Source organism: Nonomuraea sediminis, assembly GCF_018531495.1.
GTDB classification, from domain to species: domain Bacteria; phylum Actinomycetota; class Actinomycetes; order Streptosporangiales; family Streptosporangiaceae; genus Nonomuraea; species Nonomuraea sediminis.
In genome coordinates this window covers 223381-336081 of sequence record NZ_JAHDTI010000009.1, presented here as the reverse complement: position 1 = coordinate 336081, position 112701 = coordinate 223381, and the positions used below count along the sequence as shown (strand labels likewise).

Below are 112701 nucleotides of genomic sequence, written 5' to 3'. Positions count from 1 at the left end.
CTTCTCCATGGCGATGTGACCCAGGAGGCTGAACCTCCTGCGCTCGGTGCCGAGGAAGAGGTTGGCCACCACGTCGAGGTTCTCGCAGAGCGCCAGGTCCTGGTAGACGGTCGAGATGCCCAGGGCCTGGGCGTCGTGCGGAGTGCTGATCCTGACCTGCTCGCCGTCCATGGTGATCGTGCCCGAGTCGGGGTTGACGACCCCGGCGATGGTCTTGACCAGGGTGGACTTGCCCGCGCCGTTGTCGCCGACCAGCGCCACGACCTCGCCCTCGCGCAGGTCCAGGCTCGCGCCGCTGAGAGCCTGGACCGCGCCGTACCGCTTGGTGATGTCCTTCGCGCTGAGCATTTACTGGATGCCAGCTTTCGCGCAGGCCTGCTTGACCTCTGCGGTGCAGATCTGGTCGACCGTGTAGAACTTGTCCTTCACGATCGTGTCCTTGATCTTGTCCGCGGTGACCGCGATGGGGTCGAGGAGGAAGGCCGGGATGTCGGCGGTGCCGTTGTTGACCTTGTCGGTCGCCTGCGGCTTCTCGCCCTTGACGAGTGAGACGGCCAGCTCGGCGGACTTCTCCGCCTCCGACCTGATGTCCAGGTAGATGGTCATGTACTGCTCGCCCGTCAGGATGCGCTGGACGGCGGCCAGCTCGGCGTCCTGGCCGGTGATGGGCGGCAGCATCTTGTAGCCGGCCCGCTTCATGGCCGCGATCGCGCCGCCCGCCATGCCGTCGTTGGCGCTCAGGACGCCGACGACCTGGTCACGGCCGATGGCGGTGATGGCCTGCTCCATCTCCTGCTGGGCCTTGTCCGGGCTCCAGTCGGGAGTGTCGAACTCCCTGCCCACCTTGACCTTGCCGTCCAGGACGCTCTTGGCGCCCTTCTTGTAGTCGGCGGAGCTCGGGTCGGTCGGGGAGCCGTGGATCATCACGATCTGGCCCTTGTCCGCGGTGCCGCGCGCGTTCATCGCGTCGAGCAGGGCCTGGCCCTGCATCTCGCCCACGCGCACGTTGTTGAACGAGACGTAGTAGGCGTAGTCGATGCCGGAGATCAGCCGGTCGTAGGCGACCACCGGGATGTTCTTCTGCTTGGCCTGGTTGACCAGCGGCGCGACCGCGTTGGCGTCGACCGCGTCGAGGACCAGGACGTTGGCGCCCTGCGTGATCGCCGCCTCCACCTGCTGTTGCTGTTTGGCGGGATCCTGCTCGGCGTTGCTGTAGAGGACCTTGCAGTCGGCGCAGAGCGCCTTCACCTTGGCCTCGAACAGCGGGCGGTCGAACGCCTCGTACCGGGTGGTCTTGGATTCGGGCAGGAACAGCGCGATCGTCCCGCCCTTCCCACCGGTGGCCGGCGCCTGTGACTGGTTGGCGGTGGTCGTGCTGTTCCCGCAGGCAGCGGCCAGCAGGACCGCCGCAATGGGGATTGTTCGCCATGCTCGATGCATCGCACATCGTCCTCTCGAGCCTTCTGCTGGCTGCTTGGTAAGAAAGGTAATTTACTATCAGGGGTATTGGCTAGAGTTCTCCTTCGAGGAGGCGAAAGATGCGGGGTGAGCTGGGTAATCCGCGGCTGTTGCGGGTGCTGAACGAGCGACGGCTGCTCGACCAGCTCCATGAGCACGGTCCCGCGTCGCGTGCCGACCTGGCCAAGATCACCGGGCTGTCCAAGCCGACGGTGTCGGCCGCGCTGGCAGGGCTCGAGGAGGACGGGCTCGTCCATCTCGTCGGCGAGGTCTCCGGCAGGCCGGGTCCTGTCACGTCCCTCTACGACATGAACGCCGGCTCCGCGCACGTCGCGGGCATCGACATCGGCCGCGACTGGATCAGGGTGGCGATCGCGGACCTGCGGGGCGCCTTCGTCGGCCGCACCGACGGGCGCAACACCGCGCGCAGCTCCGCCGAGCTGGCCACCGTGGTCGACCAGCTGGCCAGGGCCGCGGCCCGCGAGGCCGACCTGGCCTGGACCTCGATCACCTGCGCGGTCGTCGGCACCCCCGGCGTCTACGACCCGGCGGCGGGCAAGCTGCTGTTCGCCCCGAACCTGCCCGACCCGGACATCGCCGAGCGGCTGCGCTCGGCGCTCGAGGTCGACCTCGTCATCGAGAACGACATCAACCTCGCCGCGGTCGGCGAGCACGCCTACGGCGAGGGGCAGGGCAAGAGCAACTTCGCGCTCGTCTCCATCGGCACGGGCGTCGGCATGGGCATCGTCGTCAACGGCGAGCTCTACGTGGGTGCCAGGGGCGCGGCGGGCGAGGTCTCCTACGTCCCGGCCGCGGAGGACCCGCTGGACTCCGGCGACCTCCAGGCGCACGGCTCCACGGAGGCGGTCGCCGCCGCGCCCGGCGTGGTGCGCGCGGCCCGCTCGGCCGGCCTCGACCTCGCCACGGCGAAGGAGGTCTTCTCGGCCGCCACGGCCGGCGATCCGGTGGCGCGCTCGGTCGTGGAGGCGGAGGGCCGCCGCGTCGGCGCCCTCCTGGTGGCGGTGGCCGCCGTCCTGGATCCCGAGGTCATCGTGCTCAGCGGCGGGGTGGGGCGCAACCTCGACCTGCTCGGCGACGCCATCCAGTCGCGCATCGACGAACTCGGCCCGCTCAGGCCCATGGTCGTCCCCAGCGCCCTCGGGGACAGCGGCGTCCTTCTCGGCGCCGTCGCCCACGCCCGCTCCCGCGCCTGGGACCTGATCTTCAACTCCCGGCGCGGGTAATTCCTCTTCTCGAGGTGCTGAGTCTTCTAGCTCTGGGGTTGCTGAGTCTTTCTCTTGTACGGCAAGCCGCCCTACCGGCCGCCCGCCGCCGTGGCTTCCCGGCGCGCGCCCGGCGTGTCCCTCACAAGACACCGCGATCCCGCCGTCACGGCGCCCGGGACCCGGGTACGTGGGCCCGGCTTGCTCGCCGTACGGGGGCGTCGTGCGAGGGCGCCGTACCTGGGCGCCGCCGACCGCCGTCCCGCATCTCACCGACCCGGCGCCGGGAGGAGTAGCAGGGGTCCCGAATCCCTGCAGCACCCAGGTTCCTACCGGGCGCCGGGTCGGCGAGACGTGGTGCGGTGGCAGGCGGCGCCTTGTACGGCGCCTCTCGCATGACGCCCCCATACGGCGGGACGCAAGGACCTGGGTAAGTGGGTCCCTGGCGTCGTGGCGGCGAGGTGGCGGCGCACTGTGAGCGTGGCGCCGTGAGCGCGCCGGTAAGCCGCGACGGTGGGCGGCGGTGGGGGCGGCTTGCCGTACAGCGGAGGCTTGCCTGTCGAGAGCAAGAACCGCGATACAGACAGCAAGCCGCCCTAAAAAGAAGGAGTTACAGCGTGGCGGTGGGCATGGAGGGGGCAGGGGTTTTGCGGAGTTTGATCTGCTTGACCCACTGCTTGACCCCCTTGGGGTCGGGGCGGACGGCGCCGGCGAAGCTGGAGCGGCGCCAGTCCGACAGGGGCTCTTCCTTGACCACGTCGCCCGTGTGGGGCGCGTCGACCATGAAGCCCGGGCGGGAGACCATGCCGACGTGGCCGAAGTCGTGGAAGAAGACCAGGTCTCCGGGCCGGAGGTCCTTCCAGGCGATCTTGCGGGAGAAGGCCGAGTACTGGTCGGCGGCGATGCGGGGGAGGGTGATGCCCGCCTTGCCGTACGCGCGGAGCATCAGGCCGGAGCAGTCGAAGCCGCCGTTGCCTGTGCCGCCCCAGACGTAGGGCGTGCCGCGCTTGGACATCGCGAACTTCAGGGCGATCTTCCACGCGGGGGTCGGGAGATCGGACACCTGGGCCTGCTTGACCTGCTGCCCGGTGAGGGTGACGTTCGAGTCGGAGGAGGGGGTGGGGGATGTGGCGGTGACCGCGTGGGTGGGGGACGTGGCGGTGACCGCCAGGAGGGCCAAAGTGGCGATGGTAGACAGAGGTCTGTCCTTCCATGAGGCCGGCCGGGTTAGCTGACGGGCTCGGACGTGGAAGGCGCCCTACCGAAAAGATCGGATTCGCCCCGGGGGAAAAGTGGGTCCCCGGCTCTGCGGAAAGGCTCCGCTGATTAGGCTGGGGGGACTCTAACGAAACGGTCAAAGAGGCGCAAATCGGGTAAAACGGCATGTCCGGGAAATGAGATGAGGTGTTCGGTGGTCGAGACGAGCAGGTAAGGTACCGGCCATGGAGTCGCGCAACATTCGCCTGGCCGTCGTCCCCGGCGACGGGATCGGTACCGAGGTCGTGGCCGAGGGGCTGAAGGTCCTGGAGGCTGTCGGGCCCAAGTTCGACATCACTCACTACGACCTGGGCGCCGAGCGCTACCACAGGACCGGTGAGGTGCTGCCCGACTCGGTGCTGCAGGAGCTGCGCGGCTACGACGCGATCCTGCTCGGTGCCGTCGGCGACCCGCGCAAGGTGCCGCCGGGCCTGCTCGAGCGCGACCTGCTGCTGCGCATCCGCTTCGACTTCGACCACTACGTCAACCTGCGGCCGATCAAGCTGCTGCCCGGCGTGGGGACCCCGCTGGCCGACACGCCCGCCGAGAACATCGACATGATCGTGGTCCGCGAGGGCACCGAGAGCCTGTACGCGGGCACGGGCGGCATCATGCGCAAGGGCACGCCGCACGAGGTCGCGACCCAGGAGTCGATCAACACCGCCTACGGCGTCGAGCGCGTCGTGCGTTACGCCTTCGACAAGGCCAAGTCGCGCCCGCGCAAGAAGCTCACGCTCGTGCACAAGACCAACGTGCTGACGTTCGCCGGCGACCTGTGGCAGCGCACCGTCGACCGGGTGGCCGAGGAGTACCCGGACGTCGAGACCGACTACGTGCACATCGACGCGGCCACGATCTTCTTCGTCAACCAGCCCGAGCGCTTCGACGTGATCGTCACCGACAACCTGTTCGGCGACATCATCACCGACCTCGGCGCCGCCATCGCGGGCGGCATCGGCCTGGCGGCCAGCGGCAACATCAACCCCGAGGGTGCCGCGCCCAGCATGTTCGAGCCCGTGCACGGCAGCGCCCCCGACATCGCCGGCCAGGGCAAGGCCGACCCGACGGCCACGATCCTCTCCGTCGCCATGCTCCTCGACCATCTCGGCCTGCACGCCGAGGCCGCCAAGGTCGAGCAGGCCGTGGCCGACGATATCCTCGACCGGGTCTCCGGCCGGGCCGGCCGTACGACGCAGGAGATCGGTGACGACATCACCGCGCGAGTAGCCGGCTAGGGCCGCCTAGCTCAGAAACGCGCCTGGCGGTTCCTCCAAAGGAACGCCAGGCGCTTTTTCATGCCCGACAACCCTTGCCATCCCAAATAGCGAGACACTAGTACTTATCTGGCACCGTAGAGAGAAGGAACCCGCGTCATGACCATTGCTCAGAAGCTCAGCTTCGACGTGCAGCTATCCGACCACGCTCGCACCGCGGCCGAGCGGGAGCAGGTACTGGCGAACCCGGGGTTCGGTCAGCACTTCACCGATCACATGGTCTCGATCGACTTCACCGAGGGCCAGGGCTGGCACGACGCGCGCCTGCACCCCTACGGGCCGCTCTCCCTCGACCCGGCGACCTCGGTCTTCCACTACGCCCAGGAGCTCTTCGAGGGCCTCAAGGCCTATCGGCAGGTCAACGGCTCCATCGTGACGTTCCGCCCGTACGCCAACGCTGCCAGGTTCAACCGCTCCTGCCTGCGCATGGCCATGCCGGAGCTCCCCGAGGACGCCTTCGCCGAGTCGCTGGAGCTGCTCGTCCAGGCCGACCGCGAATGGGTCCCGACGACCGAGGGGCACAGCCTCTACCTGCGCCCGTTCATCATCGCCACGCAGGTCGGCCTGGGCGTGAACTACCCGTCCAAGACCTACACCTACATGGTCATCGCCTCTCCGGCCGCCTCCTACTTCACCGGCGGCATCAAGCCGGTGTCGGTGTGGCTGTCGACCGAGTACACCCGCGCCGCCCCCGGCGGCACCGGCGCCGCCAAGTGCGGCGGCAACTACGCCGCGGCCTTCGTCGCCCAGCGCCAGGCCGTCGAGAACGGCTGCGACCAGGTGGTCTGGCTCGACGCCCACGAGCACCGCTACGTCGAGGAGATGGGCGGGATGAACCTGTTCTTCGTCTTCGGCGACAAGCTGCTCACGCCCAAGCTGACCGGGACGCTGCTGCCGGGCATCACCCGCGACTCGATCCTGGCGCTCGCCGCCGACCTCGGGCTCGAGGCCGAGGAGGGCACGATCAGCATCGACGAGTGGCAGGCCGCGTCGGAGTCGGGCGAGCTCACGGAGGTCTTCGCCTGCGGCACGGCCGCGGTGGTCACGCCGGTCGGCTCCGTCAAGGGCGCCGACCGCGCCTGGACCATCGGTGACGGCACCCCCGGGCCGGTGACGATGCGCGTCCGCGAGGAGCTCGTCGGCATCCAGTACGGCTCCCGCCCCGACGCCCACGGCTGGATCCACAAGATCGCTTGATCTCTTCCGCTATCCCGGCCGGCAGGGTGGGGGAGGTGGACGACGTCGCCCGTGCCTACCTGTCGTTCATCACCCAGCCGTTCGCCACAGGGGCGACCCGGACCATCGACGGTGGAATTGTCCTGGTTTAGACTCTCGCTGATCATGGATGGCTTAATGAGCGCCGATGTCGGCGAAGACGGTTTTGTCACGCGGATTCGCATCGATCCGCGGGCCATGCGGCTGGGGTCGGAGGACCTGGCCGAGCGGCTGCTCCGGGTGGTGCGCGCGGCTCAGGCGAGCCACGTGGCACCACCCGCTTTCGATCCCGGCGACGTGGCCAGGCGGCTGGACGAGCTGGAGATTCAGGCGGCCCGCGACTTCGAGCACCTGACCGCGCTGCTCGACGACACGATCAGGAAACTGGGGGACTGATGGAGGTCATCATCGACGCCTCAGGACGGGACGCCTCGGGGCGCTCGTTCGGCAGGCTGGCCGAGGAGTACGAGCGGGGGCTGAGCTGGGCGCAGGACGAGCCGGTGCCGTTCGAGGAGCTCGCGGGGCCGTACCGGGAGCTGCGCGAGGGCCTGCGCCAGTCGTGCGAGCAGCTCGCGCGGACGCTGCGCAGGGTCGGCGACGGGCAGGTGCTCATGGCCGCGGTCAACGAACGGGCCGAGCAGGCGTGAGCGGGCTCGCGCTGCTCGGCGTGGAGTCGCTGCCCGGCGTGGAGGGCATCGACCGGCACATCGCGGAGCTGGACCGGGCCGCCGCCCACCACAGGAGCCTCGCCGAGTCGGGCCGCGGCGCCCAGGTGCTGGCCGCCGGCAACAGCGGCCCCGCCAGCGACGCGCTCGACGCCCACCTGGCCGAGGCGAACGTGGCCGACCACCTCGCGACCCGCTTCTCCAAGACGGCCGACATCCTGCGTCTCACCAGGGGCGTGCTGGTGTGGGCCGAGGGCATCCTGGTCGGCCTGGGCGCGCTCGCCGTGGCCGTGATGGTCCACCCCGAGCTGCTCGTCAGGCTCAGGGCCATGGCCGCGAAGCTGGTCCACCGGCTCCGCGAGATCACGGCCCGCATCGGCGCGATCATGCGCGGCATGTCCAAGACCCTGACCAAGCGCAGGGTCAATCGCGTGGCCGCCCGCTTCCACGACGAGTGGCGGGCGGGGCGCCGGTTGCCGGACGGCACCTACGACCCCAGGATGAAGACGACCACGGACCAGGCCTGGATCAGGAAGCACGGCACCGACCAGGTAGACATCGCCAACACCCGCTACCGCCACCTGCCCGCCGACTGGCAGCTCGAGAACAAGGAGTCGGCCCGCATCGGCGTTCAGCTGGTCGACGAGGCCCGCGCGTACGGCGTCGACGTCCACGGCCCCGAGTTCATGGAGCGGGCCTCCTCGGTGGTGCACGACAAATGGCTGGTGCGCAACGGGGAGTGGGCCTCGCCCGAGCAGCGGCTGCCCTACGAGCTGCTCTCGGAGGCGGAGAAGCAGAAGGACAGGGACGTCATCCGCATGGTGCTGAAGCTCTGGTGGTGAGCTAGCGCTTCCTGACCAGGGTGAGCCCGTCGGCGACCGGCAGGATGACCACGCTCACCCGCGGATCCTCCGCCACCAGGTCGTTGAACTCGCGCATCGCCACCGTGGTCGCCTCGTTGTGCGCCGGGTCGGCCACGTACCCGGTCCACAGCGTGTTGTCCACCATGAGCAGCCCGCCCGGGCGCAGCCTGCTGACCAGCAGCTCGTAGTAGGCCGGGTAGTTGGGCTTGTCGGCGTCGAGGAAGGCCAGGTCGATCCGCTCGTCGAAGGCCGCGAGCGTCTCCACCGCGGGCCCCAGCGTCAGCGTGACCCGGTCGGCCACCCCGGCCTTCTCCCAGTACCGGCGGGCGATCGCCGTCCACTCCTCGCTCACGTCGAAACAGTGCAGACGGCCGCCCGACAGCCCGCGCGCGATGCACAGCGACGAGTAGCCGGTGAACGTGCCCACCTCCACCGCCACCTGGGGCGCCATCAGCTGGGTGATCATGGTGAGCAACTGGCCCTGGTCCGCCGCGATCTGCATGCCGGCGCTGTTGCCGGTAGCGGCGCGCGTCTCCTCCGCCAGTTCCTGCAGCAGGGCGTCTGGCTGGGTGGAGTGGTCGAGGATGTACCGGGCTACGGCCTCATCGAGGAGAAATGCCTTCATGAACCCCATTGTGTAGGGTCACCACGGTGAGAACGAGGTTCTTGATCGCCGCCGTGTCGGCACTGGCCGTCCTCGGCATCGTCGCCCTCGCGGCGCCCGGGAGATCGGCCGAGGCGGCGGGACTGCTGCGGCAGCAGGACGGCTCGATGGTGCTCGCCGCATCGCAGGCCGGCGCGCCCGTCCTGGACCTCTACGAGGACTTCGACTGCCCGGTGTGCAAGGAACTGCACAGCAGGGTCAACGACACCCTGCTCAGGCTGGCCAGGGAGGGCAAGGTCAAGATCGTCTTCCACACCGTGACGATCTTCCGCGACGAGCCGATGCGCTCCAACTCCATCCGCGCCGCCGCGGCCGCGCGCTGCGTCCCCGAGACCAGCTGGCTGGCCTTCCGCGACGAGCTGTACGGCATGCAGCCCGCACCCCACGGCGAGGCCTCGGGCTTCACCGTCGAGGAACTGGTCAAGGCGGCCCACCAGGCGGGCGCCACCGACGCGGACTCGTGCATCACCCGCCAGTCCTACGCCCAGGAGCACGTGGCCCAGTCGGGCAGGATCCCGCTGGACGGCACGCCCACCGTGGTCCTGAACGGGCAGCAGCTCGGCGACGCCGCCTTCGACCCCGCCGCGCTCGAGCAGGCCATCACCGGCGGCTCGGGAACCACTGTCTGAAAGCTTGCTGTCCACAACGTGAGATCGATGTGCCACATGGTGACTCCATGTGGCAGACTCGTTCGCACCATGTTCTACGGTCTGCTCATTATCGGCAGGCGCGCTGGCTGACAAGGGACACCGCCAGCGCGCAGACCTCTCACGTCCGTGAGGGGTCTTTTTGTTTTCAGAAAACAGAACGTTTTCTCAAGGAGACTTTCGGATGGCCGACGACAGATTCCACGTCTACGACACGACGCTCCGCGACGGCGCCCAGCAGGAGGGCCTCAACCTCACGGTGGCCGACAAGCTGGCGATCGCGCGTCACCTGGACGGGCTGGGCGTCGGCTTCATCGAGGGGGGCTGGCCCGGCGCCAACCCCAAGGACACCGAATTCTTCCGGCGGGCTCGAACCGAGCTCGACCTGAAGCACGCGCAACTCACCGCGTTCGGCGCGACCCGCCGGGCCGGTGTGAAGGCCGCAGATGACCCTCTGGTAGCCGCCTTGCGCGAATCCGGCGCGCCGGTCGTGACTCTTGTCGCCAAGAGCCACGACCGGCACGTGGAGCTGGCCCTCCGTACGACTCTCCAGGAGAACCTCGCGATGATCCGCGATACGGTTTCTCACCTTCGTGCGGAGGGACAGCGAGTCTTCCTCGATGCCGAGCACTTCTTCGACGGTTACAAGTCCAATCCAGCCTACGCCCGTGAGGTGCTGCTCGCCGCCGCCGAGGCGGGAGCCGACGTCATCGCCCTGTGCGACACCAACGGCGGCATGCTGCCCGACGAGCTCGGCGAGGTCGTGCACGACGTCGCGCAGCTGGGCGCCAGGGTCGGCATCCACTGCCACGACGACACCGGCTGCGCCGTGGCCAACACCCTGGCCGCCGTCAGGGCCGGCGCCACGCACGTCCAGGGCTGCGCCAACGGGTACGGCGAGCGGTCGGGCAACGCCAACCTGTTCACCGTAGTGGCCAACCTGCAGCTCAAGCGCGGCTTCGACCTGGTGCCCCCGACGGCGCTCGCGGACATGACCCGCATCGCGCACGCCATCACCGAGGTCACCAACGTCACGCCCAACTCGCACGCGCCCTACGTCGGCACCTCCGCCTTCGCGCACAAGGCCGGCCTGCACGCCAGCGCCATCAAGGTCGACCCCAACCTCTACCAGCACATCGACCCCGCCGCGGTGGGCAACGACATGCGCATGCTCGTCTCGGACATGGCCGGGCGCGCCTCCGTCGAGCTCAAGGGCCGCGAGCTGGGCTACACGCTGACGCCCGAGCACACCAGGACGCTCGTCGACCGCGTCAAGGACCTCGAGTCCCGCGGCTTCACCTTCGAGGCCGCCGACGCCTCCTTCGAGCTGCTGCTGCGCGACACCGTCCACGGCGAGCGCAGGCGCCACTTCGAGGTGGAGTCCTGGCGCGTCATCGTCGAGCGCACCAAGGGCGGCGAGCTGGTCAGCGAGGCGACGGTCAAGCTGCACGCCAAGGGGGAGCGCATCGTGGCCACCGGGGAGGGCAACGGCCCCGTCAACGCCCTCGACCGCGCGGTCCGCCTGGCGCTGGAGAAGCTCTACCCGGAGCTGGCCAAGCTGGAGCTCGTCGACTACAAGGTCCGCATACTCGAGGGCACGCACGGCACGGACGCCATCACCCGCGTCCTGATCACCTCCAGCGACGACACCAGCGAGTGGGCCACCGTCGGCGTCGCCGAGAACATCATCGACGCCTCCTGGCAGGCACTGGAGCAGGCGGTCACCTACGGCCTCCTCCGCGCCGGTCGCGAGCCCTCCTAGCGCGCCCGGGCTCCCTGCGGGGAGCCCTCGCCGAGGCCGGTGATCAGCAGGGCGATGAGCCGATCGTAGGTCTCGTCCAGGTCCTCGGGGAGGCCGAAGGCGGCCTCCGCCTCGAGGATGGCGAAGCCGTGGACGGCGGCGCGCAGGCAGCGCGCCGCGTGGACGGCGGCCGAGTCGGTGAAGCCGTAGGCGCGCAGCGCCGCGAGCATGATGTCGATGACGCGTGACCCGGCCGCGATCGTGCCGGGCACGGGGGCCTGGTTGACGGCGGCGTAGCGGTGCGGGTGCGCCAGGACGTAGCGGCGCCAGGCCAGCATGAGCTCCCTGATCGCCTCGTCCGCCGATCGCCCGAGCACGGCCGCGCCGACCTGGTCGGCGAGCTCGCCCAGGACGCGCGCAGAGACCAGCTCCCGCAGCTCGGCCAGGTTGCGCACGTGCTTGTAGAGCGAGGGCGTGGCCACCCCGGCCTCGGCCGCCACGGCGGCCAGGGTGAGCGCCCCCGGCCCCGACGCGTCGACGATCCGCAGCGCCACGTCCACCACCGCTTCGGCGGAGAGCGCCGCCCTAGCCACGGGCCTCGTCCTTGAGGAAGCGCAGGACGGCGGCGGCGACCTCGTCGGGGAACTGGACGTGGGCGTAGTGCCCCGCGCCCTCGATCATCTCCACGCGGCCGAGCCCGGCGGGCATCGCGGCGACGATGCCCTCGCCCTCCGCCTGCGGGTCGGACCAGTCGGGGTCGAGGCTGCCCTCGATGACCAGGGCGGGGCAGCGCAGGTCGGCCAGGCGGGCGCCGGCGTCGGTGGGGGCCGACATGCCCATCTTGGCGACGACGGCCATCCGGCCCGGGCGGCGCAGGTCGGCCTCGAGGTCGGCGATGTGGCCGGCGTAGGAGGCGGGCTTGGTGCCGGGGTAGGCGTGGTCGAGGTAGCTCTTCCAGATGCCGACGCTGCGCAGCAGGCCGGTGCCCATCAGCAGCCTCATGCCCTTGCGGTAGCGGGCGTTGGAGAACAGCGCGCCCACGTCCATCTTCTGCGCCCGGGTGAACGGGCTGATCTCGACGACGGCCGTCACCAGGTCCGGCTCCTGGGCGGCGGCGATCGTCGCGGCGCCGCCGGCGAAGGAGTGGCCGACCAGGACGGCGGGCCCGCCCAGGTGCCGCACCAGCGCCAGCAGGTCGCCTGCCGCGTCGGTGCGGGTGTAGGAGGACCAGCCGACGCTCGACTCGCCGTGGCCGCGCTGGTCCAGGCTGGCCACCCGGTAACCGGAGGCGGCCAGCCTGTCGGCGAGCTCGGCGTAGGCGGAGCGGTTGTCGCCCATGCCGTGGGCCAGGACGATCAGCGGGCCTTCGCCGATGACGTCGTATGCGAGCTGCCCACCGTCGATGTTCAGGATCATGGCCGCCTCCAAGTGGCTACTTTCTATAGCCAGGAGGCTAATACCATTAGCCAAGCGGCGTCAACAGGGGCTCAGAGGAGCTTGGCCGGCAGCTTCACGCCCTCCACGGAGACCTTGCCGCCCGAGCAGGACACGCTGGGCGAGTCGCCGGGCACGATGACGGTGAGCAGGTCGGAGGCCGCGGGCGAGACCACCACGTTGGTCCGCTGCTTGGACAGGTACGCGGGCGACACCCAGCCCAGCTTGCCGCCGCGCTCCACCCGCTGGCCGCCGATCGGCTTGCACCCGGACAGCTGCACCAGCGTGACGCGGAACTTGCCGTCGGACAGCACGACCCGGCCGCCCCCGTTCGAGACGACCTTCAGCGACGGGTCGAAGCGCCACAGGCTCTGGATCTTCTTGCCGCCCGCGGCGCTGTCGAGCACCGCCATGAAGTCCTCGCCGTGGTTGACCAGCACCGAGCGGGTCCTGGCCGTGCCGTAGGCCTTGTCGGTCAGCTGGAAGGCCTGTCGGTCCTTGCCGTAGGCCGTCTGGGCGAGCTTGCTTGCCGTACGGGGCCTGAAGCGCTCGCCCACCACGACGGGGATGTTGTGCGCCGTCGGGCCGAGCGTCCAGTAGCGGTAGGTGCTCTTCTCGTAGGAGTTGAAGCCGCCGTCGACCAGGATGTCGCGGCCCTTGGCGTAGTAGGTGACGCCCAGGTGGTCCTCGTGGCCGTGGAACTTCATGCCGGGACCGAAGCGGATGGAGTAGAACGCCGAGTCGGGCTTGTTCCACTCGGTGCGGCCGAAGACGTACCCGGCCTTGTAGACCTTGACCGCGTCCTTCGGGGTGCCGGTGTCCATCTTCGGCTCGGTCTCGGCGTCGCCGTCGCCGATGGGCACCATGTAGCCGTTGGGCTGGGTGGCGTGGGCGACGAAGTCCTTGAGCGCGTCGGCGCGGCTGGCGACCTCGCCGGGCACCTTGCGGCCGCAGGCGCGCATGTTCTCCATCGCGACCTGCAGCCTGCCGTACACGTAGACCGCGTAGCGAGGCGCCTGCTCCATCAGCGCGCCCTGCGAGTCGACGTCCAGCTTGACGGTGCCGACCAGGCGCTTGTTGGCCAGGGCGGTCCAGTCCGACCGGCCGTAGCGGCAGCCGATCCCCATCAGCGCGATGTCCTGGTCCATCCCGTGGTTGTGGCCCTTCTTGTACAACCGCGGGTCGGACAGGAGCTTGGCGTGCTCCTTGAGGCTGTCCTTGAGCCAGTCGTCCTTGACGTGCATGCTCAGGCAGATCAGCGCCTGGGAGCGCAGCGAGACGGGGTGGTCCTTCCACACGTACGGCTTGGTGCCGGGGGCGCCGCGCCTGTTGTGGTCCACCCAGTCCTTGGCGATCTCCTTGGCCCGGTCGAGGTAGGGCTGCTCGCCGGTGTCCTCGTAGGCCACGACCAGCGTGCCCATCCAGCGCAGCGACTGGAAGACGAACTCCCAGGACCGGTTGTGGTACGGGCTCGCGCCCCAGTTGATCTTCTTGCCCAGCTTGTACGACGGCAGCCCGACCAGCGAGATGTCGCCGCGCATGACGTCGTCCGCGGTCGGCGTGGCGGGCAGCCAGTCGCCCTGGCACTGAGCGGTGCGCTTGACCTTCGTGTCGGCATGGACAGGGCTCGTCACGGCGCCGAGGGCCAGCACGAGGGCAAGGGGTATCGCGAGGCGGCGCACGCCGGTTCCTTCCGCATGAACGATGAGGGCGAGACATGCTGACGGAATCCTGATCTACCGGTCAAGCCGGATGCGCGATCGTTATGGCGTTTCGCCGGTATTGTCGGGGGCTATGTCCCAGGTCCGCACGCACGCGATCTTCCTGGTGGCGCTGCTGGCGGGCCTGGCCCTGCGGATCGTGGCGCTGCTGGGGTACCGGCCCGCGATCTGGTTCTGGGCGGACTCCTTCGCCTACCTGGGTGCCGCCCTCGACCCGCGGCCGCTGGAGTCGCGCACGTCGGGCTACTCGCTGTTCCTGTGGGCGCTCAAGCCGCTGTCCAGCCTGGAACTGGTCGTCGTCGTCCAGCACCTGATGGGCCTGGCCATCGGCGTGTTCATCTACCTGCTGCTGCGGCGGCTGGCAGGCCTGCCCGGCTGGGCGGCCACGCTGTTCGCGCTGCCGGCGCTGCTCGACGCCTTCCAGATCCAGCTCGAGCACCTGATCATGGCCGACCTGCTGTTTGTCTTCCTGGTGATGGCCGCGGTGACGCTGGTGCTGTGGCGGCGGCGCCCCACGCTCTGGGTGGGCGCGGGCGCCGGCCTGCTGCTGGCCGCGGCCACGGTGACGCGCACGATGGGGCTGCCGGTGATCGCGGTGGTGCTGGTCGGGCTGCTGCTGCGCCGCGCGGGCTGGCGGCCGCTCGTCGCGCTGGCCGCCGCCTGCGCCGTTCCGCTCGCGGGCTACGCCCTGTGGTTCCAGAGCGAGTACGGCCAGCTCGGGCTGAGCCGGGGCGGCACGTTCCTGTGGGCGCGGACCATGACGTTCGCCGAGTGCGAGCCCGGGCACAGCCTGTGCCCCAAGGAGCCCCTGGGGCAGCGCAAGGCGCCGCCGGAGTACATCTGGGGCGCCGACTCGCCCATCAACCAGCTCGACACCGACTCCGCGGGCAAGGATGCCGCCGCCGGGGCCGAGGCCAAGCGGATCATCCTGGCCCAGCCGCTCGACTTCCTGCTCACCGGGCTCGGCGACGTGGCCCACGTGTTCACCTGGGACCGGTGGGTGTACCCGGTCGCGGGGCCGCAGAGCGCCTACGTCTTCCCCGAGCGCCCGGCGCCCTTCAAGAAGGGACCCGCGTCCCAAGGTAAGACGGCCGCCGAGCTCACGACCGCCTACCAGGGCTTCACCGGCGAGACGATGACCGTCGAGCCCTACGCGGGACTGATCCGGAAATATCAGGAATTCGGGTTCCTGCGCGGGCCCTTCCTGGCCGTGCTGCTCGTGATCGGGCTGGCCGGGATCGTGGTGCGTTGGCGGCGCCTGGGCGGAGTGGTCCTCCTGCCGTGGACGGCGGGCGTGGTCCTGCTGGTCGTGCCCGTGCTCATCGCCGCCTTCGACCACCGGTACGTGCTGCCCGCCGTACCGCTGATCTGCCTGGCCGCGGGGCTGGCCATTGGCCGGAATATTGCGGAAGAGGACCGCCCGGCCACTCGCGCCACCCCGCGATCTCACGACATGGTGGACGCATGATGGACTTCCCGGACACCCCTGCCTGCCGTACCGCCCTCGAGGTCGCGACCGAGTACCACACGCCGTCGCTGCTGAACCACTCCATCAGGGCCTATCTGTTCGCCGCCGCCTACGGGCGCGAGCACGGGATCGGGTTCGACGACGAGCTGCTGTTCGTGTCCTCGATGCTGCACGACATCGGGCTCACCCCGCAGTTCGACAGCCACACCGTGCCCTTCGAGGAGGCCGGCGGGCACGTGGCGTGGGTGTTCGGCGCGGGCGCCGGCTGGCCGGTCGAGCGCAGGGTGCGCGCCGCCGAGGTGATCATCCGCCACATGTGGGACCAGGTGGACGTCGAGCAGGACCCCGAGGGCCACCTGCTCGAACTGTCCACCGGGATGGACATCTCCGGCCGCCGCACCGAGGAGATCCCCGCCGGCGTGCGCGTGGACGTGCTGGCGCGCTACCCGCGGCTCGACATCGCCAAGGAGTTCACCGCCTGCGTCACCGAGCAGGGGGCGCGCAAGCCGGACAGCCTGGCGGGCCGCTTCGTGCGTGCCGGCATCGCCGACCACATCGCCGCCAACCCGCTGGACCGCTAGCTCACGCGCCGCTTGGCCGGCTCGAGCGTCACCTGGGCGACCGCGGGCACGCGCTCGGTCTCCAGCGTCGAGCGCATCCGCGGGATCGCCACGTCGGACAGCTGGGTCAGGACCTGGCTCATCGGAGCCTGCTCGTCGGCCACCAGGTTGAGCCGCACCTCGCCCGCCTCGCCCAGGTTGGCGCTGGCCCGCAGCACCGCGGGGCTGGCGGCCACGTCGGCGGCCACCGCCTGGGTGATGCCGTTCGAGGAGACGAGCGTCGTTCCCGTGGGCCCCGAATCCAGGCGCAGCGTGCCGGCCGTGGCGCGGCGGCCCTGGACGAGCAGCCAGCGCAGGCCCAGGATCGCCATGATCGCCGCGACCACCGCCACGCCCCACCACACCATGGGGTCGCGCATCCGCGTGAGCAGGATCGGCTGGTTCGCGGGCGTCGTGCCCCACAGCACCAGGCCGAGTACGCCGAGCAGGACCAGGAGCAGGCCGACCAGGGTCAGTCCGATCCGGTTGCCACGCGCCGTCCGCCGGTTCATGCCCGCTCCTTGAGATCGACCCGCACCGCGAGCGGCGTCACGGGCTGCAGCGCCGCCATCCTGGTCAGGACGGCATGCCGTACGGCTTCCGCCGCCTGCTCCTTCTCCGGCCCGGCCACGCGACCGGTGATGGTGACCGTGGGCCCGCGGATCGAGGCATGCGCCTCGTAGACCCCGGGCACCTGCTCGGCGGTGTGCCCCAGGGCACTGGCGAAGCTCCTGGCCCGCACCCCCACCATCAGGTCGGGATCGCCGGTGTGCACCGGTATCAGGCCAGATCGCCCGGAACGCAACGCGGTCACCAGCAACGCCAGCCCGGCCGCGAGCATCAGCAAGGCCACGATCAGGATGAGCGGCTGCCGCCACGGATTGGTCACGGCCCAGACGTACATGCGGGCATAGGCGACCAGCGGACGGTTGAGCAGCGCCGAGACGACCTCGGCGGCCACCAGCACGCCCACCACCGTGATGAGCAGCGCGACCAGCGACGACAGCACCGTCCGCGACGGGCGGAACATCTTCATGGCCGTCTTGTCGGCCGGCGTGGCGCTCATGGCTGGAGCTCCGTGGTGATCCTCAGGTCCACCCGGGAGACCGCGAGACCCGTGAGCTGGGCCACCCGGTGGGCCACGTAATCCCTGATCTGGGCCGAGAGCTCGCGCAGCGGCACCGGGTAGGCGACGGTCACCGCCAGGCGGATCGCGATCGCCTCCCCGGCGACCTTCGCCTCCGTGGCCTGCGCCCACATCGGCCCGCCGGTGTCGACCCGCAGCACCGCCGGCAGCTCGGCCGCGCTCTGGATGGCGATCCGGGTGGCCACCCGGTCCGTGATCCGCGTGCGGCCGCGCTGCCCGACGGCGGCGGTGGTCATCGTCTCTTCGCGGTGAGGTTCGGCAGGGTGATCTCACCGCCCTGCAGGACCCGTCCGACCAGGAGTCCGACGGCCCCCAGCACGAGCACGAGCAGGAACGCCCCGAGCCCGCCGAAGGCCCCGGCCAGCCCGAGCACCATGCCCACGGCCATACCGATCAGCGGCAGCACTGCGGTGTTGCTCATCACGCCTCCTTCACTGGACCCTGGGTTCCGGGTGCTCTGCGGTCTCGGACTTCTCGCCCGGCAGATGCACGTCGTCGACCTTGATGTTGACCTCGGTGACCTCCAGGCCGCACATCCGCTCGACCTCGGCGATGACCTTGGCGCGTACGGCTGCCGCCATCTCCGGGATCGCGGTGCCGTACTCGGCGACCAGGTCCAGGTCGACCGCTGCCTGGCGCTCGCCCACCTCGACGGAGACGCCCTGGGAGACGCTCTTCTCCGCGCCCACCATGCCGCGCATCACGCCCAGCGCCCTCGCGGTGCCGCCGCCCATGGCGTACACCCCGTCCACCTGGCTTGCGGCCAGACCGGCGATCTTGGCGACGACGGCGTCGTCGATGGTGGTCGCGCCCTTCTCGGTCTTGAGCGCTCCGGCTTCCTGGGTTCTCTGTCCCGGGACCGCCGGCGCTTGATCCTTGACGCTTGGCTCCGCCACGATCCGTCACCCCCGACGCTCGCTGAGTCACTACGTCCCGGACAATTACCGCCAATTCACGAAAAATGCGCCTGAAAACGCACTCTATATACGCTTGTGGGTCTTTCCTGACTCGAGCTGCGCCCGGCTCGCGCGTCGAGGGCCGGGCGGGGTTGTCGCGGCGCGCCGTACGACACTCAGCTCTTTGACGTTCCAGACAGCGGTGATGCGGCCGGGGGCGCTCCCTGTTCGCACCTCTATGTCCTGCGACGGGAGGTTGGGGGCGGCTAATTGGATTGCAGGCCAGCGATAGCCTTGTCAGGTGCGTATAGCTAGGTTCTCCACAGGCGAAGGCGTGTCGTTCGGCGTCGTCGAGGGCGGCCCGGGCGAGGAGTTCATCTCCACCGTCTCCGGCCACCCGTTCGGGCAGGTGCAGTTCACCGGCGAGCGGCAACCGCTCAGCCAGGTGCGGCTGCTCGCCCCGATGCTGCCGAGCAAGGTCGTCGCCATCGGCAGGAACTATGCCGACCACGCCAAGGAACTGGGCAACGAGGTGCCCGAGGAGCCGCTCATCTTCCTCAAGCCGTCGACCTCCGTGATCGGTGACGGCGAGGCGATCGCCTATCCGGCGCTGTCCGACCGGGTCGACTTCGAGGGAGAGCTGGCCGTGGTCATCGGGCGGCTGTGCCGCGAGGTGCCGGTCGACCGGGTCAAGGACGTGATCTTCGGCTACACCTGCGCCAACGACGTCACCGCGCGCGACCTGCAGAAGAAGGACGTCCAGTTCACCCGGGCCAAGAGCTTCGACACTTTCTGCCCGCTCGGCCCGTGGATCCAGACCGACCTCGACCCGAGCGACCTGGCCCTGACGACCACGGTCAACGGCGAGGTACGGCAGAGCGCCCGCACCAGCCAGCTCATCAACGACATCCCCGCGCTCGTGGCGTACGTGAGCGCGGTCATGACGCTGATCCCCGGCGACGTGATCCTCACCGGCACCCCGGCGGGCGTGGGCCCGCTCGAGGTCGGCGACGAGGTCAGCGTCGGCATCGAGGGCATCGGCACCCTGACGAACAAGGTGGTCTCCCGTGACTGATCTACGGGTGCGTTTCGCCCCGTCCCCGACCGGTATGTTCCACGTGGGCGGCGCCCGCACGGCGCTGTTCAACTGGGCCATGGCCGAGCAGACCGGCGGACGGTTCGTGCTGCGTATCGAGGACACCGACGCCAGCCGCAACAAGCCGGAGTGGACCGAGGGCATCATCTCGGCGCTCGACTGGATCGGCGTCAACGGCTCCAACCCGGTCTTCGAGGGCCCGTACTTCCAGTCCGCGTTCGAGCCGCAGCACCGCGAGGCCGTGGCCAAGCTGCTGGCCGACGGCCGGGCCTACTACTGCGACTGCACCAGGGACGACCTGGTCGCCAGGACCGGTTCCGAGCACAAGGGCTACGACGGCTACTGCCGCGACCGCGGCCTGACCGAGGGCGCGGTCCGCTTCCGCACGCCCGACGAGGGCGTCACCGTGGTCGACGACGTCATCCGCGGCCGGGTCGAGTTCCCCAACGAGGCCCAGGAGGACTTCGTCATCGCCCGCACCAACGGCACGCCGCTCTACGTGCTGGCCAACGCGGTCGACGACATCACCCAGAACATCACCCACGTCGTGCGCGGCGAGGAGCACCTGGGCAACGCCGCCAAGCAGCAGCTGCTCTGGCCCGCGCTCGGCGCCAACCCGCCGGTCTGGGCGCACCTGCCGGTGATCGTCAACGAGCAGCGCAAGAAGCTGTCCAAGCGCCGCGACAAGGTCGCCCTTGAGGACTACCGCGCCGAGGGTTACCTGGCCGAGGCCATGGTCAACTACCTGATGCTGCTGGGCTGGGGGCCCGGCGACGACCGCGAGATCATGCCGTGGGCGGAGATGATGCCGCTGTTCAAGGTGGAGAACGTCAACTCCGCCAGCGCCTTCTTCGACGAGAAGAAGCTGCGCGCCTTCAACGGCGAGTACATCCGGGCGCTGCCGGCCGAGGTGTTCGAGGAGCGCTGCGCGCCCTACCTCGACCCGATGTGGGACCGCGAGACGTTCAGCAAGGTCGCGCCGCTGGCGCAGACCCGCCTCACGGTCCTGTCGGAGATCAGGCAGAACGTCGACTTCCTCTTCCTCGAAGAGCCCGTCTTCGACCAGGCCTCCTGGGACAAGGCCATGAAGAGCTCGGCGGAGGAGATCCTGTCCGGCTACCTGGCCAAGCTCGAGACCGTCAGCTGGGACCCCGAGTCGCTCAAGGAGGCGCTCGAGGAGGTCGGCAACGCCCAGGGGCTCAAGCTCGGCAAGGCGCAGGCCCCGGTCCGGGTGGCCGTTACGGGCCGGACGGTGGGGCTGCCGCTGTTCGAGTCGATCGAGGTGCTGGGCAGGGGGCGGTCGCAGGAGCGGCTGCGCGCCGCGCTAGCACGCCTGCGAGGCTGACGGCGGCGCCCACCGCCGACGCCACCCACACCCCTGTGACGCCGATCCTGGCGCTCAGCAGATAGGCCAGGGGCAGCTGTACGGCGAAGCCGGCCAGCGTGGCCGCGAACAGCCGGCCACCCCTGCCGTCGGCCTGCATGCGCCCGCCCACGGCGATCAGCCCGCCGAACGGCACCAGGTAGAGCGCCATCCAGCGCAGGTAGCTCACCGCGGCCTCGGGGTCCGCGGTGAACAACCCCGCAGCCGGTACGGCCAGCAGGTTCAATCCCGCCGCGACCACCACCCCCGCTCCCAGCCCGAGCCACAACGGCGACCCGGAGGCCTGGGAGCGGGCGTTCTGGATCATGGCGGCCTGCTTGAGCGCGTAGAAGGCCATCACCCCGGCCAGCATGATCTTCTGGCCGATGCCGAACCCGGCCAGCGCGGCGGTGCCGAACGAGGCCACCAGCCCGGTCTGCAGCCACCCCACGATGTCCCGTGCCAGGAAATCCCCGGACATCGGCAGCCCCGTCTTCACGACGTTTCCGGCATTCTCCAAGACCCTGCGGGCGCCCTGCGGCGTCGAAGCCGCGGTTGCGGGGCGCGTCAGCCGTACCAGGGTGCGGCAGGAGATGGCGAGCGTGATCGCGCGGGCCGTGAGGGTGGCCCAGGCGGCGCCGTCCACCCCCAGGCCGAGGCCGTAGATGCACAGCGGGTCCAGCGCGATGACCAGGGCGTTGCAGATCAGCGCGTTGCGCATCGGGATCCGGGTGTTGCCGAGGCCCTTGACGATGCCGTCGGCCACGGTCTGGGCGAAGTACACCGGCAGGCCGCCGAGCGAGATCAGCAGGAAGCCCTCGGCGTGCGTGCCGAGCGCCAGCACCGGCCGCAGCAGCAGCGCGGGGACCACGATCACCGCCGACGCCGCGGCCCACAGCGCCCAGCCGGACCTGATCGCCGGGCCCAGGGGAGCGCGGCCGTCGAGGCGCCCGACCACGACCGTAAGGCCGAAGGGGATGGCCAGGAACACCCCGTAGGCCAGGTACTCCAGCGTGGTCGCCACGGTGACCGTGGCTATCGCCTCAGGGCCGAGCCCGGACACCCACAACAGGTCGATCACGCTCACCGCCACGACGGCCGTGAGCAACTCCACGTAGACGGGCAGGGCCAACCGGATCATGATTTACCTCGATTCGCTATATGTCGTTTCGATGTATAGCGATACGATGCGCCCATGGCAAGTGGCGGTGACCTGACCCTCACCATCCTGGGGTTCCTGAACGAGCGGCCGATGCACGGCTACGAGCTCAAGAACAGGCTCAACGCGCTCAGCGGCCACATGCGGCCGCTCAGCGACGGCGCGCTCTATCCGGCGGTCGCCCGGCTTGAGGCCAAGGGCCTGGTCGAGCGGCACGAGGAGGAGGGCGCCGCGGCTGCGCGCAGGCTGGTGATCACGCTCACGGACAAGGGCCGCGACGAGCTCACGAAACGGCTCGGTGAGCCACCGGACCTGGACATCAGCGACCAGAGCCGGTTCTTCGCGCTGCTGACGTTCCTGTCGGTGCTGCCGGAGCAGCAGCAGGCGGCGGTGCTGCGCCGCCGGCTCGACTTCCTGCGCACGCCCGCCAGCTTCTTCTACGAGGGCGACCGCCCGGTCAGGGCCGAGGACGAGCCCGACCCCAACCGGCGCGGCATGCTGCTCATCGCCCGAGCCACCGGCAAAGCCGAACGCGCCTGGCTCGAGGACCGCCTGACCGAGCTGGAATCACCCCATGCCACGCCACTCCGATAGCGCCCGGACGCGGCAGGGGCGGGTCAGGACAGGCCGCGGCGCTCCAGGAGGGGCTGGATGCTGGGCTCGCGGCCGCGGAAGTTGCGGAACTGGGTCAGCGGGTCGAGGCTGCCGCCCTTGGACAGCAGCTCGCGGCGGAAGTGGTCGCCGTTCTCCCGCTTCAGCCCGCCGTTCTCCTTGAACCACAGCACGCTCTCGGCGTCGAGCACCTCGCTCCAGATGTAGGAGTAGTAGGCCGCGCTGTAGCCGCCGGAGAAGATGTGCGCGAAGTAGTTCGTCCGGTAGCGGGTCCGCACCAGCGGGAAGGCGATCTGCGCCGCCTCGAGCGCGGCCTGCTCGAACGCCTGCGCGTCCTCGACGGTCTCACCCTCGCCCAGCTTGTGCCAGGCCCAGTCGAGCAACGTCGCCGCCAGGTACTCCACGGTCTTGAAGCCCTGGTTGAACTTCTCGGTGGCCGTCATCTTGGCCACCAGCTCGGCCGGCATCGGCTCGCCGGTCTCGTGGTGCTTGGCGTAGTTGGCCAGGATCTCCGGCCAGGTCGCCCACATCTCGTTGACCTGCGAGGGGTACTCCACGAAGTCGCGCGGCACGTTGGTGCCGGACACCCGCGGGTAGCGCACCTGCGAGAACAGCCCGTGCAGGGCGTGGCCGAACTCGTGGAAGGCGGTGTTGACCTCGTCGAAGGTGAGCAGCGTCGGCCCCTCGGCGGGCTTGGTGATGTTGAGGTTGTTCATCACCACGGGCTTCTCGCCGAACAGGAACGACTGGTCGACCAGGTTGTTCATCCACGCGCCGCCCCGCTTGGTGGGCCGCGCGTACGGGTCGAGCGCGAACAGCCCGAGCGCGCTGCCGTCACCGTCGAACACCTCGAAGACCCTAACGTCCGGGTTGTACCCCTTCAGGTCGGTCCGCTCGGTGAACGTGATCCCGTACAGCTGCGTGGCCGCGTGGAAGATGCCGTCCAGGAAGACCCGGTTCAGCTCGAAGTAGGGCCGCATCGCCTCGGCGTCGAAGTCGTAGCGAGCCGCCCGCACCTTCTCGGTGTAGAACGACCAGTCCCACGGCTCGATCGCGCTGTGTTGTCCATATTTGGCTGCCTGCTCGGCCAGCGCCTCGGCCTCCTTGCGCGCGTTGCGTACGGCGGGCCCCACGAGCTGGCCGAGCATCGACTCGACCGCCTCCACGGTCTTGGCCGTCTGGTCCGCCACCGCGTAGGCCGCGTGGTTGGGGAAGCCGAGCAGCGCGGAACGCTCGGCCCGCAGCGTGGCCATCCTGATCGCCAGCGCGAAGTTCTGCGGCGCCCGCTCCACGCTCAGCCGGTAGAGCCTCTCGCGCACGCCGCGATCGGTGAGCTGGGCCAGCGCCGGCTGGTTGGTGAAGTTGAGCAGCGGCAGGACGTACTTGCCGTCCTTCTCCAGCGCCTTGATCTGGGCCTCGTCCAGCCCGTCGAGCTCGGCCGGGTCCTCGACGACCAGCGCCGACTCGGTGGAGGCCTTGATCAGGTTCTGCGAGAACTCGGTGGACAGCCTCGACAGCTCCTCGTTGAGCTCCCGCAGCCGGGCCTGCTGCTCCTCCGACAGGTCCGCGCCGGCCCTGACGAAGTCCTCCCGGTACTTCTCCAGCAGCCACGCCTCCTCGGGGTCGGCCGTGGCCACCTGCTTGATCCGCGCCCACAGCGCCCGGTTGAGCCGGACGGCGTCGCTGTGCTTGGCCAGCGCGGGCGAGACCTGCTGCTCGATCTCCATGATCGTGTCGGTGGAGTCGGAGGCGGCGACGCTGAAGAAGACCATCGACACGCGGCTCAGGATCTGGCCCGCGCGCTCGAGCGCGGCGACGGTGTTGGCGAAGGTGGGCGGCTCGGTGCTGTTCGCGATGGCGTCGACCTCGGCCAGGTGATCGGCCATGCCGCGCTCGAAGGCGGGCAGGTAGTGCTCCTCGCGGATCTCCTCGAAGGGCGGCAGCTGATACGGCAGGCTGCTGGGGGCGAAGAACGGGTTCTCGGCCAACGCTAGGGCTCCTCCACGTGGTGTTTTGTCCCCTTCAGCTTGGCATGACCGGGTGGTCGGCGCGCGTTTGAGGGAATCGTTTTGGTGTCACCCGCCAAGCTGGGCTATTCTTTCGGAGGTCGCCGAGCGAGCCCCACAAAGGGCCCGCATACGGTGGGGTATGGTGTAATTGGCAGCACGACTGATTCTGGTTCAGTTAGTCTAGGTTCGAGTCCTGGTACCCCAGCTTTCCCTCATTTTCCCAGCCGGTCGAGAATTTCGATGATCTTCCGTGTCGCCTCGGCTGTCGGTGCGTGTGACGCCTCCACGGTGAAGACCTGAAACCTGTTGCCCGGTGTCGCGGCGTCCGCTTCTCTGATCATCCTGTCCTGCAGCGCGAGCGGGATCGTCCGGTCCTTGGCGTGCCTGATGTAGGTGCGCGGCACCCGGCCCCACCTGTCCTTGTGGCCCCTGGCGTCGGCGACCGGCACCTGGAGGCTCTCGTCCGGCAGCAGCGTGTTGAGCATCGCCAGGAACTCGCCCTCACTGGCCTCGGCCATGAACGCTTCCTTGGCCGCCCGCAGGAACTCCTTGTCGTTCGTCCGCCAGTTGGTCCGTGACGCCTTGATCACCCGCGGGTCGGCCACCATGCCCTTCACCAGGTTCGGCACCAGGCTCGCCTTGCCCTCCGGCGTGCCCAGGTAGTCGGCCGCCGAACGCAGCCGCGTGCAGCAGAACGCCGTGTCGTACACGAGCCGGTGGATCAGGTCCGGCACCGCGTCGGCCACCTTGGTGATCACCACGCCGCCCAGGCTCCCGCCGACCAGGATGACCGGGCCGTGCGGCGCGGCCCGCCGTACCGCCTTGACCGTGGCCGCGACGTGGTCGTCCAGCGTCACCCCGGCCACCGGCGAGGGCAGCGACGCGAACGTGGCCAGGTCCTGCGGGGCCTGGTAGGAGGCGTGGAACTGCTCGGCGGGACCGTGGCCGGGCAGCTCCACGCCGACCGTGCGGTAGCCGCGCAGGGCCAGCTCGGGATCCGCGGTCGCCACGCCGTTGGCGCCCGTCACGAAGACGTAGGTGGTGACGCCCTTCTTCGCCGCGCCCGTCGCGGTCACCGCGCCCGCGACGGCGGTGGCCTGCAGCATGCCTCTTCTGGAGATGTTCGTCATGCAAGTCAGGATGTAGTCCTGGCTCGCGCGGCGAATCGCCCAGGTGGCGACCCATGCGGTGGAGGCTCGGCATCCATCGATCGGTGGATACGTGCCAGGCTGGACGGGTGACGGACGTGACGCGCTGGATCCATGTCGGGCTGGCCTACGGCCTGCTCGCGGTCTCGGCGGCCGGCGCGGCGTTCATGGGCGCGGGCGCCGGCACCGTGCCGCTCGTCGTGCTGGCCGCGGCCTGGATCGTGCCGCTGATCTGGCTGTTCCCGCGCCGTGACGAGCGTCCCGCGCTCGTGTGCGGCTACTACGTGGTCCTCGACGTGCTGGCCTGGGCGCTGGTGACCAGGAGCGCGGCGTTCGCGGTGTTCGCCTCCGTCGGATACCTGCTGGCCTTCGCAATCCTGCCCGCCCGGCTGGCCATGATCGGCGTCACGGGCACGGCCGTGCTCACCGTCGTCGGCCAGATGGGACCCGAGGCGCAGGTCGGGGTGTACACGGTCATCGGCGGCATCGCCGTACCCCTGGTGTTCGCGGGATGGTACGTCGCCGCGGAGAGCGACAAGCGGCGCGAGCTGATCACCGAGCTGCGCACGGCGCTCGCCGAGAACGCCGAGCTGCACGCCCGCCTGCTCGAGCAGGCCAGAGAGGCGGGCGTCCGCGACGAGCGGCAGCGGATGTCCGGCGAGATCCACGACACGATCGCGCAGGACCTGGTCGCCCTCACCGGCCAGCTGCGCGCCGCCGACCGCGCGGCCGAGGAGACGGTACGGCGGCGCCACCTCGACCAGGCGGCGACGCTGGCCGCGCGGGGCCTGGCCGAGGCCCGCCGTTCGGTGCGCGCCCTGCGGCCCGAGCCGCTGGAGAACGGCCTGCTGCCCGAGGCGATCACCCGGATGGCCCGCACGTGGGGCGAGACCGCCGACGTCGCGCTGACCGTCGAGGTCACGGGCACGCCCGTCGCGCTCGCGCCCGACCTGGAGGTGACCCTGTTCAGGGTGGCCCAGGAGGCGCTGGCCAACGTGGCCAAGCACGCCGGGGCCGCCAGGGCGGGCGTGACGCTGTCCTACGAGGACTCCGCGGTCCTGCTCGACGTCCGCGACGACGGGCGCGGCTTCGATCCAGAGAGCCCGCGCGAGGGATTCGGGCTGGACGGCATGCGGCAGCGGGTGCACGGCGTGGGTGGCACCCTGGAGGTCGAATCCGAGCCGGGGCAGGGCACGGCCGTCGCCGTCAGCGTGCCCGCGATACCAGCGGAAGGCGGACGATGAGGGTCCTCATAGTGGACGACCACCCGATCGTGCGCGACGGCCTGCGCGCGGCCCTGGCCGGCCACGACGACCTCGAGGTGGTGGGGGAGGCGGCCGACGGCGAGACGGCCCTGCGGCTGGCCGCCGAGCTGCGGCCCGACGTCGTGCTGATGGACCTGCGCATGCCGGGCATGGACGGGGTGACGGCGATCCGCTCGCTGAGCGGCACCCGGGTGCTGGTGCTGACCACCTTCGACACCGACGTGCTGCCCGCGCTGGCGGCCGGCGCCAGCGGCTACCTGCTCAAGGACGCCGAACCCGACGAGCTCGTACGCGCGCTGCGGGCCACCCACCGGGGCGAGACGGTCCTCGCGCCCGCCGTGGCGGGCAGGCTGGCCGAGCACGTCCGCAAGCCGGTGCGCGCCGCGCTCAGCAAGCGGGAGCTCGAGGTGCTGCGGCTGGTCGCGGGAGGGGCCACGAACAGGGAGGCGGCCTCCCGGCTGTTCATCAGCGAGGCCAGCGTCAAGACGCATCTGCTGCACATCTACGCCAAGCTCGACGTCCGCGACAGGGCCGCCGCCGTCGGCGAGGCCTACCGCAGAGGGATTCTGTGACCTGCAAAGCGGTTTGGTGGCACTCCTCGGGGTGCGGTAGAGTTACCTCCGTTGCCGGGGAGGCCCGGCACGTTCGCTTGTGGACAGGGTCCCGTCGTCTAGTGGCCCAGGACGCCGCCCTCTCAAGGCGGTAGCGCCGGTTCGAATCCGGTCGGGACTACCACTGTCACAAGCTCGCGAAGGTCCCGTCGTCTAGTGGCCCAGGACGCCGCCCTCTCAAGGCGGTAGCGCCGGTTCGAATCCGGTCGGGACTACTGTCTCTCGCGTGTCATGAGCAGTCCGAGCCTTCTCGGTCTGCTCATTTCTTTTTTGCCTGCGAAGGCAGGGTCTAACCGCCGCACCGTGGTCGGCGAAGGCGAAGTCCGAGCCCAGGACCAGGCGATCGGCCCCGAAGGCCTCCGCAGCGCGTGGGACACCGTGTAGTAGAACATCCGCCTGGCCGTCCACCGGGGCGCCCAGCTCCTCCAGCGCCGCGTCGACGTGCGGTAGCGGCCGAGCAGCCTGCTGCTCGGTGGTGCGCTGTCAGAGGATCCCGGCGAGCCGTTCCAGGATGTCCGGCTTCGCGTGGTGCGGCAGGTTGATGATCACCAGGTCGGCGCCCGCCTCGCGGTAGGCGTCCACCGGGCCCGTCACTGCGTCCACGTCGTCGGGATCGACCCGGACGTTCACCGAGCACGTGATCTCCGACGGCTCCCGTCCCAGATCGGCGCAGTGGCCCAGCAGGACCTCCTTCAGCGCGAGCCAGTCATCGGCGTCCTGGGTGATCACGTTCCACTGCTGCGCCCAGCGCGCCGCCGTGCGCAGCGTGCGCTTCGGCCCGCGTCCGCCGATCGTGATGGGCGGGTACGGCCGCTGCACCGGCTTCGGCTCGCACCTGGCGTCGGTCAGGCGGACGTAGCGGCCCTCGAACGTGGTCGAGGTCTGGCTCAGCAGCTTCGCGATGGCCTCGACGCCTTCGTCGAACCGGTCGAAACGCTCCCGCAGCGGCGGCAGCTCGATCCCGTAGGCGTCGCACTCCTGCTGGTTCCACCCGGCGCCCAGCCCCAGCTCCAGCCGCCCATCGGAGATGATGTCGACCGTCGCCGCCATGTTCGCCAGCACCGCCGGATGCCGGTAGATCATGCCGGTCACCTGGCAGCCCAGCCGGATCCGCCGCGTGGCCTGCGCCATCGCGGCCAGCATCGTCCAGCCCTCCAGGTTCGGGCCGTTCAGCGTGTCACCGGTCAGCGGATAGAAGTGATCCCAGTTCCAGGCGGACTCGAACAGCTCGATCTGATCCGCCGCCACCCAGACATCACGGATCTCCGCCCACGTCTGGTGCTCCGGCCTCGTCTTGATCGCGAACCGCATCCCAACCTCCTCACCACACCCAGCCCCACAGCCGGGCCCCCCGCCAGCATCCCCTCCCACCCCACCCCTGACCACCCCACGACGCCCCGACCCGACGATCCGCCCTACAGCGGTCCTCGACCCCTCGGCACGGCGACTCCCCGAGCTCCCGAGGCGACCACCCGAGCCCCCCAACGCGGCACCCCCAACGCGGCACCCCCAACGCGGCACCCCCAACGCGGCACCCCCAACGCGGCACCCCCAACGCGGCACCCCCAACGCGGCACCCCTGACGCGGGACCCAAAGCGGGACCTAACGCGGGACCCGAGGCGCGCGACGCGGGACCCTGAGGCGCGCGACGCGGGACGCACGGAGGGGTAACGAGGGATGCGGCGAGGCCGAGCAGCGAGAAGCGCCCGACCCGCGACGCAGGGGCCCTAGGGAACGCGCAGGGACTCACTGGCGCCGGGTCGGCGGGACGTTGTACGGCGGTTGTCGGCGCCCTGGTACGGCGGCCCACCCGGGCACCCAGGGCGGCGACCCGGGACCGTGGAGGCGGCAACCCAGGACCCCGAGGCGGTGACGCAGGGACCTGAGGCGCGCGAGGCGGGCAGCACAGGGCGACGGGAGCCGGGCAGCGCGGGGTCACCAAAGACGGGTGACACGAGGGGGCCCTGGAAGAGTGGGAAAGGGGCCTCGGGTGGAGGAGGCCTGAAGGCGGTTGGAGGGGGCCTGAAGGCGGTTGGAGGGGGCCTGGAGGTGGGTGGAGGAGGCCCGGAGGTGGGTGGAGGGGGCCCGGCGCGGAGGTGGGGGGTGACGCGGGGCGCGGGAGGTCAGGGGTGGCCGGCGGAGCGGGCTTTGAACAGGGCCCGGCGGGCGGCCTTGGCGACTTGCTTGTCCGGATGGACCTGGGAGATGAGGTCCAGCAACTCCTCCACGTGCGCGTGCGGAATCTTCCAGATCACCTCGAGCAGGTTGTTGAGCAGGTCAGGCCCGATGTCCTTGAGGCTGCCCACGAACTCCGCCCGCCCCAGCCCAGCCGAGATCGTCCACATGTCCAGGATGAGCCAGTGCGTATCGTCCTGGGTGGGCTCGGGTGCGCCGGGCACCTCGAGCTGGCTGAGGTGGGTGGCCGCGTAGGGCCGCAGGGAGGGCTCCTTGAGCGCCTCCTGCCAGGCCGGGATCGCGGCCTCGCCGAGCGTGCCGACCACGCTGGCGGCCTGGACCCTGATGAGGGCGTTGCCGTCGTCCTCGGCCGCGGCCGCGAGCAGCTCCTCGGCGGCGCGGGCGGGCTCGCGGCGCTCCATCCAGGCGGCGAGCTCCGCGTCGGCCTCGTCCTCGGGCAGCTCGGCGCTGAGCTCGAGCAGGTCGTGCGCGCTCATCGACTCGATCGCGGGACGGGCGTCGACCTCGATGTCGGCGTCGTCGACCAGGTGGACGATGCCTTCGGTGCCGAGCGCGGTCAGCGTGACCGTGGCACCGGCGACCTCGAGCATGCCGTACCCGCTGAGCCAGTCGAGCACCGACGCCAGCGGGTCGCCCGCGGCCTCCCAGGCCTCGGCGCCCAGCTCGTCCAGCTCGGCGGCGGCCTCACGCAGCTCGGTGGCCAGCTCCTCGCGTGGTCGCGAGCCGCCGGCCAGCAGCAGCCGTACCAGCACGCCGCGGGAGAGCCCGGCCAGCGCCATGGTCAGGTCGTCGTCGGCCAGCTCGGGGTCGCCGTAGTCGACCGAGTGCAGGCCGAGCATCCAGGCGTCGAGCACGTCCTCGTCGTCGTCGAAGGGCCACTCGGCGGTGTCGTCCTGGACGGCGACCGTGTTGCCCTCGCCGGGCTCGAGGAACTCCAGGTCGACGGCGAGGTTCCAGATGTTCCACAGCTGGGGGACCGACTCGGCCAGCGGGCCCTCGGTGTCGGGGCGCTCCAGGCCGATGGCCTCCAGGGCCTGCTCGACCTCGGAGTCGGACAGCAGCGAGTCGTCGCCCACCTTGCGGCCCGAGCCGACCCAGAGGGCCAGGTCGCGGGCCTTGGCGATGAGCGGGACCTGGCGCGCGGCGGCGGCCAGCTCGGAGTCGGGCCGCAGCCGGATCGTGGGCAGGTCGCCGAGCTCGTCCGCGAACGGCTCGAAGTCGCCCAGGTCGCTGCCCTCCTCCTCGTCGTCGTCCTCGCCGTCCTCGTCGAGCAGGTCCTCCATGAGCTCGACGAAGTCCTCCTCGAGGTCGTCGAGCTCGGCCTGCAGATCGTCCAGCGAGTCGGAGCGCTCGCTGAGCTTGCCGGTCTGCGACAGGAACGTCAGGTAGGCGTCGACGGCGGGCAGCATCCCGTCGGCGGCCGCATCGGGGTCCTCGACGACCTTGGGCATCCGGTCGAGCAGCACGTTGCGCAGGTCGGCGCGCTTCCACGTGCCGGTGTCGTCGGAGAAGGCGAGACGGTGCCAGAGTGCGGCGGGCCCCACGAGCTCGGGGTCGCTTCCGGGCGCGTTGGTACGCGCCCACATGATGAACTCTTCGAGCAGGGGTCGCAGCTCAGTGGCGGCTACCTCGATGCGATCGGTCACCCAATCAGGCTAGTGCTCCCGCGAGGCACTCGGCTCCCCAATTAGGCGGTTTTGCTGATCATGGGCACCGCGTCCAATAGCAGCACTTCCCCACCCTCACCCGCCGCCCCTCGCCCGCCGGCCCGTTTCTTGCACGGCTTGTTCTCACACGGCGGCCCGCTTCTCGTGCGGTGGCCCGCTTCTTGTGCGGTGGCTTGCTTCTTGTGCGGTGGCTTGCTCCTGTACGGCGGCCCGTTTCGCGTGCGGCGGCTTGTTCTTGTACGGCAGGCCGCGCCCTCCGGCCGCCCGCCGTACTTCGGCTGAGGATCCGCGACCGGCGACACTGGCGAGTCGGTGACACTTGCCCACCGCAACGACGCCCGGAACCCACGTCCCAGCGCTCCAGGTCGCGCGCCGTACCCGGGCGCCGATCTCCGCCGCACAACGTCTCACCGACCCGGCGCCTGGGGGGTGGCCCGCCGTTCCGGGGGTGGACGTACTGGGGCCTGCCGTACAGAGGGGGGCCGCCGTTCCAGGGGCGACCGCGCTGGTGGGGCGTCCGGCTCGGCGCTCAGGTACGGCGCGTGACCCGGAGGCGCGCTCAGCTGGGTCCTGGGTGCCGTGGCGGTGGGGAAGCGGCGCCGACTCGCCGGAAGCGCCGGGCGCGGGTCCTCAGCCGGAGTACGGCGGGGAGCGTTAGGAGGAGCGGCGCATGGCCTCGGTGATGCGTTCGGCGGCGGCCATGACGGGGACCGCGTGGAGGCGGCCGGGGGCGCGGGTGAGGCGTTCGATGGGGCCCGAGACCGACACGGCCGCGATGACCTTGCCGCCGGTGCCGCGGATGGGCGCCGAGACGCTGGCCACGCCCTGCTCCCGCTCGCCCACGCTGTGAGCCCAGCCACGCCGCCGCACCGAGGCCAGGGTGGCCGCGGTGAACTTGGCGCCGCGCAACCCGCGGTGCAGCCGGTCAGGCTCCTCCCACGCCAGCAGTATCTGGGCCGCCGACCCCGCGGTCATCGGCAGGGCCGACCCCACGGGCACGGTGTCGCGAAGCCCTGACGCACGCTCGGCCGCCGCCACGCACACCCGCTCGTCACCCTGGCGCCGGTAAAGTTGCGCACTCTCCCCGGTCAAATCTCGCAACTGCAACAAGATGGGGGCGGCGACGGCCAGCAACCGGTCCTCGCCCGCCGCTGTGGACAACTCGGAAAGACGCGGTCCGAGGACGAAACGGCCTTGCGTGTCGCGGGTGACGATCCTGTGGTGCTCCAGTGCGACCGCGAGCCGGTGCGCCGTGGGCCGGGCCAGGCCGGTGGCCTGAACGAGCTGCGCGAGCGAGGCAGGGCCCGCTTCGAGAGCGTTGAGCACGAGAACGGCCTTGTCCAGTACGCCGACTCCGCTAGAGTTGTCCATACACCGATACTGCCGTCTCGACATATGAGAAAGCAAGTCGGAGGGAATCTCAAGGAGGAGATCAATGGGCCGCACACTGGCCGAGAAGGTCTGGGAGCAGCACGTCGTGCGGCGTGCCGAGGGTGAGCCGGACCTGCTCTACATCGACCTGCACCTCATTCACGAGGTGACCAGCCCGCAGGCGTTCGACGGCCTGCGTCTCGCCGGCCGTAGCGTGCGAAGGCCCGATCTCACGATCGCCACCGAGGACCACAACGTGCCGACCGTGCTCGGCCCGATCTCGGACCCGGTGTCCAAGACGCAGGTCGAGACCCTGCGCAAGAACGCCGCCGAGTTCGGTATCCGGCTGCACCCGATGGGCGACGCCGGGCAGGGCGTGGTGCACATCATCGGCCCGCAGTTCGGCCTGACCCAGCCGGGCATGACGATCGTGTGCGGCGACTCGCACACCTCCACCCACGGCGCCTTCGGCGGCATCGCGTTCGGCATCGGCACCTCCGAGGTCGAGCACGTGCTGGCCACCCAGACGCTGCCCGCCTACCGGCCCAAGACGATGGCCATCGAGGTCAAGGGCGACCTGCCCGCCGGCGTCACGGCCAAGGACCTGATCCTGGCGATCATCGCCAAGATCGGCACCGGCGGCGGCCAGGGCTACATCGTCGAGTACCGCGGCGAGGCAATCCGCAAGCTCTCCATGGAGGGCCGGATGACGGTCTGCAACATGTCCATCGAGGCGGGCGCCCGCGCCGGCATGATCGCCCCGGACGAGACCACGTTCGCCTACCTCAAGGGCCGCAAGCACGCCCCGACGGGCGAGGCCTGGGACCAGGCCGTGGAGTACTGGAAGTCGCTGCGCACCGACGACGACGCCACCTTCGACAAGGTCGTCGAGATCGACGCCTCGACGCTCACGCCGTACGTGACCTGGGGCACGAACCCGGGCCAGGGCCTGCCGCTCGGCGAGGCCGTACCCGACCCCGAGAGCTTCGCCGACCCGGTCGATCGGGCCGCGGCCGAGCGGGCGCTGGAGTACATGGGCCTGACCGCGGGCACGCCGCTGCGCGAGATCGAGGTCGACACGGTCTTCGTCGGCTCGTGCACCAACGGGCGCGTGGAGGACCTGCGGGCCGCCGCCGAGATCCTGCGCGGGCGCAAGGTCAAGACCCGCACGCTGGTGGTGCCCGGCTCCATGCTGGTCAAGCTGGAGGCCGAGAAGGAGGGCCTGGACAAGGTCTTCGAGGAGGCGGGGGCCGAGTGGCGCCAGGCCGGCTGCTCGATGTGCCTGGGCATGAACCCGGACACGCTCCAGCCGGGCGAGCGCAGCGCGTCGACCTCCAACCGCAACTTCGAGGGCCGCCAGGGCAAGGGTGGCCGCACCCACCTGGTGTCGCCCCAGGTCGCCGCCGCGACCGCCGTCACCGGCAAGCTCACCGCGCCCGCCGACCTGGCCTAGGAGAACCCGAAATGGAAGCTTTCACCACCCACACCGGTACGGCGGTGCCGCTGCGCCGCAGCAACGTCGACACCGACCAGATCATCCCGGCCGTCTGGCTCAAGCAGGTCAGCCGCACCGGCTTCGAGAAGGGCCTGTTCTCCGCCTGGCGCGAGGACCCCGGTTTCGTGCTGAACCAGGAGAAGTACGACGGCGCCTCGATCCTGCTGGCGGGTCCCGACTTCGGCACCGGCTCCTCGCGCGAGCACGCCGTCTGGGCCATCCAGCAGTACGGCTTCCGCGTCGTGATCGCGCCCAGGTTCGGCGACATCTTCCGCAACAACTCCACCAAGATGGGCCTGCTGCCCGTCGTGCTCGACGTCAAGATCGTGGAGGAGCTGCAGTCGGCCGTCGAGGCGGACCCGACCACGCGGATCACCGTCGACCTGGCCGAGCGCGAGGTCCGCCTGGGCGACCAGGCCTGGTCGTTCGATCTGGACGACTACACGCGCTGGCGGCTCATGGAGGGCCTGGACGACATCGGGCTGACCCTGCGTCACGGTGACGACATCGGCACGTACGAGAATGGTCGGCAGCCATGGCTGCCGACGACCGTCTAGAAGACGACGAACTGGCGCGGCGGTTGCGCGAGGCGCACCGCCGCGTCCGCATGCTCCCGCCCGCCGAGAAAGAGCGCTGTGCACGGCGATATCTCGCTATCTGCGACCTCGCGAAGCGTGATCCAGAACGGGCCGCGGCCCGTCTGGAAGCCTTCCTGACCAGCCTCGACGACACGCCACGCGGTAAAGAAAGCCCCCTGGGTAATTGAGTTCCCCAGCGATCCGGCCTACTTTCGAGCCCGTAAGGGGTTTCTACGTCGTACTCGAGAGCTGGAACCCCGAGCCAAACTGGGGGAGCAGAACTTTCATGAACAAGCGGGAACTCGTCGACGCCATCGCAGATCGGGTGGGCGACAAGAAGACGGCCACCGAGGCCGTGAACGCGATCATCGACGCCGTGCAGAAGGCGGTCGCAAGCGGAGACAAGGTCTCGATCACGGGCTTCGGCGCGTTCGAGATGGTCCACAAGCCGGCGCGGACTGCCAGGAACCCGTCGACCGGTGCCGAGATCAAGGTCGCCGAGAGCTGGGGACCCAAGTTCCGCCCGGGCTCCGACTTCAAGGAGCTCGTGAACATCGGCGGCAAGAAGGCAGCCAAGAAGAAGTAAACGCCAAAAGAAGAACGCCCGGGCCGCATTCGGCCCGGGCGTTCTTCTTTTTCGTACGGCAAGCCACCCCACCACCACCCGCCGCACAGGGCGGGCCTCCATCCAGGGAGACGCTCCTCCGGCGATCCGGGCCGGCCGCCGTTACGCCGCACGGAACCCGGCCTCGCCGTAACGGAAATCAATCAGGCACGGGAAACGTGGAAAGCGTGATGTAGGTGATCCGGCCCTCGGAGGAGGTGACCAGATTCACCCGCTGGCCGGAGCGCAGCAACAGCAGCGGCCCCGCGTCGAAGGCGCTCGTCGGGAACTCGAGCACCGTCCCGTCGTCGAGGAAGACCGTGCCCGATCGGGTGGCCGGATCGAAGGTGCGTACCGTGGCCTGCACGTCGACCAGCGTAAACGCTTTGTCCGATCACGGCCACAGCAGCCTGACCACCTCGGCCGTGTGCGGGCCGAGCCCGAGCGCGAGGGCCGCCCGCAGGTCGTCCGGGGTGTCCACGTCGCGCCTGACCGACTCGATGCCCTCCGGGTTCAGCTCCTTGGCGCCGCCGGCCAGGTGCTTGGCCCGCGACTCGCCGCCGAACCTGGGCGTGAACGGGATCCCGTCCTGCACGCCGTAGAACGTGGTGCCGACGCCCTGCGCGTCCGGCACGAACGCCTGGTCGTAGTCGGCCGCGGCCGCCAGGGCGACGGCCAGCTCGGCGGACCTCAGGGCCGGCAGGTCCGCCTGGAGCGCGCCGATCGGCCCGCCGTGCCGTACGGCGTGCGCGGCGCCCGTGCGCAGGGCGGTGTTGAGCCCTCGGTCGGGGTCGTGCACCACCTCGGCCCCGAGCCCCGCCAGCGGGCCCGCGGCGGCCGGATCCGAGGTGACCACGATTACCCGCGCCACCAGTGGGCAGGAGAGCGCGGCCGAGACGGTGTCGGAGGCGACGGCCACGGCCAGCCGCGTCCGGTAGGGCCCGGTGGCGGCGGCCAGCCGTGTCTTCGCCGCGACCAGCGTCTTCACCGGGATGACCACGGACCAGCGGTTGCTCATAGGCTTAAGCATCCCGCCTCGACATCCCACGCGGCCAACCGGGAGACTTGGGCGCACACACCACGCGTTGGAGGAGAGCATGAGCCGCCCCGAGAGACCCTCGCGTTTCTGGGAGTATTTCGCCGTAGTGGTGGTGAGACCGCTCTCCTGGCTCCTCATCAAGAAGGACTGGCGGCACGGCGAGCGGATCCCGCGCAAGGGCGGAGTGATCATCGCGGTCAACCACCTGTCCTGGACCGACCCCGTCCTGATCTCCCACTTCCTCTACAACAACGGGCGCTGGCCGGTCATCCTGGCCAAGGCCGGCCTGTTCAAGGTGCCGCTCCTGGGCAGGGCGGTGCGCGGGCTGCTGGCGATCCCCGTCTTCCGCGGCAGCAGCGAGGCGGTCAAGTCGCTGAACGAGTCGGAGCAGCGCCTGCGCGACGGCGGCGCGATCCTGTTCTACCCGGAGGGCACCTGCACCAGGGATCCCGAGCTGTGGCCGATGGTCGGCAAGACCGGCGCGGCCAGGCTGGCACTGGAGAGCGGCGCCCCGGTCATCCCCGTCGCCCACTGGGGCGCACAGGAGCTGCTGCCCTACGGCGAGAAGAAACCCAGGCTGTTCCCCCGCAAGACCTTCCACGTCAGCGTGGGGCCGCCGGTCGACCTGTCCAAGTACGCGGGCAGTCCGCCGCACGCCGACGTCCTGCGCGAGGCCACGGCCGACATCATGGCCGCGATCACCGAGCAACTGGCCGAGCTGCGCGGCAAGAAAGCCCCCGAATCCCCCTACGACCCCTCGAGGCAGTGATCCCATGACCAAGGCGGCCGTGTTCGGAACCGGTCCCTGGGGGACCACGTTCGGCATGATCCTCGCCGAGGCGGGCAACGACACGATCATCTGGGGCCGCAGGCCTGAGATGGTCGAGGCGATCAACCGGGCCCACTCCAACATCGACTACCTGCCCGGAGTGGCGCTGCCCCCGTCGCTGCGCGCCACCAACGACCCGGCGGAGGCGCTCGACGGCGCCGACTTCATGGTCATCGCCGTCCCCGCCCAGTCGCTGCGGGACAACCTGGCGGCCTGGCGCGAGCACATCCCGCGCGAGGCCGTGCTCGTCAGCCTGATGAAGGGCATCGAGCTGGGCACGACCAAGCGGATGAGCGAGGTCATCATGGAGGTGGCCGACGTCCCCCAGGAGCGGGTCGCCGTCGTCTCCGGCCCCAACCTGGCCAAGGAGATCGCCCAGCGCCAGCCCGCCGCCACGGTCGTGGCCTGCACCGACGAGACGGTCGCCGCCAGGCTGCAGGCGGCCTGCCACCTGCCTCCCTGGTTCCGCCCCTACACCAACCCCGACGTCGTGGGCGTGGAGCTGGGTGGCGCGGTCAAGAACGTGATCGCGCTCGCCGTCGGCGTCTCTGCCGGCATGGGCATGGGCGACAACGTCAGCGCCATGCTGATCACCCGCGGCCTGGCCGAGATCTCCCGCCTGGGCGCCGCGCTCGGCGCCGACCCGCACACGTTCTCCGGCCTGGCCGGGATGGGCGACCTGGTGGCCACCTGCACCTCCCCGCTCTCGCGCAACCGCACGTTCGGCGACAAGCTGGGCCGCGGCATGCCGCTCGCGGAGCTGCTCGCCGGCACCAAGCAGCTGCCCGAGGGGGTCAAGTCCTGCGAGTCGGTCCTCGAGCTCGCGGGCAAGCACGGCGTCGAGATGCCGATCACCGAGGTCGTGGTCGGCGTCGTGCACGACGGCATGACGCCGAGCGAGGCCGGCATGCTGCTGATGTCCCGCTCACCCAAACCCGAACGGTACGGGGTGTGAGAGAGAACACGCGCTGCGTCCACCTGCCTGGCGAGGAACGGACCGCCGAGGGCTTCGCGGCCGCGGTGGCCTCGCTGGAGGGCGCCGCCGCCCCCGAGGACGTGGCGGGCCAGGCCTTCGCCTCCGGCCAGGCCGCGCTGACGGTGGCCATGCTGACGTTCCTGCGCGGCGGCACCCACGTCGTCGCGCCCGCGCCCGCGGCGGGGCTGCTGGCCAACGTGCTCGCCCGCTTCGGGGTGAGTGCCGACTTCGTCGACATGTCCGACCTGGAGCGGGTACGGCAGGCCGTCAAACCCACCACCAAGATCCTCTACGCGGAGACCCTCTCCGACCAGGTGGCCGACATCCGCAGCCTCTACCGGATCGCCCGCCAGGCCGGCGCGCTGCTCGTGATCGACTCCACGCTGGCCACCCCGATCGTGTGCCGCCCGCTGGAACACGGCGCCGACCTGGTCGTCCATTCGACAAGCGCGCTGCTCGGCGGCCATGACGGCTGCTCGGGCGGCGTGATCACCGGCCGCCCCGACCTGGTGAGCCGGCTGCGCCAGGTCTGCGCCGACCTCGGCGCGGGGCTGCCCGCGGGCGAGGCGGCCGAGCTGCGCAGGGGACTGCGGACGCTGCCGCTGCGGGTGCGGCGGATGTGCTCGACCGCGATGGTCTTCGCCGCGGCCGTGGCCAAGCACCCGGGCGTGCTCAGGGTCGGCTACCCGGGCCTGACCGACCACCCAGGACACCTGATGGCCAGGCGGCTGTTCGACTCCGGCCCGGAGGGCACCAGATTCGGCACGTGCGTGAGCCTCACGCCGCGCGGCGACCCGTACTCCCTGGTCAAGGCGCTCACCCTGGTGAGTCAGGGACCCATCTGCGGGCCGTACAGTACGGCGGAGGTAAGAGACGGGCGGGTGCGCTTTTCGGTCGGTTTGGAAGACGCGGAGGATCTGATCACGGACGTCACGCGCGCTCTTGAGTACATTGGGGTCACATGAGCAAGCCACGTGTCGCCGTCGTTTTCGGAGGTCGCAATTCCGAGCATGCCGTGTCCCTGATGGGGGCGGGCAGCGTGCTGGAGGCGATCGACAGGGACAAGTACGAAGTGATCCCGATCGGGATCGCGCAGGACGGCAGGTGGGTGCTGGCCGCCGGCGACCAGCGCTTCGCGATCGAGGGCGGCGAGCTGCCCGAGGTCGACGCGACCGGCGCGGCGCTCGCGCTGCCCACGGGCGGCAGCTCGCTCGTCGCCTACGACCCCGGCAGCATCCCCGTCGAGCTGGGCTCCGTCGACGTGGTGTTCCCCGTGATGCACGGCGCGTTCGCCGAGGACGGCACGATCCAGGGCCTGCTGGAGATGGCCGGCGTCCGCTACGTCGGCTCCGGCGTGCTGGCCAGCGCCGTCGGCATGGACAAGGCCCACATGAAGACCGTCATGGCCGCCGCGGGCCTGCCGATCGACCGCTACCTGGTGGTCCGTGACCGCGACTGGCGGCTCGACCGCGCCCGGGTGCTCAAGGAGGCCGAGGACCTGGGCTGGCCGGTGTTCGTCAAGCCCGCCAGGGCCGGCTCCTCGCAGGGCATCTCCAAGGCGCACGACCGTGCCTCGCTGGAGGCGGCCGTGGAGCTGGCCCGCGAGCACGACCCGAAGGTGCTGATCGAGGCCGCGATCATCGGCAGGGAGATCGAGTGCGCGGTCCTGGAGTCGCTGGGTGACGAGCCGCCCGCCGCCTCCATGCCCGGCGAGGTGAAGGTCGAGGGCGGGCAGGACTTCTTCGACTTCGAGGCCAAGTACTACCCGGACCAGATGTCGCTCACGGTCCCCGCCGACCTGCCCGAGGAGGTGGCCGAGCAGCTGCGGGCGATGGCGGTGCGGGCCTTCGAGGCGCTGGAGTGCGAGGGCCTGTCGCGGGTCGACTTCTTCTACACGCCCGAGGGAAAGCTGATCTTCAACGAGATCAACACGATGCCCGGGTTCACCTCGCTGTCGGTGGCGCCGCAGCTGTGGGCCGCCTCCGGGCTGTCCTACCCGCAGCTCGTCGACAGGCTCGTCCAGCTGGCGCTGCGCAGGTCACCCGGACTTCGGTGAGACCTGGGCGATCGGGCCCGACAGGTCGGCGAGCACGCTCGGCGCGGAGTGCGTGCCGGCGATCGTGACCTCCACGTAGAGGGGCGCGGCGACCGCGGTGAACAGCGTGGGCTTGTCGGGATCGGCGAACCAGCCCACGCTGTCGATCTCCTGGAGCTGGTCGGTGGGCTGCATCCTGGCGGGGCGGGGCACGCCGCAGCGCAGTGCGATGTCCGCCTCGCCCCAGACGGCCACGTAGGGCGACTCGGGGCTGGAGGTGCCCCGCTGGGCGCCGTCGAGCGTCTTGGGGAGCCGGCTCGACAGGCGCTGACAGGCCGCCACTGCCTCGCCCTGCGGGGTCGGCGGCGCCACCTGGACGGCGCCGCCGCATCCGGCGAGGGCGAGCAGGACGATCAGGACGGCAGCGGCGCGCATGGAGACTCTCAGATGTGGACGATGGGACACGTCAGCGTGCGTGTGATCCCCTCCACGGCCTGGATCTGCGCGACGACGAGCTTGCCGAGTTCGTCCACGTTGCGCGCCTCGGCGCGCACGATCACGTCGTACGGACCGGTGACGTCCTCGGCCTGCGTGACCCCGGGGATCCCGGAGATCTCGTGGGCCACGTTCGCGGCCTTGCCGACCTCGGTCTGAATAAGGATGTAGGCCTGCACCATTACGTCCTCCCGGGCGATTGGATCACGCCGAAGGGCCACCGTACCGTTTCGGGCTGATGAGCGGCCAGATGACCTGGTACCCCCGTGCATGATCCAGCATACGGAGTGGCTAGCGTGAGGTGACTCTGGGAGGTGTGCCATCACGGTCGGGGAACTCGGCGAGTTCGGCGCCGTCGCGCGGATCGCCGGTCGGCTGCCGCAGGGAGAGGCCGTGCTGCTCGGGCCCGGTGACGACGCGGCGATCGTGCGGGCCGCCGACGGGCGGGTGGTGGTCTCCACCGACCTGCTGATCGAGGGGCGGCACTTCCGCCGCGACTGGTCGGGCGGCTACGACGTGGGGCGCAAGGCGGCCGCGCAGAACCTGGCCGACGTGGCGGCGATGGGCGCCGTCCCGACGTCGCTGGTGGTGGGGCTCGGCATGCCCGCCTCGCTGCCGGTGGACTGGCTGGACGCGCTGACCGAAGGGTTCCGCGACGAGTGCGCCGTGGTGGGGGCCAGTGTCGCCGGTGGTGACGTGACCAGGTGCGATCTGGTGGTGCTCGGGGTGACCGCGCTCGGCTCGCTCGACGGGCGCGACCCGGTGACCCGCTCGGGCGCCAGGCCGGGGCAGGTCGTGGCCGTGACGGGCAGGCTCGGGTACGCGGCCGCCGGGCTGGCGCTGCTCGAGGCGGGCTGGACGCCTGACTCCAGGCCCGGCGGGCTGGCCGGGCCACGGCTGCTGAGGGAGGCCGTGGACGGGCACCGGCGGCCCCGCCCGCCGTACGCGAGCGGACCCGAGGCCGCGCTGCTGGGGGCGAGCGCCATGCTCGACGTGAGCGACGGGCTGGTGCAGGACCTGGGGCATGTGGCCGAGGCGAGCGGGGTGCGGATCACGCTGGACCCGGCGGCGTTCGAGGTGGCCGCGCCCGTCGCGGCGGCGGCCGCGGAACTCGGGGGCGATCCGCTGGAGTGGGTGCTCACGGGCGGGGACGATCACGCGCTGGCCGCGGTGTTCCCCGCGGAGGTACGGCTGCCGCCGGAGTGGACGATCATCGGCTCGGTCACGGAGGGTGACGGTGTGAGCGTGCTCGGCAGAGAATCGGGGCCCGGAGGCTGGGACCACTTCCGCTGATTTGTCCGGATTTACGTAAAATTCTGTGTGACTCCGGTGAATGCTGTGACAAAGGCGTAGTAAAGGTGTTATGAAGAGTGGCGGCCACTGTAACCGGCAGAAAGGGCAGCCATGGGCCGCCACGGCACAGGTGGATCCGAAGACGCGGATGAACGGGGGATGGGCAGCGGCGACGACGCGACCTGGTCCCAGGATCGTATAGACAGCAGCCCCTTCTGGGGATCGGACGAGCCGCCCGGCTGGCCGGCGCCACCTGATCAGATCGAGGTGACCGGGCAGTGGAGGCCCGCGCCGGAGCGAAACCCCGCCGAGGCCGCGGGCTCTTTCGCGTCGGAGCCGATCGAGAAGACCGGGGCCTTCCTGCCGCCCACGCAGGGAGAGCCGTTCGAGACCACCGGCGCCTTCACGCCCCCTCCCGGAGCCTTCGACCCACCCGGGGCCTTCACGCCCCCTCCGAACGCCTTCGAACCTCCTGGGGCCTTCACGCCCCCTCCGAACGCCTTCGAACCTCCTGGGGCCTTCACGCCCCCTCCTGACGCCTTCACCGCGCCTCCCGGAGCCTTCGAGCCCGGCGCGAGGCCGTCGTCACCCGCCCCGGATGCCTTTGGCGTGCCCGGGGCCGAGCCGTTCGAGACCACGGGCGCCTTCACGCGGCCGCCGCTCGACGACACCCAGGGCATCGGCTCCTTCGACGGATACGGTCCCGGGTCGCCCGACGCCACCGCTGTTTACGGCGCGCCGCCCGCGCCCGGGGATGTCAGGGTGGCCGGGAACCCCACGATGGTGAACGCGCCCACCCCCGCGTGGGCCGACGCCTCCGACACCGGCCTCCTCCAACCCGGCGAAACGGGCTTCCTCGGCGAGGGCTGGTCCGGCGAGGAGCTCCCGCCCGAGGAGCCGTCAGGACGGCGTCGCGGGCGCCGCAGGCCGCCGGGCCGCGACTCGGTGGACGCCCCGCCGAACGGCCGGGGCAAGGTGGCGCTGCTGTCGGTCGCCGCCGTGGCGGTCGTGCTCGGCGGCACCGTGGCCGGGGTGAAGCTGATGGGCTCCTCCGGCGACCTGGCGAAGTGTCCGGGCGGCAAGTGCGCCGCCGTGCAGGCCTCCAACCAGCCGGGGCCGCTGGCGTCCACATCCGCCCCCGTGGAGGACTCCAGCTCGCCGAGCGAGGAGCCGACCGAGGCGGAGTCCGACTCGCCGGAACCCACGACGCCCACGGGCACGCACGTGCCCCGCCGTACTCAGGGGCCTCAGGCCACGCCGACGCCCACCGCCACCAAGAAGGTCAAGGTGAAGACGTCGGCGACGCCGACGCGCAGGCCGACGGAGCAGGACACGCTCACCCCGACGGACACCCCGTCGGACGACAGCCCGACCAGCACCGACGCGCCGACGGCCACCACCTCGAGCGACACGGGCGGCTTCCCGACCGGCAATCCGACGTCGACCACGCAGGCCAACGCGGGCTCGGTGAACCTCACCTACAACGTCGTGCGGCGCGGGCTGATCGGGTACACGGCCAAGCTGAGCGTCGCCAACTCGGCCTCGAACGCGCTGGCCTCGGCCACCGTGTCGATCCCGCTGGCGGGCAAGGTGCTGGACGTCAAGGGCGCCGACTGGAGCCAGGACGGCGACCTGCTCATCCTGGATGTGTCGAGCACGCTGGCGGCGGGGGACTCGATCGACGTCACGATCGACGCCACGGGGTCTTCCGCGGTGCCGCAGACCTGCGGACTGGTGGGCGGAAACTGCTCCATCACCTGATTTGATGGAGACATGACGGTTTCCACCCCACCCCTTGTGCTGACCGTCGCCGGGTCGGACTCCGGCGGCGGGGCGGGCATCCAGGCGGACCTCAAGACCATGCTCGCCAACGGCGTGCACGGCATGAGCGTCATCGCCGCGGTCACGGCGCAGAACTCGCTCGGCGTGCAGGGCTACTGGGAACTGCCGCCCGAGGCGGTGCGCGCGCAGCTCGACTCCGTGCTGGGCGACATCGGCGCGCAGGCCATCAAGACGGGCATGCTCGCCTCCTCGGGGCTGGTCGAGATCGTGGCCGAGGTCATCGGCGCCTACGGGGCGCCCTCGGTGATCGACCCCGTCGGGGTCTCCAAGCACGGCGACTCCCTGCTGGCGCCGTCCGCGGTGGACACGATCAGGACCAGGCTGCTGCCCGTCGCGACGGTCGTCACGCCCAACCTGTGGGAGGTCGAGCAGCTCACCTCGGTCAAGGTCGAGGAGGAATCCGACCTGCGGCGGGCCGCGGAGGCCGTCCTGGAGTTCGGCCCCCGCTGGGCTCTCATCAAGGGCGGTCACCTGCCGGGCGACCCGGTGGACCTGCTCACGGACGGGGAGTCGGAGTACTTCTTCCGCGCGGAACGCCTCGACAACCGCCACACCCACGGGACGGGCTGCACCCTGGCCTCGGCCATCGCCTCCCACCTCGCCCTGGGCTCCTCGGTGCCGGACGCGGTCGGCAAGGCCAAGGAGTACGTCACCGGCGCCATCGCCCGCGGCTTCCCCCTCGGCGCCGGCATCGGCCCCGTGGACCACGCCTGGCGCTGGCGCCCGTAACCTGCTTTCCCAGGCTTTCTCCTGTACGGGTCGGCCGCCCCACCGGCCGCCCGCCGCACCTCGGCTGAGGGCCCGTGACCGGCGCTTCCGGCGAGTCGATGACACTTGCCCGCCGCCACGGCGCCCGTGATCGTGGCACCCCGGAAGGGCGTACGGCGTGATCGTGGCGCGCCGCACCGCGCGCCGGGTCGGCGGGACGCTGTGCGGGTGAGCTTCGGCACGCGGTCAACGGCGAGCGACGCGCAAAGACGTACGGCGGGTGGGAATGACGAAAGCCCGGCGCTCGGGGAGCGGCGGGCTTCGTGGAGAAAGCGGTGTGGGCTAGCGGGTGACCTTGCCTGCCTTGATGCAGGAGGTGCACACGTTCAGCTTCTTCGGCGTGCCGCCGATGACCGCGCGGACCGTCTGGATGTTGGGGTTCCAACGACGACGGGTGCGGCGGTGCGAGTGAGACACGTTGTTGCCGAAGGTCGGGCCCTTGCGGCAGACATCGCAGACGGAAGCCACGGTATCGCTCCTTAGAAACAGTCGATGTAGCCCTGTCGCTGATGTTTTCCTGGCGGAGGGCATGCCGGGACAACCGGCCAGCCAGACGAGGATATCTGATCCGCAGCACTGCGTGCGAACTCGTCCAGCACGAACAGGGATATTCTCCACCATAAAGTCGGGAGGTCGGAGCACACAGATGCAGGTACTCGACCCGCCCGCGGTTCGCCGCTGGGCCCGGCTGGCCGCCGACGCGCTCGGCAGGGCCAGAGCCGAGATCGACGCTCTGAACGTCTTCCCCGTCGCCGACGGCGACACCGGCACCAACTTGCACCTGACCATGCTGTCCGCGGCCGAGGCCGTCGAGGCGCTGCCCGAGGACGTCGACGCCGCCGTGACGTGGCAGACGCTCTCCTACGGCGCGCTGGTCGGCGCGCGCGGCAACTCGGGGGTCATCGTCAGCCAGGCGCTGCGCGGGCTGGCCGAGGTGCTCAAGGACGGTCCCGACCTGCGGGCAGGGCTGCGGCGGGCCGCCGCGCTTGCCAGGGAGGCGGTGGCGCGGCCGGTGGAGGGCACCGTGCTGAGCGTGCTGACCGCGGCGGCGGGAGCCGTACAGGAGCTCGACGGCGACCTGGAGGAGGTCGCGCGGCGGGCGGCCGGTGAGGCGCGAGAGGCGCTGCGGCGCACGCCCGGCCAGCTCGACGTGCTGGCCCGCAGCGGCGTCGTCGACGCGGGCGGCGCGGGGCTGGCGATCGTGCTCGAGTCGCTGGCCGAGGTGATCACCGACTCCTACAGCGACCGCTACGACGTGCCCGCGCCCACCGCGCGGGTGTCGCCGATGACCGAGGTGGGCGCGGGGTACGAGGTGATGTACCTGCTCGACGCCGAGGACGGAGCGGTGGCCAGGCTGCGCGAGGAGCTCGACTCGATGGGCGACTCGCTGGTCGTGGTGGGCGGCGGCGGCCTGTGGAACGTGCACGTGCACGTGGGGGAGGCCGGCCCGGCGATCGAGGCGGGCATGCGGGCCGGGCGGCCGCACCGGATCAGGGTGACCTACCTGGCCGAACGCACCCACCGCGGCAACGCGGGCCGTGGCGTGGTCGCGGTCGCGGCTGGGGACGGGATCGCGGCGCTGTTCGAGGAGAGCGGGGCCGTGGTGGTGCGCAGGGCTCCCGGCTCGCGCCCGTCGCTGCCCACGATGCTGGCCGCGATCAGGGAGGCTGGCAGCGAGGTCGCCGTGCTGCCCAACGACGAGGGCGCGGGTTCGGTGGCCTCCGCCGCGGCGGAGATCGCCCGCGAGGACGGCGTCGTGGTCAGCGTGCTGCCCACGAAGGCCACCGTGCAGGGTTTGGCGGCGCTCGCCGTACACGATCCGTTGAGGCGGTTCGACGATGACGTGGTGGCGATGACCGACGCCGCCGGGCATACCCGGTACGGCCATCTCACCGTCGCCGACCGCGAGGCCGTCACCAGCGCGGGCCTGTGCTGCCCCGGCGACGTGCTCGGGCTGATCGACGGCGACGTCGCCGTGATCGGCTCGTCGCTGGAGGACGTCGCCACGATGATCGTGGACAGGATGGTGGCGGGCGGCGGCGAGCTGGTGACCCTGGTCACGGGCATCGACGCTCCGGTACGGCTGGCGCCGCACGTCGAGGAGCACCTGGCACGCGTCAGACCCGACGTCGACCTCGTCGTCTACCAGGGAGAGCAGGGCGGCTACCCGCTGCTCATCGGCGTCGAATGATTCCTGTCGGTAATAGGCGGTAGAACATAGGACCGTGAGCCGATTCGACGAGCCGCTTACCAAGGCGCTCGACCCGAAGACCGCCAAGCTGCTGCACGGTGTGCTCGGCCTGGAGACGGTCGGCGACCTGCTGCGTCACTACCCGCGCCGCTACGCCGAGCGCGGCGAGCTGACCGCGCTCGACGCGCTGGAGGTCGACGAGCACGTCACCGTGGTGGGCGAGGTCTCCAGGCTGATGCGCAAACCCATGCGCAACCGCGGCGGCACCTGGCTCGAGGTCGAGGTCGTCGACGGCAACCGCAACAAGATCTACCTGTCGTTCTTCGGCAAGGGCTCCCACGTGGCCGAGACGCGGCTCAAGCCGGGCAGGCGCGGCATGTTCGCCGGCAAGGTCGGCGTGTTCGGCTCCCGGTCGCATCCGCGCTGGCAGATGGCGCATCCCGAGTTCGAGCTGTTCGAGGAGAACGAGTCCAGCGCGCAGGAGTTCGCCACGGCGCCCGTGCCGATCTATCCCGCGGGCAAGGACCTGACGCCGTGGGCGATCCGGCGCGCGATCGGCATCGTGCTCGACACGCTCGGCCCGCTTGAGGATCCGCTGCCCGCCGAGCTGCGGGCCCGCCACCGGCTCGACGGGCTGGCCGAGTCGCTGGTGTCCATCCACAGGCCCAAGGACTTCGCCGAGGTCAACAGGGCCCGCCAGCGGCTGAAGTTCGACGAGGCGTTCGTGCTGCAGGCCGTACTGCTGCAGCGCAGGGCGGCGGCCGTGGCCTGGCCGGCCAAGCCCTTCCCGCGCAAGGACGGCGGCATGCTGGCCGACTTCGACGCCCGCCTGCCGTTCTCGCTGACCGAGGGCCAGGCCCAGGTGGGGGAGGAGGTCGCGGCCGACCTGGCGCTTGCGCACCCGATGCACCGGCTGCTCCAGGGCGAGGTCGGCGCCGGCAAGACCGTGGTGGCGCTGCGCGCGATGCTCCAGGTGGCCGACGCGGGCGGCCAGGCGGCGCTGCTCGCCCCGACCGAGGTGCTCGCCCAGCAGCACCACCGCTCGATCACGACGATGCTCGGCGACCTGGCCCAGGGCGGCATGTTCGGCGGCACCGCGGTCACGCTGCTGACCGGCTCGATGGGCGCGGCCGCTCGCCGCGCGGCCCTGCTCGACGCCGCATCCGGTACGGCGGGCATCGTGGTCGGCACCCACGCGCTGCTCCAGGAGCATGTCCAGTTCGCCGATCTGGGGCTCGTGGTCGTGGACGAGCAGCACCGTTTCGGCGTGGAGCAGCGCGACGCGCTGCGCGAGAAGGTGACCGGCGGGCGCCCGCACGTGCTGGTGATGACCGCCACGCCGATCCCGCGCACGGTCGCCATGACGGTGTTCGGCGACCTCGAGGTCTCCACGCTCGCGCAGCTGCCGTCCGGGCGGGCCCCGATCACCACCCACGTCGTGCCCGCCGCCGAGAAGCCGCACTACCTGGAGCGCACCTGGGAACGCGTGCGCGAGGAGGTCGGGCTCGGCCGCCAGGCCTACATCGTCTGCCCCCGGATCGGCGACACCGAGGGGGACGAGGGAGACCTGACGCCCGCCGACGACGACCGGCGCCCGCCGCTGGCCGTGCTCGACGTGGCCGAGATGCTGGCCGACGGGCCGCTGCACGGGCTGCGGCTGGCGGTGCTGCACGGCAAGCTGCCGCCGGAGGAGAAGGACGCCATCATGCGGGCCTTCACCAAGGGCGAGGTCGACGTGCTCATCGCCACCACGGTCATCGAGGTCGGCGTGGACGTGCGCAACGCCTCCGTCATGATCATCATGGACGCCGACCGGTTCGGGGTGTCGCAGCTCCACCAGCTCCGCGGGCGCGTCGGGCGGGGTGGGCTGCCCGGGCTGTGCCTGCTGGTGTCGGAGTTCGCCGAGGGCACGCCCGCCCGGGCGCGACTGGACGCGGTGGCGGCCACGCTCGACGGCTTCGAACTGTCGCGGGTGGACCTGGAGCAGCGGCGTGAAGGCGACGTGCTGGGGGCGGCGCAGTCGGGCAAGCGCTCGTCCCTCAAGCTCCTCCAACTCCTCCGCGACGAGGACGTCATCGAAACTGCCCGCGACGAGGCCTCCGCCCTGCTGGCCGTGGATCCGGCCCTCGAGTCCCACCCCGCCCTACGCGCCGAAATCACCCGCCTCCTGGCCGACGAGAAGGCCGACTACCTCGAAAAAACCTGACCCGCTCGCCGGGACGCAGCCGAGCGTTCGGGGTGCCCGCCGCGCGCCCGCCGGGTCGGGCGCCGTTGGATGCGCGCCGACGCTCGCCGCACACCGTCTCGCCGACCCGGCGCGTGGACGCGTGGCGCGGGACACCCTCTCGCCAGACCCGGCGCGCGGATGAGGCGGGGGAGCGGGGCCGGGGGGCCACGGTTTCGGGTGTTGTGGCGGTGGGGAGTGGCGTCGGCTCGCCGGAAGCGCCGGGCGGGGGCCCTCAGCCGGAGTGTGGCGGGCGGTCGGTGGGGTGGCCTACGTACAGAAGAAGAAAGTCCTGAAAGGCCGGGAGAGAAGTTATAGGGCCCAGCCGCGGGGGCGGCCTCCCCCCGAATGCCGCCCCCGGCTGGGCCCACCCTCGGGTCAGGTGCCGAGGGAACCGGCGTGCGGAAGGGCTCACGATCACGCCGGTCGGCCTCCTTCTGGGTCACCTCGAAGGCCGCAGTCATCATCATGCTGATGAGCCCACCCGATGTGAACGACCCTTGCGCAGTCGAGGCCGACACTTGTCCACTCTTGACCTGCGGCAACATGCGGAACAATGGTCCCTATGACTCGGATCATCGCGGGCGCTGCAGGTGGGCGTCGGCTGGCCGTCCCGTCGGGGCGCGGCACCCGGCCGACCAGCGACAGAGCGCGTGAAGGGCTCTTCTTGACCCTCGACTCGCTGCACGGCCTGCGGCAGGCCCGGGTGATGGATCTGTACGCGGGTTCGGGGGCCGTGGGGCTCGAGGCGCTGTCGCGCGGGGCCGCCCACGCGCTGCTGGTCGAGTCGGACCCCAGGGCGGTGCGCACGATCAAGGCGAACGTCCAGTCGCTGGGCCTCCCCGGGGCCGAGGTGGTGGCCGACCGGGTGGAGCGCGTGCTCGCGAGGGGGCCGCAGGAGCCGTACGACATCGTGTTCGCCGACCCGCCCTATGTCGTCTCCAACGAGGAGGTGGTCGCGGTGCTGGAGGCGCTGAGGGACAACGGGTGGCTGGCGGAGGACGCGCTCGTCGCCTTTGAACGCGAGACCAGGGGGAAAGCCCTGGAGTGGCCCGAAGGGTACATCGAGGAGAGGGTCCGTAGATATGGCGAAGCGTCCGTTTGGTACGGTCGCGCCGCCGGGAACTCGTAGACCTGGGGAGGCGTAGTGCGCCGCGTTGTCTGTCCGGGGTCGTTCGACCCCATCACCAACGGCCATCTCGACATCATCGGCCGGGCTGCCCGGCTCTACGACGAGGTGACCGTCGCGGTACTGATCAATGTCGAGAAGAGCAGCCTGTTCACCGTCGACGAGCGCGTCGACATCCTGCAGACCGTGACCAAGGACTACGACAACGTCAAGGTGGAGAAGTTCCACGGGCTGCTGGTGGACTTCTGCCGTCACAACAACATCCCCGCGATCGTCAAGGGGATCAGGGTCGTCAGCGACTTCGACTACGAGCTGCAGATGGCGCAGCTCAACTACCGGCTGTCGGGCGTGGAGACGCTCTTCATGCCGACGAACCCCGAGTACTCCTTCCTGTCCTCCAGCCGGGTAAAGGAGATCGCCCGGTATGGTGGTGATGTGTCCGGCCTGGTCCCCGACCTGGTCCATAAGCTTCTGATCGAGCGGCTCAGAGGTTGACGCGAGCCTGGTATCCTTTCATTTCGGCCTTGTACGACGGCGATCATTTCGCCATGCCTAGCGAGAGCAGATGACTCAGCACCTCGACCCCCGTTCCCCGTGGGTGATCTCCACTCATGACCTGGGGAGGCGGCCCGGCTCGATGCGGCGGATGTCCCTGTCCCTCCCGGCACCGGTGAATCTCGGCGTCGACATGATCGGTGTCCCCAAGGACGCCGAAGTCGAGCTCGAGCTCCGGCTCGAAGCAGTGATGGAAGGCGTGCTCGTCTCGGGCACGGCGCAGGCCCCGCTGGCCGGGGAGTGCGCGCGGTGCCTTGACCAGGTCACCTCGGACATCGAGGTCGACCTTCAGGAGCTGTTCTTCTACTCCGACGAGGACGCCTCGGAGGAGGATTCACTGCTCGACGGTGAGCTTCTCGACCTCGAGCCGACGTTCCGCGACGCGGTGGTGCTCGCACTGCCGTTGAGCCCGGTCTGCCAAGACGGCTGCCAGGGGCTCTGCACGGAATGCGGGATCAAGCTGGCCGAGGCCGGCCCCGATCACCGGCACGAGAAGATCGACGCTCGCTGGGCGTCGTTGCAAGGTCTGATTACCGAGAACGATAACGATCAGGAGAAGTGACGTGGCCGTCCCGAAGCGAAAGATGTCGCGGAGCAACACCCGCGCCCGTCGCTCCCAGTGGAAGACGACTGCTGTCGCCCTGGTGAGCTGCCCCCAGTGCCGTTCGCCCAAGCAGCCGCACATCGCGTGCCCGACCTGCGGCACCTACAACCGCCGCCAGGTCATCGAGCCGTCCGCCTGATCCGAGAGCTCCATCGACGCACCTGGAAGGGTCGCGTTCGGGGGAGAGCGATCTGAGTTGACGTGATGCCGACCGGGTGCGAATGTGCCCCGGTCGGCGTTACCGTCTCAGATGCGTGCGGTGGCGGTAGGCCCGCGGCCGTGGTGGACGCCGGGGCAAGGCATTCCCCGACGCCCACCACGTTTTCGGGCATCTTCCGCAGCCATCGCGCCATGTGAAGATGTCCGAGGAGGAACACGTGGGCGCAGGTCCCAAGCCGGTGGCCGTGGAGGTCGCCAGACAAGAGCTCGACAAGGTGCTGGACGTCCAGCTCGACTCCGACATTCTCGAGCGAGCCCTGACACACCGCTCGTACGCCTACGAGAACGGTGGCCTGCCCACCAACGAGCGCCTGGAGTTCCTCGGCGACTCGGTGCTGGGCCTGGTCGTCACCGACACGCTCTACCGCAACCACCCCGACCTGCCCGAGGGCCAGCTGGCCAAGCTGCGGGCCGCGGTGGTCAACATGCGCGCGCTGGCCGACGTGGCCAGAGGGCTGGGCCTCGGCCGGTTCCTGCGGCTCGGCAGGGGCGAGGAGGGCACCGGCGGGCGCGACAAGTCCTCGATCCTGGCCGACACGCTGGAGGCGCTGATCGGCGCGATCTACGTGGACAAGGGCCTCGACGAGGCGTTCCGCGTCGTCCACGTGCTCTTCGACCCGCTGATCGAGCGGTCGGCCTCGCTGGGCGCCGGGCTCGACTGGAAGACCTCGCTGCAGGAGCTCACCGCCTCCGAGGCGCTCGGCGTGCCCGAGTACCACGTCGAGGAGAGCGGCCCCGACCACGCCAAGTCGTTCACCGCCGAGGTGCGGGTGGGCGGCGAGTCGTACGGGTCTGGCACGGGCCGCAGCAAGAAGGAGGCCGAGCAGCAGGCGGCCGAGGCGGCCTGGACCCGCATCAGGGCCCGCCGCGAGCAGCGCGAGAGCCAGCCGGCCGGCTAGCGTGCCCGAGCTGCCAGAGGTCGAGGTCGTCCGCCGGGGCCTGGCCGAGTGGGTCGCAGGGCGGGAGATCGCCGCGGCCGAGGTGTTCCACCCGCGCGCGATCAGGCGCCACGAGCCTGGCGCGGACGAGTTCGCCGCCCGGCTGAAGGGCCGCGTGATCCAGGAGGCCAGGCGCCGCGGCAAGTACCTGTGGCTGCCGCTCGGCCCCGACGACGCGCTCCTGGCCCACCTGGGCATGAGCGGCCAGTTGCTGGTCGTCCAGTCCGACTCTCCGCTGGAGAAGCACCTGCGGGTACGGCTGACCTTCGCCGACGGCGGTCCCGACCTGCGCTTCATCGACCAGCGCACGTTCGGCCACGTGATGCTGACCCGGATGGTCGACGGGGTGCCAGAGCCGATCGCGCACATCGCCCCCGACCCGTTCGAGGACGCCTTCGACGACGAGGTCTTCGCGCTGAGGCTGCGGGCCAAGCACACCGAGATCAAGCGGGCCCTGCTCGACCAGTCGCTGATCAGCGGCGTCGGCAACATCTACGCCGACGAGGCGCTGTGGCTGGCCAAGCTGCACTGGGCCCGCCCCACCCACACGCTGACCAGGCCGAAGATCGCCGAACTGCTGGCCGGTGTCCGCCAGGTCATGAGCGCCGCCCTCCAGCAGGGCGGCACCTCATTCGACAGCCTCTACGTCAACGTCAACGGCGAGAGCGGCTACTTCGAACGCTCCCTCGAGGTGTACGGCAGGCGCGACCTGCCGTGCTCGCGCTGCGGCACCCCGATCAAGCGGGAGGCGTTCATGAACCGCTCGTCCTACTTCTGCCCGCGATGCCAGCGAAAGCCGCGGTGAGCAGGGCCAGCACCGCGCCCACCCACATCACCGCCGAGGCGGACGCCCCGTCCAGGACCCGGCCGCCCACGAACGAGCCGAGCGAGACCGACACGTTGAACGCGCTGACGAACGCCGCCGTCGCCAGCTCGCGCCCGCCCGCCTGCATGATCCACAGCTGCAGGGCCACGCCCACCCCGCCGTAGGCCAGGCCCCAGACGGCCAGCGGCACCAGCGGGGTCACCAGCAGCGCCAGCGCCGCGGCGGCCAGCCCGATCAGCAGCGCCCGCACGACCAGCGCGGCCCCTGGACGCCGGGCGGTCATCCCGCTGCCGGCGAAGTTGCCCACCACGCCCGCCGCGCCGAACAGCAGCAGCGCGGTGCCCACGAGCGCGGGACCCGCGTGCGAGACCTGCTCCAGGAAGGGCCGCAGGTAGGTGTAGGCGGAGAAGTGCCCGGTGATCACCAGCACGGTGATGGCGAGCAGCACCTTGATGCGTCCGGTCAGCGGCTCCCGCGCGGCGCCCGCCTCGTCACCCGGCATCACCGGCAGCGCTCGCGACAGCACGGCGAACACGACCAGGGCCAGCCCCGCCACGATCAGGAACGCCGCCCGCCAGCCCGCATACGTGGCCAGGAACGTGCTCGCGGGCACGCCGAGCACCAGCGCCACGGACACCCCGCTCATGATCACCGAGGTGGCCCGCCCCACGGCCTGACCGGGCACCAGCCGCGGCGCCAGCCCGGAGGCGAAGGCCCAGAAACCGCCGATGCTCACGCCGGTCAGCAGCCTGGCCGCCAGCATCACGGGAAAGTTCGGCGCGATCCCCGACAGGAGGTTGGCCAGCACCAGCAACGCCATCATCGCCAGCAGCGGGATCCGCCGGTCCAGCCGCCGCGTGGCGATCGCCAGCACGGGCGCGGAAACGGCGGCCACCAATCCGGGCACCGACACCATCAGGCCCGCCGTACCGTCGGACACCGAGAGATCGGCGGCGATCGAGGTCAGCAGGCCGACGGGCAGCATCTCGCTGGTCACGACGGCGAAGGTGCCCACCGCCACCGAGCTCACCGCCAGCCAGCGTGTCCGCACCGGGGAAACAGTCAAAGTCGTCATGCGGCTCAGCCTGCTCCCGGGCCCCTCGGGGAACAATGACGAGATCCGAAGGCTTGGTTTAGGTGGGCTAAGCGATCGGCGCGGAGGCGGGCATGGAGTTCAGGGAGCTGGAGTGCTTCGTGGTACTCAGCGAGGAATTGCACTTCGCGCGGGCGGCCGAGCGGCTCTACCTGTCGCCGGGGCGGGTCAGCCAGCTCATCGCCGCGCTCGAGGCCAGGATAGGCGGGCGCCTGCTGGAGCGGACCAGCAGGCGGGTGCGGCTGACCAAGCTCGGCGAGAGCTTCCTGGCCGACCTGCGGCCCGCCTACGACGGCCTGGCCCAGGCCGTGGTCAGGGCGAAGTCGGCCGCCCGCGAGGTGACGGGCCTGCTGCGGGTCGGGTTCCTGGCCACGCCGACGGACCTGGTCACGGGCAGCGTGCGGCGCTTCGAGGAACTGTATCCGGGCAGCGCGGTGGAGCTGGTGGAGATCCCGCTGTCGGATCCCTTCAGCAAACTGCGGGCACGCCAGGTGGACGTGGTGTTCACGCTGCTGCCCGTGGAGGAGTCCGACCTGGTGACCGGTGCGGGGCTGAACCGCGAGCCGATGCGGCTGGGCCTCTCGGCGCGGCACCCGCTGGCCGCCCGGCGCGTCATCGACGCCGAGGAGCTGGCCTCGCTGGCGCTGATCGGGCTGGACGAGCCCGCCCCCCGTCGCTGGCGCGAACACATCGCCCCCGCCACCACCCCGTCCGGCCTGCCGATCGCTCTGGCGGGTACGGTGGCCACCAGCCAGGAGGGCCTGACCCAGGTCGCGCTCAACCGGGGCGCGATGCTGATCTGCACGCCCACGGCCGTCCACCACGCCCGTCCCGACGTGACCTTCGTGCCGGTCACCGGACTTCCCGACTCGGTGCTCGGTCTGGCTTGGCTTAAATCTTCGGAAACGGTCGCCATCCGAGCCTTCAACGATGCGGCGGAACGCCACTCGGTGCAGGTCGCGGGCCCCCATCTGGCCGCGTAAATATTACGCACGGTAACGGGAAATGAAATGCTGGAGAACGCGGAAAAAGCAAGATTGACGGCCTGGGTGAGGGGTCGCGTGCAGGGGGTCGGCTTCCGCTGGTGGACCCGTGCGCGGGCGCTCGAGCTCGGTCTGAGCGGCTATGCGCGCAACACCGCCGACGGCCGGGTCGAGATCGTGGCCGAGGGGACCCGGGAGGCCTGCGTCAAGCTCCTCGAGCAGCTCAGGGGTTGCGACACGCCCGGCCGAGTCGATGGAGTAGTGGAACGTTGGAGTGAACCCCGAGGTAGTTTGATCGGTTTTGTAGAGAGATGAGACTTCCGCTAAACCCCCCAAATAGGGTATATTTGTATGTCGGGAGTGCCCACCAGTAGGTCTATGCGGTGCGTTCGACTTGACCGCCCTCACTGCCGGTGCGACTCTTGTTAGGTACCACGCGCACCCCTCCCGCGGAACAGAAGTGCGCGAACCAGTCTGGTCACTCAGCGTGGAGGACCCTTTACCATGGCGAAGGCTCTACTCGGCCACGTCGGCGGTCCTGACCCTCGAATGGTCTCGGAGATGCGCCGTCTGCAGCAGCGTATTCGCGACCTGGAGGCAGAACTTATCCGACTCCAGGCCCAGAATGACGCTCTTGCAGCGCAGACCCGCGATGAGGCAATCAGCCGCATGCAGGAGCGCGAGCCGGCACTCACCTGAGTGATCGGAGCGCACCATCCAGGGACGTCTCAGCGAGACGTCCCTTGTCATTTGTCCAGACATATCGCGATATGAGGTGATCTGGGCAGACTCTCGGACCCCCGACCTGTCATTTGCCTGCGCATCGACTGTCGCGCCGCACACGGGGCAGTGAGGACCAGTAGGCTTTCCCGAAGCTGATTTCAGGGAGAAGGGGGTCCGCGCTTGTATTTGAAGACCCTCACCCTGCGCGGCTTCAAGTCCTTCGCCTCCGCCACCGCCCTGCGGTTCGAGCCGGGCATCACCTGTGTCGTCGGCCCCAACGGCTCGGGCAAGTCCAACGTCGTCGACGCCCTGGCCTGGGTCATGGGCGAGCACAGCGCCAAGTCGCTGCGCGGCGGCAAGATGGAGGACGTCATCTTCGCCGGCACCTCGAGCAGGCCGCCGCTCGGCCGCGCCGAGGTGACGCTGACCATCGACAACTCCGACGGCGCGCTGCCGATCGACTACACCGAGGTCACGATCAGCCGCCTGATGTTCAGGAGCGGCCAGAGCGAGTACGCCATCAACGGCGACACCTGCCGCCTGCTCGACATCCAGGAGCTGCTGTCCGACTCGGGCATCGGCCGCGAGATGCACGTCATCGTCGGCCAGGGCCAGCTCGACGCCGTGCTCCACGCGGGCCCCGAGGATCGCCGCGCCTTCATCGAGGAGGCCGCCGGCGTGCTCAAGCACCGCAAGCGCAAGGAGAAGGCGCTGCGGAAGCTGGACGCCATGCAGGCCAACCTGACCCGCGTCCAGGACCTGGCCACCGAGCTGCGCCGCCAGCTCAAGCCGCTGGGCCGCCAGGCGGAGATCGCCCGCAAGGCCGCCGTCATCCAGGCCGACCTGCGCGACGCGCGGCTGCGCCTGCTGGCCGACGACGTGTGCATCCTGCGGGCCACGCTGGAGCGGGAGGCCGCCGACGAGGCCGCCGTGCTGGCCCGCCGTACCCAGGTCGAGACCGAGCTGGCCGAGGGCCAGCAGCGCGAGGCGGTGCTCGAGCAGGCCGAGGGCGAGGCGCAGCCGAGGCTGAGCGCCGCACAGGAGACCTTCTTCCGGCTGTCGTCGCTGCGCGAGCGCATCACCGGCCTGGAGCAGCTGGCCGTCGAGCGGCACCGGCACGCGCTCGACGCGGCCGCCATCGAGCGGCGCGGGCGCGACCCGGAGGAGCTGGAGCGCGAGGCCGAGGGGGTCCGCGAGCAGGAGGCCGTCCTGCGCGCCGAGCTTGAGCGGGCCGAGGAACTGCTCGAGGAGGCCGTGCAGCGGCGCGCCGAGGCCGAGGCCGAGCTGAGCGCCGAGGAGCAGCGCCTGGCGCTGGCCGCGCGTGCCGCCGCCGACCGCCGCGAGGGGCTGGCCAAGCTGCGCGGCCAGGTCGACTCCGTACGCAGCAGGTCCCGCGCGGCCGAGGAGGAGATCGGCCGCCTCACCCAGGCCATGCAGGACGCCGAGCAGCGCGAACGGCAGGCCCGCGAGGACCTGGAGACCCAGGAGCGCGAGGAGCCGGCCGTCGATCCCGCCCTCGCCGAGGAGCTGGCGACCGCCCAGGCGGCCGTGGAGGAGGCACGCGCCGTCGCCGACGAGGCCCGCGCCGCGGTCGAGGACGCCAAGTCCGCCCTGGACGCTCCCCGCGCGGCCTTCCAGGGGGCGAAATCCTCCGTCGGTACGGCTCGCGCCGCCGACCAGGAGGCGCAGCGCGCCGTGGCCGCACTCCAGGCCCGCTGTGACGCCCTGGAACTCGGCCTGTCCAAGGGCGACGGAGCCGCCGCCCTGCAGGCCGCCGGGCCGGCCGGGATTCTCGGGCCGCTCGCGGCCTCACTGCAGGTGTCGCCGGGCGCCGAGCTGGCCATCGCCGCCGTGCTCGGTCCCGTGGCGGACGCTGTCGCCGTCAAGTCGGTTGACAGCGCCGTCGAGGCCCTGGAGCTGCTGCGCGCCGAGGAGGCGGGGCAGGCGACGCTGCTGATCGCCGGTGACAGGGCAGAGGGCGCCGGCCGGCGCGACCGTAAGGTGCCCGCCCGGGCCGAGTGGGCGACCGATCTGGTCACCGTGCCCGACCACCTGCGGTCCGCCCTCGACCGCGTGCTGGGCGACGTCGTCGTCGTGGACACCCTCGAGGCCGCGAGAGGCGTCGTGGAGGAGCACGCCGACCTCCGGGCCGTCACCAGGGACGGGGACATCGTCGGGACCCACCTGGCCAGCGGAGGCGCCACCGGCGGCACCTCCGTCCTCCAGGTCAGGGCGGCCCTGGACGAGGCGGTCGCCGATCTCGAGGCTGCCGAGGAGCGGGTGGCCGAGACCACCGAGAGCCTGGAGCAGGCCGTACAGGCGGAGCTGGAAGCCCAGGCGGCGGTGGAGGCGGCCCAGGCGCACGTCAGCGAGGTGCAGACGGCCGTCAACACCGCGCAGCAGGGCGTCAGCGCCGCCCAGGGCGTCCTTGACCAGGTCAGGGCGAAGCAGCGCGAGGCCGACCAGCGCAACGCCGCCGCCGCCAAGCGCCTGGCCCAGCTCGAGGCCGCCGCGGGCGCCGCCAAGGCCGAGGCGGAACGCCTGGCCAGGAGCGTCCAGTCGGCCGAGGAGGCCCGTGAGGAGGGCCTGGCGGAGCTGGCCGAGCTGGAGATCCGGCTGGCCGAGGCTGAATACGCGGGCGAGCTTGAGGCGGAGCCCACCACCGATACCCGCGACGAACTGGCGACGCAGGCCGAGACGCAGCGCCAGCGCGAGATGGAGACCCGCCTGGCGGTCCGCACGGCGGAGGAACGGGCCAAGGGCATCGAGGGCCGCGCCGACGGCCTGATGAGAGCCGCCGAGCGGGAGCGCCAGGAGCGCGCCCAGGCGGCCGCTCAGCGGGCCAGGCGCAGGCAGCAGGCCGCACTGTCGGAAGCGGTCGCCAAGGGCGCCAAGCAGGTCCTGGCCAGGCTGGCCGAGTCGATCAAGCTGGCGGCCAGCGAGCGCGACGAGGCCGACCTGGCCAGGGTGGCGGTCGACGCCGAGCTCAAGCAGGTCCGCGTGCACGTGCGCGAGCTGAGCCAGGAGCTGGACAAGCTGGTCAACCGGGTGCACGGCAGCGAGGTGGCGCGCACCGAGCAGCGCATGCGACTGGAGCAGCTCGAGCAGCGGGCCATGGACGAGTTCGGCGTCGAGGCCGAGGCGCTGGTGTCCGAGTACGGTCCCGACGTGCCCGTGGCGGGTGAGCCGGCCGTGCCGTACGTCAGGGAGGAGCAGGAGAAGCGGGCCAGGGCCGCCGAGCGGCAGATGAACCAGCTCGGCAAGGTCAACCCGCTGGCCCTGGAGGAGTTCGCGGCGCTGGAGGAGCGGCACGCCTTCCTCAACAGCCAGCTGGAGGACCTGAAGAAGACCAGGCGCGACCTGATGACCGTGGTCAAGGAGGTCGACGACCGGGTGGAGCAGATGTTCGCCTCCGCCTACGAGGACGTGGCGCGCGAGTTCGAGCAGATCTTCACCAGGGTCTTCCCCGGCGGCGACGGCAGGCTGGTGCTCACCCAGCCGGAAGACATGCTGACCACCGGCATCGAGGTGGAGGCGCGCCCGCCGGGCAAGAAGGTCAAGCGGCTCTCGCTGCTGTCGGGCGGCGAGCGGTCGCTGACGGCGGTGGCGTTCCTGATCTCCATCTTCAAGGCGCGGCCCTCGCCCTTCTACGTGATGGACGAGGTCGAGGCCGCCCTCGACGACACCAACACCCAGCGCCTGCTGACGCTGTTCGAGGAGTTGAGACAGAGCTCACAGCTCATCGTCATCACCCACAACAAGCGCACGATGGAGATCGCCGACGCCCTCTACGGCGTGTCCATGCGGGGAGACGGTGTCACCCAGGTGGTGAGCCAGCGCCTGCGCGAGCGGGTTTAGGCAGGATGGAGCAGAGGCCGCCATCTGGGAAACTGACATGGTGAGCCAGCCACCGCCGACAGGGAATCCTTGTGACTGACTATCTGGGCATCATCGTGATCGTCGTGCTCGTCGCCCTCGCGGCGGCGGGTGGTCTGTTCTACCTGTTCAGGCCCGGCCGCAAGGTCTCGCCGCCGCCGAAGGCCCCCGAGCTGCCCGAGGAGCGGCCGGCCGCCGCGGCGGGCGCCGAGGAGGAGGGCGAGGGCGCCGCGACCGCCACGGCGGTCAAACCGGCCGAACCCATGGTCAAGGCGCCCGAGGTCGAGGTGCCGCCGCCCTCGGCGGGCCGCATGGTCCGGCTGCGGTCCCGGCTGGCCCGTTCGCAGAGCGCGCTCGGCCGCGGCCTGCTCGAGCTGCTGTCCCGCGACCGTCTCGACGACGAGGTGTGGGACGAGATCGAGGAGAGCCTGATCACCGCGGACGTCGGCGTGGCGCCCACGCGGGTGATGGTCGACGACCTGAAGACCAAGGTCAAGGTGCTCGGCAGCCGCACCCCGCAGGAGGTGCGCGGCCTGCTGCGCGAGCAGCTGCTCGCGCAGATCGACCCCGAGCTCGACCGCACGCTGCACGTCAAGAAGCACGGTGAGCGGCCCGCCGTCGTGCTCGTCGTCGGCGTGAACGGCACCGGCAAGACCACCACCACGGGCAAGCTGGCCCGCTCGCTGGTCGGCGACGGCAAGACGGTCGTGCTCGGCGCGGCCGACACCTTCCGCGCCGCGGCGGCCGACCAGCTGCAGACCTGGGGCGAGCGGGTCGGCGCCGACGTCGTGCGCGGTCCCGAGGGCGGCGATCCCGCCTCGGTGGCCTTCGACGCCACGGCCAGGGGCATCGAGGAGAAGGTCGACGTCGTCATCGTCGACACCGCGGGCCGCCTGCACACCAAGACCGGCCTGATGGACGAGCTGGGCAAGGTCAAGCGCGTCATCGAGAAGAAGGCCACGGTCGACGAGGTGCTGCTCGTGCTCGACGCCACCACGGGTCAGAACGGCATGCGCCAGGCCCAGGTGTTCGCCGAGGTGGTGAACATCACAGGCATCGCGCTGACCAAACTCGACGGCACGGCCAAGGGCGGCATCGTCATCTCGGTGCAGCGTGAGCTGGGCGTGCCGGTGAAGCTGGTCGGCCTGGGTGAGGGCCCCGACGACCTGGCGCCGTTCGACCCCGAGGTCTTCGTCGACGCCATCCTCGGCGACTGATTCCGGACCCTCCGCGACCTCTGCGGCGTGTGTCCGTATGTATGTGGAAATATCCCTTACCGGGCCAAGTCTTGATCGAAGACTTTGACTCGTGTTCACATGAGTCGGTCGTCGGGACCGCTCCGAGCAAGACCCTCATGCGGCGGTCCCTTTCTGCGCGAACACGGAAGGGTGCGAATGAAGAAGGTCGTCGTCCACAAGTCCGGAACCGTGAGGCCCGCGGGCGCGGCATCGCCTAGGCACGCCCAGTAGGCCTCAGCTGGTCGGCGTTCTGAGCGGGGGCGCCGACCGCGGGAGCCACGGAAGAAGGACCTTGTGAACGCGATCTTTCTCGACGCCGATCGCCGCCTGCGCGGCCCTTACACGCTCGCCGCGGCCCTCCTGGAGACGCTCGTCCCCGACGCGCCCCAGGAGCTGGTGGCGGCGCACGACATCGAGATCAACGTGGCGGCGCCCCACCTGGGCGTGCCGCTGACCAGGCGATCCCTGGCGGCCTCGCTGCCCAGGCCGCAGCGCATCCTCATCCCTGGCGCCCGCCGGACGCTGCGTGTGGCCAACGGGCTCGCCGAGTTCGTCCGCGACCACCTGCGCGGGGCGGGACCTGCCAGGCTGACCGTGGTCAACCTGGACGAGGCCGACCCCACCGATGCCGAGCTGGTCCGGGTTCTCCGGCGACGCGTGCCCGGCGAGCTGCTCGAGATCGTGCGCGGGCCGTCGGCGCCCGGTGACCGGCCGCTGGTGAACGACTTCGACCGCTATCGCGACGAGGGCTTCCACCACGCGATGGCCGAGTCGGGCCTGGCGGCGCTGCGCGGCATGGAGTACGGCGCCGACCCCGAGGCCTGGCAGGTCCTCGTGCAGCGGGTCGCCGGCGCGCTCGAGGCCGTCGACCGCGAGGACGAGGCCCGCGAGCTCTACGACAGGTCCCGGCGGCTGAGCATCGACCCCAAGCACCGCGCCACGATCGCCTACGGCACGGCCATGCTGCTGGTGCGCCACCACGACCGGGCCAGGCGCGACCCCGAGCAGGCACTGGCCTGGATCAACGAGGCCGTCACCATCACCTCGCTGCTGCCCGACCCTGCCGAGCGCGCCTTCCACCTGGGCTTCGACCTGAACGGCAAGGCCCTGGTCGAGGTCCGCAGGGGACGGTTCGCCGAGGCGCTGACGCTGGTGGAGGAGGCCATCGCGCTGGCCGAGCAGGACCTGGGCGGCGTGCACCCGATCCACCGCCTGGTGCTGTACGCCAACCGGGCCCAGCTGATGGCCATGGCGGGCCGCGTCCGCGAGGCGCTGGCCGACTACGCCACCGCGATCGAGGCCGACCCCGGCTACCCGGACTACTACCTGGAACGTGGCAATCTGCTGCACAAGCTGGGCCGCATGGAGGAGGCGCTGGCCGACTTCGAGCAGGTGATCAGGCTCAGCCCGCCCTTCCCCGAGGCGCACTACAACCGGGCCGAGGTGCGCTACGCCCGCGGCGACCTGGACGGCGCGCTGGCCGACCTGGACCACGCGGTGGAGCTGGATCCCGCGTTCGCGCCCGCCTACGTCAACAGGTCAGGGCTGCACGCCGCCGCCGGCGAGTACGGCAAGGCCGCCGACGACGTGGCGCGCGGGCTGGCACTGGATCCCGGCAACCCGTACCTGCTGTGCGTGCGCGGGCAGGTCGAGGCGGCCGCCGGCAGGACGCGCGAGGCCAGGGCGGCCTACGACGCGGCGCTGGCGGCGGATCACGAGCTGGCGCCCGCCTGGGCGGGGCGGGCGGAGCTGTCGTTCCACGAGGGTGACCACGCGGGGGCGCTGGCGGATCTCGGCGCGGCGATCAAGCTGGAGGAGACCGCCGCGCTGCTGTTCAACCGGGCTCTGGTGCTGCGGGCGGCCGGCCGTGCCGAGGAGGCGCGGCAGGACCTGCTCAGGGCGGCCGAGCTGGACCCCGGCGACGAGGAGATCGGGCGCGCGCTCGGCTAGGGGCGGTGGTGCGGGCCGATGGGGACGACCAGCGGCGTGCCGGCCACGGGGTCCTCGATGACCTTGGCGTCGAGCTCGAAGACCTCGCGCAGCAGGTCCTCGGTCAGCACCTCGTGCGGCGTGCCCACCGCGACCACCTTGCCGTCGCGCATGGCGACCAGCCGGTCGGTGTAGCGGGCGGCCAGGTTCAGGTCGTGCAGGACCATGACGATCGTCCGTCCGGCCGCCCGGTGCAGGTGACGCACCAGCTCGAGCACCTCCACCTGGTGGGCCAGGTCCAGGAACGTGGTCGGCTCGTCGAGCAGCAGCAGGTCGGTGCCCTGGGCCAGGGCCATGGAGATCCAGGCCCGCTGGCGCTGCCCGCCCGAGAGCTCGTCCAGCGGCCGCTCGGCCAGGTCGGCCAGGCCGGTCAGCTCCAGCGCCTGTCCCACGGCGGCCTCGTCGTCGGAGGACCACTGGCGGTACCACGTCTGGTGCGGGTGCCGGCCCCTGGCCACCAGGTCGGCCACGGTCAGGCCCTCGGGCGCGGTGGGCGCCTGGGGGAGCACCGTGAGGATCCTGGCCACCTCCTTGGTCGGGATGGCGGAGATGAGCCTGCCGTCGAGCAGCACTTCGCCGCCCTGCGGCTTGAGCAGCCTGCCCAGGGCGCGCAGCAGCGTGGACTTGCCGCAGCCGTTCGGGCCGATGATCGTGGTCACGGTGCCCGCCTCGACACCGAGGTCGAGGCCGTCGACGACGACCCGCTCGCCGTACCCGAGCGTCACCGATTTGGCGTGCAACCTCATTTGCGGGCCCTCCAGATGAGGTGGATCAGGTACGGCGCGCCCAGCACCGCCGTCACGACGCCGACAGGGAGCTCCAGCGGCGAGAACGCGGTCCGCGCGATCAGGTCGGCACCCCCGGCCAGGACGGCGCCGACCACGGCCGAGCACAGCAGCGGCGGCCGCGCGCAGCGCGCCAGCCGGAGCGCGATCTGCGGCGAGGCGAGCGCCACGAACGCGATCGGCCCGGCGGAGGCCGTCGCCACCGCGGCGAGCAGCACGGCGGCCAGGATCATCAGCGCCCTGGCCGGGTTCATCCGCACGCCGAGCGCGGTCACGGTGTCGTCGCCGAAGCGCAGCGCGTCCAGCGACCGGGTGCCCAGCAGCGTGAGCGGGACGAGCACGGCCAGCGCGAGCGCCACCGGCACGACGTGCTCCCAGCCGCGACCGTTGAGCGAGCCGCTGATCCAGACCATGGCCCGGCCGGTGTCGTTGACGTCACCCACGGTCAGCAGCCAGTACTTGACGTTGGTGAACACCGCGGCCACGCCGATGCCCACCAGGACGAGCCGGTAGCCGTCCAGCCCGCGCCGCCAGGCCAGCGCGTACACGACCAGGGCGCCGAGCAGGCCGCCGAGCAGCGCGAGGGCCGGGATGCCGAGTGTGGACAGCAGGCCGCTGACGCCGCCGGCCGTGGTGCCGGTGAGCACCACGCCCGCCACGACCGTGACGGAGGCGCCGGTGGTGACGCCGAGGATCTCGGGGCTGGCCAGCGGGTTGCGCGCGATGGACTGGATGATCGCGCCCGACAGCGCGAGCGCGGCCCCGACCAGGGCCCCGGTGAGCGCGCGGGGGAGCCGCAGCTCCATGATCACGAAATGTTCCGGCATGGACGCGTCGACCGTGGCGCGCAGGACTGTTCCCAGTGACATGGGGAGATCGCCGATGCGCATGTTCAGCGCCATCAGCAGCGCCAGCACGGCCAGCCCGGCGACCACGATCACGACGCCGCGCAGCCGTACCTGCCAGGAAAGGCCCGCGATCCGCAGCGGATACGTCACAGGCGCACCGGCTTCCTGCGGCGGACCAGGAAGATGAAGAACGGCGCGCCGATCAGCGCGAGCACCACGCCGACCTCCAGTTCTCCCGGCGGGGCCACGACGCGGCCGATCACGTCGGCGAACAGCAGCAGCGCGGCGCCGATCAGGCCGGAGTAGGGCAGCAGCCAGCGATGGTCGGTGCCCGACAGCGGTCGCGCCAGGTGCGGCACGATCAGCCCGACGAAGGCCAGCGAGCCGCAGGCCGCGACCGCCGCGCCCGACAGCAGCGTCACGGCGGCCACGCCGACGCCGCGGGTGAGCGCGATGTTCTGGCCGAGGCTGCGGGCGACGTCCTCGCCGAGCGCCAGCGCGTTCAGCCCGGGCGCGTTGACCATCGCCAGCACCAGCCCCACCAGGATGAACGGCAGCACCTGCCAGGCCACCTCGGAGCCGCGGCCCGCGATCGAGCCGGCCTGCCAGAACCTGAACACGTCCATGGCCTGCTCGTCCAGCAGCACGACGGCCGAGGTCAGCGCGTAGAGGAAGGCGCTGACGGCGGTGCCGGCCAGCGCCAGCGTGACCGGCGTCGGGCCGCCCCTGCCGCCGACCATGCCGAGCGCGAACACCCCGACGCTGGCGATCAGCGCGCCCGCCAGGCCGAACCAGATGTAGCCCAGCAGGCTGGAGGTGCCGAGCAGGATGATCGAGGCCACCATGGCGAACGCGGCTCCCTGGGTGACGCCGAGCAGCCCGGGGTCGGCCAGCGGGTTGCGGGTGTGGCCCTGCATGAGCGCGCCCGCGACGCCCAGCGCGATCCCGGCCATGATGCCGAGCGCGGTGCGCGGCAGGCGCAGCGACCGGATGACGATGTCGTTCTCGCTGCCGTCGGGGCTCGCCAGCGCGTGCCAGGCGTCGGCCAGCGGCACGGACTTCGAGCCGATCGTGATGCTCAGGATCACCGCCAGCACCACCGCGCCGAGCAGGGCGACCAGCACGAGCAGCCGACCGCGGCGGATGCCGTGAAGGCGCACAGCGGTCGCGGTCACCCGTTCCTCCTCAGCATTTGCCTGATCCTGGTGAAGTATGCCAGGTTAGGCAGTCCTAACCTAAATTAGGTTTGCCTAAGCTTTGAAGGGGATCTCCATGAGAGCGTTGCGCGTCCTGGTCGGCGCGGTCGTGATCGCCGGGCTCGCAGCCTGCGGCAGCACGTCGCCAAGCACGTCCGCGGACAAGCCGTTCAGGACCGTGAAGCACGCGATGGGCGAGACCAGGATTCCCGCACAGCCCAAGCGGGTCGTCGCGCTCGACCAGAGCTTCGTCGACGCCACGCTCACGCTGGAGACGCCGGTGGTCGGCTACACGACCTACCGCTCGATCGAGTCCAAGCTCCCCGACTATCTCGGCCCGCTCGCCCAGCAGTACGGCAAGGAGGCCACCGCGGTCGGCACGCTGGAGCAGCCCAGCCTCGAGAAGATCATGGCGCTCAAGCCCGACCTGATCCTGTCGGCCAAGGTCCGCCACGAGGCCCTCTACGACAAGCTGTCCAAGATCGCCCCGACCGTCTTCAGCGAGACCACCGGCGCCATCTGGAAGGACAACGTCCGCCTGGTCGGCCAGGCGCTCGGCAAGGAACAACTGGCCGAGACCCGTATCAAGGAGTACGAGGACCGGGCGCACAAGATCGGGCAGGAGATCCAGGCCAAGGACGGCAAGCTGCCCGCAATCTCGATCGTCCGCTTCGCCGGCGAGCCCACGACCCGGCTGTACGTGGAGAACTCCTACTCCGGCATCGTGATGAAGGACATCGGCTTCACCCGGCCCGCGTCACAGCCCAAGGACCCCGCCAAGATCGCCGTTGACGTCAGCGCGGAGAACATCGCCCAGCTCGACGCCGACCACATCTTCGTCTCCACCTTCCCGGACGCCTCGACCGAGGGGCCGAAGAAGAAGTTCGTCACCAACCCGCTGTGGGCCAAGCTGAAGGGGACGCAGCACGAGGTCAGCGACCTCACCTGGATGAGCGCCGTCGGCCTCCAGGGCGCCCACGCCATCCTCGACGACGTCGCCAAGTTCTTCTCCGTCGACGCGGCGCGTTCCTGAATTCACCACGGTCCTCCGGTCCGCCGTACGAGGCGCCGGACGGCCGCCGCACGCCTCCTCGCCGACCCCGGCGCCCGGGGTTTTCAGGCGCCGGGTCGGTGAGATGTGGGTCGGCGAAGTCGGCGCCCTGTACGGCGGATCAGGGGGACCGTGGTGCCCGCGAAACGATGCGCCGTGACGGCGAGAAAGTGGCGCCGACTCGCCGGAGGCGCCGGGCGCGGGTCCTCAGCCGGAGTGCGGCGGGCGGCCGGTGGTGGCGGCTCGCCGTACAGGAATCGCTCGCCGTACAGGAATCAGCTTGCGAGGAAATCGCGGAAGGCGGCGAGGTGGGGGGCGATGTTCATGCCCTGGGCCGTGATCCAGTCGGTGCTGGCGTAGGTGTCCTTGTAGCGGGTGCCGGAGTCGCAGATCAGGGTGACGACGCTGCCGTGCTCGCCCGCGGCGCGCATCTCGCGGATGATCTCGACGCACGCCGCGACGTTGGTGCCGGTGGAGCCGCCGACGTCGCGGCCGGTGACCTCGCGCACCCAGTGCATGGCCGCGATCGAGCGGTCGTCGGGCACCTGGATCATGCGGTCGATCACGCTGGGCTGGAAGGACGGCTCGACGCGCGGCCGGCCGATGCCCTCGATGCGCGAACCCCTGCCCTTCATCGACAGGTCCTCCGAGACCCACGCGGGGTAGAAGGCCGAACCCTCGGGGTCGACGACCGCCAGGCGGGTGGAGTAGCAGCGATAGCGGATGTAGCGGCCGATTGTGGCGGACGTGCCGCCGGTACCCGCGCCGACCACGATCCAGGCGGGCTCGGGGTGCGGCTCCATGGCCATCTGGGAATAGATCGACTCGGCGATGTTGTTGTTCCCACGCCAGTCGGTGGCCCGCTCCGCGTAGGTGAACTGGTCCATGAAGTGGCCGCCGGTTTCGGCGGCCAGCCGGTGAGATTCGTCATAGATCGAGGCCGGGTCGTCGACCAGGTGGCACTTGCCCCCGTAGAACTCGATCAGGTGGATCTTCTCCTGCGAGGTGCTCGCCGGCATCACGGCGATGAACGGCAGGCCGAGCAGGCGGGCGAAGTACGCCTCGCTGACGGCGGTGGAGCCGCTGGACGCCTCGACGATCGTGGTGGTGGGTCCGATCCACCCGTTGGCCAGCCCGTAGAGGAAAAGCGACCTGGCCAACCGGTGCTTCAGTGAACCAGTGGGGTGCACCGACTCGTCTTTCAAGTAGAGGTTTATTCCCCAGCGGGAGGGAAGCGGAAAGACGTGCAGGTGCGTATCACAGCTTCGGTTGGCGTCGGCCTCCACCAGGCGGATGGCCTCCGATACCCACCGGCGTGTGACCACGTCGTGACGGTCGGCGAACTCCATGGCCCCTAACCTATCGCATGTGACTCTGGCCACTTTTTCCGCGGAATTGGGTGAAGAGTGTTACGATAATGAGACTTGTCCGGCCGTGGACGTGAACTCGCACGCCGCGAGCATATGGACGTTTACCTCTCTGACCAGGTGGAACCGTTAACGCAGCCCTTACGCGTGGTTTGCGAAGATGGCGAAGCTGTCGGCGGCTTGTGCCGAAAACGGGGAGATAGCGCAAGGGGGAATGAATTGATCACTATGACCGAAGAGCAGCGTCAGGACTGGTTCGAGCGCGACGTCGTGCCCGTGACCTCGCAGCTGTTCGCCTCCGCGATGCGCCTGACCCGTAACACCGCCGACGCCGAGGACCTGGTACAGGAGACGGTCGCCAAGGCGTACACGTCCTACCACCAGTTCCGCGAGGGCACCAACCTCAAGGCCTGGCTGCACCGCATCCTCACCAACAACTTCATCAACGACTACCGGAAGAAGCAGCGCTCGCCGAAGCTCTCCGCCGCGGAGGACATCGAGGACTGGCAGCTGCACGCCGCCGAGTCGCACACCTCGACCGGGTTGAAGTCCGCCGAGGCCGAGGCGCTCGACCGGCTCCCGGACAGCGTCGTGATGAACGCGTTGCGGTCCCTGCCCGAGGACTTCCGCGTCGCCGTCTACCTGGCCGACGTCGAGGGCTTCGCCTACAAGGAGATCGCGGAGAGGATGGGCACGCCGATCGGCACGGTCATGTCCCGTCTGCACCGAGGCCGCCGCCAGCTGCGCGGCATGCTGGAGGGATACGCCCGCGAAGAGGGCGCCATCCGGCTACCCGCCCAGCGTGTCGCCGCCTAGGCCCATGTGCAGGCGCACCCTGAGCATCCCGTTCTCGGTGCGCAGTTCCACCAGATCGCACAGCTGACGACTTATCCAGAGCCCGTATCCCCGAGGGGATTCGGGCTCTGGTGGTATGTAGCCCGGTAGCGGGTCGTCCAGCCCGCCGCCGGGCTCGGCTATCTCGCAGACCAGCTCCCTGCCGTTGACCCACATCGTGATCGAGCCGTGGCCCGCGCCGTGCTCGACGCTGTTGGCCGCGATCTCCGACACGCTCAGCACCAGCGAGGCGATCAGGTTGCGGTCCATGCCCGCCGCCCTGGCGTAGTCGCCGACGGTCTGGCGCAGCCGCTTGAGCTCGCGGGCGGTGAAGTCCGCGGAGCGGATCGCGCCGCTCGGCCCAGGCAGCGGCGCCCTGTCGCCGTTGAGCACCAGCTCGTGCGGCGGCACGAAGCCCCCGCTCGGGTTCTCGCCGTCCTCGCCCAGCTCGAAGGGGTGGGTCAGCGGGCCGTACCGGAGTACGGCCGGCGGCACCACCCGCACGTCGTACAGGCACAGCACGGTCGCCGGCGCGTTGCCGAACGCGGCGTTGACCACGGACTCGTAGCGGATCCACTCGCGGACCTCGCGCTCGCTCCTGCCCGCCCAGACGGGTTCGCCGATCATGAGCGTACGGCTCCCGCGCAGGTACTCGTGGCCGGCGGCCAGCGCCCTGGGCGGGTGGGCGTACCAGGAGGCCGACTCGCGCCGGTCGACCAGGGCGGCGTCGCGGCCCAGCGCGTCCGACAGCAGCTCCAGCTTGGCCCGGTCGGTGATCGCCAGCACCCGCGTGCCGTTGGCCAGGGCGGTGCGGACGTGCGGGACGAGGAGCCGGAGAAATGCCTCATCGGAGCCGTAAGGCACCGTCATGTGCTTCAACGACTCCGCAGGTGAACGTGCCCGCTCCGGGTGCACGGCCGAACCGTAGCAAGCGTCTGTCAAACTACGCAACGGAGGCGATGAGAGCTACCGCTCCCAGCGCGCAGGCGACCCCCGCGACCTGGATGGCGCGCAGCCGCTCGCCGAGCACCTGCCGGGCCAGCAGCAGCGTGCTGGCCGGATACAGGGAGACCAGCACCGCGACCAGGCTGAGCATCCCGTGCTGCTTGGCCAGCAGGTAGAGCACGTTGGCGGCCATGTCGAGCACCCCGGCCGCCAGGATGATGCGCAGCGAGCCGCCCGACGGCTTGAGCGTGCGCCTTGTCACCACGGCGAGCAGCGCCACCATGGCCAGCGAGGACATTCTGGCCCCGACCAGCGGCCACATGCCCGTGTCGTGGGGCGCCAGGGCGAGCAGGATGAAGAAGCCGCCGAAGCCCGCCCCCGCCGCCAGCGCGATGAGCACCGACGACAGCGAGCTCTTGCGCTCGCCGCCGCGGTCCTGGCTGACCAGCAGCACCGCGACCAGCGCGAACGCGATCCCCGCCAGGGCCGCGGGCCTCGGACGTTCCCCGGTCGCCAGGCCGAACAGGACCGGCAGCGCGGCCGAGGTCACCGCCGTGGTGGGCGCGACCACAGACATCACGCCCCTGGCCAGCGCCCGGTAGAACAGCACCAGCCCGGCCGCGCCCGCGACGCCCGAGGCCAGCCCCCACAGCAGCGCCCGCTGGTCGAAGTGGCCGGGCAGGATCGGCAGCAGCGCCAGGATCAGGACCAGCCCCGCCGACTGGGACAACGCCACGACCGAGAGCACGCGGGATCGCTTGGTGGCCAGCCCGCCGAAGAAGTCGGCCGTGCCGTACACCACCGCGCAGGCGGTCGCCAGGATCACCGCGGTCACATTTCACCTCAGTTCAGTCAAATACACTACTAGGACAATATAGTGTCCTTTGTGGAGGATCCAGAGACCATCACGCAGGCCATCGCGAACAACGTGCGTGCCCAGCGCTCCCATCGGGGGCTCACGCTGGACGCGCTGGCCGCCAGATCGGGCGTGAGCAGGGGCATGCTCGTCCAGGTCGAGCAGGGCAGGACCAACCCCAGCGTGTCGACGCTCACCCGGATCGCCTCCGCGCTCGGCGTCACCGTGGCGCGGCTCGTCGAGGTCTCCGAGGTGCCCGTGGTCCGCATCATCGACAAGGCCGACGTGGTCACCTTCGACCAGGGCGCGGTGCAGGCCCGGCTGCTCGTCGGCGCCGACTCGCCGATGATCCTGGAGCTGTGGGACTGGCGCATGGCGCCGGGGGAGCACCACGACGGCGACGCGCACCCGCCCGGCACCCGCGAGATGCTGACCGTGCTCGGAGGGGAGCTGACCCTGACGGTGTACGGCAAGAGCCACGTCGTACGGACGGACGACGCCGTCCTGTTCACCGCCGATCGCCCGCATCGCTACGCGAATCAGGGCACGGAGGAACTGCGGTTGATCATGGTCGTGGCGGAGCCGCGCGAGGTTCCCGACCAATAACGGCGGAACGGCGGCAGATTACTTGACGGAGTTCCATGATTACTCCATGTCCTTGACGCCTGGTGGCCAATGCTGGGTACATCCCTTGATGTGCGGCGAATCGTCAGCAGGGGGAAAGCCGTGACCGAGTCCGGCGCGGCGACGGAGAAGCTCCGTGCGGAACTGCAGACTCTCGGGGTGACTACCGCCTACGACGTGGGCGACGAGGCGACCCTGTCGGTGTGGATCGGCCTGGTCGTGCGCTATAGGGACGGCCTTTACCGCTGGCAGGAAGGGACGGTGCAACGTCGGCATTTGGGTACGGATCCGGTTGGATGTGCCATAAGAGTGGCGCGCCGGTATACGGAACTACAGGCGGATATTCCACCCTGGTGGGATGACCTGGCCAAGGAGTTGCGGGGGGACCCGGCCCAGGATTATCCGTAACAACCCCCGCAGGTGCTTTCGGGGGGAAGCATGCGCGCGTGGGGGGCGTCGGCGGCGTTGCTGCTGGCGGTCGCGGGATGCGGGGTGATCCATCCGCTGACGGACGCGCCCGTGCGCCCCCCAGCCGTCATCAAGCCCGCTGTCCTCGCCAAAAGGCTGATCGCCATGCAGCCCGGCTGGCCCGTCAAGCCGTCCAAGCCCGACTGCCGGCGCGCCAAGTGCGTCGCCCTCACCTTCGACGACGGGCCCGGCCGCTACACCGGCCACCTGCTCGACATACTGCGCCGGCGCGGCGTCAGGGCCACGTTCTTCGTGCTCGGCGAGAACGTGGCGGCCGACAAGGGCCGTAACCTGCGCAGGATCGTGACCGAGGGCCACGAGATCGGCAACCACACCTGGAACCACGCGGCGCTGACGACGCTCCCCCGGGAAAGGATCAGAAACCAGCTCGAACGCACCGAGCGGCTGGTCCGCCGGCTCACGGGGATTCGCATGCGGCTGATGCGCCCGCCGTACGGGGCGACAGACAGGCGGGTCGCCGACGTGACCCGGCGCGAAGGGCTGGCGCAGATCCTGTGGAGCGTCGACACGCTCGACTGGCGCGACCGCGTGCCCGCCGTCGTGGCCAGGCGCGCCGGTGCGGCCAGACCAGGCTCGATCATCCTCATGCACGACATCCACCGCACCACGGTCGCGGCCGTCCCTCGGGTCATCGACAAGCTCAAGCACAAGGGCTACACGTTCGTGACCGTCTCCGATCTGTACGGCAAGCCACTGGTACCGGGCAGGAAATATGCTGAAAGATGATGTGATCAAGGGCTACACCTTCGACGGCCCGACCGTGGATCTCGGCGCGCTGGTCGTCGACGGCGAGGGCGTGCCGGAGGCGCAGGTCCGGCTGCCGCTGCGGATGCTCAACCGGCACGGCCTGGTCGCCGGCGCCACGGGTTCTGGCAAGACCGTCACGCTGCAGGTGATGGCCGAGCAGCTGTCGGCGCAGGGCGTCCCGGTCTTCCTGGCCGACGTCAAGGGCGACCTGTCCGGCGTCGCCTCCGCGGGGGAGTCCTCGGACAAGCTGCTCAAGCGCACCGCCGGGATCGGGCAGGACTGGCAGCCGCTCGCCTGCCCCACCGAGTTCTACGCGCTGGGCGGGATCGGCGAGGGGATCCCGCTGCGGGCCACGATGAGCTCGTTCGGACCCACGTTGCTGTCGAAGGTGATGGGGCTGAACGAGACTCAGGAGTCCTCGCTCGGGCTGATCTTCCACTTCGCCGACCAGCAGGGGCTGCCGCTGCTCGACATGAAGGACCTGCAGTCGGTCATCCAGTACCTCATCGACAACCCCGACGTGCTCAAGGGCATCGGCGGGTTGTCCAAGCAGACCGCCGGGGTGATCCTGCGGTCCCTGACGAATCTGTCCGCCGAAGGGGCCGACCAGTTCTTCGGCGAGCCCGAGTTCGACACGGCCGACCTGATGCGGGTGGCTCCCGACGGGCGGGGTGTCGTGTCGGTTCTGGAGCTGCCTGCCGTACAGGATCGGCCGACCCTGTTCTCCACGTTCCTGATGTGGCTGCTGGCCGACCTGTTCCACGACCTGCCCGAGGTGGGGGATGCCGACAAGCCCAAGCTGGTGTTCTTCTTCGACGAGGCGCACCTGCTGTTCACCGACGCCTCCAAGGAGTTCCTGCGCTCGATCACGCAGACCGTGCGGCTGATCAGGTCCAAAGGGGTCGGCGTGTTCTTCGTCACCCAGACGCCCAAGGACGTGCCCGCCGACGTGCTGGCGCAGCTCGGCGCCCGGGTACAGCACGCGCTACGGGCCTTCACGCCGCAGGACGCCAAGGCGCTGCGCGCCACGGTCTCGACGTTCCCCAACTCCTCCTACGACCTGGAGGAGGTGCTGACCCAGCTCGGCATCGGCGAGGCGGTCGTGACCGTGCTCGGGGAGGAGGGGATCCCCACGCCGGTGGCCTGGACGCGGATCCGGGCTCCGCAGACGCGGATGGGCCCCTCCGATGCGGCGTTCGTGCAGTCGGTGATCGCGGGGTCGCCGTTGCGGCCCAAGTACGCCCAGCCCATCGACCGGCAGTCGGCCTATGAGATCCTGGCCGCCCGCCTCGCGCCTCCCGCTTCTGAGGTTGAACCTCAGGCTCCTCCCCAGCGTGAAGAGCCGTCGGTGCTCGAGTCCGTGCTGGGTTCGTCCGTCTTCAAGTCCTTCGCCCGGTCGGCGGCCAGCTCGCTCGGGCGCGAGATCAGCAGGTCGATCTTCGGTACAGCACGGCGGCGGCGGTAACTGTCGGCGCGGCGTGGCAGGCTTGTCCGCATGGGGTTCACCGGCTTTCCCGACGAGGCCTTCGTGTTCTACGAGGGGCTCGAGGCTGACAACAGCAAGACGTACTTCACCCGGCACAAGCACTTCTACGACGATGCCGTGCGGGCGCCCATGATCGCGCTCACCGACGCGCTGGCCGGCGAGTTCGGTGAGGCGCAGCTCTTCCGTCCCTACCGCGACGTCCGCTTCTCCAAGGACAAGTCGCCGTACAAGACGCACCAGGGTGCCTTCGTCGACCTCACGCCCGGGATCGGCCTCTACGTCCAGCTGGACGCCTCCGGCCTCTACACGGCCGGCGGCGTCTACACCCAGGCCTCCGACCAGGTGGCCCGCTACCGCGCCGCCGTCGACGAGGACATCTCCGGCAAACCCCTAGAAAAGATCGTGGACGAACTCCGCGCCGCCGGCTACACCATCGACGGCGACCGCCTCAAGACCCGCCCCCGCGGCATCCCCGAGGACCACCCCCGCCTCGACCTCCTCCGCCACCGCTCCCTCTACGCCGGCCGCCGCTTCGACCCGGAACCCTGGATCCACACCCCAGAGGTCCTGACCCGCGTCCGCGAAACCTGGCACGCCTACGCCCCCTTGCTCACCTGGCTCACCACCCACGTCCGCTCCTCCGACCACCCCCACCGCTAACCCACCCCACCGCGCACCCGACCCCGGAAACGAGGCGAAACCCCCGGGCCGCCCACACATGCTCACGGCCCGCGCCGCGAGGTAGGCAGGAGGCGCGAACGCGCTCGCGGCCCGCGACGCGCCCATCCCAGGCGCCGCGTCGGCGAGACGGTGTACGGCTGAGCCCGGCGCCCGGTACGTCGAGCAGCCTGGCGACTCGCGTTGCGGGCAGGCGACCCCGGACGCGCGGGCGGTGGCGCGCCCTCCCAGGCGCCGCGTCGGCGGGAAGGTGTACGGCCGAGCTCGGCGCCCCAGTGCAGCGAGCAGCCTGGCGACCCCGCACTGCGGGTAGACGATCCCGGACGCCCTCCCAGGCGCCGCGTCGGCGGGATGACGTACGGCGGAGCTCGGCGCCCCGGTACGGCGAGCAGGCTGGCGACCCCGCGCTGTGGGCAGGCGATCCCGGACGCGCGGGCGGTGGCACGCCCTCCCAGGCGTCGCGTCGGTGGGAAGGTATACGGCCGAGCCCGGCGATCTTGCATGGCGAGCAGCCTGGCGACCCTGCGACGCCGCACCGGGTGGCCTCCAGGCGCCGCGTCGGCGGGACGGTGTATGGCGCCCTGGTACGGCGGGCAGTCTGGCGGTCCCGCGCTGAGGGTAGGCGATTCCGGACGAGGCGTGGTGCCAAGGACGTGTGTACGTGCTCACGGTCGGCGGCGCGAGGTGGGCGGGGGAGGTACGCGTGTGCTCGCGGCCCGCGACAGACCCCTCTCAGGCGCCGCGTACGGCGGTCCGCGACACGCCCCTCCAAAGCGCCGGGTCGGGGGGAAGGCGTATGGCGGTGTTCGGCGCCCCTGGTAGGGCGAGCAACCTGGTAGGTCCGGGATGGGCGGCAGGTGGTTAGAGGGTGGGGGTGGGGCCGGGGCGGTGGAGGACCATGTAGTCGGTTGAGGCGTAGATCTGCTGGTAGCCGTTGGCGAGGAGGAAGCGGATGCGAGCCTGCTGTTCGGTGAGGTCCTTGAAGGGGAACGTCTTGCGTCCCTGGTCGGCCACCACCCAGGGCGCCCATCGGGGGGTACGGTCCCACAGGAGGACTCGGTCGCGGGACGTGAGCGCGGGCGCCAGGTTGTTGGCCGCCTCGACCAGCACACCATCCGGCACCTTGGCCACCGCCGCCGCCGCAGCCTGCTCCCGCTGATCGAGCCGGTAAGACTCGGGATCCGCCACCTGCGCCAACGAGAAGAACGGCACCGCCCCGACCGCGAACCCCAACACCCCCGCGGCCCATCCCCGCACCACCCCCTCCCACGACCGCCCCACCCACTCGCGCACCGCGCCCAACCACGCGAGCGGTCCGCGCACCCACATCAACCACGCGGGCCGTACGGACGCACGTCCCAGCCGCGCGGCTGACTGGGCAGGGTGCTCATGCGCGGACCCCGGCCACGTGAGCCGTCCGTCAACCGATCTCGGCCACGCAGGCGAGCCTGCTGGCTGTGCGGGCTCATGGCTCGGCCGTGCGGGCTCGGGTGGCACCTGGGCGGGTGGTCGTGGCGAGGATTGAGTGGGTAGGGCGTGGGGTGCCCGGGGATGTTCGCGGGGGCGTAGACGGGTGATTCCGTCGGCTGCGGCGGCGAAGACGAGGACGATGAGGAAGGCGTTGTAGTGGTAGGAGGGGACCCACCAGTTCGGGAATGAGCTGGCCAGCATGCGCTCCGCCAGTAGCGGGATCGTGGCCAGGAGCAGGGGGGACAGGAGCGCCGCTCCTAGGGTGACCGCCAGGAGGAGGGCGAGGGTGGCGAGTTTGACCGGTGGGGTCCAGAGTTGGGCGGCGATCGTGAGGGGATCCGTCAGCGCCGTTTTGACCACTCCGGAGACGTTCGGCCCGAGCGCACCGTACGCCCAGTAGTAGTCGGGCCGCCCGCCGAAAGCGGGGACGAGGATCTGCGTGGCGAGCCAGGTGTAGAAGAGCCCCCCGGCCACGAACGATCCGCCCATGACCCGCCATCCCGCCCGGGTGAGCAGGAACAGGCCGAACCCGGCGACCAGCAGCCCCATGTCCTCCTTGACGCACAGCAGCGCCACGGCCGCCAGGATAACGGGCACCCGCCGTCCGGCCTGCCAGCGTTCCAGCATCACCCCGGTCAGCAGCGGCACGAAGGCCACTTCGTGGAAGTCGAACGCCACGGTCTCCACCACCGGCCAGGAGATCGCGTAGGCGGCGGCCACCGCGTACGCGGGCCACCTGCCGAGCGTGCGCCACGTGAACACCCACAGCGGGACGATCGCGGCAGCGAGCAGTACGGCCTGCGCCACGAGCAGCGTCGTCGGCCCGTCGAACACCCAGTACAGCGGCGCCAGCACGGCCAGGATCGGCGACCAGTGATCCCCCAGCACGCTGAAGCCCGCGCCGAAGTCGTTGTGCACGCCTTTGACGATCGCGATGGGCAGCTGGAACCTCGAGTACGACCGCACCGCCTGGTCGAAGATCACCAGGTCATAGGCCCCCGCCTTGAAGTTGGCCACCTTGACGAGGGACAACACCACGTAGACGGCGGCCGCCAGGCCAGCGAGGACCGCCACCCCGACCCGATCCCCTCGCCGCACCGCCACCTCCCAGACGCCCGCCCCGCACGGGCCGGTCCCCGCACCCTATCCACGCCCACCCTCTCCCCAAGCCACCCGAGTACGGCAGGCCCATCCACCCGCATCATCCGGGAACGCCCGGGCTCGCAACGCGCATCGAATGGCAGGGCGTCAGGGGAGGCCACAGGGCGGGGAAGTGAACCAACCGCGAAGGAGAGGGGAGGACGGAGCCGCGAAGGAGAGGACGGAACCGCCGAGGAGAGGGAGGAGCAGGCAGAGAGGGAGAAGCGGGGAGGGCGGAGCCGGGGAGGGGAGGGGAGGGAGAACAAGGGAGGGTCGGAGCGGGGGAGGGGCGGAGCAGGAGAGGAGAGGGAGGGCTCGAGCCGAGAAGGGGAGGGGGCGCAGGGGGGTTAGGGGGATTGGGTGGTGCCTTGGAGGATGTGGGCTACGGTTTGGCCGGCGGCTGTGGTGGCGGCGGCGGTGCCGAAGGCGATGATGATGGCGATGAGGGGCGTGGCGAGGCTGCGGATGCTGCGGACGTTGCGTACCCGGCCCCAGGGCTCCCCGGCCAGGTGCATGATCCGCCACTCCCAGTAGAGCCCGAGCCCGAGCGACACCAGCGCCACCTCGCCCACCACGATGGCGACGACCTGGACCTTGTCCAGCGCCCCGAGATCCGGCTGGAAGAGTGTCGGCAAATATCCGGAAAGCTCGGTAATCAACGCCGCCACCATCAGGTGAAGCGCCTTGGTCATCGGCTGCGTCCCCCGCAACCTCGAATAGAAATATCCGTACAAAAACCCAAAAGCAGGAAGAGTCAGCAAATATCGGGAATCGAAGATGAAACTGGAAAGATCGGGACCCGCCGGCCAGCCGTACACGAGCAGAAACGGCAGGCTCAACAGCAGGCAGATGACGAAGGCCGTCACCCCGTTGTGCCACGGCGAGCAGGCCGCGGCCGTCCCGAAGGCGTTCTCCCGCCCGTCGGAGTGCAGCGCCCGCTCCAGATCCCGCCGCCGCCGGTCGAAGTCCGCCAGCGTCATCTCCCCCGACCCGAGCCGCCCCCGCCCCAGCCGGTACAGCTCCTGCTCGGAGATCTGCAGCAGCCGCCGATGCAGCGCGCCCCTGACCAGCTCCCGGTGCTCGGCGGGCGTGGCGGGCTCGGTGAACGGCGGATGCGTCCGCGCGAGCAGCCACCGGGCGGCCACCCAGGCCACGATCGAGGTGATCGACAGCAGCGGCAGCGGCACCTGGCTGTCGGCGACCGTGACGGTGCCCCGCGGCGTCAGGTAGAGCACCATCAGCACGATGATCATCGTGGCCGCCGCGGTGCGCCCGTCGGCGGCCTCCACCGAGTCGCCGAGCCGGCGCAGGCGCAGCACCAGCAGCACGAACCCGAGCAGCAACAACCCGAAGACCCCGCGCATCAGCGGCGTGAGCTCGAACCGCCCGATGGTCGGCAGCGTCTCGGGCAGCGGCAGGCTCCACGACCCGGCGTCCAGCCACTCGGTCGGCCATCCCTGCACGAGCAGGCTGACCATGACGATGACCAGTACGGTCACCCGCGACCACCCCTTGGTGGCCACCGCCACGACGGCGATCGGGATGATCGACCAGAAGAGCCCGAGCACCAGCCGGACGCTGTCGGGCGGGTATACCCCGGTCAGCAGCGCCCGCGTCCACAGGGCCAGCGCGAGCAGCCCCACCGCCGCTCCGGCCCACAGCGCGGCCAGCCGTACGACGACCATGGGCACGCCGAGGTCGGCGCTGAAGGCGACGGCCGAGCCCGCGGCGGCGACCGCGGCCGCGAGCGCCGTGGCCACCAGGACAGGCCCGGGCAGCTGCTCGTGCAGCCACGACCAGCTCAGCATGCCGAACCCGACGACGACCCCGAGCGCGGTCACGCCGAGCGCGTCATTGGTCGTCCAGGGCGGGCTGGTCGGCACCACCCGGGCCGCGTGCCGTACGGCGAGCGCGGGCAGGGCGAGGAAGAGGATCACGTACGAGATGGGCGCAAGAGCGGGGTCGAACAGCGGGATGAGCAGCGTGGGGGCGGCCAGCACCAGCCCGACGACCAGCTCGCGGTTGGCCAGGCGCTGCCACCAGACCGTGCCGAGCGACCGGAGCAGCAGCACGAGGAGCACGATCGCGGTCAGGATGCCGAGCGCGGTACCCCAGGAGACGTCGTCATGCTCCTCGGCGTCCGGGTATCCGAACGAGGAGGGCGCGAGCGCCAGCTTGACCCGGTTGGGCCCGACGGTGAACTGCAGGCGCCGCCGGCTCTCGTCGTCCGGCTGGACGCCCTGCAGCCCGGTCACCGTCCACCCCACGGGCGTCAGCGTGACCGTGCGCGTCACCACCAGCAGCGGCTTGGCCAGCGGAGCGTTGAAGTCGAGCTGCAGCACCTCGCCGCGCGGCAGCTGACGCAGCAGGGTGACGCTGAACTCGACGGTGGTCAGGCCCGCGAAGGTGGACAGGCGGGGCGCCAGCCGCGTGGTGGGCGCCAGCGCCACACCGTTGATCTTGATGGCGCCGAACCCGTCGTCGGTGAAGCTCTGGACGGCATTGGGCAGGTCGAGCCCCTGACGCAGGGTGAGGACGAGCTGGTCGGCCTCGGCCATGCGCAGGCTGTGGGTGATCGTCACCTTGACCTGGCTCTGCCGCTCGTCCAGCCGCCCCTGCAGCGCGCCGGCCAGGTCGGCGCGGGTGGCCGGGCCGACCTGGATGTCGGTCGTGGCGACGCGCTGCCGCTCGACCTCCGGCTGGCGCTGCACGGAGGACACCTGCCACGGATAGATCCTGGTCTGGATCACCGACGGCTGGGCGCCTCCCACCGGCCGGGCGACGACGGCGCACCAGACGATGGCCCCGGCCGATACCAGGGCCAGCCCGTAGGCCACGACCATCCGGAGCACCCCCACAGTGAGGATGATCCACGCGGCCGTGACAATGTTCTACGACAAGCAGTAACGGTGTTATTACGACCGCTTGGCCCGTGCGGCCGCCCTGCCGCGCGTGGCCCCGTCCAGGACGACCTTGCGGATGCGCACCGCGTCAGGAGTGATCTCCACGCACTCGTCCTCGCGGATGAACTCCAGGGCCTGCTCCAGCGACAGCTGCCGGGGCGGGATGACCTTCTCGGTCTCCTCGGAGGTGGACGAGCGCATGTTGGTGAGCTTCTTCTCCTTGGTGATGTTCACATCCATGTCGTCCGACCGCGAGTTCTCCCCGATGATCATGCCCTCGTAGACCTCGGTGGTCGGCGCGACGAACAGGGTGCCGCGCTCCTGCAGGTTGAGCATCGCGAAGGCGGTGACGGGGCCGGAGCGGTCGGCCACCAGCGAGCCGTTGTTGCGGGTGCGCAGCTCGCCGAACCACGGCTCGTAGGAGTCGAAGACGTGGTGGACCAGCCCGGTGCCGCGCGTCTCGGTCAGGAACTCGGTGCGGAACCCGATCAGCCCGCGCGCCGGAACCACGAACTCCATCCGGATCCACCCGGTGCCGTGGTTGGTCATGTGCTCCATACGGCCCTTGCGTACGGCCAGCAGCTGCGTGACCGCGCCGAGGTACTCCTCGGGGCAGTCGACCGTCAGCCGCTCCACAGGCTCGTGCAGCTTGCCGTCGACGGTCTTGGTGACGACCTGCGGCTTGCCCACGGTCAGCTCGTAGCCCTCGCGGCGCATCTGCTCGACCAGGATGGCCAGCGCCAGCTCACCACGGCCCTGCACCTCCCAGGCGTCGGGCCGGTCGGTGGGCAGCACACGCAGCGAGACGTTGCCGACGAGCTCCTTGTCGAGGCGGTCCTTGACCATCCGCGCGGTGACCTTCGAGCCCTTGACCTTGCCCACGAGCGGCGAGGTGTTGGTGCCGATGGTCATCGAGATGGCGGGCTCGTCGACGGTGATCAGCGGCAGCGGCCGCGGGTCGTCGGGGTCGGCCAGCGTCTCGCCGATCATGATGTCGGGGATGCCGGCGATCGCCACGATGTCGCCGGGACCCGCCTCCTCGGCGGGCTTGCGCTCCAGCGCCTCGGTCATCAGCAGCTCGGTGAGCTTGACCCGCTGGATCGTGCCGTCGGTGCGGCACCAGGCCACCTGCTGGCCCTTCTTCAGCGTGCCCTGGTGGATGCGGCACAGCGCGATCCGGCCCAGGTAGGAGGAGGCGTCGAGGTTGGTGACGTGGGCCTGCAGCGGCGCCGCCGGGTCGTAGACCGGGGCGGGGATCGTCGACTTGATGATGTCGAACAGCGGCTCGAGGTCGTCGGAGTCGGGCATGCCGCCGTCGTCGGGCCGGTTCATCGAGGCCCGACCGGCCTTGGCCGAGGCGTAGACGATCGGGAAGTCGATCTGCTCCTCGGTCGCGTCGAGGTCCATGAACAGCTCGTAGACCTCGTCGACGACTTCCTTGATGCGGGCGTCGGGCCGGTCGACCTTGTTGATGCACAGGATCACCGGCATCTTCGCGGCGAACGCCTTGCGCAGCACGAACCGCGTCTGCGGCAGCGGCCCCTCGGAAGCGTCGACCAGCAGCACGACCCCGTCGACCATGGAAAGCCCGCGCTCGACCTCGCCGCCGAAGTCGGCGTGGCCGGGGGTGTCGATGATGTTGAGGGTCATGCCGCCGTGCTTGACAGCGGTGTTCTTCGCGAGAATGGTGATCCCCTTCTCGCGCTCCAGGTCGTTGGAGTCCATGACCCTGTCGTCGACGTCCTGGTTGGCGCGGAACGCCCCGGACTGCCAGAGCATGGCGTCGACCAGCGTGGTCTTGCCATGGTCGACATGCGCGATGATCGCGATGTTCCGCAGGTCGTCGCGGCTGTTCAAAGGCATAGTGACGTCTCGCTCTGTGATCGTGGGGTCGGCCGCGCGAAGTCGCGACATATCAATTCTACGGGAGGAGTGGTACCAGGTGCCTCTTGGCGAACATCCTGGCCTCCTGATCTGTTCCCAGCGGAATCGCGGTGTCCGGTGTCAACAGGAACGACAGGGCGAGCCGGATGAACATTTCGGAAACAGCCTCGGCGTCGGGGAAGTCCAGGTGCGCGGCCAGGTATTCGCGCGCCACCCGTAGGTAGGGTCCGGCCTCCAGCGTCAGCTGCGGCAGGATCGTCTCGGGCTCGCTTTCCAGCAGCCTGCTGAGCAGCGGATGGCCGCGCACCAGCCGCAGCGTGACGACGAACCCCTCCTCGACCTGGTCGGCCAGCGTCGGCAGCGGCGACACGGCCCGCTCGAACTCGGCCAGGAACCGCTGCAGCTCGCGCAGCATCACGCCCTGCACCAGGTCGCTCCTGCGGGCGAAGCGCCGGTAGACGGTGACGCGTGACATCCCCGCCTCCCTGGCCACGTCGTCCACCGTGGTGCGGCGCAGCCCGTGCGCCAGCATCCGCCGGTAGGCGGCGTCCAGGATCCGCTCGGCGGGGTCGTCGGGCACGGATCAAGGATAGGTCCACCAGGTGGCCATGAAAGGTTCACGTGTCGCTCAAGAAGAGCTACATAACGTGATGCACATTTGTGCGCATGGCAGCGACGCCTGGAGTTCCTACATTGGCGGCATGACGTGGACAGAGCTGGTGCTGGCCGCCGTACCCCAGCGGGGCGACCAGCCGGCCGTGAGCGACGTCAGGACAGGAGAGCTGCTGTCCTACGCCGCTTTCAATAGAAGGGTCACGCACGCCGCCGGCGGGTTCCGCCGTCACGGGCTGCGCTACGGCGACAGGGTGCACTTCGACCTCCCCTTCGGCGCGATGCTCCCGGTGCTGGTGCACGCGGTCGCCTGGGCGGGCGGGATCGCCGTCCTGCGCCCCTCCGGTACGGCGAGCATCCTGGTGACCCTCCGGGACTTCTCCCCGGGCCCCAAGCAGGTCTTCACCCTCGAGCCCGTCCCGGGCGCGACGCCGGTCGCCGAGCTCGTCAGCGACCAGGCGGTGGAGTTCGGCCCGCTGGCGGGCCCCGCGCTGAGCCTCGACGGCGAGCGCGTCCTCGACAACGACGAACTGGCCGCCGACCTGCGCGGGCTGGCCAGGCGGCTGGTGGTCGGCAAGAACGACGTGGTGCTCGCGGCGGTCACCGACAGGATGCGGGGCCTGCGGACCGTCGATCTGGCGCTGACGGCCGGCGCCCATGTGATCATCGCACACGAGCCGACGCTGATCGGCTGCAGGGTGCTCGCCCAGGAACACGGCGCCACGCTGGTGGTGGCGCCCAACGACATCGCCAGGAGGCTGCTGGGAGAGCCTGGGCTGCGGGTGGTGGACGAGCGCGCGATCGTCAGTTCCCTGGGACTTTGAGGCAAACCGATGACACGGCGCGTCAAGTGCGACAGTGTGTGGGGAGGAGCGTGATCCTTCCGCAACTCTGGGTGAACACATGGCGGATGCCCCCCGGCACAATCTTCCCGCTGAGCCCAACAGGTTCGTCGGTCGCGAGCGTGACCTGGACGACCTGGCCGGGCTGTTCGACGAGACGCGTCTGGTGACACTGTGCGGCGTCGGCGGGATCGGCAAGACCAGGCTGGCCAGACGGCTGGCGGCCAGGCTCGTATCCGATTTCGCCGACGGTGTCTGGCTCGTCGAGCTGGCCAGGATCACCCGCCCCGAGCTGGTGGTCCAGGCGCTGGCCGACGTGCTCGGCGTGCGGGAGGAGATCGGGCACCCGCTGTCCGAGACCCTGCTGGCGCGGCTGGAGCGGGCCAGGATGCTGCTCGTGCTCGACAACTGCGAGCACCTGGTCGAGCGCTGCGCCGAGCTGGCCGCCGAGCTGATCGCCCGCTGCCCGGACCTGAGGCTCCTGCTGACCAGCCGTGAGCCGCTGCGGGTGCCGGGCGAGCTGATCTGGCGAGTGCCGCCGCTCGACCTGCCCGTGCCCGGCAACCCCGAGGCCGAGTCGGTGCGGCTCTTCGAGGACAGGGCCTCGGTGCTGCCGCCGGGCAGCGCCGTGGACATCGCCAGGCTCTGCACCGCGCTCGACGGGCTGCCGCTGGCGATCGAACTGGCGGCGGCCAGGACCAGGATGCTGACCCCGGCCCAGATCGCCGACCGGATCGGCGACCGGTTCCGGCTGCTGACCAGTGGCGACCGCACCGCGCCCGCCCGGCAGCGGACGCTGCTTGCCGCGGTCGACTGGAGCCACGACCTGCTCGAGCCCAAGGAACGGGTGCTGCTGCGCAGGCTGTCGGTGTTCGCCGGGCCGTTCGACCTGGAGCTGGCCGAGGAGATCTGCGCCGACGGCCGGCTCATCGAGGCCGAGGAGGTGCTCGACCTGCTCGGCAGCCTGGTCGACAAGTCCCTCGTGCTGAGCGCGCGCGGGCGGTTCCGCCTGCTGGAGACCATCAGGCAGTACGCGGGGCGGCGGCTGCGCGAGGAGGGCGAGCAAGAGGGCTTCCGCGACCGGCACCTGCGGGTCTTCTGCGATCTGCAGGTACGGCTCTACGACACCGGGCTGGTGGCCGCCGACACGCCCTGGCCCGAGCGGCTGGCCTGCTACACCCGCGGCCGCGCGCTGCTCGACGACCAGCGGGCCGCGCTGGGCTGGGCGGTGGAGTCGCGCAACGCGCCGCTGGGCATCAGGCTGTGCCTCATCGGCTCCAGCGTGCTGGAGGTCCACGGCGACATGGGCGAGAGCGTCGAGTGGTACGAGCGGCTGCTCGCCCTCGACCTGTCGCCGGTGCCGCCCCGCGACGTGGCGCTGGCCAGGGCACACCTGGCCTTCGGGCTGGAGAACCGCGACGAGCTCGGCCGCGCCCGCGACCTGGTGCTCGACAGCGTGGCCGAGCTGCGCGGCGAGCCGTACGCCTTCGAGGTCGGCATCGCCTACCTGGTCGCCGCCAACGCCCTGCTCAGGACCGGCAAGGTCGAGGAGGCCGTGCACTACATCGAGGAGCTGCACGCCAAGGCCGACGAGCACGGTGACATCTTCAACGTGGCGCTGGCCATGCTCGCCCTGTCGAGCGTGGCCATGAAGCGCGGCAGGCTGCGGGAGGCGCAGCGGCAGGCCGAGACCGCGCTGGCGGTGGCGCAGCGGCACGGCCACCGCTGGGCCATCGCCCGCATCTCCCAGCACCTGGGCGGCATCGCCGAGCAGCGCGGCGACCTGCAGAGCGCCCAGGAGCACTTCGCGGCCGCCATCCCGATGCTCGAGGAGCTCGACAACCGGGTCGAGCTGGCCGCCTGCCTGGCGCGCCTGGGCCGGGTGGCCGCGCTGCTGCACGACCTGCCGCTGGCCAGGGAGCGGCTGCGCGCGAGCATGGCCCTCAGCCTGGAGACCAGCCACCGGCTGGGCATCTCGCGGTGCCTGGCGGCCCTGTCGGCGGTGGCCGAGGCGGGCGGCGACCTGGAGGGCGCGGTGCTGACGGCCTCGGCCGCGACCGCGCTGCGCGAGACCATGGGCCAGTACTCCTCCAAGACCGTCAGGGTCGACGAGCTGCTGGCGACCGCCCGCGCCAAGGTCGGCGAGGGCCACACGAACCTGCTCTGGACCCGTGGCCGGCAGCTGAGCCCCGAGGAGGCCGCCGAGTTCGCCCTGGGGCAGGGGCGCACGATCTCCCCGGCGGCCGAGCGGGTCGAGCGCATCCCGCGCTCGGTGCTGACCTCGCGCGAGCAGGAGATCGCCGGCCTGCTGACGCGCGGGCTGTCCAACCGGGCCATCGCCGAGGAGCTGGTCATCAGCCCGGCCACGGTCGCCCGGCATATCGCCAACATCATGGAGAAACTCGGCTTCACGGCCCGCGCCCAGATCGCCGTATGGGCCGCGGAACATGAGCACAAGTCTGCATAGGATTCTGCATAATCCGCCCCATGCACGCGCCGCCACCCGTGCCTACGGTGAGCCTCATGGATGTGCGCATCGTCATGGTCGACCCGGTGGGCGAGGAGCTCCTCACCGAGGACCAGCTGGACGCGAGGCTGGCCGCGGCCACCGCCCAGCTGCGGCGCCATGGCGTGCGCGAGGGGGACATGGTGGTCATCTGCCTCCCGCTGGGGCCCGATCTGCTGGTCGCCGTCGACTCGGTGATCGCCGCGGGTGGCACCGCCTGGCCCGTGCCCGCCGAGCTGGACTCGGCCACGATCCACGAGCGCATCCTGGCCAGCGGCGCCCGCGTGATGATCTCCGACCTGCCGCACGCGGTCGAGGCGGCCGAGGAATCGCGGGTCAGGGTCGTCGTCAGCGTGGCCGAGCTGGGTGCCTAAGCTCTGGTTCATGCCCTTCGCGCCCAGCCTCCCCGTCATGCTCAGGACCGAGGACGGGGTCCGCATCGACGCCGTTCACACCCCGTCCCGCGCCGGCACGACCGGGGTGGGCATCGTGGTGGCCCACGGTTTCACGGGCTCCTGGCGGGAGCGTACGGCGCGCCGCATCGTGCACGTCCTGAGCGGTTACGGCGGGGTCGTGGCCTTCGACTTCCGCGGCCACGGCCATTCCGGCGGCGAGAGCACGGTGGGCGACCTGGAGATCCTCGACGTCGACGCCGCCGTCCGTCACGCCCGCGTGATCGGCTACGACAAGGTCGCGGTGCTGGGCTTCTCGATGGGCGCCGCGGTCGCCGTACGGCATGCCGCGCTGAAACGTGGCATTGAAGCCGTCGTGGCGGTCAGCGGGCCCGCCCGCTGGTACTACCGGGGCACCAAGCCGATGCGCCAGGTCCACTGGGCCATCGAGCAGCCGATCGGGCGGTGGGCGGCGCGGGTGGCCAAGCGCACCAGGATCGCGAGCGGCCAGTGGGACCCGATCCCGATGCCGCCGCACGAGGCGGCCGGCCTGATCACGCCGACCCCGCTGCTGGTCGTGCACGGCGACGCTGACTCCTTCTTCCCGCTGGAGCACGCGCACCAGCTCTACGACGGCGCCCGCGAGCCCAAGCAACTGTGGATCGAACCGGGATACGGCCACGCAGAGTCCGCGGCGACCCCCGAACTCATCCGCCGCATCGGAAAGTGGATCTCTTCGAACCTTTCCTGAGTAAAACGCGTCTACCTATGGCGGATGGAAGAAAACCACCGGGAGAAAGTCCTTGGGGAAGGAAACCACCGCAGGTGGTGACCGTAGGACATACTTCATGTAGTCGGTCGGTTGCCCAGCGTCGCGGGGGCGCGCTGGGCCATCCGTGCACGACATCACGCCAAGGGCGGACATTTCCGCCCTTGGCGTGATAAATCAGCCAAGCCTGGAGATCGTCTTGTACTCCAGGTAGCTGCTGAGTCCCTCGGGCCCGAGTTCCCGCCCGACGCCGCTGGCCTTGTAGCCGCCGAAGGGCGCGTTGGCCTCCAGCATGAAGCAGTTCACGCCGTACGTCCCTGTGCGGACCTGGCGGGCCACGTCCATGCCGTGGTCGGCGTCGGCGGTCCAGACCGTGCCGGCCAGACCGTAGTCGCTGTCGTTGGCGAGGCGGATGGCGTCGGCCTCGTCGTCGTAGGGGATCACCGCCAGCACCGGGCCGAAGATCTCCTCCCTGGCGATGCGCATGTCGTTGGAGACCCCGGAGAAGACCGTCGGGGCCACGTACCAGCCGCGGTCCGCGGGCCGGTCCAGGCCGCCCACGACGACCTTGGCGCCCTCGTCCATGCCGATCTTGATGTAGCCCTCGACGCGCTCCTGCTGGCGCTTGGCCACCAACGGGCCGATGCCGGTGCCCGGGTCGGCGGGGTCGCCGACGGGCTGGGAGGTGACCATGTTCGCCACCGCCTCGACGACCTCGTCGTAGCGGTTGCGGGAGGCCAGGATGCGGGTCTGGGCCACGCAGGCCTGCCCGTTGTTCATCAGCGAGGCGATGGCCAGCATGCCCATGCTGGCGCCCAGGTCGGCGTCGTCGAGCACGATGGCCGCCGACTTGCCGCCCAGCTCCAGGCTGACCCGCTTGAGCTGCTCGCCGCAGATGGCCGCGATGCGGCGGCCCGCGGCGGTCGAGCCGGTGAAGGCGACCTTGTCCACGCCCGGGTGCGAGATCAGGTGCTCGCCCACCTCGCGGCCCGCGGGCACGATGTTGAGCACGCCCGCCGGGATCCCGACCTCCTGCACCATCTCGGCCAGCAGGTAGGCGTCCAGCGGCGTCTCGGGCGCCGGCTTGAGCACGATCGTGCAGCCGGCGAGCAGCGCGGGGGCGAGCTTGGTCATCGTCACGAACTGCGGGACGTTCCACGGCACCACGGCCGCCACCACGCCCACCGGCTCACGCCGTACCGTGGTCGGGCCGAACAGCCCGGGCCGCTGCTCCTCCTGCGCGAACTGCCTGCCGTACTCGGCGTAGTACTGCAGCATCCCCAGCGGCTGCGGGGCCTGCGCGAGCTGGGAGAAGGTGATGGGCGAGCCCATCTCCTCGGTGATCAGCGCGGCCATCTCGCCCTGCCTGGCCGCGTACACCTCGGCCAGCCTGCCGATCACCTCGGCACGCTCGGCGAAGGTCATGCGCGGCCACGGCCCGTGGTCGAACGCCTCGCGCGCGGCGGCGACCGCGCGGTCCATGTCCGCGGCGGTGCCGTCGGGGACGCGGCCGACGATCTCCTCGGTGTGCGGCGAGATGACGTCGATGGTCGCGGTGCCCGCCGGGGCCACCCATTCGCCCCCGATGAACAGCTTGTCGTGATGGCGCATGTCGTGAGCCTCCTGCTTGACCGAATGCTTGCTTGCCACCGACCCTTCCAAGCTGACCGAACCATGTTCTGTCGGCGCACGCAAGAGGGGTACGGCAGGCCCGCCGTACCCCTCCTGGTGCCGTCAGCCGAGCAGATGCGTCAGCGACCGCTTCATCAGATCGGCCCGCTGCTCAGGCGTGCTGAGCGCCTCGGCGCCGAATCCCAGGTAGACGGTGTTCTTGGTGACGATTCCCGCGCCCTCCTCGAACACCTGGTTGGTGCGGAACCAGTTGTTGATCGACGGGGTCGAGCCCTCGGGCGGCCCGGCGGCGGTCCAGCCGCCGAGGTCGGACTCGAACGAGGTCTCATCGGCCGTCGCGCCGTCCAGCGTGACCTTGGCGTCGTCGAGGAAGACGCCCGCGCCCTGGGTGCTCCAGTCGCTGATGTAGGACAGCGAGAGCTCGACCTTCTTGCCCGCGTACGGAGTCAGGTCGACCTTCCACTGCTGCCAGCCGCTGGAGTTGCCGGTGGAGGCGTTCCACGAACCCGTGCTGCCGGTGGGCTCGCAGTTCGGACCCTGGTAGTGGGTGGTGAACGGGTGGATGGTGCGCCAGTGGTCGCCGTTCGGCGTGGCGCAGCTGGAGCCGGTGGACTGGGTGGTGTGCCCGTTGGCGTCCGGCAGGGTGGTCCAGTCGTCCTGGCCGACCGTGTGGGCCTCGACGGTGAAGAAGTCCCAGTCCTGCTCGGTGTCGTGCGACACCCAGAACGACAGGTCGCCGGCGCTCTTGCCGGTCAGGTCGATGGTCTTGGTCAGCCGCTTCCACGACACGTCGGCGATGCCGCTGTAGACGTCGTAGGAACCGGTGTGCGGGTCGAACGGTGCCCCCGGCCGGTCCCACTTCACCGGCGCCGAGCTGCCGAACTGCGGGAACTGCGCGGGGGGCAGGATGGCGGAGGTCGCCACGAACGACTGCGTGTGGCTCTGCGCCAGCGTGCCGTTGAACCCGGCGAACGGCCCCGCGACCCCCTTCAGCGGGAACGGCTGGCCCGTGTTCTGGTCAGCGCCCGCGTTGTCGAAGAAGACGTAGGCACCCAGCCAGTACTGCTCGAAGTCGTTGAACACCGGGATGCACAGCGGGTTCGTGGCGTCGGTGCACTCGCCCTGCGCGGGATCGGGCTGGTAGACGTACGAGCCGTTGATGTTGTCCGCGTAGGACGGGTACTTGCCGGCGTGGACCAGCTTGCCGCCCTCGTTGAGGTAGTCGCGCACGGCCAGCTCGGTCTCCACGCCGCCGCGCGAGGTGGTGCCGGGCACCTGGCCGACGCTGCGCGGGATGATGTCGTCGCCGGTCTCCCAGACGACGGCCTTGTAGTGGCTGAGCACGCCCAGCGCCGACGGCGCCTTGCGGCCGTTCTTGTCCATGTCGTAGACGTCGGTGCTGTAGCCGGCGTCGTTGAGCGCCTTGACATAGTCGGCCTTGTACTTGGCCTCGGTGGCGTTCTGCACCGGGCTGAGGCCCGTGACGTCCTCGGTGGCCAGCACCAGCACCTTGCCGCCGATGTCGTCGGACACCTGGTAGGTGAAGTCGCCGCTGGTCTTGCCGCCGAAGGCGGTGAACCACACCTTCACCTTGTCACCCGGCTTGGTGCCGGTGATCTTGCCGCGCAGGAAGTGGTAGTAGCTGTCGTAGCCCTTGCCGTAGCGCTGGCCGCCCTTCCACTCGCCGGTGAGCGCGAACTTCTCGCGACCGCCGTTGACCTGGTAGTGCAGCAGGACGGGGCCGAGCCTGCGCTTGGCGTCGACCTGGACGACCTGCTCGGTGCCGTAGCTGACCTCGAAGGGGTCGAGCACGAAGTCGGGCGTGGTGTTGCCCAGGTGGCTGGTCGGGTCCGCCAGGTTGGGCGCCGACTTGGCCACGTCCATGGCGAAGGGCAGGTTCTTCTCGAACTCCGCCTGCACCTTGGCCTCGTCGTCGGGGAAGACGAAGCCGCAGCCGTCGCAGCCTTCCTCCAGCTCGGGAGTCCAGGCCAGCGTGCCGTACGCACCGTGCGCGTGGTCGGTGGTCTCGCCGTTGGTGGTGTAGAGCTCGGCCGACAGCTCGGGGCTGAAGCCGGGCACCGCCGGGTTGAGCTTGGTGCCGGTGAGGGCGAGGTAGACCGGGTTGTCGGCGGTCTTCGTGGCGATCTGCCAGCCGATCGGGTAGAGCAGCAGCGGGCCGAAGGAATGGTAGTTCACCTGGGCCTTGAAGCGGATCCGCTTGAGCAGGCCGTCCATGGCCACGGTCTCGGGCTCGCTCTTGGGGCCGGTGCCGCGGTAGGTCTCGCTGCTCGGGATCGAGGAGGAGCCCTCCTCGTCGTAGTGGTAGTTCGTGGGGAAGTTCCGGTTCGGGTCGACGCCGTCGCCGTTGGTGATCTTCCCGTCGCCGTTCACGTCACGCAGGTTCTTGCGCCACAGGCGGTTGCCCTCGGTGAAGGTGAAGTCGTAGCCGTCGGGGTTGGCCACCGGGACGAACCACAGCTCCGTCCTGTTGAGCAGGTCCTTCAGCTGGACCTTGTTGGCCAGCACGTACTTCAGTATCCGCATGTCGACCTCGGTGGAGATCCACTCGCGGGCGTGCTGGGTGGCGGAGAACAGCGTGGCCGGCTTGACCCCGTCGGGCAGCACCCTGGCCAGCGTGCTGACCTTGACCGCCAGGATGTCCTGGCCGCGCAGGGACTTGCCGATCGTCTCCAGCTTCACCAGGTCCTTGTTGGCCGCGGCGATGGCCTTCAGCTGGTCGGCGATGCCGCCGGGCTCCGAATAGGACTTCCACACCGTGTACCCGGCCGTGGCCTGTGCCTTGGCGGCCTCGAGCTGGGTCTGGCCCTGCGGGTTGCGCACGGGCTGCGGCTTGTATCCGAGCTTGCCGAGAGCGTCCAGTTCGTTCTGGGCCGCGGTCAGCTCGACGTGCTCCTTGCCGTCCTTGGTCTGGTCCTGGACGACGTCGAAGCCCTTTTCCTTCAACGTCTGTGCGGTGCCGGGTGGGCTGTCGAGCTGGTAGAGCTCGATGCGGTCGCCGGGAGGTAAGGAGGGATCCACGGACGCCTGCGCTTCCACGGCGACCAGGGACGTGCCTAGGCCGAGGATGACGGCCGCGGCGAGGACTAAAGGTCGAGACACGGTTCTGCCCCTTCGCAGAGTCGAGTTGTTCGAAATTTCACCCGATGCCGCGATCTCCACAAGGCCCAACTTTTATGTCGCTCTTATCGCCGCTAAATCGGTGGAAAGTTCGCCAATGGTGCATGAGTTCATCCGTTCGGGTGGCAGCGACCAAGATCAACTTCTATAGTTTCCGTTGGCCTAGAGGGGAGGACGAACGTGCGATTCGGTCGCATCGCCATGTGCGCCGCAACCATGTTCGGCCTGCTCGCGCTGCCCTTCACCCCGCCCGCCGCCGCCGATCCCGACCAGGCCAAGCTGAAACAGCTGACCAAGGAGGCGGCCCGGCTCAACAGCCTCTACCGGGGCCAGATCCAGAGTCTGGAAGAGACGCGGTTCGCGGCCAAGAAGGCCACCGATTCCGCCGGCAACCTCCAGAAGCAGCTCGACGACGCCCGCGACGACGTCAGCCAGATCGCGCAGACCGCCTACATCACCGGCTCGCTCGACAACGTCCAGCTGTTCGGCCTGGAGATCGATCCGACCAAGGCGCTCGGCCAGGCGGCCAACATGACCTTCATGGCCGACGAGCGCGCCGGCCGGGTCCTGCACATCCAGGAACTGATCCAAGAGGCAGGCCAGGCCAAGAAGGACTCGGCCGACAAGATCAAGGATCTCGAGCAGGAGATCGCCAGGATGAAGAGCAAGCGGCGCGAGATCGAGCGCCTGCTCGCCAAGTTCGGCTTCCAGCAGCCCGGCGGCTCCGAGGGGCTCACCGCGCGCATGATCGCGGTCAGGGCCGAGATCATGCAGAACTTCCCGATGCCCTACGGCGTCGGCTGCCTGCGCCCCGGCGACCCCGGCGAGCACGGCAAGGGCCGCGCCTGCGACTTCATGATGTCCAGCGGCGGCAGGCCCGCCGCCGGCGCCGACGCCGACCGGGGCGACGCGCTGGCCGCCTGGCTGATCAAGAACGGGCCGCGGATGGGCGTCATGTACATCATCTGGAAGCAGCGCTACTACGACATCCGCTCGGGCGCCGGATGGAAGCTGATGGCCGACAGAGGTGGAGTCACCGCCAACCACTATGACCACGTCCACGTCTCGGTGTTCTAGCCTCGGTACATGACCAGTACCCTGCGCCGCCGCCCCGCCCAGCGCCGCAGCCTCGAGCGGGTCGAGCGGATGCTCGACGAGTGCGCGCTGCTGCTCGACGAGATCGGTTACGACGCTCTCACCACCAAGGAGGTCGCGCGCAGGGCCGAAGTGCCGATCGGCACCTTCTACCAGTTCTTCCGCGACAAGCAGGCGCTGGTCAGGGCGCTGGCGTTGCGCAACCTGGAGGCGTTCCTGAGCCGGGTCACCGAGCGCATCGAGACCGCCTCCCTCGCGCACTGGACCGACCTGGTCGACCTGGCCATCGACGAGTTCGTCGCGATGAAACGGACCACGCCCGGGTTCGCCGTCGTCGACTTCGGCGAAGTGCTGGCCGCGCCCGGCGGGCCCGCGCTGGCGGGCACCAATCGGATGCTCGACGCCGCCCTGGAGAACAACGCCGTCGTCGCCGACCGGCTGCGCGGAATCATGCTGGAACTGCTCGACGCGCCTCCCACCGAAGGGCTCGAACGCGCGCTGCTCGTCTCGGTCGAGGCGACCGACGCGATACTGAAGCTCGCCTTCCGCGTCGACCCGGCCGGCGACCCGGCGCTGATCGCCGAGTCCAAGCACCTCCTGCGCCGCTACCTCGCCGACTACCTGCCCTGACTTTCCTCAGTACGGCAGGCCCCGCGGAGCCGATCTCCATGTCAAACGCCTTGACCTTGAGTGCGCTCCAGGTGGGATCCTGGGGAGCGTGAGCGTCTACACACCTTCCGAAGTGGTGGAGGAGACCGGCTTCACGCTGGACACGCTGCGGTACTACGAGAAGATCGGGCTGCTTGAGCCCGTGGGCCGCAACGCGGCCGGGCAGCGCAGGTTCAGCGAGCAGGACGTCGGATGGCTGGGCATGATCCGGTGCCTGCGCGACACGGGCATGCCGATCGCGACCATGCTGCGCTTCGCCGAGTTGGTGCGGGCGGGCGACCACACGATCCCCGACAGGATCCGCCTGCTCGAGGAGCACGACCAGCAGGTCGAGGGGCAGATCGCCAAGCTGACCGAGCGGCAGAAGTACATCCACCACAAGATTTCCCACTACCGCAGCGTCCTCTAGCCGGGGCTTTGACGTCCGGTTGCTAGACCGGGTCCCATGGCTGGACCCCGGGCAAGGCGGATCAACATCCCGCTGCGCAGAGTCGCCCTGCTGTGCTCGGTGATGCTGTTCGTGGCACTGGGCAACATCACCTACATCCAGGCGTTCGGCTCGCAGAGCCTCAACGCCGACGCCCGCAACCAGCGCACGCTGATCGCCCGGTTCGACCATCCCCGGGGCGACATCACCACCCGCGACGGCACCGTCATCGCCACGAGCCGCCGCACGGGCGGCGAGCCGTACGAATATCGACGCGAATACCCGGAGGGGGCGATGTACGCCCCCGTGACCGGGTATGCCTCGCTCTACAGCACCACGGGCATCGAGCGGGCCGAGGACAGCGTGCTGTCGGGCGACGAGCCGAGGGTCCGGGTGCACTCCCTGGTCCGCAAGGGCAGCCTGCAGGGCGGGACCGTGCGGCTGACCATCGACGCCCGCGCGCAGCGGGCCGCCTACGAGGGACTGGCGGCGACGGGGAAGCCCGGCGCGGCGGTCGCGATCAACCCGCTGACGGGCGCGATCCTGGCCATGGCCAGCTATCCCTCCTACGACCCGAACCTCTACGCCACGCTCGACGGCCACCAACTGTTCAGCAACGACGCCCGGCTGCGCTCCGATCCCGCCCAGCCGCTGCTCAACAGGGCCCTCAACCAGACCTACCCGCCCGGGTCCACCTTCAAGATCGTTACTGCGGCGGCGGCGCTCACCACCGGCGAGTACGCGCCCGGCGACCGCGTCGACGGGCCCCGGCGGCTGCCGCTGCCCGGCTCGGCCGCCATCATCCACGGCGGGTGCGGCGGGCGGCCGCTGGCCTACGCGCTGCAGGTGTCCTGCAACACCGCCTTCGCCGGGATCGGCCTGGAGCTCGGCCAGGACACGCTGCGCGACCAGGCCGAGGCATTCGGCTTCAACGTCGACGACCTGGCCGTGCCGCTGCCGGTCTCGCGCAGCGACTTCCCCGCGGGGATGGACCGGGCGCAGACCGCCATGTCCGCCATCGGGCAGTACGACGACCGCGCCACGCCGCTCATGATCGCCATGCTCTCCGCCGCCGTCGCCAACGGGGGACTGCTCATGCAGCCCTACCTGGTGGAGGAGGTCCGCCTGGCGGACGGCTCGATCGTCAGCCGCGCCCAGCCCTCCGAATACCGCACCGCCACCACGGCCGACATCGCCGACCAGCTCACGGACATGATGGTCGCCGTCACCCACCCCGGCGGCACGGGCGCCGCCGTCGCCATCCCCGGCATCGACGTCGCCGCCAAAACCGGCACCGCCACCGACACCCCCCACGCCCCCACCCTCTTCACCGCCTTCGCCCCCGCCGACGCCCCCGAGGTAGCCATCGGCATAGCCCTCGAAAACGCCACCCCCGCCACCACCACCCCCCTGGCCCGCCACCTCCTCGAATCCCTCCTCAACTAGCCCCACGTACGGCGGGCAAGGCGCCCCGGCGGGGCACGGCGGGCAAGGCGGCCCCGGCAGCGTACGGCGGGCGTCCACCGAGTGCCGGGTCGGCGAGGAGGTGTATGGCGGGTCTCGGCGCAATGCGGACGGCGGGCAGCTGGGACCCCGCGGGGTAGGGCGGGCGTCCACCGAGTGCCGGGTCGGCGAGGAGGGGTACGGCGGGGCTCGGCGCAATGTGGGCGGTGGGCAAGGGGGACCCGGTGGGCCACGGTTGTGGAGGGGCGTAACGGTGGCCCGCCCCGCATCGCCGGAGGAGCGTCTCCCTGGACAGGGGCCGGCCATGGATGGCGGGTGGCGGTGAGGGCGGCTTGCCGTACGGCCGATGACCGGAGGACGTCACCGGGTGGGGGCGGCTCGCCGTACCAGCGAAAGCCCCACGTAGGAGCAAAGCGGACAAGTTATCGGTAGGCGGAGGCTTGGAGGGTGTAGAGGTCGGCGTAGAGGCCGTTGAGGGACATGAGGGCGTCGTGGGTGCCCTGTTCGGCGATCTTGCCGTGGTCGAGCACGTAGATGCGGTCCGCGTACCGGACGCTGGCCAGCCGGTGCGTGATGAGCAGCACCGTCCGCCCGTCGGAATGCCGTCTGATGCGTTCGAACAGGGCGTGCTCCGCGCGGGCGTCCAGGGCAGCCGTGGGCTCGTCGCAGATGAGCAGGGCGGCGTCCCGGTGGAAGCCGCGCGCGATCGCGATGCGCTGCCACTGCCCGCCGGACAGCTCCTGCCCGTCCTTGAAGCGCCGGTCGAGCAGCGTCCGGTAGCCGTGCGGCAGCTCGGCGATCACCTCGTCGGCCCCCGCGACGGCGGCGGCCGCGTGCAGCGCGGGCTCGCCCCGGTCGGTGCCCATCGTGACGTTGTAGCGGGCGGTGAGCGGCCAGCGCGTGTGGTCCTGCGCGATGACGGCGATGCCGTGCCGGAACTCCTCGGGGTCGACGTCGCGCAGGTCCGTCGAGTCCCACCGCACCGTGCCCTGGTCAGGCTCGTACAACCCCGACAGGATCTTGGCCATCGTGGTCTTGCCGGACCCGTTCTCGCCGACGAAGGCGATCACCTCGCCCCGCTTGATCTCCAGCGACACCCCGTTCAGCGCCGTCGAGTCGGAACCCGGATAGGTGAACGTCACGTCCTCCGCCGTGATCAGCGAGAACTCGGTGGGCGCCGCGACGGATCGAGCCGCGGGCAGGCGGCGCGCGGCGTCGTCGCAGAAGTCGAGGAAGTCGGTGAAGTAGAGCCCCTCCTCGTAGAGCCGGTTGGTGGCGTACATCAGGTTGCTGAGCGACGTCTGCCCCGACCTGATCGCCAGCACCGCGGTGCCCGCCACGGCCAGCGGGATCGCCCCGACGGCCAGCAGCACGCCGAGCGCCACGTACACCAGCCCGCTGCCGAGCCCGCCGAGCGCCTCGCCGACGAGCTTGGCCACGGTCTGCCGCTTGGCCAGGCCGAGCATGACGTCCTGCTCGGCCCGCGCCACCGCGTCGTACATGCGCAGCAGGAAGCCGCGCATGGTGAAGGAGCGCACCTCGGCGGCGGGCTCCCGGTCGGCGAGCAGCTGGCCGATGATCCACTTGCGCCGGTTGGCGGGAATGAGCGCGATCATCGTGGCGTAGCGCATCCGCGCCCCGCGCACGGCCGCCCAGGCGTCGGGCAGTACGGCCAGCAGCAGCAACGGCAGCAGCACGGGATGCAGGACCCCGAGCACCCCGGCGACCGCGGCCAGCCCGACCAGGGCGGTCACCGCGTTGATCGCCGTGGTCACCACCGAGTCGGCCATGGCCACCCCGCGTAACCTGGCGCGCTGCAGCGTGTCGTGGAATTCGGGGTCGTCGAAGGCGGCCAGCGGCACCTGGCTGGTCAGCGAGTAGAGCCGTTCCTCGGTCAGCCGTGCGATCTGCGGATCCAGGCGCGACTGCGCCCAGCCGGCGCCCGCCTGCACCACCGTGCGCAGCGCGGCGGCCGCGGCCACCACGATCAGGCTGGGCAGCGCCGCGACCACCCGCTCAGGCGTGGGCCCCTCGCGGAACAGCGCGCTCAGCACCCCGGTCGTGGCCAGCAGGCCGAACGCGGTGAACACCCCGCCGAGCAGGTTGAGCCCCACGGTGGCGACGGTGTCGCGCGGGCTGGCCCGCCACGCCATCCGCATCGCCTGGTTCACCAGGAACGGCAGCCGCCGGGCGATCGCCAGGAAGCCGACGCCGGCCAGTTTGTCCGTGTGGGCGTGCCAGTCGGAGAAGGCGATCTCCCCGAGCTCCAGTTCGTCGGCCATGTAGGCCAGTGTGCGCGGCGCCACCGACAGTCCGGGGAAGAGTGGAGCCGCATATACCCAGACCGGATGGCCCAAATTGACGGTTGGCAATCGCGTGACGGGTGCAACACTGTCGGTGACGCATCCCCCCGATGGCGAGGAGTCCTTGAGGGTGCCTACGAACCTGCCCGCCGCGCCGAACGCGTTCGTGGGCCGCGAGTCGGACGTGGAAGAGCTGCTCCGCCTGCTCACCGCCGCACGACTGGTGACCCTGTGCGGCACGGGCGGCATCGGCAAGACCCGGCTGGCGCTGACGGTGGCGCGCGAGGCGGTCGAGACGTTCAGCGACGGCGTCTGGCTGGTCGAGCTGGCCGACCTGGACGCCGGCGACCTGCTGGAGGAGAAGGTGGCCTTCGCGCTGGGCGTCGACAGGATCGAGGCCGTGGCGCAGGCGCTGGGGGGCGGCCGCCACCTGCTCGTGCTGGACAACTGCGAGCACCTGGTCGACGCGTGCGCGGACCTGTGCGCCCGGCTGCTGGCCTCCTGCGCAGAACTGCGGGTCCTGGCCACCAGCAGGGAGCCGCTGCGCGTGGCGGGCGAGACGGTCTGGCGGGTGCCGCCGCTGTCGCTGATCCCTGACAGGCCGTCGGCCAGCGACGCCGTCCGGCTGTTCGTCGAGCGCTCCGAGGCGGCAACCGGCGAGCAGCGATGGAGCCCAGAAGACGACGCGGCCGTGGCCGCGCTCTGCGCCGAGCTGGAGGGCATCCCGCTGGCCATCGAGCTGGCGGCGGCGATGACCCGGGTGCTGTCGGTCGAGCAGATCAGGTCCCGGCTGTCGGACAGGTTCAAGCTGCTGACCAGCGGCTCGCGTTCCGCGCCCGCCAGGCAGCGCACCCTGCTGGCGACCGTGGAGTGGAGCTACCGCATGCTCAGCGACCCCGGCCAGGTGCTGCTGCAGCGGTTGACGGTCTTCCGCGGCGGCTGGACGCAGGCAGCGCCTGCTGGACAGTGGCGACGAGGCCGAGCTGCGCCTGCGCCACCTCGACTGCTGCTGCGCCGCCGCCAGGAGGGGCTGGGAGCTGCTCGAACACGGCACCAAGGAGAGCTGGCCGCAGACCGTCCGCTTCTTCCACGCCCTGGACGCCGTCCAGCCGAACCTGTACGCGGCCATGGGCCACGCGCTGTCCACCGGCCAGATCGACAGGGTCCTGCGGATGGTCGTCGACCTGCAGTGGGCGCTGGTCGGCGCGGGCCGGTTCGACGAGGCCACCCGGCTGCTCGACCGCGCGCTCGAGCAGCCCGGCGACGCGCCGCCCGGCCTGGTCGGCCACGCCACCGCGATCAGGGCCTTCATCTGCTACTACGCCGGCGACCTCGAGGGCATGCAGCGCTTCGGCCGGCAGGGGCTCAAGCTCTCCCGCGCGGGAAGCGACGTGCCTGGCGAGATCACCGCGACGCTCATGCTCAGCCTGACGGGCGAGGCCGTCTCGGTCGACCGGGCCGCCGAGCTGGCCGAGCAGTACGGAGACCGCAACTTCCGCGCCTTCGTCCAGTACACCAGGGCGCTGCTCGCCCAGCTGGCCGGCCAACTGCGCGAGGCGCAGCGCCTCTACGAGAGCATGCTGGCCGTCATGGAGCAGGCCAGCGAGTGGGGCGTCGCGCAGGCCGTCATCGGCCTGGCCCAGCTCGCCCACGCCAGGGGCGACCTGGCGGGCGCGGTCGCCCACTACGAGCACGCCCAGCGCCTGCTGCACGCCCTGGACTACCGCGGCGACCGCATCCGCTGCCTGACGGGCCTCGGCAAGATCGCCGTCGAGCTCGGCGACTTCGACACCGCCCGCGCCAGGCTCGCCGAGAGCCTGTCGCTCAGCACCGGCCTCGGCCGGCGCGCCAACGCCGTCGACCTGGTCGAGGCCTTCACGGACCTGGCCCGCCGCCAGGGCGACCAGCGCCGCGCCGTACGGCTGGCCGCGGCCTCGACCGCGCTGCGCGACCGCATGGGCGGCGCGCCGGCCGGCGGAGCGGGAGCCCGTACGGAGGACATCCTGGCCCCCGCCAGGCGCGAGCTAGGCGATGCGGTCGTGGCCAGCCTCTGGCGCGAGGGCCTGGAGCTGCCGTGGAACAGGACGATCGAGTACGCCGTGTCCGGCAGCCTGGCCGTCTCCGCCCCGACGGCCGTCCAGGTGGCCCCCGCCCCTGACAGCACGCTCACCGACAGGGAGCGCGAGATCGTGGTGCTGATCGCCAGGGGACTGTCCAACAGGGCGCTGGCCGAGGAACTGGTGATCAGCCCTGCCACCGTGGCCAGGCACGTCTCCAACATCCTGGGCAAGCTCGGCTTCACCTCCCGCACTCAGGTGGCCGCGTGGGCGGTCGAGCATGGAATGAACGAGTAGTCAGTGGCACACTCAGGGTGACGGACGTTTCCGCCGACCCCTGAGGGCAGATGACGAACCTTCCTGGAGAACCGAACCTGTTCGTCGGCCGCGAGTCCGATATCGACGAGCTGACCCAGCTCCTCGGTGTGACCCGGGTGGTCACCCTGTGCGGCGCGGGCGGCATCGGCAAGACCAGACTCGCCTCGCGCCTTGCCGTACGGCTGGCCGCACGCTACCCGGGCGGCGTCCACCTGGCCGAGCTCGAGGACGTCGAGCCGGGCGGCGTGCGCGCGCAGGTCGCGGCGGCCCTCGACGTGCCGGGCGACGTGGTGGAGGCCGTGGGCGGCAAGCGGATGCTGCTCGTGCTCGACGGCTGCGAGCCGGTGATCGAGGAGTGCGCCCGGGTGTGCCAGGAGGTGCTGGCCGCCTGCCCGGGGGTGACCATCCTGGCCACGGGCCGCGAGCCGCTGCGCGTGCCCGGCGAGACCGTGTGGCGGGTGCCGCCGCTGTCGCTGTCGGGCGATCCGCGCGAGTGCGAGGCCGTGCGCCTGTTCCTGGCCAGGGCGGGCGCGGCCAGGCCGGGCTTCGAGCTGTCCGACGACGCGCTGCCGCAGGTGGTCGAGCTGTGCCGGGTGCTCGACGGGCTGCCGCTGGCGATCGAGCTGGCCGCGGCGATGATCAGGGTGCTGTCGGTCAAGCAGCTGGCCGAGCGGCTGGACGACCGCTTCAGTCTGCTGGCGGGCGGCGCCCGCACGGCGCCCGCCAGGCAGCGCACGCTGCGCGCGGCCGTCGACTGGAGCTACCGGCTGCTGACGCCGCAGGAGCGGCTGCTGCTGCGGCGCACGGCCGCCTTCCGCAGCTGCTGGACCCTGGACCTGGCCGAATGGGTGTGCTCGGGGCCGGGGCTGGCCGAGGAGGAGGTGCTGCCCCGGCTGTGCGACCTGGTCGACAAGTCCCTGGTCGTGTTGGACGGCGAGATCGCCGGGGAGGTCCGCTACCGCCTGCTGGAGACGGTGCGCCAGTACGCGCTCGAGCAGCTGGCGGAGTCCGGCGAGGAGGCCGAGCTGCGCCGCGCCCACCTGGCGGGCATGGCCAGGCTCGCCGCCCAGTTCAAGGACGTGGTGGCGCCGGGCGTGCGCACCTCGTGGCCCGTGCTCGAACGCTTCGGCAACCTCTTCGACGGGCTCAAGCTGGAGATCGGCGCGGCCGTCGACTGGTCGATCGCGATCGGCCTGCCGGAGACCGCGCTGCGCATGCTGACCGACATGCGCTACATGCTGGTGGCCGGCGGTCGCCGGCTCGGCCTGACCTCCCGCCTGGACCGGCTGCTCGCGCTGGACGCCCCGCAGATGCCCGCGAGCCTGCGCGGCCAGGCCATGATCCTTCGTGGCGAGCTGGCGGTGCCCTCCGGCGACCTGCCGACCGCGGCCCGCTGCGCCCGCGTCGGTATCGAGCTGTGCCGGTCGGCGGGCGACAGCTACGGCGAGGCCGTCGGCATGATCCTGCAGGCCCAGTCGACCGGCGAGCACGGGCCGCTAACCCAGGCCCTGGAGACCGCCAGGGAGTGCGGCGACACGATCCTGGAGTCCATCGCCCAGGGCGCCAGGGCCAACCTCGGCCTCTACGAGGGACGCCTGACCGAGGCGCGGCGCGCCTTCCAGGAGGTGCTGACCCTCAGCGAGCGGCTGGACAACCACTGGGGGCAGTCCAACGGCCACATCGGCCTGGCCCAGGTGGCCAGGCGCGTCGGCGACCCCGCCGCGGCCAAGCAGCACTACGAGTCGGGGCTGCGGCTGTTGCGCACGGTCGACGCCCGGCAGCAGATCATCAGCTGCCTGGCCGGGCTCGGCCGGGTCGCGCTCGAGCAGGGCGACCTGCGCGAGGCCAGGATGCGGCTGTCGGAGGCGCTGTGGCTCAGCCGCGAGGCCGGCCTGCGCACGGGTATCGCCAGGCGGCTTGAGGCCTGGGCGGCGCTGGCCCGCGCCGAGGGCGACGACCGGCGGGCCGTCCTGCTGGCGGCCGCCTCGGTCGCGCTGCGCGGCAAGAACCCTGACGCGCGCACCGAGGAGGTGCTCGGCCCGGCCCGCGAGAAGCTGGGCGAGGCCGTGGTCTCCATGCTCTGGGCGGAGGGCTCGGTGATGACCGTGGACCAGGCGGTCGCCTGCGCGCTCGGCGGGGAGTTGCCGGAGGCGCCGCGGGAGCCGTACGTGCCCAAGGCCCAGAGCAGCAGGCTCACCGCGCGCGAGCGGGAGATCGCCGAGCTGATCGCACGCGGGCTGGGCAACAAGGCGATCGCCGACGAGCTGGTGATCAGCCCGGCCACCGCCGCGCGGCACGTGGCCAACATCCTGGCCAAGCTGGGGTTCTCCACGCGTACACAGGTCGCCGCGTGGGTGATCAGGAACCGCTGATCGCGAGGGTTTCTACACATCTTCACGGGTGGCCGGTTACATCCTCGAATGGCCATGTCGGCGCATGTGCCGCTGCCCTCGCGCGCCTAGCGTTCTCAGTGTGATCGGCCGCGACCCGCGTACCCCGCCCCCAGCTCTCGGGGCACTCGACCGGTACGCCCACGACCGGTCCGTCCGGGACGTCGCGCGTCCAGCGGGGGGCTGGACCTCCTCGGAGGGGTGGAGGTTCGACCCCGGGTGCGCGACAGCGGGCTCGAGCCACGCAGGGCTCGGGCCCGCCCCCCGGCGTGATCAACGGAATGCGCATCCGTATACATACATCGGTGGATGCTGCGGCCCCCACGCCGCCCGTAGCGTCGAAGACATGAAGCCCATCGCCTCGGCCACCGGCACCGTGATCAACGAGGTGTTCGGCCGGGCCTACGAGCGAGGCGACCGGCCGGCACTCATCGATCTGCACGCGGGACTGGTGTACGGCTACCGCAAGCTCGTCACCGAGGTCACCAGGGCCGCCTCCGGCATGGTGCGCCGCGGCGCCCGCCGCGACCAGGTGGTGGGCGTCTACGTCGGCACCGCCTGCGCCCAGACGCTGGCCGTGCACACCGTGCTGGCGGCCGGCGGCGTGGCCGCGCCCGTCGATGCCGCGCTGCCCGCGCACGAGGTCGCCGCGGCGCTGAACGCGTGCGACGCGCGCACCCTGATCACCACCAGGGACCTGGCGGGCGTCGCGGTCCGCGCGGCCGACGAGTCGCGGGTGCGCCAGGTGATCGCCTTCGGCGACGCGCTCGACGCGCTCGACTTCCGCGAACTGCTCACGCTCGAGCCCACCGCGCTGCCCGCGCTCGACCCGACGACGCAGGACGCCCTGGTGCTGGCCGGCGGGCACCGGGTGGGTCACGCCGACCTGCTGCAGCGGATGGCGGAGCTGGAGGGGTCGGTCCGGCTCGCCGACTCCGACGTGGTGCTGGCAACCTGGCCGCCGGACGGGGGCTGCGATCTGGTGGCCCTGATCGCGGTGGCGGTCGCCAGGGGAGCGCTGGTCGTGGCGGCCAACGGGCTGTCACCTGCCGACCTGGCCGGCACGGGTCACGACTTCGGGGTGACCGTCGTCACCGCTGCCCCTGGCCTCCTGGAGCGCGTGGGCTGACCCCACCGCAGGATCCCGTGAGAGCGCGTTCTCGCCCTTGGCATGGGTCGAGGCGAGCTGAGTGAGAGCGCGATCTTTTCGAGCGGCTCGGCTGGGTATGCGGACCTGTTATCAGCACATGCCTTGACGTGCCCGAGTGCGAAGTGGGTTGATTGCCCTACTGACAACGTTGTCAACTCACCACTCGGGGTTCGGAAGGGATGGTGTGCGATGCGACGACGGTGGTTGGCGGCCGTCGCGATCACTATGGCGAGCGTGCTCGGCCTGGCCGCCTGCGGAAGCAGCGGCGGCGACAAGGCCGGCCCGACGTCCACGGGTGGCGGCGAGCCCAAGAAGGTCGAGGTCTTCTCCTGGTGGACAGGACCGGGCGAGGCCGACGGCCTGAAGGCCATGCGGAAGATCTTCGAGACCAACAACCCGCAGTACACGTTCTTCGACGCCGCGGTCGCGGGCGGATCGGGCGACAAGGCCAAGGCCCTGCTGCAGTCCAAGCTGCAGGCCAAGACCCCGCCCGACACCTTCCAGGGTCACGCGGGCGCCGAGCTGCAGGGCTACATCAAGAACGGTGACCTGGAGGACCTCAACTTCCTCTACGACGAGCTCAAGCTCAAGGACGTCTTCCCCAGTCAGCTCGTCGACCAGATCAGCGTCGATGGCAAGATCTACTCGGTGCCGGTCAACATCCACCGCTCCAACGTGCTGTGGTTCAACCCGAAGGTGCTCAAGGACGCGGGCATCGCGGCGGCGCCGAAGTCGGTCGAGGAGTTCATCGCCGACCTGCAGAAGGTCAAGGCCAAGGGCAAGATCCCGCTGTCCATCGGCTCGGAGTGGACCGCCACGCACCTGCTGGAGAACGTGCTGCTCGGCTCGCTCGGCACCGACGCCTACAACGCGCTGTTCAAGCCGGGCGGCAACTGGGGCGCTCCCGAGGTGACCAAGGCGCTGGAGAACTACAAGACGATCATGTCGTTCACCGGCCCACCGCAGGACGACTGGCAGCCGGCCGCGCAGCAGGTGGCCAAGGGCGAGGCCGCCTTCAACATCATGGGCGACTGGGCCTACGGCTACTTCCACAACCCGCCGGACGGCGGCCTGGGCCTGACGTCGAAGACGGACTTCGACTGGGCGCCCGCTCCCGGCACCGAGGGCACCTACCTGTGGCTGTCCGACAGCTTCACCCTGCCCAAGGGCGCCAAGAACCGTGACGGCGCCATCGCCTGGCTCAAGGTCGCCGCGAGCAAGGAGGGGCAGGACGCCTTCAACCCGTTGAAGGGCTCCATCCCCGCCCGCAAGGACGCCGACCAGTCCCTGTACAAGGACTACCTGGCCGACGCGCTGAAGGACTGGAGCAGCAACAAGCTGGCCGGGTCCATCCAGCACGGCGTCTCGGTGAACCAGCCGTGGCTGGCCGCGATCACCGAGTCCGTGGGCCTGTTCATCAAGGACAAGGACGTGGCCGCGCTGCAGAAGGGCCTCGTCGACGCCGCTACCGCGAACGCTCAGTAGGAGCGCCAGGGCGGGTACGGCACCGCCGTACCCGCCTGGAAGGGAAAGTTTGTGAGGCGGGCACGCACCTGGCTGCCCGGGCTGCTCCTCGTCACGCCGTCGATCATCGCGATCGCCGTGTTCGTGTACGGCATGCTGGGCTGGAACTTCCGGCTGGCGATGACCGACAAGCACAGCGAAGTGGCGGAGGGGAAGTTCGTCGGGCTGAAGAACTTCGTCGACATCTGGGATCTGCCCAGGTGGCATCTGTCGGTCAACCACGCGCTCATGTTCACGGTCGTGTTCGTGGGCGGGGCGCTGCTGCTCGGCTGGTTCCTGGCCTTCCTGATGGAGAAGGGGATCAGGGGCGAGGCGACGTTCCGGTCGATCTACCTGTTCCCGATGGCGGTCTCGTTCATCGCGACCGGCATCGTGTGGCGGTGGCTGATGAACTCCGGCACCGGCGAGCAGGCAGTCGGGCTGAACCGGCTGTTCGCGGCGATCGGGCTGCCGCAGTGGGAGTGGTTCAGGGACGACGACTGGGGCATGGCGGCCATGGCGATCCCCGCCGTCTGGCAGATGTCCGGATATGTCATGGCACTGTTCCTGGCTGGATTCCGCGGCGTGCCCGAGGAACTGCGGGAGGCGGCGCGGGTCGACGGGTGCACCGAGTGGGGCGTCTACCGGTACGTGGTGCTACCTCTCTTGCGCCCTGTCACGCTGTCGGCGCTGATCATCCTCGGGCACATCTCGCTGAAGGTGTTCGACCTGATCATGGCGGTGTCGGGCAAGCAGATCATCACCGACGTGCCCGCCGTCTTCATGTGGGTGGCGGTCTTCGACTCCCACGACCCGGCCAAGGGCGCGACGATCGCCTCCTACATCGTGCTGAGCGTGGCGATCTTCGTCGTCCCGTACCTGATCTGGTCCGTGCGTAAGGAGAGGCGCTGATGGTCGCGGCAGCCTTGGGGCGACGGCGGGCGGCCACGGGGGTGCGGCTCGCCGTACTGATCGTGTTCGTGGTCGTCTTCCTGATCCCGATCTACGTGCTGCTGGTGACGAGCTTCAAGCCGCTCACCGAGGCCGAACCGTCGCAAGCGTGGAACCTCCCGCACACGTGGACGCTGGAGGCCTGGCAGGCCGCGTGGGAGAAGCTGTCGCCCTACCTGCTGAACAGCGTCCTGATCGCGGTGCCTGGATCGCTGATCTCGTGCGCCCTCGGCTCCATGAACGGTTACGTCCTGTCGAAGTGGCGCTTCCCCGGCGCCGACGTGCTCTTCACGCTCTTCCTGTTCGGCATGTTCATCCCGTACCAGGGCGTGATGATCCCCCTGGTGCAGTTGCTGGTGAACCTCAGCGACCTGACCGGGCTGCAGATCTACGGCGCGATCCCCGGGCTGGTGCTGGCACATGTGGTGTACGGCATCCCGATCTGCACGCTGATCTTCCGCAACTACTACGTGACGATCCCCGACGAGCTCATCGAGGCCTCCCGGGTGGACGGTGCCGGCATGCTGCGGACCTACTGGTCCGTGGTGCTGCCCGTCTCCGGGCCGGCGATCGCGGTGGTCATCATCTGGCAGTTCACCTCGATGTGGAACGACTTCCTGTTCGCGGTGTTCCTCACCGGGCCGACGAGCTGGCCCGCGACGGTCGGGCTGAACAACATCGCGGGCGCGCAGGCCACGCCGTACAGCCAGCAGATGGCGGCGGCGGTCCTGGCCTCGATCCCGACGATGCTGATCTACCTGGTGCTCGGACGCTTCTTCATGCGCGGGCTGATGGCGGGTGCGCTCAAGGGATGAGCTCGTTGGCCGGGTGCTCGAGCGGCTCGCCGCGCATGTAGCGAGCCACGTCGGCGGCCACGATGCGGGCCGCCTTGACGGCCGTCTCCTTGCTGGCGCCGGCCAGGTGCGGGGTCATGACCAGGTTCGGCGTCGTCAGCAGGCGTGATCCCGCGGGGATGGGCTCCTCGGGGAAGACGTCCACGGCGGCGCCGAACAGGTGGCCCGACTCCAGCGCGTCGCAGAGCGCGTCGTAGTCGAGCAGCGCGCCCCTGGCGCAGTTGACGATGACCGAGCCGGCCGGCATGGCCGCGATCTCGGCGGCGCCGATCATCCCCGTGGTCTCGGGGGTCGCCCTGGCGTGCAGCGACAGGAACCGCGAGCGCGCCAGGAGCTCGTCGAGCCCGACCAGGCCCTCGATGTCGTCGACGTAGGGATCGAACACCAGGACCTCGGCGCCGAACCCGGCCAGCATCCCGGCCACCCGGCGGCCGATCGCGCCGTAGCCGACCAGGCCGACCGTGCTGCCCTCCAGTTCGGGGCCCACCCGGTCGTACATGTAGTAGTCGCCCCGCCACACGCCGCCCGCCAGGTCGGCGTGGGTCTGCGGGATCCTGCGCGTGGCGGCGAGCAGCATGGCCAGCGTGTGCTCGGCGGTGGCCACCGCGTTGCGCCCGGGCGCGAACGTGACCGCGACCCCCGCCTTGGCGGCGGCCTCCAGGTTGGCGTTGACGGGGCCGCCCCGGCTGACGCAGAACAGCCGCAGTGACGGGCTGGCGTCGAGCACCCGCTGGGTCAGCGGGGCCATCTGGGTGACGCACACCTCCACGCCGTCCAGCGCCTCGATCAGCTCGTCCTCCACGTCGGAGGCCTCGTCGACCTCGCCGACGCGGCCGAACGGCTCGACCGGCCAGGGCAGCGTGAGCTCGCGGAAGTCCACCTCGCCAGGGACCGCCCGACGGACCGCGTCGATGAGCAACCCGTTCTGCACGAAGTGGTCGCCTGCTGCGAGGATCTTCAACGAATGGCTCCAATCGGGGAGTTGAACCGCAGGATCGCCGCCTGCTCGCCGGTCAGGCGGATCTCGGTGATCGCGCCGTTGTCCAACCGGGGGAACAGCCGCCGGTACTCGCTCAGCGGCACGCCGATGAGCCCGCACAGCGCCAGGCGGATCACCGTGGTGTGCGCGACCACCAGCACGCGCCCCCGGTCGCGGGCGATGTCCTTCAGGCAGCCGGCGAACCGCTCGGCCGCCGCGCGCGGGTCCTCGCCTCCCGGCAGCGGGTTGGCGGCCGGGTCGGCCTCGAAGGCCGCGCGGGCCTCGGGGAAGCGTTCGCTCATCTCGGCGGCGGTCAGCCCGTCGGCCTGACCGAAGTCCAGCTCGCGCAGCCGGGCGTCGATCCGCAGGTCGACGCCGGCCGCCTTGGCGGCGGCCTCGGCGGTGATGCGGGCGCGGCTGAGCGTGGAGGCCCACACCCCGGTCAGCCCCGCGGTCGCGGCCCACTCCGCGAGCGTCTCGGCCTGGGCGTGGCCGCGCGGGGTGAGCTCGATGTCGCTGAGCCCTGCGTAGCGGTTCTCGGCGTGCCAGACGGTCTCGCCATGGCGTACCAGGACCAGGTCGGTCATCGCGCGGCTCTCTTCCTCGCGTGCGCGGCGGCCGCCTGCGGCAGCCAGCCTCGCCTCTCCAGCTCTCCGATGAACTCCAGGTACGGCTCGCGCAGATCGGCACCGGTCGGGTCGACGACCTCGCGGGTGCGGACCATGCCGTCGGAGTTCCCCGCGGCGAGCACGGCCATGCCGAGCGCGGGCTCGGCGTTCTGCCTGAGCGTCACCGGGCGGCGCAGCACGTCGGCCCTGAGCCGGTTTCCGTAGGCGCTCCTCGACCCGCCGCCGGTGAGGATCAGCTCGCCGTCCACAGGGGCGCCGAGCAGGTCGAGGTAGTCGAAGCAGAGCCGCTCGACAAACGCCGCGCCACGCATGATGGCGGCATATTTCTGGACATCGTCGGTGGGGGTGCCGAGCGCGAACGGCTCGGCCTCGGGCGCGTCGAACGGGAACCGCTCACCCCGCGATACGAGCGGGTAGACGGTCACGTCGCCGAGATCCGCGCGGGCGGCGGCGAGCTCGCTCAGCGCGTCCAGGTCGCTCCCGGGGAACTCGTGGGTCAGGACCCCGGCCCCGGTGCTCGACGCGCCGCCCGGCAGCCAGCCGCCGTCGGGCGCCCGGTGCGAGTACACCACGCCGAGCGGGTCGTGGATGAGGTCTCTGGTCACGCCCTTGAGCACCAGCGTGGTCCCCAGCACCGAGTTCCAGCTGCCCACCCGGTTCGCTCCGGCGCCGAGCTGGGCGGCGCACCCGTCGGTGGTCCCGGCGATCACCGGGGTGCCCGCGGGGATGCCTGTCTCCGCGGCGGCCTGCGCGCAGACGGTCCCCAGCACGGAGCCGGGCCTGACCACGTCCGGCAGCATCGCCGCGGGCACGCCCAGCGTGTCGAGGACCTCGAGCGGCCAGCGCTCCTCGATCAGGTCCACGCCGGTCTTCAGCGCGTTGCTCAGGTCGGTGGCCACCGCGTGGCCGGCCAGCCGCCGGTTGACGAAGTCGTTCTGGTGCGCCAGCCGGGCTCCCGCCGGGGCGTCACGCAGCAGCCACAGCAGCTTGGGCAGCGCCCAGTTGGGCTGCATGCGCTGGTATCCGAGCCGCGCCCACACCTGCTCGCCCACCTCGTTGACCCGCTCGGCCGAGGCTCGCCGATCGTCGTACATGAGCGCGGGCGTCAGCGCCCTTCCCGTGTCGTCTGACAGGAGGATCGTTCCAGAGGTGGCGTCCACGGCCACGCCCTCGACCTGTTCCCCCGGCACGTCGCGCAGCGCCTCACCGGTCGCCGCGCACAGCTGGGTCCACCACTGCTCGGGGTCCTGCTCGTGCCGGGGCCCGTCGCGGTGGCTGGTCAGCGGGCGGGCCGCCGATCCCAGCACCGCGCCCGCCCGCGTGACGGCCATGGCGCGCACCGACTGCGTCCCCAGGTCGATGCCGATGAAGACGCTCATGCGCCCTCCTTCGGAGGTCGCATGAGCGTCAGACGGCTGTGTCTGATTGGTCGCTCGCTGCGCTCGCTCCGTGAACGGCTCCGCATCTCGGCCAGCCGGGGCCAGGATCGGGCGTTGTCGGCTCGCACGGCCAGGAAGTCCGTGTAGGCCTCGCCGTACCTGCCGGGGACCGGCTGGACGGGCTCGCGCAGCCGTACGAACGACTCGGCGGCGGCCTCCAGCGAGGGGGAGGCGCCGGTGGCGGCCAGGCCGACGAGGAAGGCGCCCCTGGCGCCGACCTCGGCGTCGGCCGATCGGAGCACGGGCAGGCCGGTGACGTCCGCGATGAGCTGGGTCCAGACGGGGCTGGCCGCGCCGCCGCCGCAGACCCGCAGCTCGTGCGGGCGCGTGCCGGAGGCGGCCAGGCTGTCCTGGACGACCATGGTCAGACCCTCGAGGACGGCCCTGGCGACGTGCTCGCGGCCGTGCTCGAAGGTCATGCCCAGGAACGCGCCGCGCGCCAGCGGGTCGGAGAAGGGGGCGCGCTCGCCGGCGGGGGAGAAGTACGGCAGGAACGCCAGCCCGCCCGCGCCCGGCTCGGACCCGGCGGCCAGTTCGGTCAGCGCGGCGGGATCCGGCAGGCCGAGCAGGCGGCAGGCCCACTGCAGCACCTCGGTGCCCGCGAAGCTGGGGAAGGCGCGCAGATACCGGCCGGGCATGGCGATCGTGATGCCGATCGGGTCGCCGTCCAGCGAGGGCGTGTCGACGACCGTTTCCGTGCAGATCGTGGTGCCCAGGATCGAGCACGCCTGCCCGGCGCTCACCGCGCCCGCGCCGATGGCGGTGGAGACGATGTCGTAGGGCGCCATCACCACGGGCGTGCCCAGGGGCAGGCCGAGCGCGTCGCTGGTGAGGCCCGCCACGCGGTGGGAGTCGTCGAGCAGGGGCGGCAGCAGGCGTTCGGCCCACTCCAGGCCGAACAGGGAGAGCAGATCGGGGGAGTACCGGCGGGCGAGCAGATCCATGAACGGGGCGGAGCCGTCGGACTCGTCGCTCGCCACGACGCCCGTGAGCCGGGAGAAGATCCAGCCGCCGCAGGTCAGGGCGGTGGCGGAGCGGTCGAGCCGGTCGGGGTCGTGCTGCTTCAGCCAGGTCAGGATCGCGTTCGGGAGCCCCGAGGCGCTCGCCGACCCGCTGACGCGGAACGCCGCGTCGGACTTGCCGGAGTCGATCAGCGCTGCTGCCCGGCCGTCGTTCCACAGGATCGCGGGTCCGGTCGGCTCGCCGTAGGAGTCCACCAGCCAGACCCCGTCGCCCTGGGCGGTGACCGCGACGAAGTCGACCGACGGCGGCGCGACCTCGCGGACGGTCCGCACGACCGCGTCCCAGACGGCGCGCATGTCCTGCTCGGCGTGCCCGGGCGCGGGCCTGGACACCCCGGTCTCGCGCCGGGCGACGGCGATCTCCGCGCCCGAGTCGTCGTAGCCGACCGCCTTGATCACCGTGGTGCCGGCGTCGACGCAGATGAATCCCATCAGGCTCGTCCGTGCGAGGTCCGCGACTTGCGCGCGATCGAGTCGACGACCACCGCGAGCAACAGCACGATGCCGGTGACCACGTAACGGATCGAGGAGTCCAGGCTCAGCAGCGTCAGCCCGCTGGAGATCGACTGGATCACGATCATGCCGAGCAGCGCGCCGAAGGCCGTGCCCCGGCCGCCGAACAGCGAGGTGCCGCCGATGACGGCCGCCGCGATCGCGTTGAGGTTGAAGTCGCCGGTGCCGTTGCTCTGGTTGGCCGCCGCCAGCCGGGCCGCCACCAGGATGCCGCCCACCGCCGCGAACGTGGAGCACAACACGAAGACCGAGGTGTAGACGGCCTTGACGTTGATGCCCGCGCGCCTGGCCGCCTCGACGTTGCCGCCGATGGCGTAGACGGCCCTGCCCCACTTGGTGCGCGACAGGAGGTAGTGCATGACCAGCACCATCGCCAGGAACAGCATGAACAGCCAGCCCACGCCGCGCGTCTGGTTCAGGTACCAGACCACG

103 protein-coding genes, 3 tRNA genes and 1 riboswitch (2 of these 107 cut by a window edge) are annotated in these 112701 nt (G+C 70.6%); of the genes, 64 read left to right on the top strand and 42 right to left on the bottom strand.

What is annotated here, in order from left to right; all coding sequences use genetic code 11:
- Positions 1-348, bottom strand: partial view of an ATP-binding cassette domain-containing protein gene (locus KIK09_RS33250; RefSeq protein WP_214323358.1) — the 5' end (the start) only. The gene continues 372 nt to the left of window position 1, outside the view; 348 of the gene's 720 nt are visible here — the first part of the coding sequence; its start codon is at positions 346-348; the stop codon falls past the left edge of the window.
- Positions 349-1440: a sugar ABC transporter substrate-binding protein gene (locus tag KIK09_RS33245; protein WP_214323357.1), complete on the bottom strand. Its 1092-nt coding sequence runs from the start codon at positions 1438-1440 to the stop codon at positions 349-351.
- Positions 1441-1538: 98 nt separating this feature from the next.
- On the opposite strand from KIK09_RS33245, the gene KIK09_RS33240 reads away from it, so the two are divergent.
- Positions 1539-2702, top strand: coding sequence for an ROK family transcriptional regulator (locus KIK09_RS33240; protein ID WP_214323356.1), 1164 nt, complete (start codon positions 1539-1541; stop codon positions 2700-2702).
- Between the two features lie 589 nt (positions 2703-3291).
- Here the strand turns inward: KIK09_RS33240 and KIK09_RS33235 are convergent.
- Positions 3292-3861 carry a C40 family peptidase gene (locus tag KIK09_RS33235; protein ID WP_214323355.1) on the bottom strand — a complete coding sequence of 190 codons (570 nt, stop codon included), beginning with the start codon at positions 3859-3861 and terminating at the stop codon, positions 3292-3294.
- Positions 3862-3882: 21 nt separating this feature from the next.
- A riboswitch (cyclic di-AMP (ydaO/yuaA leader) is annotated at positions 3883-4024 on the bottom strand.
- Positions 4025-4123: 99 nt separating this feature from the next.
- Between KIK09_RS33235 and KIK09_RS33230 the strand changes: the two genes are divergently transcribed.
- The 5 genes from KIK09_RS33230 to KIK09_RS33210 all read left to right on the top strand — a co-directional run bounded on the left by KIK09_RS33230 (position 4124) and on the right by KIK09_RS33210 (position 7934).
- Entirely contained in the window at positions 4124-5173 is a 1050-nt protein-coding gene (locus KIK09_RS33230; protein ID WP_214323354.1) for a 3-isopropylmalate dehydrogenase, read from the top strand.
- A 138-nt stretch (positions 5174-5311) separates the two neighbouring features.
- Complete coding sequence (locus KIK09_RS33225) at positions 5312-6409, top strand: branched-chain amino acid aminotransferase (RefSeq protein ID WP_214323353.1); 1098 nt, start codon at positions 5312-5314, stop codon at positions 6407-6409.
- 156 nt (positions 6410-6565) lie between these two features.
- Positions 6566-6823: a hypothetical protein gene (locus KIK09_RS33220; protein ID WP_214323352.1), complete on the top strand. Its 258-nt coding sequence runs from the start codon at positions 6566-6568 to the stop codon at positions 6821-6823.
- Positions 6823-7074: a hypothetical protein gene (locus KIK09_RS33215; RefSeq protein ID WP_214323351.1), complete on the top strand. Its 252-nt coding sequence runs from the start codon at positions 6823-6825 to the stop codon at positions 7072-7074. Before KIK09_RS33220 ends, KIK09_RS33215 begins: the two co-directional genes overlap by 1 nt.
- On the top strand, positions 7071-7934 hold the full coding sequence (locus tag KIK09_RS33210; RefSeq protein WP_214323350.1) for a hypothetical protein: 864 nt from the start codon (positions 7071-7073) through the stop codon (positions 7932-7934). Before KIK09_RS33215 ends, KIK09_RS33210 begins: the two co-directional genes overlap by 4 nt.
- Position 7935: 1 nt before the next feature.
- Here KIK09_RS33210 and KIK09_RS33205 read toward each other — a convergent pair whose 3' ends face one another.
- Complete coding sequence (locus KIK09_RS33205; protein WP_214323349.1) at positions 7936-8580, bottom strand: O-methyltransferase; 645 nt, start codon at positions 8578-8580, stop codon at positions 7936-7938.
- Positions 8581-8606: 26 nt separating this feature from the next.
- Between KIK09_RS33205 and KIK09_RS33200 the strand changes: the two genes are divergently transcribed.
- Both KIK09_RS33200 and cimA read left to right on the top strand, forming a co-directional pair.
- The gene (locus KIK09_RS33200; RefSeq protein WP_214323348.1) at positions 8607-9248 is read left to right on the top strand and encodes a DsbA family protein; all 642 of its coding nucleotides are present in this window, start codon (positions 8607-8609) and stop codon (positions 9246-9248) included.
- 202 nt (positions 9249-9450) lie between these two features.
- Positions 9451-11028: a citramalate synthase gene (cimA, locus tag KIK09_RS33195; protein ID WP_214323347.1), complete on the top strand. Its 1578-nt coding sequence runs from the start codon at positions 9451-9453 to the stop codon at positions 11026-11028.
- Here cimA and KIK09_RS33190 read toward each other — a convergent pair.
- From KIK09_RS33190 to KIK09_RS33180, 3 genes are all read right to left on the bottom strand, one after another.
- Entirely contained in the window at positions 11025-11600 is a 576-nt protein-coding gene (locus KIK09_RS33190; protein ID WP_214323346.1) for a TetR/AcrR family transcriptional regulator, read from the bottom strand. The two genes, cimA and KIK09_RS33190, sit on opposite strands and share 4 nt — an antisense overlap.
- Positions 11593-12423, bottom strand: a complete 831-nt coding sequence (locus KIK09_RS33185; RefSeq protein WP_214323345.1) for an alpha/beta fold hydrolase — start codon at positions 12421-12423, stop codon at positions 11593-11595. Before KIK09_RS33185 ends, KIK09_RS33190 begins: the two co-directional genes overlap by 8 nt.
- Positions 12424-12494: 71 nt before the next feature.
- Complete coding sequence (locus tag KIK09_RS33180; RefSeq protein WP_308164425.1) at positions 12495-14123, bottom strand: heparinase II/III domain-containing protein; 1629 nt, start codon at positions 14121-14123, stop codon at positions 12495-12497.
- A 112-nt stretch (positions 14124-14235) separates the two neighbouring features.
- On the opposite strand from KIK09_RS33180, the gene KIK09_RS33175 reads away from it, so the two are divergent.
- Together KIK09_RS33175 and KIK09_RS33170 are read left to right on the top strand one after the other, a co-directional pair.
- Entirely contained in the window at positions 14236-15630 is a 1395-nt protein-coding gene (locus tag KIK09_RS33175; protein ID WP_214323344.1) for a hypothetical protein, read from the top strand.
- Positions 15627-16211, top strand: coding sequence for an HD domain-containing protein (locus KIK09_RS33170; protein ID WP_214323343.1), 585 nt, complete (start codon positions 15627-15629; stop codon positions 16209-16211). The genes KIK09_RS33175 and KIK09_RS33170 overlap by 4 nt, the downstream gene beginning before the upstream one ends.
- Here the strand turns inward: KIK09_RS33170 and KIK09_RS33165 are convergent.
- The 5 genes from KIK09_RS33165 to KIK09_RS33145 are packed head-to-tail and all read right to left on the bottom strand — an operon-like array spanning position 16208 to position 18272.
- Positions 16208-16741, bottom strand: a complete 534-nt coding sequence (locus KIK09_RS33165; protein ID WP_214323342.1) for a hypothetical protein — start codon at positions 16739-16741, stop codon at positions 16208-16210. The genes KIK09_RS33170 and KIK09_RS33165 overlap by 4 nt on opposite strands.
- Positions 16738-17295 carry a DUF6286 domain-containing protein gene (locus KIK09_RS33160; RefSeq protein ID WP_214323341.1) on the bottom strand — a complete coding sequence of 186 codons (558 nt, stop codon included), beginning with the start codon at positions 17293-17295 and terminating at the stop codon, positions 16738-16740. The genes KIK09_RS33165 and KIK09_RS33160 overlap by 4 nt, the downstream gene beginning before the upstream one ends.
- The gene (locus KIK09_RS33155) at positions 17292-17612 is read right to left on the bottom strand and encodes an Asp23/Gls24 family envelope stress response protein (RefSeq protein WP_214323340.1); all 321 of its coding nucleotides are present in this window, start codon (positions 17610-17612) and stop codon (positions 17292-17294) included. The genes KIK09_RS33160 and KIK09_RS33155 overlap by 4 nt, the downstream gene beginning before the upstream one ends.
- Positions 17609-17797, bottom strand: coding sequence for a hypothetical protein (locus KIK09_RS33150; RefSeq protein ID WP_214323645.1), 189 nt, complete (start codon positions 17795-17797; stop codon positions 17609-17611). The genes KIK09_RS33155 and KIK09_RS33150 overlap by 4 nt, the downstream gene beginning before the upstream one ends.
- A 10-nt stretch (positions 17798-17807) precedes the next feature.
- A complete protein-coding gene (locus tag KIK09_RS33145) occupies positions 17808-18272 on the bottom strand; it encodes an Asp23/Gls24 family envelope stress response protein (protein WP_214323339.1) in 465 nt (154 codons plus the stop codon).
- A 301-nt stretch (positions 18273-18573) separates the two neighbouring features.
- Between KIK09_RS33145 and KIK09_RS33140 the strand changes: the two genes are divergently transcribed.
- Both KIK09_RS33140 and gltX read left to right on the top strand, forming a co-directional pair.
- Positions 18574-19347, top strand: a complete 774-nt coding sequence (locus KIK09_RS33140; RefSeq protein ID WP_214323338.1) for a fumarylacetoacetate hydrolase family protein — start codon at positions 18574-18576, stop codon at positions 19345-19347.
- Positions 19340-20713 carry a glutamate--tRNA ligase gene (gltX, locus tag KIK09_RS33135; RefSeq protein ID WP_214323337.1) on the top strand — a complete coding sequence of 458 codons (1374 nt, stop codon included), beginning with the start codon at positions 19340-19342 and terminating at the stop codon, positions 20711-20713. The genes KIK09_RS33140 and gltX overlap by 8 nt, the downstream gene beginning before the upstream one ends.
- On the opposite strand, the gene KIK09_RS33130 is transcribed toward gltX, so the two are convergent.
- Positions 20607-21872, bottom strand: coding sequence for an MATE family efflux transporter (locus KIK09_RS33130; protein WP_214323336.1), 1266 nt, complete (start codon positions 21870-21872; stop codon positions 20607-20609). The two genes, gltX and KIK09_RS33130, sit on opposite strands and share 107 nt — an antisense overlap.
- Positions 21873-21926: 54 nt before the next feature.
- Between KIK09_RS33130 and KIK09_RS33125 the strand changes: the two genes are divergently transcribed.
- The gene (locus tag KIK09_RS33125) at positions 21927-22484 is read left to right on the top strand and encodes a PadR family transcriptional regulator (RefSeq protein WP_214323335.1); all 558 of its coding nucleotides are present in this window, start codon (positions 21927-21929) and stop codon (positions 22482-22484) included.
- A 23-nt stretch (positions 22485-22507) separates the two neighbouring features.
- Here the strand turns inward: KIK09_RS33125 and KIK09_RS33120 are convergent, their stop codons facing one another.
- A complete protein-coding gene (locus KIK09_RS33120) occupies positions 22508-24490 on the bottom strand; it encodes a M3 family metallopeptidase (RefSeq protein WP_214323334.1) in 1983 nt (660 codons plus the stop codon).
- 154 nt (positions 24491-24644) lie between these two features.
- Between KIK09_RS33120 and KIK09_RS33115 the strand changes: the two genes are divergently transcribed.
- A tRNA-Gln gene (locus tag KIK09_RS33115) sits at positions 24645-24716 on the top strand.
- Between the two features lie 7 nt (positions 24717-24723).
- Here the strand turns inward: KIK09_RS33115 and KIK09_RS33110 are convergent.
- Positions 24724-25641 carry an alpha/beta fold hydrolase gene (locus KIK09_RS33110; protein ID WP_250574133.1) on the bottom strand — a complete coding sequence of 306 codons (918 nt, stop codon included), beginning with the start codon at positions 25639-25641 and terminating at the stop codon, positions 24724-24726.
- A gap of 107 nt (positions 25642-25748) precedes the next feature.
- Here KIK09_RS33110 and KIK09_RS60200 point away from each other — a divergent pair, with 107 nt between their 5' ends.
- The 4 genes from KIK09_RS60200 to KIK09_RS33090 all read left to right on the top strand — a co-directional run bounded on the left by KIK09_RS60200 (position 25749) and on the right by KIK09_RS33090 (position 27750).
- The gene (locus tag KIK09_RS60200) at positions 25749-26903 is read left to right on the top strand and encodes a sensor histidine kinase (protein ID WP_214323333.1); all 1155 of its coding nucleotides are present in this window, start codon (positions 25749-25751) and stop codon (positions 26901-26903) included.
- Positions 26900-27496 carry a response regulator gene (locus KIK09_RS33100; protein WP_214323332.1) on the top strand — a complete coding sequence of 199 codons (597 nt, stop codon included), beginning with the start codon at positions 26900-26902 and terminating at the stop codon, positions 27494-27496. The genes KIK09_RS60200 and KIK09_RS33100 overlap by 4 nt, the downstream gene beginning before the upstream one ends.
- Before the next feature lie 87 nt (positions 27497-27583).
- Positions 27584-27659, top strand: a tRNA-Glu gene (locus KIK09_RS33095).
- Between the two features lie 18 nt (positions 27660-27677).
- Positions 27678-27750, top strand: a tRNA-Glu gene (locus KIK09_RS33090).
- 268 nt (positions 27751-28018) lie between these two features.
- Here the strand turns inward: KIK09_RS33090 and KIK09_RS33085 are convergent.
- The 3 genes from KIK09_RS33085 to KIK09_RS33075 form a co-directional block, all read right to left on the bottom strand.
- Positions 28019-28846: a TIGR03560 family F420-dependent LLM class oxidoreductase gene (locus KIK09_RS33085; RefSeq protein ID WP_214323331.1), complete on the bottom strand. Its 828-nt coding sequence runs from the start codon at positions 28844-28846 to the stop codon at positions 28019-28021.
- An 813-nt stretch (positions 28847-29659) separates the two neighbouring features.
- Positions 29660-31378, bottom strand: coding sequence for a hypothetical protein (locus tag KIK09_RS33080; protein ID WP_214323330.1), 1719 nt, complete (start codon positions 31376-31378; stop codon positions 29660-29662).
- Positions 31379-32053: 675 nt separating this feature from the next.
- Positions 32054-32770, bottom strand: a complete 717-nt coding sequence (locus KIK09_RS33075) for an IclR family transcriptional regulator (RefSeq protein WP_214323329.1) — start codon at positions 32768-32770, stop codon at positions 32054-32056.
- Between the two features lie 64 nt (positions 32771-32834).
- On the opposite strand from KIK09_RS33075, the gene leuC reads away from it, so the two are divergent.
- From leuC to KIK09_RS33055, 4 genes are all read left to right on the top strand, one after another.
- Complete coding sequence (gene leuC / locus KIK09_RS33070) at positions 32835-34223, top strand: 3-isopropylmalate dehydratase large subunit (protein WP_214323328.1); 1389 nt, start codon at positions 32835-32837, stop codon at positions 34221-34223.
- Between the two features lie 11 nt (positions 34224-34234).
- The gene (gene leuD, locus KIK09_RS33065) at positions 34235-34822 is read left to right on the top strand and encodes a 3-isopropylmalate dehydratase small subunit (RefSeq protein WP_214323327.1); all 588 of its coding nucleotides are present in this window, start codon (positions 34235-34237) and stop codon (positions 34820-34822) included.
- Positions 34801-35031, top strand: a complete 231-nt coding sequence (locus tag KIK09_RS33060; protein ID WP_214323326.1) for an SCO5555 family protein — start codon at positions 34801-34803, stop codon at positions 35029-35031. The genes leuD and KIK09_RS33060 overlap by 22 nt, the downstream gene beginning before the upstream one ends.
- Before the next feature lie 98 nt (positions 35032-35129).
- Positions 35130-35429: an HU family DNA-binding protein gene (locus tag KIK09_RS33055; RefSeq protein WP_214323325.1), complete on the top strand. Its 300-nt coding sequence runs from the start codon at positions 35130-35132 to the stop codon at positions 35427-35429.
- Between the two features lie 178 nt (positions 35430-35607).
- On the opposite strand, the gene KIK09_RS33050 is transcribed toward KIK09_RS33055, so the two are convergent.
- On the bottom strand, positions 35608-35814 hold the full coding sequence (locus KIK09_RS33050) for a hypothetical protein (protein WP_214323324.1): 207 nt from the start codon (positions 35812-35814) through the stop codon (positions 35608-35610).
- 27 nt (positions 35815-35841) lie between these two features.
- Entirely contained in the window at positions 35842-36465 is a 624-nt protein-coding gene (cofC, locus tag KIK09_RS33045; RefSeq protein ID WP_250574132.1) for a 2-phospho-L-lactate guanylyltransferase, read from the bottom strand.
- A gap of 79 nt (positions 36466-36544) precedes the next feature.
- On the opposite strand from cofC, the gene KIK09_RS33040 reads away from it, so the two are divergent.
- From KIK09_RS33040 to KIK09_RS33025, 4 genes are read left to right on the top strand one after another with little or no spacing between them, the layout of a single operon-like run.
- Positions 36545-37255, top strand: coding sequence for a lysophospholipid acyltransferase family protein (locus tag KIK09_RS33040; RefSeq protein ID WP_214323322.1), 711 nt, complete (start codon positions 36545-36547; stop codon positions 37253-37255).
- A gap of 4 nt (positions 37256-37259) precedes the next feature.
- Positions 37260-38270, top strand: a complete 1011-nt coding sequence (locus KIK09_RS33035) for an NAD(P)H-dependent glycerol-3-phosphate dehydrogenase (protein ID WP_214323321.1) — start codon at positions 37260-37262, stop codon at positions 38268-38270.
- Positions 38267-39256, top strand: coding sequence for a trans-sulfuration enzyme family protein (locus tag KIK09_RS33030; protein ID WP_214323320.1), 990 nt, complete (start codon positions 38267-38269; stop codon positions 39254-39256). The genes KIK09_RS33035 and KIK09_RS33030 overlap by 4 nt, the downstream gene beginning before the upstream one ends.
- A complete protein-coding gene (locus tag KIK09_RS33025; protein ID WP_214323319.1) occupies positions 39253-40347 on the top strand; it encodes a D-alanine--D-alanine ligase family protein in 1095 nt (364 codons plus the stop codon). The genes KIK09_RS33030 and KIK09_RS33025 overlap by 4 nt, the downstream gene beginning before the upstream one ends.
- Here KIK09_RS33025 and KIK09_RS33020 read toward each other — a convergent pair.
- Positions 40330-40761, bottom strand: a complete 432-nt coding sequence (locus tag KIK09_RS33020; protein ID WP_214323318.1) for a DUF3515 domain-containing protein — start codon at positions 40759-40761, stop codon at positions 40330-40332. The two genes, KIK09_RS33025 and KIK09_RS33020, sit on opposite strands and share 18 nt — an antisense overlap.
- Before the next feature lie 8 nt (positions 40762-40769).
- The gene (locus KIK09_RS33015; RefSeq protein WP_214323317.1) at positions 40770-41003 is read right to left on the bottom strand and encodes an Lrp/AsnC family transcriptional regulator; all 234 of its coding nucleotides are present in this window, start codon (positions 41001-41003) and stop codon (positions 40770-40772) included.
- A gap of 139 nt (positions 41004-41142) precedes the next feature.
- Between KIK09_RS33015 and KIK09_RS33010 the strand changes: the two genes are divergently transcribed.
- From KIK09_RS33010 to thiD, 3 genes are all read left to right on the top strand, one after another.
- Complete coding sequence (locus tag KIK09_RS33010; protein WP_214323613.1) at positions 41143-42114, top strand: thiamine-phosphate kinase; 972 nt, start codon at positions 41143-41145, stop codon at positions 42112-42114.
- Positions 42115-42273: 159 nt separating this feature from the next.
- Positions 42274-43875 carry a hypothetical protein gene (locus KIK09_RS33005; protein WP_214323316.1) on the top strand — a complete coding sequence of 534 codons (1602 nt, stop codon included), beginning with the start codon at positions 42274-42276 and terminating at the stop codon, positions 43873-43875.
- A gap of 12 nt (positions 43876-43887) precedes the next feature.
- A complete protein-coding gene (thiD, locus tag KIK09_RS33000) occupies positions 43888-44685 on the top strand; it encodes a bifunctional hydroxymethylpyrimidine kinase/phosphomethylpyrimidine kinase (protein ID WP_214323315.1) in 798 nt (265 codons plus the stop codon).
- A gap of 321 nt (positions 44686-45006) precedes the next feature.
- Here the strand turns inward: thiD and rpmB are convergent, their stop codons facing one another.
- Positions 45007-45192 (bottom strand): 50S ribosomal protein L28, encoded by a 186-nt coding sequence (gene rpmB, locus KIK09_RS32995; protein ID WP_049556934.1) that lies wholly within the window; start codon positions 45190-45192, stop codon positions 45007-45009.
- Between the two features lie 178 nt (positions 45193-45370).
- Between rpmB and KIK09_RS32990 the strand changes: the two genes are divergently transcribed.
- From KIK09_RS32990 to mutM, 8 genes are all read left to right on the top strand, one after another.
- A complete protein-coding gene (locus KIK09_RS32990) occupies positions 45371-46915 on the top strand; it encodes a DAK2 domain-containing protein (protein WP_214323314.1) in 1545 nt (514 codons plus the stop codon).
- A 34-nt stretch (positions 46916-46949) separates the two neighbouring features.
- Entirely contained in the window at positions 46950-49121 is a 2172-nt protein-coding gene (recG, locus tag KIK09_RS32985; protein WP_214323313.1) for an ATP-dependent DNA helicase RecG, read from the top strand.
- 583 nt (positions 49122-49704) lie between these two features.
- Positions 49705-50271 (top strand): 16S rRNA (guanine(966)-N(2))-methyltransferase RsmD, encoded by a 567-nt coding sequence (gene rsmD, locus KIK09_RS32980; protein WP_214323312.1) that lies wholly within the window; start codon positions 49705-49707, stop codon positions 50269-50271.
- Positions 50272-50286: 15 nt separating this feature from the next.
- Positions 50287-50763: a pantetheine-phosphate adenylyltransferase gene (coaD, locus tag KIK09_RS32975; RefSeq protein WP_214323311.1), complete on the top strand. Its 477-nt coding sequence runs from the start codon at positions 50287-50289 to the stop codon at positions 50761-50763.
- Between the two features lie 70 nt (positions 50764-50833).
- On the top strand, positions 50834-51385 hold the full coding sequence (locus KIK09_RS32970; protein ID WP_214323310.1) for a YceD family protein: 552 nt from the start codon (positions 50834-50836) through the stop codon (positions 51383-51385).
- Between the two features lies 1 nt (position 51386).
- A complete protein-coding gene (gene rpmF / locus KIK09_RS32965; RefSeq protein ID WP_033409409.1) occupies positions 51387-51566 on the top strand; it encodes a 50S ribosomal protein L32 in 180 nt (59 codons plus the stop codon).
- A gap of 238 nt (positions 51567-51804) precedes the next feature.
- On the top strand, positions 51805-52545 hold the full coding sequence (gene rnc, locus KIK09_RS32960) for a ribonuclease III (RefSeq protein WP_372455707.1): 741 nt from the start codon (positions 51805-51807) through the stop codon (positions 52543-52545).
- Position 52546: 1 nt separating this feature from the next.
- Entirely contained in the window at positions 52547-53389 is an 843-nt protein-coding gene (gene mutM / locus KIK09_RS32955) for a bifunctional DNA-formamidopyrimidine glycosylase/DNA-(apurinic or apyrimidinic site) lyase (RefSeq protein WP_214323309.1), read from the top strand.
- Here the strand turns inward: mutM and KIK09_RS32950 are convergent.
- Complete coding sequence (locus KIK09_RS32950; RefSeq protein WP_214323308.1) at positions 53337-54485, bottom strand: MFS transporter; 1149 nt, start codon at positions 54483-54485, stop codon at positions 53337-53339. The two genes, mutM and KIK09_RS32950, sit on opposite strands and share 53 nt — an antisense overlap.
- A gap of 92 nt (positions 54486-54577) precedes the next feature.
- Between KIK09_RS32950 and KIK09_RS32945 the strand changes: the two genes are divergently transcribed.
- The 6 genes from KIK09_RS32945 (at position 54578) to KIK09_RS59495 (ending at position 63273) form a co-directional block, all read left to right on the top strand.
- The gene (locus KIK09_RS32945) at positions 54578-55486 is read left to right on the top strand and encodes a LysR family transcriptional regulator (protein ID WP_214323307.1); all 909 of its coding nucleotides are present in this window, start codon (positions 54578-54580) and stop codon (positions 55484-55486) included.
- Between the two features lie 27 nt (positions 55487-55513).
- Positions 55514-55801 carry an acylphosphatase gene (locus KIK09_RS32940; RefSeq protein WP_214323306.1) on the top strand — a complete coding sequence of 96 codons (288 nt, stop codon included), beginning with the start codon at positions 55514-55516 and terminating at the stop codon, positions 55799-55801.
- A 189-nt stretch (positions 55802-55990) separates the two neighbouring features.
- On the top strand, positions 55991-56185 hold the full coding sequence (locus tag KIK09_RS32935; protein WP_049556952.1) for a hypothetical protein: 195 nt from the start codon (positions 55991-55993) through the stop codon (positions 56183-56185).
- Positions 56186-56389: 204 nt separating this feature from the next.
- Positions 56390-60067: a chromosome segregation protein SMC gene (gene smc / locus KIK09_RS32930; protein ID WP_214323305.1), complete on the top strand. Its 3678-nt coding sequence runs from the start codon at positions 56390-56392 to the stop codon at positions 60065-60067.
- 71 nt (positions 60068-60138) lie between these two features.
- Positions 60139-61302: a signal recognition particle-docking protein FtsY gene (ftsY, locus tag KIK09_RS32925; RefSeq protein WP_214323304.1), complete on the top strand. Its 1164-nt coding sequence runs from the start codon at positions 60139-60141 to the stop codon at positions 61300-61302.
- Positions 61303-61617: 315 nt separating this feature from the next.
- Positions 61618-63273, top strand: a complete 1656-nt coding sequence (locus KIK09_RS59495) for a tetratricopeptide repeat protein (protein ID WP_214323303.1) — start codon at positions 61618-61620, stop codon at positions 63271-63273.
- Here KIK09_RS59495 and KIK09_RS32915 read toward each other — a convergent pair.
- The 3 genes from KIK09_RS32915 to KIK09_RS32905 are packed head-to-tail and all read right to left on the bottom strand — an operon-like array spanning position 63270 to position 66120.
- A complete protein-coding gene (locus KIK09_RS32915) occupies positions 63270-64058 on the bottom strand; it encodes an ABC transporter ATP-binding protein (protein ID WP_214323302.1) in 789 nt (262 codons plus the stop codon). The two genes, KIK09_RS59495 and KIK09_RS32915, sit on opposite strands and share 4 nt — an antisense overlap.
- Complete coding sequence (locus tag KIK09_RS32910; RefSeq protein WP_308164421.1) at positions 64055-65095, bottom strand: FecCD family ABC transporter permease; 1041 nt, start codon at positions 65093-65095, stop codon at positions 64055-64057. Before KIK09_RS32910 ends, KIK09_RS32915 begins: the two co-directional genes overlap by 4 nt.
- Complete coding sequence (locus KIK09_RS32905; protein WP_214323301.1) at positions 65092-66120, bottom strand: FecCD family ABC transporter permease; 1029 nt, start codon at positions 66118-66120, stop codon at positions 65092-65094. Before KIK09_RS32905 ends, KIK09_RS32910 begins: the two co-directional genes overlap by 4 nt.
- Positions 66121-66217: 97 nt before the next feature.
- Between KIK09_RS32905 and KIK09_RS32900 the strand changes: the two genes are divergently transcribed.
- Complete coding sequence (locus KIK09_RS32900; protein ID WP_214323300.1) at positions 66218-67174, top strand: ABC transporter substrate-binding protein; 957 nt, start codon at positions 66218-66220, stop codon at positions 67172-67174.
- Between the two features lie 293 nt (positions 67175-67467).
- Here KIK09_RS32900 and KIK09_RS32895 read toward each other — a convergent pair whose 3' ends face one another.
- Complete coding sequence (locus tag KIK09_RS32895) at positions 67468-68541, bottom strand: PLP-dependent cysteine synthase family protein (RefSeq protein WP_214323299.1); 1074 nt, start codon at positions 68539-68541, stop codon at positions 67468-67470.
- 246 nt (positions 68542-68787) lie between these two features.
- Between KIK09_RS32895 and KIK09_RS32890 the strand changes: the two genes are divergently transcribed.
- On the top strand, positions 68788-69375 hold the full coding sequence (locus KIK09_RS32890) for a sigma-70 family RNA polymerase sigma factor (protein ID WP_214323298.1): 588 nt from the start codon (positions 68788-68790) through the stop codon (positions 69373-69375).
- On the opposite strand, the gene KIK09_RS32885 is transcribed toward KIK09_RS32890, so the two are convergent.
- Both KIK09_RS32885 and KIK09_RS32880 read right to left on the bottom strand, forming a co-directional pair.
- Positions 69349-70263 carry an anti-sigma factor RsbA family regulatory protein gene (locus KIK09_RS32885; protein ID WP_214323297.1) on the bottom strand — a complete coding sequence of 305 codons (915 nt, stop codon included), beginning with the start codon at positions 70261-70263 and terminating at the stop codon, positions 69349-69351. The genes KIK09_RS32890 and KIK09_RS32885 overlap by 27 nt on opposite strands.
- A 73-nt stretch (positions 70264-70336) precedes the next feature.
- On the bottom strand, positions 70337-71173 hold the full coding sequence (locus KIK09_RS32880) for an EamA family transporter (RefSeq protein WP_214323296.1): 837 nt from the start codon (positions 71171-71173) through the stop codon (positions 70337-70339).
- Positions 71174-71224: 51 nt separating this feature from the next.
- On the opposite strand from KIK09_RS32880, the gene KIK09_RS60195 reads away from it, so the two are divergent.
- The 5 genes from KIK09_RS60195 (at position 71225) to KIK09_RS32855 (ending at position 75200) form a co-directional block, all read left to right on the top strand.
- The gene (locus tag KIK09_RS60195) at positions 71225-71800 is read left to right on the top strand and encodes a helix-turn-helix domain-containing protein (RefSeq protein ID WP_214323295.1); all 576 of its coding nucleotides are present in this window, start codon (positions 71225-71227) and stop codon (positions 71798-71800) included.
- Between the two features lie 120 nt (positions 71801-71920).
- Positions 71921-72226, top strand: coding sequence for a hypothetical protein (locus tag KIK09_RS32870; RefSeq protein WP_214323294.1), 306 nt, complete (start codon positions 71921-71923; stop codon positions 72224-72226).
- A 30-nt stretch (positions 72227-72256) separates the two neighbouring features.
- Positions 72257-73033 carry a polysaccharide deacetylase family protein gene (locus KIK09_RS32865; protein WP_214323293.1) on the top strand — a complete coding sequence of 259 codons (777 nt, stop codon included), beginning with the start codon at positions 72257-72259 and terminating at the stop codon, positions 73031-73033.
- Positions 73020-74519 (top strand): helicase HerA-like domain-containing protein, encoded by a 1500-nt coding sequence (locus KIK09_RS32860; RefSeq protein ID WP_250574130.1) that lies wholly within the window; start codon positions 73020-73022, stop codon positions 74517-74519. Before KIK09_RS32865 ends, KIK09_RS32860 begins: the two co-directional genes overlap by 14 nt.
- Positions 74520-74549: 30 nt before the next feature.
- On the top strand, positions 74550-75200 hold the full coding sequence (locus KIK09_RS32855; RefSeq protein WP_214323292.1) for a DUF2461 domain-containing protein: 651 nt from the start codon (positions 74550-74552) through the stop codon (positions 75198-75200).
- Between the two features lie 879 nt (positions 75201-76079).
- On the opposite strand, the gene KIK09_RS32850 is transcribed toward KIK09_RS32855, so the two are convergent.
- The 4 genes from KIK09_RS32850 to KIK09_RS32835 form a co-directional block, all read right to left on the bottom strand.
- Entirely contained in the window at positions 76080-77786 is a 1707-nt protein-coding gene (locus KIK09_RS32850) for a DUF2079 domain-containing protein (RefSeq protein ID WP_214323291.1), read from the bottom strand.
- Between the two features lie 389 nt (positions 77787-78175).
- The gene (locus tag KIK09_RS32845) at positions 78176-80686 is read right to left on the bottom strand and encodes a hypothetical protein (RefSeq protein ID WP_214323290.1); all 2511 of its coding nucleotides are present in this window, start codon (positions 80684-80686) and stop codon (positions 78176-78178) included.
- Between the two features lie 57 nt (positions 80687-80743).
- A complete protein-coding gene (gene typA / locus KIK09_RS32840) occupies positions 80744-82594 on the bottom strand; it encodes a translational GTPase TypA (protein ID WP_214323289.1) in 1851 nt (616 codons plus the stop codon).
- A 58-nt stretch (positions 82595-82652) separates the two neighbouring features.
- Positions 82653-83195, bottom strand: coding sequence for a TetR/AcrR family transcriptional regulator (locus KIK09_RS32835; protein WP_214323288.1), 543 nt, complete (start codon positions 83193-83195; stop codon positions 82653-82655).
- Positions 83196-83316: 121 nt separating this feature from the next.
- Between KIK09_RS32835 and KIK09_RS32830 the strand changes: the two genes are divergently transcribed.
- From KIK09_RS32830 to KIK09_RS32815, 4 genes are all read left to right on the top strand, one after another.
- The gene (locus KIK09_RS32830) at positions 83317-84051 is read left to right on the top strand and encodes an AMP-binding protein (protein ID WP_214323287.1); all 735 of its coding nucleotides are present in this window, start codon (positions 83317-83319) and stop codon (positions 84049-84051) included.
- A gap of 79 nt (positions 84052-84130) precedes the next feature.
- A complete protein-coding gene (locus KIK09_RS32825; protein WP_214323286.1) occupies positions 84131-86536 on the top strand; it encodes a LuxR C-terminal-related transcriptional regulator in 2406 nt (801 codons plus the stop codon).
- A gap of 56 nt (positions 86537-86592) precedes the next feature.
- On the top strand, positions 86593-86949 hold the full coding sequence (locus tag KIK09_RS32820; protein ID WP_214323285.1) for an AMP-binding protein: 357 nt from the start codon (positions 86593-86595) through the stop codon (positions 86947-86949).
- Between the two features lie 10 nt (positions 86950-86959).
- A complete protein-coding gene (locus KIK09_RS32815) occupies positions 86960-87718 on the top strand; it encodes an alpha/beta hydrolase (protein WP_250574129.1) in 759 nt (252 codons plus the stop codon).
- Between the two features lie 195 nt (positions 87719-87913).
- On the opposite strand, the gene KIK09_RS32810 is transcribed toward KIK09_RS32815, so the two are convergent.
- Positions 87914-89347 carry an aldehyde dehydrogenase gene (locus tag KIK09_RS32810; protein WP_214323608.1) on the bottom strand — a complete coding sequence of 478 codons (1434 nt, stop codon included), beginning with the start codon at positions 89345-89347 and terminating at the stop codon, positions 87914-87916.
- Between the two features lie 123 nt (positions 89348-89470).
- Positions 89471-92488 (bottom strand): M14 family metallopeptidase, encoded by a 3018-nt coding sequence (locus tag KIK09_RS32805; RefSeq protein ID WP_308164418.1) that lies wholly within the window; start codon positions 92486-92488, stop codon positions 89471-89473.
- Between the two features lie 198 nt (positions 92489-92686).
- On the opposite strand from KIK09_RS32805, the gene KIK09_RS32800 reads away from it, so the two are divergent.
- From KIK09_RS32800 to KIK09_RS32785, 4 genes are all read left to right on the top strand, one after another.
- Complete coding sequence (locus KIK09_RS32800; RefSeq protein WP_214323284.1) at positions 92687-93583, top strand: coiled-coil domain-containing protein; 897 nt, start codon at positions 92687-92689, stop codon at positions 93581-93583.
- A 9-nt stretch (positions 93584-93592) separates the two neighbouring features.
- Positions 93593-94231 (top strand): TetR/AcrR family transcriptional regulator, encoded by a 639-nt coding sequence (locus tag KIK09_RS32795; RefSeq protein WP_214323283.1) that lies wholly within the window; start codon positions 93593-93595, stop codon positions 94229-94231.
- Positions 94232-94319: 88 nt separating this feature from the next.
- Positions 94320-94679 carry a MerR family transcriptional regulator gene (locus KIK09_RS32790; RefSeq protein ID WP_214323282.1) on the top strand — a complete coding sequence of 120 codons (360 nt, stop codon included), beginning with the start codon at positions 94320-94322 and terminating at the stop codon, positions 94677-94679.
- 36 nt (positions 94680-94715) lie between these two features.
- On the top strand, positions 94716-96143 hold the full coding sequence (locus tag KIK09_RS32785; RefSeq protein ID WP_214323281.1) for a peptidoglycan D,D-transpeptidase FtsI family protein: 1428 nt from the start codon (positions 94716-94718) through the stop codon (positions 96141-96143).
- Between the two features lie 440 nt (positions 96144-96583).
- On the opposite strand, the gene KIK09_RS32780 is transcribed toward KIK09_RS32785, so the two are convergent.
- Positions 96584-98443 (bottom strand): ABC transporter ATP-binding protein, encoded by a 1860-nt coding sequence (locus KIK09_RS32780; RefSeq protein ID WP_214323606.1) that lies wholly within the window; start codon positions 98441-98443, stop codon positions 96584-96586.
- Between the two features lie 1148 nt (positions 98444-99591).
- On the opposite strand from KIK09_RS32780, the gene KIK09_RS32775 reads away from it, so the two are divergent.
- The 6 genes from KIK09_RS32775 (at position 99592) to KIK09_RS32750 (ending at position 107648) form a co-directional block, all read left to right on the top strand.
- Complete coding sequence (locus KIK09_RS32775; RefSeq protein ID WP_214323280.1) at positions 99592-100818, top strand: LuxR C-terminal-related transcriptional regulator; 1227 nt, start codon at positions 99592-99594, stop codon at positions 100816-100818.
- A gap of 50 nt (positions 100819-100868) precedes the next feature.
- Positions 100869-103211, top strand: coding sequence for an ATP-binding protein (locus KIK09_RS32770; protein WP_214323279.1), 2343 nt, complete (start codon positions 100869-100871; stop codon positions 103209-103211).
- Positions 103212-103575: 364 nt separating this feature from the next.
- Entirely contained in the window at positions 103576-104358 is a 783-nt protein-coding gene (locus tag KIK09_RS32765; protein ID WP_214323278.1) for an AMP-binding protein, read from the top strand.
- A gap of 210 nt (positions 104359-104568) precedes the next feature.
- Positions 104569-105864, top strand: coding sequence for an ABC transporter substrate-binding protein (locus KIK09_RS32760; protein WP_214323277.1), 1296 nt, complete (start codon positions 104569-104571; stop codon positions 105862-105864).
- A 51-nt stretch (positions 105865-105915) separates the two neighbouring features.
- Entirely contained in the window at positions 105916-106794 is an 879-nt protein-coding gene (locus KIK09_RS32755) for a carbohydrate ABC transporter permease (RefSeq protein ID WP_214323276.1), read from the top strand.
- Positions 106794-107648: a carbohydrate ABC transporter permease gene (locus KIK09_RS32750; RefSeq protein WP_214323275.1), complete on the top strand. Its 855-nt coding sequence runs from the start codon at positions 106794-106796 to the stop codon at positions 107646-107648. Before KIK09_RS32755 ends, KIK09_RS32750 begins: the two co-directional genes overlap by 1 nt.
- Here KIK09_RS32750 and KIK09_RS32745 read toward each other — a convergent pair.
- The 5 genes in view from KIK09_RS32745 to KIK09_RS32725 are tightly spaced (each overlapping or abutting the next) and all read right to left on the bottom strand, a layout consistent with a single transcriptional unit that may run on beyond the window.
- Positions 107638-108648 (bottom strand): 2-hydroxyacid dehydrogenase, encoded by a 1011-nt coding sequence (locus tag KIK09_RS32745; protein ID WP_214323274.1) that lies wholly within the window; start codon positions 108646-108648, stop codon positions 107638-107640. The genes KIK09_RS32750 and KIK09_RS32745 overlap by 11 nt on opposite strands.
- Entirely contained in the window at positions 108645-109253 is a 609-nt protein-coding gene (locus tag KIK09_RS32740) for a histidine phosphatase family protein (RefSeq protein WP_214323273.1), read from the bottom strand. Before KIK09_RS32740 ends, KIK09_RS32745 begins: the two co-directional genes overlap by 4 nt.
- Positions 109250-110674 carry an FGGY-family carbohydrate kinase gene (locus KIK09_RS32735; RefSeq protein ID WP_214323272.1) on the bottom strand — a complete coding sequence of 475 codons (1425 nt, stop codon included), beginning with the start codon at positions 110672-110674 and terminating at the stop codon, positions 109250-109252. The genes KIK09_RS32740 and KIK09_RS32735 overlap by 4 nt, the downstream gene beginning before the upstream one ends.
- Positions 110671-112188, bottom strand: coding sequence for an FGGY-family carbohydrate kinase (locus KIK09_RS32730; protein ID WP_214323271.1), 1518 nt, complete (start codon positions 112186-112188; stop codon positions 110671-110673). Before KIK09_RS32730 ends, KIK09_RS32735 begins: the two co-directional genes overlap by 4 nt.
- Positions 112188-112701, bottom strand: partial view of a sugar ABC transporter permease gene (locus KIK09_RS32725; protein WP_214323270.1) — the 3' end only. The gene runs 710 nt beyond the window's last position; the window shows 514 of its 1224 coding nt (coding positions 711-1224); its start codon lies off the right edge, out of view — the gene reads right to left on this strand; the stop codon is at positions 112188-112190. The genes KIK09_RS32730 and KIK09_RS32725 overlap by 1 nt, the downstream gene beginning before the upstream one ends.

What these genes read in the sequence shown, in the direction of transcription:
- KIK09_RS32940 (WP_214323306.1), top strand. Translation starts at nt 55,514, where the DNA reads ATGCTGGAGAACGCGGAAAAAGCAAGATTGACGGCCTGGGTGAGGGGT.
- KIK09_RS32795 (WP_214323283.1), top strand. Translation starts at nt 93,593, where the DNA reads ATGACCAGTACCCTGCGCCGCCGCCCCGCCCAGCGCCGCAGCCTCGAG.
- KIK09_RS32900 (WP_214323300.1), top strand. Translation starts at nt 66,218, where the DNA reads ATGAGAGCGTTGCGCGTCCTGGTCGGCGCGGTCGTGATCGCCGGGCTC.
- KIK09_RS33110 (WP_250574133.1), bottom strand. Translation starts at nt 25,641, where the DNA reads ATGACGAACATCTCCAGAAGAGGCATGCTGCAGGCCACCGCCGTCGCG.
- KIK09_RS33225 (WP_214323353.1), top strand. Translation starts at nt 5,312, where the DNA reads ATGACCATTGCTCAGAAGCTCAGCTTCGACGTGCAGCTATCCGACCAC.
- KIK09_RS33155 (WP_214323340.1), bottom strand. Translation starts at nt 17,612, where the DNA reads ATGACCACCGCCGCCGTCGGGCAGCGCGGCCGCACGCGGATCACGGAC.
- KIK09_RS32815 (WP_250574129.1), top strand. Translation starts at nt 86,960, where the DNA reads ATGCCCTTCGCGCCCAGCCTCCCCGTCATGCTCAGGACCGAGGACGGG.
- KIK09_RS32865 (WP_214323293.1), top strand. Translation starts at nt 72,257, where the DNA reads ATGCGCGCGTGGGGGGCGTCGGCGGCGTTGCTGCTGGCGGTCGCGGGA.
- KIK09_RS33100 (WP_214323332.1), top strand. Translation starts at nt 26,900, where the DNA reads ATGAGGGTCCTCATAGTGGACGACCACCCGATCGTGCGCGACGGCCTG.
- KIK09_RS33160 (WP_214323341.1), bottom strand. Translation starts at nt 17,295, where the DNA reads ATGAGCGCCACGCCGGCCGACAAGACGGCCATGAAGATGTTCCGCCCG.
- KIK09_RS32820 (WP_214323285.1), top strand. Translation starts at nt 86,593, where the DNA reads ATGGATGTGCGCATCGTCATGGTCGACCCGGTGGGCGAGGAGCTCCTC.
- thiD (WP_214323315.1), top strand. Translation starts at nt 43,888, where the DNA reads ATGACGGTTTCCACCCCACCCCTTGTGCTGACCGTCGCCGGGTCGGAC.
- KIK09_RS32890 (WP_214323298.1), top strand. Translation starts at nt 68,788, where the DNA reads ATGACCGAAGAGCAGCGTCAGGACTGGTTCGAGCGCGACGTCGTGCCC.
- KIK09_RS32945 (WP_214323307.1), top strand. Translation starts at nt 54,578, where the DNA reads ATGGAGTTCAGGGAGCTGGAGTGCTTCGTGGTACTCAGCGAGGAATTG.
- KIK09_RS33060 (WP_214323326.1), top strand. Translation starts at nt 34,801, where the DNA reads ATGGCTGCCGACGACCGTCTAGAAGACGACGAACTGGCGCGGCGGTTG.
- KIK09_RS32915 (WP_214323302.1), bottom strand. Translation starts at nt 64,058, where the DNA reads ATGAGGTTGCACGCCAAATCGGTGACGCTCGGGTACGGCGAGCGGGTC.
- KIK09_RS32990 (WP_214323314.1), top strand. Translation starts at nt 45,371, where the DNA reads ATGCAGGTACTCGACCCGCCCGCGGTTCGCCGCTGGGCCCGGCTGGCC.
- KIK09_RS32860 (WP_250574130.1), top strand. Translation starts at nt 73,020, where the DNA reads ATGCTGAAAGATGATGTGATCAAGGGCTACACCTTCGACGGCCCGACC.
- KIK09_RS33055 (WP_214323325.1), top strand. Translation starts at nt 35,130, where the DNA reads ATGAACAAGCGGGAACTCGTCGACGCCATCGCAGATCGGGTGGGCGAC.
- KIK09_RS32750 (WP_214323275.1), top strand. Translation starts at nt 106,794, where the DNA reads ATGGTCGCGGCAGCCTTGGGGCGACGGCGGGCGGCCACGGGGGTGCGG.
- KIK09_RS32765 (WP_214323278.1), top strand. Translation starts at nt 103,576, where the DNA reads ATGAAGCCCATCGCCTCGGCCACCGGCACCGTGATCAACGAGGTGTTC.
- KIK09_RS32935 (WP_049556952.1), top strand. Translation starts at nt 55,991, where the DNA reads ATGGCGAAGGCTCTACTCGGCCACGTCGGCGGTCCTGACCCTCGAATG.
- KIK09_RS32825 (WP_214323286.1), top strand. Translation starts at nt 84,131, where the DNA reads ATGGCGGATGCCCCCCGGCACAATCTTCCCGCTGAGCCCAACAGGTTC.
- KIK09_RS32780 (WP_214323606.1), bottom strand. Translation starts at nt 98,443, where the DNA reads ATGGCCGACGAACTGGAGCTCGGGGAGATCGCCTTCTCCGACTGGCAC.
- KIK09_RS33125 (WP_214323335.1), top strand. Translation starts at nt 21,927, where the DNA reads ATGGCAAGTGGCGGTGACCTGACCCTCACCATCCTGGGGTTCCTGAAC.
- KIK09_RS32785 (WP_214323281.1), top strand. Translation starts at nt 94,716, where the DNA reads ATGGCTGGACCCCGGGCAAGGCGGATCAACATCCCGCTGCGCAGAGTC.
- typA (WP_214323289.1), bottom strand. Translation starts at nt 82,594, where the DNA reads ATGCCTTTGAACAGCCGCGACGACCTGCGGAACATCGCGATCATCGCG.
- KIK09_RS32885 (WP_214323297.1), bottom strand. Translation starts at nt 70,263, where the DNA reads ATGACGGTGCCTTACGGCTCCGATGAGGCATTTCTCCGGCTCCTCGTC.
- KIK09_RS33240 (WP_214323356.1), top strand. Translation starts at nt 1,539, where the DNA reads ATGCGGGGTGAGCTGGGTAATCCGCGGCTGTTGCGGGTGCTGAACGAG.
- leuD (WP_214323327.1), top strand. Translation starts at nt 34,235, where the DNA reads ATGGAAGCTTTCACCACCCACACCGGTACGGCGGTGCCGCTGCGCCGC.
- KIK09_RS33230 (WP_214323354.1), top strand. Translation starts at nt 4,124, where the DNA reads ATGGAGTCGCGCAACATTCGCCTGGCCGTCGTCCCCGGCGACGGGATC.
- rsmD (WP_214323312.1), top strand. Translation starts at nt 49,705, where the DNA reads ATGACTCGGATCATCGCGGGCGCTGCAGGTGGGCGTCGGCTGGCCGTC.
- KIK09_RS33005 (WP_214323316.1), top strand. Translation starts at nt 42,274, where the DNA reads ATGGGCAGCGGCGACGACGCGACCTGGTCCCAGGATCGTATAGACAGC.
- KIK09_RS33170 (WP_214323343.1), top strand. Translation starts at nt 15,627, where the DNA reads ATGATGGACTTCCCGGACACCCCTGCCTGCCGTACCGCCCTCGAGGTC.
- KIK09_RS33220 (WP_214323352.1), top strand. Translation starts at nt 6,566, where the DNA reads ATGAGCGCCGATGTCGGCGAAGACGGTTTTGTCACGCGGATTCGCATC.
- KIK09_RS33150 (WP_214323645.1), bottom strand. Translation starts at nt 17,797, where the DNA reads ATGAGCAACACCGCAGTGCTGCCGCTGATCGGTATGGCCGTGGGCATG.
- KIK09_RS32740 (WP_214323273.1), bottom strand. Translation starts at nt 109,253, where the DNA reads ATGACCGACCTGGTCCTGGTACGCCATGGCGAGACCGTCTGGCACGCC.
- KIK09_RS33085 (WP_214323331.1), bottom strand. Translation starts at nt 28,846, where the DNA reads ATGCGGTTCGCGATCAAGACGAGGCCGGAGCACCAGACGTGGGCGGAG.
- KIK09_RS32770 (WP_214323279.1), top strand. Translation starts at nt 100,869, where the DNA reads ATGACGAACCTTCCTGGAGAACCGAACCTGTTCGTCGGCCGCGAGTCC.
- KIK09_RS33215 (WP_214323351.1), top strand. Translation starts at nt 6,823, where the DNA reads ATGGAGGTCATCATCGACGCCTCAGGACGGGACGCCTCGGGGCGCTCG.
- KIK09_RS33205 (WP_214323349.1), bottom strand. Translation starts at nt 8,580, where the DNA reads ATGAAGGCATTTCTCCTCGATGAGGCCGTAGCCCGGTACATCCTCGAC.
- KIK09_RS33015 (WP_214323317.1), bottom strand. Translation starts at nt 41,003, where the DNA reads ATGGTGCAGGCCTACATCCTTATTCAGACCGAGGTCGGCAAGGCCGCG.
- KIK09_RS33130 (WP_214323336.1), bottom strand. Translation starts at nt 21,872, where the DNA reads ATGATCCGGTTGGCCCTGCCCGTCTACGTGGAGTTGCTCACGGCCGTC.
- leuC (WP_214323328.1), top strand. Translation starts at nt 32,835, where the DNA reads ATGGGCCGCACACTGGCCGAGAAGGTCTGGGAGCAGCACGTCGTGCGG.
- KIK09_RS33075 (WP_214323329.1), bottom strand. Translation starts at nt 32,770, where the DNA reads ATGGACAACTCTAGCGGAGTCGGCGTACTGGACAAGGCCGTTCTCGTG.
- KIK09_RS32830 (WP_214323287.1), top strand. Translation starts at nt 83,317, where the DNA reads ATGACGTGGACAGAGCTGGTGCTGGCCGCCGTACCCCAGCGGGGCGAC.
- KIK09_RS32895 (WP_214323299.1), bottom strand. Translation starts at nt 68,541, where the DNA reads ATGGAGTTCGCCGACCGTCACGACGTGGTCACACGCCGGTGGGTATCG.
- KIK09_RS32760 (WP_214323277.1), top strand. Translation starts at nt 104,569, where the DNA reads ATGCGACGACGGTGGTTGGCGGCCGTCGCGATCACTATGGCGAGCGTG.
- KIK09_RS32810 (WP_214323608.1), bottom strand. Translation starts at nt 89,347, where the DNA reads ATGCGCCATCACGACAAGCTGTTCATCGGGGGCGAATGGGTGGCCCCG.
- cofC (WP_250574132.1), bottom strand. Translation starts at nt 36,465, where the DNA reads ATGAGCAACCGCTGGTCCGTGGTCATCCCGGTGAAGACGCTGGTCGCG.
- KIK09_RS32730 (WP_214323271.1), bottom strand. Translation starts at nt 112,188, where the DNA reads ATGGGATTCATCTGCGTCGACGCCGGCACCACGGTGATCAAGGCGGTC.
- cimA (WP_214323347.1), top strand. Translation starts at nt 9,451, where the DNA reads ATGGCCGACGACAGATTCCACGTCTACGACACGACGCTCCGCGACGGC.
- KIK09_RS33175 (WP_214323344.1), top strand. Translation starts at nt 14,236, where the DNA reads ATGTCCCAGGTCCGCACGCACGCGATCTTCCTGGTGGCGCTGCTGGCG.
- KIK09_RS33025 (WP_214323319.1), top strand. Translation starts at nt 39,253, where the DNA reads ATGAGCAAGCCACGTGTCGCCGTCGTTTTCGGAGGTCGCAATTCCGAG.
- KIK09_RS32855 (WP_214323292.1), top strand. Translation starts at nt 74,550, where the DNA reads ATGGGGTTCACCGGCTTTCCCGACGAGGCCTTCGTGTTCTACGAGGGG.
- KIK09_RS32735 (WP_214323272.1), bottom strand. Translation starts at nt 110,674, where the DNA reads ATGAGCGTCTTCATCGGCATCGACCTGGGGACGCAGTCGGTGCGCGCC.
- KIK09_RS33035 (WP_214323321.1), top strand. Translation starts at nt 37,260, where the DNA reads ATGACCAAGGCGGCCGTGTTCGGAACCGGTCCCTGGGGGACCACGTTC.
- KIK09_RS32970 (WP_214323310.1), top strand. Translation starts at nt 50,834, where the DNA reads ATGACTCAGCACCTCGACCCCCGTTCCCCGTGGGTGATCTCCACTCAT.
- KIK09_RS33245 (WP_214323357.1), bottom strand. Translation starts at nt 1,440, where the DNA reads ATGCATCGAGCATGGCGAACAATCCCCATTGCGGCGGTCCTGCTGGCC.
- KIK09_RS33185 (WP_214323345.1), bottom strand. Translation starts at nt 12,423, where the DNA reads ATGATCCTGAACATCGACGGTGGGCAGCTCGCATACGACGTCATCGGC.
- KIK09_RS32950 (WP_214323308.1), bottom strand. Translation starts at nt 54,485, where the DNA reads ATGACGACTTTGACTGTTTCCCCGGTGCGGACACGCTGGCTGGCGGTG.
- KIK09_RS33020 (WP_214323318.1), bottom strand. Translation starts at nt 40,761, where the DNA reads ATGCGCGCCGCTGCCGTCCTGATCGTCCTGCTCGCCCTCGCCGGATGC.
- KIK09_RS33040 (WP_214323322.1), top strand. Translation starts at nt 36,545, where the DNA reads ATGAGCCGCCCCGAGAGACCCTCGCGTTTCTGGGAGTATTTCGCCGTA.
- KIK09_RS33165 (WP_214323342.1), bottom strand. Translation starts at nt 16,741, where the DNA reads ATGAACCGGCGGACGGCGCGTGGCAACCGGATCGGACTGACCCTGGTC.
- KIK09_RS32775 (WP_214323280.1), top strand. Translation starts at nt 99,592, where the DNA reads ATGGGCCACGCGCTGTCCACCGGCCAGATCGACAGGGTCCTGCGGATG.